We start from the raw sequence: 115,343 nt of genomic DNA, 5'->3' as shown, positions 1-115,343 counted from the left end.
TCAAATGCACGCTGACGACGTAGTAATGCTTCACGAACACGTGGCAAAGCCGCAACTTTAGATGCTGCCATGCCTGTTTCTTCTTTGCGAAGCTCCCCTGACACGTCTTCGCCTTCTAGAATGACCTTAACTAAGTCACCTTCCGCGATAAATTGAACGTCTAGGTGGGTTGCTAGTGGGACAAGAGCATCTTCTGACTCGGTGTCGACACCGTGGTGAATCGCAGCGAGTGCAAGTACACGATAAATTGCGCCAGAATCTAAGAGTTGGAAACCCAACTTTTTCGCCAGCAACATACATAAAGTGCCTTTACCTGCACCACTAGGTCCATCTACGGTTACAACCGGAGTTTGAGAGGACATGTTCTTCTCCACCAATAGTTTCTTTTCAGCAATTTGCTCGGTTTTCGAGGCGCACATTATACGGGTAATCAGTCTTTGGAGCGAGGAAAAATGTCGTGTAAAGCATTACACCTAATGCGTAATTGGATTCATCAATAAACATAAAGTTCAACAAAAACGGCGAGAGCTTCCGCCCTCGCCGTTTTAAATGTCATGAACTTAAGCTCGATTAAACAATCGGCTTTTGACCACGCTCAGCTAACTTTAAAATCACACTATCAGCGACTTTACCCGCCACACCTGCTAGCTTGTCGGCCAGTTTTTTCTTTTGTACATAATGCACAGAAAGTACAGTTTTATCTTTGCATGCTGCAACAACGATATCATCAGATGTACTAATGTCATCCACCAAACCAAGCTCTTTCGCTTGTGTACCGAACCAGTGCTCACCAGTGGCTACTTTGTCTAGGTCCAAACTAGGACGACGCTCACGGATGAAGTCTTTAAACAAGACATGTGTTTCTTCAAGTTCTTGCTTAAACTTATCGCGCGCTTTATCGGTATTCTCACCGAACATCGTTAGCGTGCGTTTATATTCACCCGCTGTTAGTTGTTCGTACTCAATGTCATGTTTCTTCAACAGTTTGTTGAAGTTAGGAATTTGTGCGATAACGCCAATAGACCCCACAATTGCAAATGGTGCAGAAACAATCTTATCTGCTACACATGCCATCATGTAACCGCCACTTGCCGCAACTTTGTCAACAGAGATGGTCAGAGGAAGACCCGCAGCTTTGATTCGGTCCAGTTGAGAAGAGGCAAGGCCGTAACCATGAACCATACCACCGCCAGACTCTAAGCGAAGTAACACTTCATCACCTTCACGTGCGACAGCCAAAATAGCGGTGATTTCTTCACGTAGAGACGCGACTTCTTTTGCGTCTATGCTACCGTTGAAATCAAGAACAAATAGGTGTGGTTCACGCTTGCTATCTAATGAACCGTCTTTGCTCGCTTGTTTGATTTCTTTCTCGCGAGATTTGTTCTTCTCTTTTTCTTCTTTCTTGACGGCTTTATCTCGAGCCTTGATGAAAGTATCGTCATGCAAATGATGCTCTAACTGCTCAACAGATTGTTTGTGTTGCTCTGAAAGGTTGGTAATCTCTAACTCCCCTTTCGCCGCACCCGATTTGCCACCAGCCGATTTTGCAATAATGAGCAGAACAATTATCGCAGCAACCACCGTGATAATTTTGGCCAGAAACAGACCATAATCTAATAAAAATTCCAACGAGAGCTCCTTTATCTCATTTCAGATGACGTTAGTATGTTACGCAGAAACATCAGCGAGAAGGCAGCGCGGTTTGTAACCACTTGTTCTGATTGATAGCATACCTAACGAAAGTTCTGGAATTGGTATAACACATGAATTGGTGTATTGTAACCATCTTGTCACGATTACCAAGATTTTCCATTGAGAAACAGGCGTTTTTTAGCGTCAATTAACTATCATGGACCCTCTTACAATAATAAGGATTTATCGCCGTGAACTACTCCGTTTCAGCTGATGCTCTAAAAGGTAAAGTCATTCTTGTTACTGGCGCTGGTAATGGCATCGGCCGTCAAGCCGCGCTTTCTTATGCCGAGCACGGTGCAACTGTTATTCTCTTGGGTAGAAATGTGCAAAACCTTGAATCTATCTATGATGAGATTGAAGCTTCTGGCTATCCACAAGCAGCTATCATTCCATTGGATCTCAAGGGAGCAACTCAGCAGAATTACATTGATATGGCAGAGACAATCGAAGGACAGTTTGGTCGCTTGGATGGTCTATTACACAACGCAGGTGTCTTGAGTTCGCTGTGTCCATTTGATCAAATCAAAGAGGAAGACTTCGACGATATCATGCAGATCAACGTGAAAGCCGAAGTGCTAATGACTCAAGCACTACTGCCTGTGATGCGTAAATCAGAAGCTGGGCGTATTATCTTTACCTCTTCAACCGTCGGCCACTCTGGCCGCGCATTCTGGGGGCCATACGCTATCTCTAAGTTTGCCGTAGAAGGCATGATGCAAGTTTTAGCTGACGAGCTGAGTGATACACCGATTCGCGTTAACGCAATTAACCCTGGTGCCACTCGTACTCGCATGCGTGAAAAAGCATATCCGGGTGAAGATGCGAATACTCTCAAAACGCCACTGGATATCATGCCGCTATATTTGCACTTAATGGATCCTGCGGTTACCGATGTGAACGGTCAGTGCATCGACGCTCAACCGAAGCGTAAATAACTCATTCAGGTTACCTCACATAATCGATTGAAAAGGCAGCAAACGCTGCCTTTTTTCATTTCTCTCTTCATAAAAATCTTGCGACTTTCTCCCACAGAAATATACTGTACACATATACAGGTATTTATTATGCAAGATATTATTCAGAACTTAAAAAGCCAACACCTTGTTTGGCAAGCAAATTTAACGAAAGCAGATCCTCAGCAGCTGCAGACTAGTTCCGGTTTTTCTGAATTAGATGATTTGCTCGGCGGAGGCTTTCCACCTCATGGCGTAGTGGAGATGGAATCTATTGGTAGTATTGGTGAATTGCGTTTGCTCGCTCCCTATTTAAAAGCCACTCAGACCAATGGTATGACCGCATTTATTCAACCACCTGCGCTAGTGAATTCTCTGTTTTTACACTACATCGGGTTGGATATAAACCAAGTGTGGGTTGTTACTCCAACTCACCCCAAAGATGCTCTTTGGGCTGCAGAGCAATGTCTGAAAAGTGGGGTATGCAGTAATGTTTTGTTATGGCAAGAAGAGCTTGAAATACATCAAGTGAAACGCTTACAGGTAGCAAGTGAACAAGGGAGTTGCCCTCTCTTTATGCTTAAAACAGATACTATCAACCGCTTGTCTTTGCCTGTGTCACTCAGTTTAAAACTGAAAGGCGACGAGCAAGGGATTAATGTTGAAGTGCTGAAAAGGAAAGGAGGCTGGAATAGAGGTAGCGTTAGTATCGGCTTCCAACACCATTACCCGCAACTGGTGAAACCATCATCTGAAACTGTGCACTCGACTGTGGTCAATTTCCCACTGGCGAACCAAGGTTAGTGATATGGCTCTGTGGATTTACTTGCACTTCCCTCGCCTGCAGCTAGACGCACTCTTTGGTGATAACCAAGAACAACCCGTGGTGATTGTCGAAAGCCAACGTTGCCAGATTCTTCAATACAACGAGATTGCCGAACAACAAGGCATTAAGCCTGGTATGGGCCTAGGCAGTGCTGCGTCCTTGTGTCGAGATTTACAAGTGCATCCTTATCATCCGCACACCGAATTGAGCAAGTTACAAGAAATTGCTCAATGGCTGTATTTGATCACATCTGACGTTGTGTTGATGCCAAACCAAGGTATTTTGCTGCGTGCTACTCCAATGCTCGCTCTGTATGAAGGGCTTGAAAACTATTGGAATAAAGTCAGAGCTCACTTATCGGAGCTGAAACTGAGTTTTCAATTCGGATGTGGTTTTTCGCCTTTTGCTGCCAAATTGATGGCAATATCAGGAGCGAACGTCATCAGTGAAGACAAATCTGCCATACAAAAAGCTTTATCACCACTACCGTTAAAACTGACAGATTTATCAAACGCTACCGTAGAGAAGTTACAACGTGTAGGCGTCACCACATTGCAAAACCTGCTTGAACTGCCATTGCAAGACATCGCACGACGCTTTGATATCGATTTGGTGAACTACGTTGGTCGACTGACTGGGCAGTTTAAACACCCTGTCGACTTTTATCACCCTACCGAATCCTTCCAAGTTTATTTAGAGCTCTTGTTTGAGATCGAAAACGTTCAGTGGATTAAAAAGCCGTTGACCAAATTACTTCGTCAACTCGAAACCTTTCTAAAATTAAGAGATAAGGTCGCTTTTGAACTGTGTTTAACACTCCACCAGCGTGAGAAACAAGAGCAACACCTTCAACTCACTTCTGCGCAAGGTGATTACCTATGTCAGCGTTGGCAACAGTTAGCGAGTTTAAGCTTAGAATCACTCTCGCTTAATGGCCCAGTCACAGGGCTAACGTTAAAAGTCATCCGTCAAGGTGAGCCTCTTAGTGCATCACGCGATCTCTTTGCTGGGCAGAAAGGAAACATGAATGCTTTAGAGCTGCTCTCTTTACTGCAAGCTAAATTGGGAAAAAGTGCCGTTTTAAAACCCAATATTGCTTGCGATCCTAGACCAGAAAAGGCCAGTCAGTATCGCCCTGCTGATGCTCCGGATGAAAAGGGGCACGCCATACCATCCATACTACGCCCAGCAATGCAATTACCGACTCCCATTGTATTGCAAGAGCAAGTTTCTTTGGTCCACGGACCTGAGCGAATAGTTTCTGGGTGGTGGGATGGTGATGAGATCATGCGTGATTACTACATTGCACACACCAAGCAAGGCCGCTGGTTATGGATATTTCGCGATCAGCACAAGCACTGGTTTCTTCATGGCTATTTTTGTTAAATCGACAGTTATTTTTGTTGGGTCATTATGAGTTACGCGGAACTATTTTGTCAGTCTAACTTCTCTTTTTTGACTGGGGCTTCTCATGCAGAAGAGCTGGTACTCCAAGCTGCTTTCTATCGCTATCAAGCTCTAGCTATAACGGATGAATGTTCAGTCGCGGGCGTTGTCAAAGCCCATACGACCATCGAACAACATAAACTCGATATCAAACAAATCGTTGGAAGTATGTTTTGGTTAAATGATGAATGCCAAATCGTACTGCTTTGCCCTTGTCGCAAGGCTTATGCCGAGTTGTGTCGTATCATCACAAACGCAAGGAGACGCAGTGAAAAAGGCAACTATCAACTGTTCGAATGGGATTTGATGTCGGTTCGACATTGTTTGGTATTGTGGCTGCCCACACATCAAGAGAGTGATCACTATTGGGGGCGCTGGCTCAATCAACACCACGCTAATCGTTTGTGGGTAGCGATTCAGCGCCATTTGAGTAACAACGATACTGAGTACATTGCGCACTGCGAGCAGTTAGCACATGAATTTCAATTACCTATAACTGCCTGCGGAGGCGTTCTCATGCATGATGTTGAACGCTTGCCATTACAGCATGTACTTACTGCTATAAAACATGGGTGTAGCGTCGATAAACTCGGTTTTGACCGTATTTCGAATACTGAGCGAGCGCTTCGTCCTTTTAAAAAGTTGATTCGGATTTACAAACCAGAATGGCTGGAAGAAAGTACTTACATCGCCGATTTATGCGAGTTTAAGCTCTCCGATTTAAAATACGAATATCCTACCGAGCTGATCCCAGATGGTTATACACCCGACTCTTACTTACGTATGTTGGTCGAACGTGGTAAAAAGCTGCGTTTTCCTGAAGGCGTGCCAGCAGAAGTCAATCAAACCATCGAGAATGAACTGGCGCTTATTCAAGAGCTTAAATACCACTACTACTTCCTTACTATTCACGACATCGTAATGTTTGCGAAACAGCAAGGTATTCTTTACCAAGGGCGAGGTTCCGCTGCAAACTCTGTAGTGTGTTATTGCCTGGAAATTACCGCCGTCGATCCTCGACAAATCGCTGTCTTATTCGAACGATTTATCAGTAAAGAACGTAAGGAACCGCCGGATATTGATGTGGACTTTGAACACGAGCGCCGTGAAGAAGTTATCCAGTATATTTACAAAAAATATGGTCGTGAGCGTGCAGCACTTGCTGCAACAGTGATCAGCTATCGCTTTAAAAGTGCCGTGCGTGAAGTCGGTAAAGCACTAGGGATTGAAGAGACCCAATTAGATTTTTTCATTAAGAACGTTAATCGCCGAGATCGCAGCCAAGGCTGGCAAGCTCAAATTATTGAACTTGGCTTACAACCAGAATCTCTCAAAGGGCAGCAGTTTATCCAATTGGTCAACGAGATCATTGGCTTCCCACGCCATTTATCTCAGCACGTAGGTGGCTTTGTAATTTCATCTGGCCCTTTATATGAGTTGGTACCTGTTGAAAATGCCTCGATGGAAGATCGCACTATCATTCAATGGGATAAAGACGATTTAGAAAGCTTGAAGCTACTAAAAGTCGATGTACTCGCACTCGGCATGTTAAACGCCATCAAAAAGTGCTTTCAACTGGTCGAGAAACATCACCAGCGATCCCTCTCGATTTCCGAGATCACTCGCCGACAAGATGATCCACACGTGTACCGCATGATCCAAAAAGCTGACACGATAGGCGTATTCCAAATTGAATCTCGTGCACAAATGAGCATGCTTCCTCGCCTAAAGCCTGCTTGTTATTACGACTTAGTGATTCAAATTGCAATTGTTCGTCCAGGCCCTATTCAGGGTGATATGGTGCATCCTTTTTTAAAACGACGAGATCACAAAGAGCCTGTCAGTTATCCATCGGAAGAAGTAAAAAGCGTTCTGGAGCGGACTATGGGCGTCCCTATTTTCCAAGAGCAAGTCATCAAGCTAGCCATGGTAGCCGCAGGGTTTAGCGGCGGCGAGGCCGATCAACTCCGTCGAGCGATGGCATCATGGAAAAAGAATGGCGATCTCGCTAAATTCAGACCAAAACTGATCAATGGTATGCAAGAGAGAGGTTATGACTTAGCGTTTGCTGAGCGCATTTTCGATCAGATTTGCGGCTTTGGTGAGTACGGCTTCCCTGAAAGTCATTCAGCGTCTTTCGCAGTGCTGGCATATTGTTCTGCATGGTTAAAATATTATTACCCAGCCGAATTTTACACTGCATTATTGAACAGCCAACCAATGGGATTTTATAGCCCATCGCAATTAGTACAAGATGCTCGCCGACATGGCGTCGAAGTATTGCCGGTGTGCGTCAATCATTCAAAATATCAACATCATCTCGTCTCACGTCCGAATGGCAGGCTCGGCGTGCAACTTGGTTTTCGCTTGGTGAAAGGCTTTAACGCAGAAAGCGCACAAAGGCTTATTGAGCGCAAACCACTTAATGGTTACCGATCGATTCAAGAAGTAAAGCAGATATTAAGAAGCCGAAGTGACATTGAATTATTGGCTTCAGCCAATGCATTTCAGGCCTTATCGGGAAATCGTTATAACGCTCGCTGGGCAGCAATGGATTCCTTATCTGACCTACCATTGTTTCACAAGGTCGAAGAACCCAATGTTAGCTACCAGACTCAACCCTCTGAATATGAAAATTTAATTGAGGATTACGCAAGCACGGGACTATCTCTTAGCCGCCATCCAATTAAATTATTAGAAGAAACGGGCAAACTCCCTCACTTTACCCGCATGAGGCAACTGACAGAGAAACCGCATAAGTCACTGGTCACAGTGGTAGGTGTGGTAACAGGAAGACAATCTCCAGGCACCGCCGCTGGCGTGACATTTTTTACGTTAGAAGATGACACGGGCAACATTAATGTGGTCGTTTGGCAAGCGACAGCACGAGCCCAAAAGCAAGCGTATTTAGGCGCTAAAGTATTAATGGTGAAAGGCATTCTTGAAAGAGAGGGAGAAGTCACGCACGTCATTGCTGGTAAGTTGATTGATTGCACGCACTACTTGAACAATCTACAAAGTAAATCTCGGGATTTCCATTAGTACAGAGGAATTAAGGAGAGAGATGTTAAAAATCAGAGAGAGGTGCGCTCCCTCTGGTTTCACTAGATCTAATCATGCACTTTTAGAAAGCATCTGGCGTAACCGGTCTTGAGCAACTTCAACCAACAGATCTGGTTGGAATTTAGAGATAAAACGATCACAACCTACTTTTTGTACCATGGCTTCATTAAAACTACCGCTCAGAGAAGTGTTCAATGTGATAAACAACTTAGACATACGTGGATCTTGGCGCACTTCATGGGTCAGTTTATAACCGTCCATTTCAGGCATTTCAGCATCCGTAATCATCATCAATAGCTCTTTTTCTACATCTTTACCTTCATCACACCAACGTTTTAAAACCGTTAACGCTTCTAGCCCGTCACGACACTCGATGATATTCATACCTAATTGAGAAAGCGTATCGCGAACTTGATTACGAGCTGTAGAGGAATCATCCACAATCAGAACATTACGCCCGACCATTGCTTGGGCCAATTCTTGATCGAGAATGTCCTCCGAGATAGTCACGTCGTAATGCACGATCTCTGCTAAAACTTTTTCAACGTCAATAATTTCGACAATTTGAGAGGCATCCCCCTCTTTGATTTGCGTGATAGCCGTGAGGTAATTCGAGCGACCAGACGTGGAAGGAGGCGGCTGAATTTCAGTCCATGCCGTATTAATAATGTTTTTAACCGGACCGACTAAGAAGCCCTGCACCGTGCGGTTGTACTCTGTCACGATCAAATTTTCTTCTTCCGCTTCACCACGTAAAGCAGGAAAACCAATTGCGCCTCGTAAATCAATCACTGGTACCGCTTCACCTCGTAGAGAAGCAACCCCACGAATATTGTAGTGCGATCCTGGGAGCTTGGTTAACGGCGGAAGCTTGATGACCTCTTTCACTTTGAACACATTAATCGCAAATAATTGGCGACTATTTAAAGTGAACAGCAGAAGCTCTAGTCGATTTTCACCAACCAAGTTTGTACGCTGGTCAACCGTATTTAACACTCCGGACATACTACTACCTAAATTATGGATAATTCTTATTTTACTCGAAATCAGTACAGACACAGCAAGGTTATATAACCAAATAACCTTAAAATATTTGGCTTTTCGAGCACAGCTTTAAAGTACAACAGTTTTAGCGTATTACTTCTCTTTGCATCAGACGCAAAGTCACGCAGCACATTGAAAGCCATTTTGTTTATTTACTTGAGCTTTTTAGGAAATTACATGAATGGCGCAGATATAGCAATGCAACATAACTCAAATTCCCTTTCTAGTAATAGGCGATCAAAAAGGGTGAGCCGTTAAGTCTCACCCTAAATCACCTACAAATGCAGTCTCAACAGCCAGGCACATCATCATGTTAAAAAGTACTTAACCTTCCACAACCTTCATCAATAGTTGACCATCGTACAACGCTTGCTTAATCAACGCGGCACCAGGCATTGTGGCTTGCTTATAGAAACGAGACTCCACCAGCTCAAGATCTTGGTGATAAACAGGTAAACTCTGCTCTTCGATACAGCGACGAACCGCAGGATAAAGCACATCTTTTGCTTGGTTAATCACACCACCGATCAAGATTTTCTCAGGGTTAAATAAGTTGATCACAATAGCAATTGCAGAGCCTAAGTAGCGTCCAAGTTTTTCAATCACATCGACGGCCAAAGGATCACCGTTTGCAGCGGCTTCACAAATGCTCTCAATACTCATTTCCTCTTGTTTAGCAAGAATAGAGTCTTCGCCATCAGCGATTCGTCTTACGACTTCTTCACGAATTGCTTGAGAACTGGCAACGGTTTCCAAACAGCCAATATTGCCGCAATGACAACGTTTTCCATTTGGGTCAATTTGAATATGCCCGAGTTCACCAATGTTACCGTGACGGCCTTGCAAAACGCGCCCATCCAGAATGATGCCCGCACCTAAACCGTGGTGGATAGAGATAAGAACGGAGTTGTCATTATCTTGAGAATGACCAAAAAGCTTTTCTGCTAATGCCCAAGCTCGCGTGTCATTGGCAATGAAAACTGGCAAGCCTGTTGCTTTGTATATCTCTGGTCCAAGAGCAAGATTTTCGACATTGTAATGAGGCATCTGCAAAACGACACCTTGCTCTGAGTTCACGAGACCAGGCAGTGTAAGGGCAATACTGGTAACCCGATCCAGTTGATCCGCGTAAGTCTGAAAAAATTCATCAATTTCGTAAAGCAGGCGCTCAAGCACATCGTCTTGGTCAAGCTCGTGTATCTCGATTTTAGTATCGATCAGTACATCACCGCCTAACTCATGCAAAGCAATGGTTAAATAACCCCGCCCCAAACGCATTGACAAAAATTGCCAGCCTTCATTATTGACCTGCAAACCGACAGCAGGTCGACCACGACTCGTCGCTTCTTGTACTGTCGTTTCATGAATCAAGTGCGCTTCAATTAATTCTCGAGTGATTTTGGTGATACTAGCAGGAGCAAGCTCACTCTGCTTGGACAAATCAATTCGAGAAATAGGACCTTTTAGGTCAATTAGTTTATATACACGACCAGCATTGACCTGTTTGATATGATCAATATGGCCCGGTTGAGCCATGTACATCTTGCACTCCGAAATTCTATAACGGGACAATTTTTTTACTTTGCGAACTAATTGTGAAGTGAATTAATAAATCCCCGTGACAAGCATCACGTATAAACCTGTTTGTTTGTGTATTCAATCAAATAACGAAGAATCTACTCCTGTTAAATTGTTTGAAAAATAACTTATTTTTATCCACTAAATTATGAAGTAGTGCCTTTAAAGCAGCGCATTTTTATCAATAAGGCCATTGCCTGTCGAATATCTGTCTGTTTTACCGGGGTTACTCTTAATGTAAACATTCTGTGCATATACTTATATTCAAATAGCTTTAAGGTGTGGGCTCAGCAACGAGGCTAACCTTGAGAGCGATTGCGTAAAGTAAGGATAGAGTTCAAGTTACCTTTACACACACATTCATCGGAGAATCTATGACTTCCAAATTAAGACGAACAAAAATTGTCACTACGCTGGGTCCTTCAACGGATAAGGACAATATACTTGAGGAGATCATCAAAGCCGGTGCAAACGTTGTCCGTATGAATTTTTCACATGGAACCAGTGAAGACCACATTCAACGTGCGAACAAAGTCCGTACCATTGCAGCAAGACTTGGGCGTCAGGTTGCAATTCTTGGTGACTTACAAGGCCCTAAAATCCGTGTATCAACGTTTAAAGACGGCCAAGTCATTTTGAATGTGGGCGATAAATTCACATTAGATAGTGATTTACCAAAAGGTGAAGGCAATCAAGAATCTGTAGGGTTAGATTATAAAGAACTACCGCAAGATGTTTCACCAAATGACATTTTATTACTCGATGATGGACGCGTTCAGCTGCAAGTTACCAAAGTAGAGGGTAATAAAGTTCATACCCGTGTGATTGTCGGTGGTCCACTGTCCAACAATAAAGGGATCAACAAAAAAGGCGGCGGATTGTCAGCCGATGCGCTCACAGAGAAAGATAAAGCCGACATTCTTACCGCCGCAGCAATTCAAGTAGACTACCTTGCTATTTCATTCCCGCGTAACGGCGAAGACATGCATTACGCTCGACGCTTAGCCAGAGATGCAGGCCTTGAAGCCATGTTAGTGGCTAAAGTCGAACGAGCAGAAACCGTCGCGACCAATGAGTCTATTGACGACATTATTCTCGCATCCGATGTGGTGATGGTTGCACGTGGTGACCTTGGTGTAGAAATCGGTGACCCTGAGCTCATAGGTGTCCAGAAAAAACTGATTCGCCGCGCACGCAGTTTAAACCGTATCGTGATTACTGCGACACAAATGATGGAGTCCATGATTACTAGCCCAATGCCAACGCGTGCTGAAGTGATGGATGTGGCCAATGCGGTTCTAGACGGCACTGACGCGGTGATGCTTTCTGGAGAGACCGCTGCAGGTAAATATCCTGTAGAAACGGTCAAATCCATGGCCGAAGTATGTGTGGGGGCAGAAAAAATGTCGGAGGCAAGTCTATCAACCTATCGCTTAGATAGAACCTTCGAAACCGCTGAAGAAACCATCGCAATGGCAACCATGTACTCTGCGAATCACATGGAAGGAATTAAAGCGATGATCTCGTTAACTGAGTCCGGCAGGACTGCGTTGATGATGTCTCGCTTAAGCTCTGGCTTGCCAATATTTGCCTTATCACGGAATGAATCGACACTAAATCGAGCAGCATTATACCGAGGCGTGACACCTGTATATTTCGAGTCAAAAAGTGATGCGGGTTTACCAACGGCTCAAGCAGCGATTACTAGCCTTAAAGAGCAAGGGTTCTTGCACAAAGGTGATTTAGTCATTATTACTCAAGGCGATGTAATGGATGTTGTTGGCTCAACCAACTGCATGCGCATTCTACAAGCGTAGTCGTTATACCTAACCGGAGTTAACCACAAGAACCCGCAAATAAGGCTCCGAAAATGGAGCCTTATTTATATGCTTTGTATATTGCGCACATCGTGAACGTAAGAAGGTTTATGCACTCTCTCTACCATCAATTTCAACATCCAGCTGGTCGTAGAGTTGAACTAGGTTAAACCCAGCTTGAAGCCCAAGTTGATAGTCATGCTCTAGTGACTCTTGGTCACTTAACAAAGAAGAAGAACGAAGTCCCTCTTTAGGCGCAACTTGTAAAATAAAAGTGTCGTCAGGTGGAGCAGATATAAAGGCCTGAGTGAGCTCAAATGTTTGATAATGAATCATCAGCATGTCGGCTAAACCTGAATCAAAATTCTCACCAATCAGATGACTTAAACGATACAAGTTATCGGCACCGAACAACCAACGGCCTCCATTTAACAGCATTTTCCCTGCAAGCTTCGATTGATGTGCTGCATTAATTTTTTGTTGGAAGAACGACGCCCAATCCAGCTTCCACTGATTCACTTTTTGCTGCCATGATTGCTGTACTGAGTTGATAGACTCCCGATACCATTCGACAGGCACATCCCCCACCTCACTTTGGGCTCTCGCTTCAATCTCTGAAAACGGCTCTGTGCGAATGACAATAATGTTGCGAGCATTCTGACGCCACGCTTCTTGTACAGGGATAGAGGCAGACACGCCGCCATCCACAAACTTATTGCCATTTACGTCGACAGGTCCGTGATATAACTTGGGAATCGCACATGTCGCTAGCATAGTGTTAAACCACGAGTCATCCAAGATTGGTAGATATTGATCTGATAGCGTCTCTATATTCGTTACCGCAGCAAACGCCCCTCGTTTTCCCAATGCACTGCGACCTAAATCAAGGTCAAGCTTGTATGGGAAATCTTGAATCCGTTCTAATGCCCACTCTAAACCTAAGTACTGCTGCTTTCGGATATAGCGAAACAGATTAAAAAATTCAGGAGACGTTGTCAGCTCGGTAATAAAAGCTTTGCCCATGCCATGTTGACGACACAAGTAAGAACATAAGTTAAGTGCTCCGGCAGAGGTGCCATAGAATTCATCGAAAGGATCGAAGTTGGAAAGTAAAAAGGCGTCTAAAACGCCAGCGGTAAAAATCCCTCTCTGCCCTCCTCCTTGCGTGACTAAAGCAGTTTTACCATGCCTAAAGTGCTCATAAACTTTTACATCAAGCTCTGCATGGCTTTCTGTGATTATACCGCTGTTACGTATCATAGGCTCACGCCGTTTTGTTAAAACGTTTGGTAAAAGTGGTTATCTTAAGCTGTTGTAATAGCAATGATGCCAAATGACAAAAGCACTGCAAAAACAGTCACCACAATGATTAATGCGGATTTTAGATCGTGTTCCATAAACACCTCCTTAATATGTAACAAATTAATAACACCGGTGTGAAATATGTTCAAGATTTGCTTAATTTAGTCGCGCAATTTTGACTAACCCATCACAATTAGCTTAGTCATAATAAGGAGATAGGGCATGAACCAAAAACTCAGCTGGCTAGTAGGAATCATGATGATGAGTACTGCTATCAATGCACAAGCGAATATCATCGTTACGCCATACATAGGCTATACAGGAGGCGGCCAAGTAGAGGATGAAAGTGGTAATACATACGCTCTCGACCCCGCAGTGAATTACGCTCTTTCAGTCGAGACTCCCTTAGAAAAAGGAAGGATCGGATTGTTTTACTCCAATCAATCGACGGAACTTGAAAAGCTGTCCAACTCGGCAGATATACATTATCTGCACTTCCAAAGCAGCATGTACTATCCTGTCGCAGAAAATTGGCAAACCTATATCGGTGTAGGTTTGGGCGCTTCTTATGCCGATGTGGATTGGGTAGACAAAAAATACGGATTTTCGGCTAGCGCTTTTGCAGGGCTGGAATATGAATTTTCAAAGAACTTTGCATTAACGGCCCAACTGAGATGGTTAGGAACGGTCGTTGATAACGATACATCTGGCGCCTGTACTCTACCTAATGACGGCTCAAACTGTATCATTAAGTTCGATACTGATTGGATGAACCAATTCCAATCAAATGTCGGTTTTAGTTTCCGCTTCTAATTTTTATGCATGTTCCTTTGTAGGACTCGTCACAAAGAACGCTGAACGAGTCCTGCACAGAGCCGATAAAGGATATCGTCTAAACACCATTGTTTGGCAAAGTAACGAAGCATCATCTAGATAGGTGCACAAAAGATAGCCGTACGCCCTAATTCATCAAAATAGTCTTAAACACCAAAGCAATTATTAGATCCCAGTTATTTATTCCAGACAAACAACCAACCACCCACACAAAACCACAATCAAACTCAAATTTAACAAGATTAAAACCAGACAACGCATCTGAATTAACATTTAGATTCTATTGCGCTAAGTATTATTAGAAGTTAGTCTGATCAGTGAAAACAGATAAATATTTCAGTTTTATCAAACACACATCAAAATTTTAAGATTAATAATCTACTTTCTCTTACAGTAGCCAGAATATAGCTCTATAAAATTATAAAAAGTTAGAATTAAGGATAGAAAAGCTGATGGATAACAGCGGTCCTTTCTTCCAACTGTTTGCGCAATTATTACTGTGTTACGTAGAGAGCTTCATTCCTCAGGGAGTCTTATAGGAGTCAAATATGAAGCGAGAACAATGGGGATCCCGGGCGGGATTCATCTTAGCAGCAGTTGGGTCTGCTATCGGTTTGGGAAACATTTGGCGTTTCCCATACATGGCCTATGAAAACGGTGGCGGCGCATTTTTTATTCCTTACATTTTTGCCATGATCACTGCCGGTATTCCATTTATGATCCTTGAGTTCAGTATGGGACAAAAATACCGAGGCTCGGCACCAAAAACACTAGCGAAAATTCATTCTAAATTTGAATGGCTTGGCTGGTTCCAAGTTGGTGTGGCTGCAGTTATTGCCGTTTACTATGTGGCTGTTATCGGTTGGTCGATTTCTTACTTTGGGTTGTCGTTCACTCAAGGTTGGGGAACCGATACCAACGCATTTTTCTTTAGTGAATACCTAAAGCTAGGTGACAACTCACCAACAGACTTAGGCAGTATTCAATGGAAGATTGCTTTATCCATGGTAATTGCTTGGGCAATTACTTACACCGCTATTGCCAAAGGCGTGAAATCAGGAATTGAACGAGCATCTAAAATTATGATGCCAATCCTATTCTTGATGGTGATTTTCTTAATCGGACGTATGATTTTCTTGCCAGGAGCTCTAGATGGCGTGAACTACATGTTCGAACCCGATTTCAGCAAAATTTGGGATGTGAAAGTATGGGCAGCGGCATATGGTCAGATCTTCTTTACGTTAAGTATCGGCTTCGCCATTATGCTAGCTTACTCTAGCTACCTACCAGAAAAGTCGGACATAACGAATAACGCGTTTATGACCGTGTTGATCAACTGTGGCTTCTCGATCCTAGCCGGCATCATGATCTTCTCAGTATTGGGTTACATGGCTCAAGAGCAAGGTAAGCCGTTAACAGAGGTGGTATCTGCAGGCGTTGGCTTGGCTTTTGTTACTTTACCTGCGGCAATTAACCTACTACCTGCCCCATATATTCTTGGTCCACTGTTCTTCTTTGCACTGGTGGTTGCTGGTCTAAGTTCGCATATTTCAATTATGGAAGCCGTAACTTCAGCCATTATCGACAAGCTGAAGTGGAGCCGTAAAAAAGCTGCAAATGTTGTGATTGGTATTGGCTTCGTTGTCTCTATGGCGTTTGCTACCAATGGCGGTCTGCTGCTACTCGATCTAGTAGACCACTTTGCAAACAACGTTGGCATCATGGTTGGTGGTCTGGTTGAGATTGTCTTGATGGCGTGGCTATTGAAGCGCGTGCCAGAAGTACGTAATTACGTTAACGAGCGCTCTGATTTCTCTGTTGGTCAATGGTTCGAGATCTGCTTACGCTTCGTTACACCAATCATGCTCGCCATTATCTTAGCGACCAAGCTATACGCCCTAATTACTGAAGGCTACGGTGGCTATGATCTAACTTTAGGCTGGGCACTTATCGCCGCACTCTTTATCTTTGGTCTAGTGATCAACGCAGTGAACCGCAAGGAGACAGCAAAATGACAATCAGCGCAATTATTATGATGGTTATTGGTTTAGGTATCACTTGGGGCGGCGCTGCCGTTTGCATCAAGCGAGCCATGGATAAACAATAACAGTATTGCATTCCAAACAAAAAACGCCGGTATTTACCGGCGTTTTTTTATGTTTCTTTTATTCTAGAAACTGTACTTGATGCCAACGGCGCCGCCAAGTTGCAAGTCAGCACCTTTGTAAAGATCTAGCTCTGGGTGTATTTGACCATAAAGGTCCCAGCCGCGTGATAAATCCCAGTTCACGCCAAGTGGTACTCTCACACCAAACTCGTCATCCCATTCATACCAGCCACCAACGCCGACATACCAAGTCACAGGCATGTTTTGATCGAATGTTCCACGCTTAGCGATGTAATCAAACGCCATACCATCGTTTCCGATAATGCCACGATATTTGTTATCTAACTCTACAACAACACTTAATTGTTGATCGACAGCCATACCAACTGATAGATCCGTTGGTTCGCTTGCCGCCATTGCCGTACTAGAAACTAGTCCCAAAAATAAAATGAATTTGTTCTTCATACACGTTATCAATTATTCAAAAAAACATTATTCGCTATTCAAACATAATGGCGTATCAATATGTCAACGATGGGTAAGCTCGATGTATGAAAAAGCTGACAAAAGTAAAGATGAGTTTAGGATCACACTAAAAAAGGAACTGTCAGTTAATAAAATAGGAACTAAAAAAGGAGGCCGAAGCCTCCTTTTATGCATTACTATGAATGACTGCGATTAACCGTGGTTACGAATCCACTCATCCATTTCAGTTTTTAGGTTATCAGACTTAGTACCGAAGATAGCCTGTACACCACCAGCTACAACTACAACACCAGCAGCGCCTAGTTGTTTTAGCTTGTCTTGGTCAACAGCTGCTGTATCTGCAACTGCTACACGTAGACGTGTGATACATGCATCTAGACCAGTAATGTTAGCTTTACCGCCAAACGCTGCAACCAGTTCACCGCCCATATCAGAGCCAGAAGTTACAGCTGCACTTTCCGTTTCATCTTCACGGCCAGGTGTTTTTAGGTCAAGCGCTGTGATTACACCACGGAACACTACGTAGTAAATTACTGCGTAAACTAGACCAACGGCAATCATTAGCACCATCTTCTGAGCGTTACCAGATAGAACTAGGAAGTCGATCAGACCGTGAGAGAAAGAAGTACCGTGTACAAAGCCTAGAGTGTTCGAAACGATGTATGCAGAACCAGCTAGTAGAGCGTGGATACCGTATAGTAGTGGAGCAACGAATAGGAATGAGAATTCGATTGGCTCAGTAATACCAGTTAGGAATGAAGTCAGTGCAGCTGACGCCATGATACCCATTACTTTTGCACGGTTTTCTGGTTTAGCACAATGAGCAATTGCGATTGCTGCAGCTGGTAGACCGAACATCTTGAACATGTAACCACCCGCTAGCTGACCGAAGCCATTACCAGCAGCACGAGATGCTTCATCAGCAACTAGGTAACAAGTTAGTACACCATTTTGAGCTTCACCGGCAGCGTTAACACAAGAACCTGCTTCGAAGAAGAACGGTACGTTCCATACGTGGTGTAGACCGAATGGGATTAGAGAACGCTCAACAACACCGTAGATACCGAATGCTAGCTGTGGGTTTTGGTGTGCAGCCCAATCAGAGAATGCAGAAATTGCACCGCCAATTGGTGGCCAGATAACAGATAGGATAACACCTAGGATGATCGCAGCAAAACCAGTGATGATTGGCACTGCGCGCTTACCAGCGAAGAAGCCAAGGTACTCTGGAAGTTGGATTTTGAAGAAACGGTTGAATGCCCAAGCAGCCACACCACCGACAAGGATACCACCTAGTACACCTGTATCGATTTTCTCAACACCCATAACGCCCGCCATTACACCTAGCGTTGCCGTCATGATGCCGTAACCAACGATAGCTGCAAGACCTGCAACACCGTCGTTGTTAGTGAAGCCTAGCGCTACACCTACTGCAAATAGAAGTGCCATTTGGCCGAATACTGAACCACCAGCTTGTTCCATAAGATTAGAAACGATCTCTGGAATAAAGCTTAGATGGGCAGCACCCACACCTAATAAAATACCTGCAACTGGTAAAACTGATACTGGAAGCATCAGAGCCTTACCAACTTTTTGCAGGTTAGCAAAAAGGTTCTTAAACATGTTTATGCTCCTGATAAATTTATAAGTATTATTTGGGCACTAACGGCACACCCCCGTAGCCTAAAGGTTAGCACCCAATGAAAATGTAACCACAACTGCATTATATTTTCCGGCTCTAAATATATATTGATGACCCTCAAACTTTCCACACAGTTACGAAATTTAGTTTCAAAACAAGTCTTGGATCACACCCAAAAACAGCCGATGAAAAGGTTTGCATTGCACTTATACTACTGTTTTATAAGGAATTAATTATTTATATAATTAATTTTAAGGCGTAAATAAAATACGCCTCAATGTTATTTTTAGTAACAAAATTACATTTGTGATTTTTGAATGTTATTAAATCAACATTTTTAGTAAACATTAAACTCGTGAGCGTATCTGTTGTTTTTATCAACAAAAAAGGAGCCTAAGCTCCTTTTTTATGCTCTTATTATTTTTTCATCGCAAAAAAAGATTTCGGAAGTTTTCGGTGGTTTTTTGTGCCACTTCAGAAAGAGAGCACGATTTGAGTTGCGCAATATAAGAAGCGACTTCGACAACGTAAGCGGGTTGATTCTCTTTGCCACGATGAGGGACAGGAGCCAAGTAAGGAGAATCTGTCTCAATAAGAAGCTTCTCTAAAGGTAGAGTCTTCACCACTTCTTTTAACTCTGTAGCTTGACGGAAAGTAACAATCCCCGAGATAGAAATATAAAACCCCAGCTCCAGTGCAGCTTCAGCAAACGGAAGATCTTCTGTAAAACAGTGGATAACACCACCACATTTCTCTGCCCCACCCTTACGCAAAATATCTAGAGTATCCGCACGTGCGTTTCTGGTATGGATAATTAAAGGTTTGTTGAGCTCCACTGCAAGATCAACGTGTTGCTCAAAGCGCTCTTTCTGTAACGCGGCCGTTTCGGGCTTGTAATGATAATCTAAACCCGTTTCGCCAATAGCGACGACTTTTGCATTTGACGCATGGTGGCGCAATACGTCCATCGAAAAGTCGCTTTCAACATCAAGTGGATGCACACCGCACGAAGCATAAACATTGTCATAAGGCTCGATCATTTCCATCATTTTCGGGAAAGAATCCAGCGTTACTCCAACAGAAAGTAGTTCAGTTACGTTTGCTTGTTTAGCTTTGTTAATAACGTCTTCCACATTGATGTGGAGATCGTCGTAATTCAATTTGTCTAAATGACAATGAGAATCTACGAACATAATGCCTCTCGTGATTCAATTAACCAATTCATTGATAGTAGCTCAAGGTTCAGGCCAGGAAAGGCTTGCACCTGAGCTTTCAGGTTCATCAGCGCCTTCGCTGATGAGTACAAACCGTTATAGTTGTCCGGTTGAAACTTTGTCGCGCCCGGAAGCATTTGAGCTTCTGATACACCAAACTGCGCTTTCTGAGCATCTGTCAGTAAATACCATGCCCAGTCTAGTGATTGCTCTGAGTGTTTAGCGATTAAAGAAGCACACTCAGAAACGTCTGAAACAGGCGAAGACATTGCCTTAATAAAACTGCGTTCAAAAGCCAAGTAAGCTTCGAGCTCACCATTATTTAACGCATCCAATGTTTTTATTGGAGAGCCCATATTCAGTTTTAAGGCATAAGCAGGAACTTGCTTCGCCCCTTGTTCGTGCATCCATTGCATCGCTTGTTCCGCTGACGGAGGCGCAACAACCCAGTGTTGGCAACGGCTACGAATCGTTGGGAGCAGACGCTCCTGATTGTGGGTAAAGAGCAAAAACAAGCACTTTGCCCCAGGCTCTTCTAGCGTCTTTAACAGCGCATTCGATGCCGACTCGTTCATAGAGTCCGCCGGCTCTATTACAAATAGGCGGTAACCATTAAGCTGAGATGATTCCTGAGCAAGACGGTTACAAGCGCGAATTTGGTCCACCGTTATCGCCTTTCCTTCTTTCTCTGGCTTGATCCAGTGTAAATCAGGGTGGTTTTGAGATTGATTTAGCTGGCAGCTATGACAAAAACCGCATGCTTCACTCGCGTAATTTTGGCAAAGAAGTGCTTGGCTAAAAAACTCGATAAGTTTTTCGATGCCCAAGCCCTGCTCGCTTTGTAATAAAAGCGCACCTGGTATTCTGTCCGACTCTAACCCTACTTTGAGGTTATCCCATATTGGCTGTAGCCATGGATAATCATTTAACATGAGTCACCTAAATTTACGTTTCACTTATTGACGAGCTAGCCACTCGTTTAGAGCGTCCCGAATATCACGCGACACGCCTTCAATCGTCTGTTCTGCGTTAATGATAACGATGGAAGGATCGGCATGAGCAATCTCCAAATAACGCTCACGTGTACGCTCGAAGAAACTAATATCCATCTTCTCTATACGATCTAACTCACCACGCCCACGTGCACGCTCAAGCCCAACACGAGGGTCAATATCCATATAGAGAGTGAGAGCAGGTTTAAAATCACCAAGCGTTGTATCCCGGAGATTTTTCATTAACGATGCGTCAATCTGACGGCCACCACCTTGATAAGCTTGCGACGACATATCGTGTCGGTCACCAACCACCCACTGACCGTTTTCCAAAGCTGGTTTGATCACGTTCTCAACCAACTGAACACGTGCAGCGTACAGAAGAAGCAACTCCGTCATGTCCTTAAGTTCTTCGCCTTCGTGCTCTTCTTTCACCAGAGCGCGCATTTTTTCTGCTAGCGGTGTGCCTCCTGGCTCACGGGTATTTACGATATCCTCAATACCTGCCGCTTTTAGCGTATCTAAAACGGTTTTAATCGCAGTGCTTTTACCCGCGCCTTCTAGGCCTTCAACGACAATAAAGTTTGCTTTCATCATTTGTTCTTTCTTAGTTCTCTTAAATAGGCACGAACAGCACGGTTGTGCTCAGCAAGGGATTTCGAAAATACATGTCCGCCCTTTCCACTTGCTACAAAATATAAATAGTTGCTGCTTTCTGGATTCAAAGCCGCTTCAATGGAAGCTTCACCAGCCATCGCAATCGGTGTTGGTGGCAAACCATTGATGGTATAGGTGTTATATGGTGTCGGCGTACGCAAATCTTTCTTACGAATGTTGCCATCGTAGGCGTCACCCATACCATAAATAACTGTCGGATCAGTTTGTAACCGCATGCGTTTGTTCAATCGGTTGATAAACACAGAAGCGACGCGCTCACGCTCAGAATCAATAGCCGTCTCTTTCTCGATGATAGACGCGAGAATCAAGGCTTCATATTTGTCCTGTAATGGCAGCTTTTCTTGACGCGCTTCCCAGTTAGCATCCAGTATTTTATTGAGTTTTCGATGCGCTCGTTTTAATAACTGGCTTTCACTCGCACCCGCTGTGTAATGGTAGGTTTCTGCTAAAAACAACCCTTCTAGCTTTTCTCTCTCAATTCCGAGCTTCGCAGCCATTTCTTTTTCTGAAAGATCGGTTAAATCATGCTTTAAATAAGGAGCACTTTTTAGTTGATCTACCCATTCAGAAAAGCGGCTGCCTTCAACAAAAGTGATCGCAAACTGGTATTCTTTTCCAGTATTCAGATGCTCCAATGTTTGCGAAAGTGACATACCAGGCTCAAGTTGGTAAGTACCCGCTCGCACTTGCAACAATTCTGGATATAAGTGAGGAATTAAACGGATGTACTCCGATGTTTCAATCACCTCACCTTCAACTAAGGCGCGCATGACATGATGAAAGCTTGTACCACTTTCTACAGTAAACAGCTGAGGTTGTTCCAATAGAATAGGCTTTTCAACGTATTGTTTAGCCTGTGAAATTATATAAAAAACAGCTGCTGCGCCTATCACTGCGATCAGCACAACAAAAGCCAACAGTTTTTTAATCACGTAGTTAAATTCCCTTGCAGTCGTTGAGTCAATTTTCCTATCGGAAATATAGTCTTAGAGTTCGATGTCACTATGCTGCGAATAGGTGCGACACCTAATATTGAGTTACACATGAAAGCCTCGTCAGCACTCAGCAAATCTGGAAGTATAAAACGCCCCTCGATGACTTCAATATGACTTACTTTAAGTAACTCAAGCACCTTACGACGCATTACGCCCGTAACGCCTGATAAGGTCAGCTCCGGCGTAAATACTTTATTACCTTTAACCCAAAAAAGGTTGGCCATTGTAGTTTCAATGACATGGTTTTGCACATTTAACGTTATTGCATCTGCAAACTCTGTATTGTCGATTTCAGCCTTGGCGAGAATCTGCTCTAAACGGTTGTTGTGCTTATGTCCCGCAAGTAAAGGTTGAATCCCTAGACGAGTATTACAAACGCCCAAGTCCACACCTTGTTCTTGCCAAGATGAATAATGAGAAGGAAATGCAAAATTGGAAATCGTCACGATAGGGCCTTTAATCCCATTAGGGCTATACCCTCGCCCGCCAATACCGCGGCTAACGTGAATCTTCACCCCCGCTCGTGCGTCAGATAAAACCGCTTTGCTTGCCCAACCATGCACAACTTTCCAGTCAGGTGAAGAGATCTTCAAAGCGTCAAGGCAAGCACTCATGCGCTCAGTATGCTCCTGCCAGTAAACCAACTCTCCATTTTGGGTCAGGATGGTGGTAAAGCCTCCATCACCGTATTGGAATGAGCGATCACCTAGCTCTACATGCGTTTGCGGAACTCCATTTACCCAAAACATTCACGTACCTTCAAATTAGCAGACAACAAATAAAACAAAACGGCTCAATGCTAAGCATCGAGCCGTTAGAATACAAGTTTCGCTTATCTAAATAAGGTTAGATAGTGTTACTCAGCGAACTTTTTGAAGATCAAAGAACCGTTTGTACCACCAAAGCCAAACGAGTTACAGATAGCGTATTCCATACCTTCAACTTTGCGCGCAGTGTGCGGCACAAGGTCGATGTCTAGACCTTCTTCTGGATCATCAAGGTTAATCGTTGGTGGAACGATTTGGTCAACCAAAGACATAACCGTGATAATTGCTTCAACAGAGCCTGCTGCACCTAATAGGTGACCAGTCATAGACTTAGTTGATGATACAAGTACTTGCTTCGCACCTTCTTCACCAAGAGCACGTTTCACGCCCTTGATTTCTGCAACGTCGCCAGCAGGAGTAGATGTACCGTGAGCATTCACATAACCTACTTGGGTACCTGTGATGTTCGCGTCACGCATTGCCGCTTCCATCGCAAGTGCACCACCAGAGCCATCTTCGCTTGGAGAAGTCATGTGGTAAGCATCACCAGACATACCAAAACCAACCAGTTCTGCGTAAATCTTCGCGCCACGTGCTTTTGCGTGTTCGTACTCTTCAAGCACCATCATGCCAGCACCATCACCTAGAACAAAACCATCACGGCCTTTATCCCATGGGCGAGACGCTTTTTGAGGCTCTTCATTACGAGTAGATAGTGCTTTAGCTGCACCGAAGCCAGCCATGCCAAGAGGCGTAGAAGCTTTTTCTGCACCACCAGCAACCATCGCATCTGCATCGCCGTAGGCAATCATACGTGCTGCATGGCCGATATTATGCAGGCCAGTAGTACATGCGGTAGAAATCGCGATATTTGGACCACGGAGACCACGCATGATAGATAGGTTACCTGCAACCATGTTTACAATGGTCGAAGGAACAAAAAATGGGCTAACTTTGCGAGGGCCTTTGTCTACTAATGCAGTATGGCCAGTTTCGATAAGGTCAAGACCGCCAATGCCTGAGCCGATAGCAACACCAACTCGAGCCGCATTTTCTTCGGTAATTTGTAAGCCAGAGTTATCAAGAGCTTGAATACCCGCTGCAATGCCGTACTGGATGAAAAGGTCCATCTTACGAGCATCTTTTTTAGACATGTACTCTGTGCAATCGAAATCTTTAACAAGACCTGCAAAACGAGTTGAGAAGTTCGTAGTATCAAAGTGCTCGATATTTACGATACCACTTTGACCTTCTAGCAGGGCTTTCCAAGATGACTCTACTGTGTTGCCTACCGGTGACAACATACCCATGCCAGTGACAACTACACGACGCTTGGACACGATATAATTCTCCGGGAATTGAATATTTCTATGAGAGGATAGAAGAAGTTAGAAAGAACACAGGCGGTCTAGGAGACCGCCTGGGAGAGCTAATTACTGAGCGCTGTTTACGTAGTCGATTGCAGCTTGAACAGTAGTGATCTTCTCAGCTTCTTCGTCAGGAATCTCAGTGTCGAATTCCTCTTCTAGAGCCATAACTAGTTCTACAGTGTCTAGAGAATCAGCACCTAGATCATCAACGAAAGAAGCTTCGTTTTTAACTTCTGCTTCGTCTACACCTAGCTGTTCAACAATGATTTTCTTTACGCGTTCTTCGATGTTGCTCATTTTTCTTTTCCTTTACAGATTTCGCCTAATGCGATGATTCCGTAGTTTATTCGAACTATTGAAAGTTGCAAGGGGGTCCTTGCTGGTCAAACCACAAAATTAGCGAATTTAACCGAATTTCAATACATTTTTGACTTAAATCATGCACAAATCTTGCGCATAAGCATGACAAGTTCATGACAGTTAACTGCAACTATAGGCTATTTTTCACAATGTAAAATAGCTTATTTTGCATAAACTGTCGCATTAAACCATGTACATGCCACCATTTACATGCAAAGTTTCACCAGTAATGTACGCTGCTTCAGGAGAAGCAAGGAAAACTACTGCTGATGCAATTTCACGTGGGTCACCTAAACGACCTGCTGGCACGTTCGACAAAGTTGCCGCACGTTGGTCATCACTTAGCGCCTTAGTCATGTCAGTTTCGATGAAACCAGGAGCAACAGTGTTCACTGTTACACCACGAGACGCAACTTCACGAGCCATTGATTTAGTAAAACCAATCACGCCCGCTTTCGCTGCTGCGTAGTTAGTTTGACCAGCATTACCCATGGTACCAACAACAGAGCCTACGTTGATGATACGACCCGCACGTTTTTTCATCATACCTCGTAAAACCGCTTTAGACATGCGGTAGATAGGCGTTAGGTTGGTATCGATGATGTCGTTCCACTCATCATCTTTCATGCGCATCAATAGGTTGTCACGAGTAATACCAGCGTTATTCACCAGAATATCGATCACACCAAATTCTTCGTTGATCGTTTTTAATGTCGCTTCGATAGACTCGACATCAGTCACGTTAAGCGCTAAGCCTTTACCGTTATCACCAAGATACTCGCTGATAGCAGCCGCACCACTTTCAGAAGTAGCAGTACCGATAACCGTAGCACCTCGCTCGACAAGAAGTTCCGCGATCGCGCGGCCAATACCACGGCTTGCGCCGGTAACTAGCGCGATCTTACCTTCTAGATTCATCATGTTGTGTTTCCTTTTCTTATCGCAAATTTATCGCTTGATGGATTACTTCGCAGCGTCTAGCGATGCGATATCATTCACTGCTGCTGCAGTTAGCGTTTTCACGATACGTTTTGTTAGACCTGTTAAAACTTTACCAGGACCAAGCTCAAGAAGATTTTCTACGCCTTGTTCGTGCATCAGTTCAACTGTTTCAGTCCAACGAACTGGGCTATGTAGCTGACGAACAAGCGCATCTTTGATTTTTGCAGGATCTGTCTCAGCAACCACATCAACGTTGTTGATAACTGGCAGCTGTGGTGAGTTAAATTCGATAGACTCAAGAGCTACAGCAAGTTTTTCCGCTGCTGGCTTCATAAGTGCACAGTGTGAAGGTACTGAAACAGGAAGAGGAAGCGCACGCTTCGCACCAGCTTCTTTACATAGCGCACCAGCTCGCTCTACTGCGTCTTTGCTACCAGCGATAACGACTTGACCAGGCGAGTTAAAGTTTACTGGAGAGACCACTTCGCCTTGCGCTGCGTCTTCACACGCTTTTGCAATCGCATCATCAGCCAAACCGATAATCGCGTACATTGCGCCAGTACCAGCTGGTACTGCTTCTTGCATAAGTTGACCACGTAATTCAACCAGCTTGATGGCTTCTTTAAAGTCGATAACACCCGCACATACAAGTGCTGAGTACTCACCTAGGCTGTGACCGGCTAGGTTTGCTGGTTGCTCTAAGCCAAGTTCCTGCCATACACGCCAGATTGCAACAGATGAAGCTAGCAAAGCTGGTTGAGTACGGAAAGTCTCGTTTAAATCTTCTGCAGGTCCATTTTGAACAAGCGCCCATAGATCGTAACCTAGTGCGTCAGATGCTTCTGCAAATGTTTGTTTTACTACGTCATATTGTTCGCCTAGTTCTGCAAGCATACCTACAGCTTGAGAACCTTGACCTGGAAATACGATAGCAAACTTGCTCATGTTGTTTTCCTTTAAGCAAAGTAAAAAGAAATAAGATGCACCAAGTGCACCTTAAATTTTGAATTCTTGTGAAACTTAGAACTTCACAAGGGCCGAGCCCCAAGTGAATCCGCCGCCAAACGCTTCAAGAAGCAGAGTTTGACCGCGTTTAATACGACCATCACGTACCGCTTCATCTAGTGCTGTTGGCACCGTCGCAGCTGATGTGTTGCCGTGTTTATCAAGTGTAATCACGACTTGGTCTAGTGACATCGAAAGTTTCTTCGCTGTCGCTGAAATAATGCGGTAGTTCGCTTGGTGCGGCACTAGCCAGTCTAGTTCAGACTTATGCATGTTGTTGGCTTCAAGCGTATCTTTTACTAGTTTCGATAGCTGAGTTACAGCGACTTTGAATACTTCGTTCCCAGCCATATGAAGCCATTTATCCGCATCTTGCCCCCGCACAGGTACAGGTAGGCTTAGAAGCTCTCCGAATTGACCATCCGAGTATATGTGGGTAGAGATAATGCCAGGCTCTTGGCTAGCGCCTACGACAACGGCTCCGGCACCATCACCAAATAGGATAATGGTTGAACGGTCTGTCGGATCACACGTTTTAGACAAAGCATCTGAACCAATCACAAGTACGTTTTTGCACATACCAGATTTGATATGTTGGTCTGCAACAGATAATGCGTACACAAAACCAGAGCAAGCAGCGGCTAAGTCAAAAGCTGGACAACCTTTAATGCCAAGCTTTGCCTGCACCTGACACGCAGATGAAGGGAAAGTATGGCTACTGCTCGTTGTGGCTACGATAATCAGGTCGATATCGTTTTTATCAATACCCGCCATATCGATAGCGTTTTCAGCTGCGTAGAATGCCATGTCTGCTACAGTTTCGTTTTCTGCAGCAATTCGACGCTCTTTAATACCCGTGCGAGCAACGATCCACTCATCACTTGTATCTACCATTTTCTCTAGATCTGCGTTTGTACGCACCTGAGATGGCAGGTAGCTGCCAGTACCTAAAATTTTGCTATACATGAAGACTAATAATGCCTCTCGAGTAAAACCGCTTCCAAACGATCGCTAATACGGCTTGGTACTTGTCGTTTGACCTCGTGTACTGCCTCGCCAAGTGCATTGACAATCGCAGATACATCCGCACTTCCATGGCTTTTTATGACAATGCCGCGCAATCCTAGCAAACTTGCGCCGTTATACTGGTCGGGGTTCAGTGTTTTTAGTTCATTAAACAGCCTAGAAAACAACTTTCTAGCTATCCAACCCTTTATCGTTGATGCCATTATGCTGGTTTTAATTTTTTCGATAAAAAGTTGAGCTGTTCCCTCACTGGCTTTTAAGCATACGTTGCCGACAAATCCATCACAAACAATGACGTCCGCAACATCATGCAAAATTTGATTACCTTCAATATAACCGACAAAGTTAATCGCATCGGTCTGAGAAAGCATTTCTGCGCAACGTTTGACTAAATCGTTACCTTTAATCTCTTCTGCGCCAATATTGAGTACAGCAACGCGAGGAGGACGACCCAAGTGTTCTTCAGCTAATGCACTGCCCATTACAGCAAATTGGAACAAGCTATCAGCATCGCACGATACATTCGCCCCCAGATCCAGCATCCAAGTACGCTTTCCGGTAATCGTCGGTAAAGCGGAAACTAAAGCAGGACGTTCAATGCCAGGAAGTAACTTAAGAATGAAACGCGATAGTGCCATTAATGCACCGGTGTTGCCACCACTAACACAAGCATCCGCTTTCTGCTCAGAAACCAAATCGATAGCCATACGCATAGAACTATTTTGGCTATTACGTAACGCCAATGAAGGTTTTTCTGAGTTCGAGATAACTTTCTCGCTGTGAAGAATAGTCAAGCGGGAACTGGTCGAGGTACCGAGTTGAGATAATTGAGACGTGATCAGAGATTGATCACCAATAAGAATCACTTTTAGCTCTGGGAAATGAGACAGTGCCTGCACGGCGGCAGGCACTGTTACGCGTGGACCGAAATCCCCGCCCATTGCATCAAGTGCAACGGTAATACTTTGCAAAGGTTCAACCTTACTTGTTGATAACCTTTTGACCACGGTAGTAACCTTCAGCAGTTACGTTGTGGCGTAGGTGAGTTTCACCAGAAGTCGCGTCTACAGATAGAGCAGCTGTAGTTAGCGCATCGTGTGAACGACGCATACCGCGCTTAGAACGAGTTTTACGGTTTTTCTGTACGGCCATTGACCCTACTCCTATACTATTGGGTTAAAAACCTGAAGAAGAATCGGCTACCACACCTATTACTTTTTCAGACTTTTCAAAACGTCGAATGGATTCGGTTTTTCTTCCTCAATTTCTTCAGGAATCTCACCAAAAACCATGTTATTTGAATCAACGCTACAATCCGCTTCATCGTGCATCGCAATTTGAGGTAATGCTAAGATGAACTCGTCTTCAACAAGTTGTATGAGGTCTAATTCACCATATTCATTTAGATCTACCAAATCATAAATTTCTGGTGCTTCCTGTTCTGTTTTCTCACCGTAGTAAGGAGTAGAAAGGAATTCAACTTCGCACTCATGTGCGAATACCTCATTACAACGCTGACACTCTAAATCGACTTCGATGTTAGCTTTACCAGAGATAACAACGAGTCGCTGTTCATCCATCCCAAATGACAATGAGACTTCTGCGTCGCGTTTTACGCCTTCAGTTGTTTCCACTAAGCGCTTGAAAAGACTAGCTTGGATGATGCCATCGTAATCCAATCGTTTCTGTGCAGCTTTAGCTGGGTCAACCGTTCGCGGTATTTTTACCTTTTGCATAGGGCGCGAATATTATCTTCCAAATCAAAATTAGTCAAAGAAAAAGGCAAAAAAGTTGTACTTTTTTACGCTTAACATACAGAGCATTAGCCAGAATCATTTTTGATCTATTATCCTATTGGAAATGCTCCCACGAATTGTAATTCAAAATGAAAAATTACCAACTGGTTTTAGCCTCAACCTCCCCTTTTCGTAAACAACTGCTTGAAAAGCTCTCACTACCATTCGTTTGTTTATCACCTGATTGCGATGAAACACCTTTTGACCAAGAAACGCCAACTGAACTTGTGCAGAGACTGGCCCAAGAGAAAGCAATATCTTGCCAGACGGATAAAGCAAGTTTAGTTATCGGCAGTGACCAAGTTTGTGTCATTAATGGTGAAATCGTTGGCAAGCCTTTAAATAGAGATAACGCGATAAATCAACTTTTGGCTCAAAGTGGAAAAGTCATCACTTTCTATACTGGTCTTGCGGTACATAACACCGTGACAAACCATACAGAAGTCGGCTTTGATTCTTTCGAGGTGCACTTTAGAGATTTAACGCTTGAACAAATCGAACGCTACGTCGACAGGGAAGAACCTTTTTACTGCGCAGGCAGCTTTAAAAGCGAAGGCATGGGAATTTGTTTGTTTACGAAATTAGTTGGTAAAGACCCGAACACACTTGTCGGACTACCATTGATTGATTTGATTGATATGTTGCATGTTCAAGGACTCGATGTCCTTTAACCCAAATACGATAAAAGGGAGCCACAGGCTCCCTTTTGCATCCGCGAGGAAAACATGGTTACGCGTTTCTTAAACCCGCCAACACTTTTTCTAGTTTCGGTTCCATCGGTGCGTTGATTTCCATCCACTCATCATTTGATGGGTGTTGGAACTTGATGTTTGCCGCGTGTAGGAACAAACGATCTAAACCAACTTGACCTGTGTAAGCGTCAAAGCGACGATCACCGTAGCGATCATCCCAAGCGATTGGGTGACCAGTGTATTGCGTATGAACTCGTATTTGGTGAGTTCGACCAGTAATCGGACTCGCCTGAATCAATGTAGCTTGTTCGAACTTTTCCAAAATCTTAAAACGCGTTTCTGACGGCTTACCATTAGGGTTAACACGAACAATACTGTTCACTTCGTTTTTGAGCAGTGGCGCGTTCACAACCTTACAACTGCTTTTCCATTGCCCCATGACAAGAGCTAAGTAAAACTTCTTTACTGTCTTTTCACGAAACTGGGCTTGCAAGTGACGAAGTGCAGAACGCTTCTTAGCAACCAGCAAAATCCCTGAAGTATCACGGTCAATACGATGCACAAGTTCAAGAAAGCGAGCTTGAGGACGCAGAGCCCTAAGCGCTTCAATCGCACCAAACTTTAAACCACTGCCACCATGCACAGCGGTGCCAGATGGTTTGTTTAGAATCAACATATGGTCATCTTCGAAGATAATCATATTTTCCAACTCAGCGACTTTGTTAAGTTTCGTACTTGGTGCGACATCGTCATCTTTTTTCTCGACGGTCACCGGTGGAATACGAACGAGATCGCCTGCTTTTAACTTGTACTCTGCTTTTATACGCTTTTTATTTACGCGCACTTCGCCCTTACGCACAATTCGGTAAATCATGCTTTTAGGAATGTCTTTTAATTGGTTGCGCAAAAAATTATCAATGCGCTGACCCGCCATATCTTCGTCGATGTCGACGAACTGGACTTTTGTTCTTATTTCGTTCATGGGCGGTATTGTAAACTCAATTTCGTGCGACTTCACATTATTCTTGTCGTAAAAGAAACACTCGGTGGCACATACTGGTCTAAATTTCGCCAAGCTTTTGTTTAAATTATTAAAACTCTCAATCAAGTTCTCAATTTGTTTTCTGTCCTGAACAGTTTGCACATCTCAATTGCTTATGAAACAGCCAGTTATAAATTAGAAATTTTGAGTTTAGCGGCAAATTTTCTATCGTTTGCGTGAAAGCAGATTGCTGATAGCCACGCGCACTGCTATAGTTCACAGCTGCTAAGGAAGGTTTGGTTACATTTTATTCATTACCAATCATTTATCCTCAAGCAATGTGAGTAGATCGTTGAAGGTCGAGTGCAGCATTGGCGTGAGACACATCGAATTCAACACTCTTGCCACCCTACTCCTCGCATATTCACGTTGAGTACCTACCGCCCAAATAGCGGGTCACAAGTCTACGTTTCCAACAGAAACCACAAGAGGCTTGTGATGACTGAAGTGCCCGAGAGCATCCCCTTCCAGCCGGGAGGCTGCAAAATACAAGCCATGGGATCAGGCACCGTGAAAGAGCGAAAAAACAGTGGCAAGTCGACAAGAAAGATATAAAAGAAAAGACAACGAGAATTTTCAATGAAAAGAATGTTAATTAACGCAACTCAAAAAGAAGAGTTGCGTGTCGCTCTGGTTGATGGCCAGCGACTTTTCGATCTTGATATCGAGAGTCCAGGTCATGAATCTAAAAAAGCGAATATCTACAAAGGACGTATCACACGTATCGAACCAAGCTTAGAAGCCGCATTTGTTGATTACGGCGCCGAGCGTCACGGTTTCCTCCCTCTCAAAGAAATTGCCCGCGAATATTTCCCTGAAGGTTACACCTACCAAGGTCGTCCAAGCATTAAAGAAGTGCTAACGGAAGGCCAAGAAGTTATCGTTCAAGTGGAAAAAGAAGAACGTGGAAGCAAGGGCGCAGCTCTTACTACTTTCATTTCTCTTGCTGGTAGTTACCTTGTTCTGATGCCTAACAACCCTCGTGCTGGCGGTATTTCTCGTCGAATCGAAGGTGACGAGCGTACTCAACTAAAAGCCGCATTAAGTACTTTGGAACTGCCTCAGGGCATGGGCCTAATCGTACGTACTGCTGGCGTTGGCAAGAGTGCTGAAGAACTTGAGTGGGATTTGAATGTACTACTTAACCACTGGGGTGCAATCAAAGGTGCAGCGGACTCGAACCCTGCTCCATTCTTAATCCACCAAGAAAGTAACGTTATCGTTCGTGCAATCCGTGACTATTTGCGTCGTGATATTGGCGAAATCTTAATTGACAGCAACACCATCTACGAACGTGCAAAAGAGCACATTCAATTGGTGCGCCCTGATTTCCTTAACCGCGTTAAGAAATATGAAGGCGAAGTTCCACTATTCAGCCACTACCAAATTGAAAGCCAAATTGAATCAGCTTTCCAACGTGAAGTGCGTCTGCCATCCGGTGGTTCTATTGTTATTGACCCAACCGAAGCACTAACGTCTATCGATATCAACTCTGCTCGTGCAACCAAGGGCGGTGATATTGAAGAAACAGCCCTAAACACGAACCTAGAAGCAGCCGACGAAATTGCTCGCCAGTTACGTCTACGTGACTTGGGTGGCTTAGTGGTTATCGACTTTATCGATATGACACCTGTTCGCCACCAACGAGAAGTAGAAAACCGTCTACGTGAAGCCGTTCGTCTTGATCGCGCTCGTGTACAAATCGGTCGTATTTCTCGCTTTGGTTTGTTGGAGATGTCACGTCAACGTTTAAGCCCTTCTCTAGCAGAAGCAAGCCACCACATCTGTCCTCGCTGTAGCGGTACTGGAGTCGTTCGCGACAACGAATCTCTAGCACTTTCTGTACTTCGTTTAATCGAAGAGGAAGCACTGAAAGACAATACAGCGCAAGTTCTCGCAGTTGTACCTGTGCCAATCGCTTCTTACTTGTTGAACGAAAAACGTCGTTCAGTTAACCATATCGAACGCATTCAAGAAGTGAAGATTACGGTTGTTCCAAACTCTGACATGGAAACGCCGCACTTCGAAGTTATCCGTGTTCGTGAAGGTGAAGAGTTCGATCTGATTTCTTACCTACTTCCTAAAAAACTGGAAGCAATGAAAGAAGCGGAAGGTAAAGAGCCAGCGGAAGTTGACGTAAAACCAAAACGAATTGAAGAGCCAGTTCTTAAAGGCTTTGCGGCTCCGTCTCAAACCGCACCTGCACCAGCAGCTAAACCAGCTCCTGAGGCGAAGAAGAAAGAACAAAACGTTGAACAAGAAGAGAAACCTGGATTGTTCAGCCGTCTGTTTAAAGCACTTGGTAGCTTCCTATTCGGTGGTTCTGAAGAAACAAAAGAAGAACAGAAACCTCAGGAAGAGAAAAAACCAAATCGCGATAATCGACGTAACAAACGTGATCGCAACGATCGTCGTCGCAATAACAACCAGCGCGATAATCGCGATAACCGACGTCGTCGTAAGCCTCGTGATGAGCAGGCTAATGAGCAAAACGAAGCTCAACAACAAACAAATAAACCGCAAAACCGTAACCAAAAGCGTAAACCTAAAGCTCAACAGGCAGATAAAGCCCAAGAGCAGAAAGCAAACGCAAAAGTAGCGGAAAAAGGTCTGCAGCTAGCAGCGGAAGCTCGTACTGAAACAAAACCAGAAGAGAGCAAACCGAAGCAGCAAAATGCGAAAGCAGAAAAAGTGAAAGAGCGCCGCCAACGTCGCAAATTGAACAAGTCTGTACGCGTTAAGGACCAAGAAGCTATTGAGAAGAAAGCCGAAGAAACAACGGTTAAGACTCAAGAAACGGTTGAAGCTAAAGTTGAAAAGCCAACAGAAGCAGCGGTAGAGGCACAGCTAGACAACAAGCAAGCAGAGTCTAAGCAACGTCGTAATCGTCGTTCGCCACGTCACCTGCGTGCAAGCGGCCAGCGTCGTCGCCGTGGCCGTGATCGCCGCCCTAACCCGTTCCGCCTACGTAAGGGAGGTGTCGCTTCTCCTGAAATGGCTATGGGTAAAGTAATGCCACGTTACATTCCGAAACCAGCACCTAAGAAGGAAGAGCGAGTTAAGGAAGAAGCTGTAGCAGCAGTACCTACAATCCAAGGTGGCTTTGCGTGTCCAGAAATGGCAATGGGTAAAGTGATTATTCGTCGCGAGCAACCTGTCGTAACAGATGCGCCAGTTGTTGAACACAAGGTTCAAGAAACCGTTGAAGCGAAAGTGGAAGCTCCAGTAGTAGAAGCACCTGTTGTTGAAACAGTAATCGCAGAAAAAGCTGAATCGGCAGTAGTAGAAACAGCATCGGTAGAGCCTATCGTTGAAGCAGCAAAAGAGATTGTAGCCGAAGCGCCAGTAGATAAACCAGAGCCTAAAGTCGAAGCCATTAAAGTTGCTGCTAAGCTAAACGCTAGCGCACCGATGACGAAAGCACCTGGCCCTCAAGAGCTACGCGAAATCACGGTTGCAGCAGCACCGTTCAAAACCGAACGTTACCAAGCTAAAGGTGCGGGTAGCCAAGTGGCTAAAAACCGCGCATCAGCAGAGATGACAAAGCCTAACTTTAACTAGGCTAAATCATTACGTTCAACTGCTTAACGGCATAAATAAATTAAAGGCTACCATCTGGTAGCCTTTTTTATCTTCATATTTGCCCAATAAATTGTTCATATAAATACCAATTCGTGATCACATTTGTACGCCATTATTCGTATCATTCTTGAACTTAATCACACTTTTCGGTAGCATGCGCCGACTCAAGTTTTCGACACCATTCTGATGCTGCTCTTTTAATACTACGGTTTACACTGCAATGTTTGATTAGAAATCAACCACTCAGTGGCTTGTGCAAATACGAATATGTGTCGGGTTTAACTCATTGCAAAGAGAACTTAAAAACAAACATGTTCGAATTTCCCCAATTTTCTAAGCACTCCGTAAAAAATGATGTGCTATCAGGCTTAACCGTTGCGCTAGCATTGGTTCCTGAAGCTGTCGCATTTGCGTTCGTCGCAGGCGTAGATCCGATGGTCGGTCTTTACGCTGCATTCATCGTTGGTCTTATTACTTCCATTTTCGGTGGTCGTCCCGGCATGATCTCTGGTGCAACAGGTGCCATGGCAGTCGTAATGGTTTCGCTTGTCGCGACTCACGGTGTCCAGTACCTATTCGCAGCCATCATGCTCGCTGGTATACTTCAAATTGCCGCTGGTATGTTTAAATTGGGTAAGTTCATCCGTATCGTGCCTCACCCTGTGATGATTGGTTTTGTGAACGGTCTGGCTATTGTTATCTTCCTAGCTCAGTTGGGTCAGTTTAAAGCGCCAGATATCAACGGCATGCTTACTTGGCTACCACAAGACCAAATGCTACTAATGCTTGGTTTGGTTGCGCTAACTATGGCAATCATTCACTTTCTACCAAAAATCACAACGGCTGTACCCTCTTCACTTGTTGCAATCGTAACGGTGACTGCTTTAGTGGTTGGTTTGGATCTGGAAACTCGTACTGTTGTTGACTTCCTGCGTACAATGTCTGGTGATGAAGCGGCAACACTCGCAGGTTCACTACCAACCTTCTCTATTCCGGCGGTGCCATTTACGCTAGAAACTCTACAAATCATTCTTCCATACGCGATCATTCTAGCGGCCATTGGTCTAATTGAATCTCTACTAACACTGACAGTTTTAGATGAGATGACGAATACTCGTGGTCAATCTAACCGCGAATGTATCGGTCAAGGTATGGCAAACATGACGTGTTCTGTGTTTGGCGCAATGGGTGGTTGTGCGATGATTGGTCAGTCGATGATCAACGTAAACTCAGGTGGTCGCGGCCGTCTATCTGGTATCGTTGCGGCTATCGCTCTATTGATGTTTATCTTATTCGCTTCTTCGCTAATTGAAATGATCCCACTCGCTGCTCTGGTTGGTGTGATGTTCATGGTTGTCATTGGTACATTCGAATGGGCAACATTTAAGCTAGCACGCCGCGTACCGAAGCAAGACTTCTTCGTTATTGTTCTTGTGACCGTTGTTACTGTTCTTACTGACCTTGCTGTTGCCGTAGCGGTTGGTGTTATCATTTCTGCATTAATGTTTGCATGGCAACACGCTAAGCACATCTATGCCGACACGTGCTTAAACGAGGAAGGTTCAAAAGAGTACAAGATTCACGGCCCTATTTTCTTTGGCTCTGCGGCTAACTTCCTGGAGTTGTTTAACGCGCCTGAAGATCCAAAAGATGTGATTGTCGATTTTGCAGACTCTCGCGTGACAGATCACTCTGCAATTGAAGCCATTGAAACACTGGCTGAGCGTTACAATGCTCAAGGTAAAACGCTGCACCTTCGTCACCTAAGCCCAGATTGTCGTAAACTTTTGGACAAAGCTGGCAGCTTGGTTGAAATTAACGTGAAGGAAGACCCAAGCTACAAAGTCGCAACCGACATACTAGCGGGTTAACACGAATAAAAAGGGATGAGCTGAGCTCATCCCTTTTTCTATTGTCTTCAAGCACGGCGATTATAGCTTCTTCAAAATTGCGTCTGATGCCTCTTCGATTAAATCAAGCACCAGTTCAAAGCCATCTTCCCCACCATAATATGGGTCCGGGACTTCGTCGTAACCTGACTCAGAATGACTTAAAAATAACGATACTTTGTGTCGATACTTCAACGGACAAATATCCAATAAATCGGCCAAATTTGCTTTATCTGCGGCTAATATAAGGTCAAACTTTTCAAAGTCATCAATGGTGACTTGGCGCGCTTGCATTCCTTTAAAAGAATAACCTCGCTGCTTTCCTGCTGCCATCGCTCTTGAATCCGGTCGGTTTCCTGCGTGGTAGCCAATTGTACCTGCCGAATCAACCTCTACTTCAACGCCTAGCTTTTGAGCTTTCGCTCTTAACACTGCCTCTCCAGTTGGTGACCGACAAATGTTTCCCATACAAACAACAAGTATTTTCTTCATTTTATTCCCTGAATTATCGGTGGTTTTTCTTCACGATATGTTGGTCTATCATAGCGAGATAAATCAATGAACCCAAATTAGCTTGGGCACAGCACGAAAAGGAATTGAGGAAGTATTATGTCTATCGAAGAAAATAAAGAAGCACGCCATAAAGCTCGCCAACAAAAAGTCAAAGAACAGGTAGACGCAAAAATCGCTGCTGCTCAAGAGGAAAAAGGTCTGCTACTGATCATTACCGGAAATGGTAAAGGTAAATCGACATCAGGATTCGGTACGATCGCACGCGCAGTGGGTCATGGTTTGAATTGTGCTGTCGCGCAGTTTATTAAAGGTACTTGGGACAACGGTGAGCGCAACCTACTTGAGAAACTCGGCGTTGAATTCCAAGTAATGGCAACCGGCTTTACGTGGGAAACTCAAAACAAAGCCGCTGATACCGAAGCAGCGCAAGGCGTATGGCAAGAATGTAAGCGCATGCTGCAAGACGACTCTATCGATGTCATCTTATTTGACGAGCTAACTTATATGGTGAGCTACGGCTACATCGACTTAGACGAAGTGGTCGAAGCACTGAGCAACAGACCTAAAATGCAGTCGGTTATTATTACTGGGCGTGGCGCACATCGAACCCTGATTGAAATGGCCGATACCGTTTCTGAAGTGAAAAATGTAAAGCACGCATTTGAATCTGGCGTAAAAGCCCTCAAAGGCGTCGATTGGTAACACTCGCAGAGTAATTTAAAAAGGGTTGGCAAAATGCCAACCCTTTTGATTTTCACGCACGGTTAGTTGAAAAGATTCTTCAATAAACCATCGACCGCATCTTTGGTTTTCTCGTCTTTGATTTTGTCCGTTAGCTTCTCCACGCCACGATCGATTTCTTTTTGAGCTTTCTGCTTCAGAACATCATCGAATACGAGCTTGAATTTAGGATCTGCCCACTTACCAGACACATTGATTGGAATCGTGATGTCTTTCAGCTCATCTATATCTTTACCGCCCTGGCCTTCTAGGCTGCCTACAACTGACGTGCTGATAGTAAAGTCGACTGTTTCATTGATGTAGTTTGCGGTACCTTTACCACGAACACGTAACAATGGAGACTGAGCTTGCATATTATCCGTTGATACAACACCTTTGTTGAGTTTCAATGTCGCCGTCATCGCACTGAAGTCTGTTTTCTTAGCTACATTGGTGCCTTCAACTTTTTGCCCTTTAAATTTCGCATAGTTTTCACGAATCAACTGAGCAACGTTGATGCCATTCACCGCACCGTCAGCAAAATTGATAACAACCGTACCAGATAGATTCTTCTTGATACCGGTAGGCGTGAGACTCTTACCTGTAACATTCACATCAATGTTACCTGTCCCTTCAAGTTTGTCGTTTTCAGCAACGTCTATAAGTAGCGGTTGAACTTTCACGCCTTTGATTGACTTTTTAACACTGTAAGTCGCTGGTGATTGGCGTGCATCTAACTTCGCTGTCGCTGAGATTGAGCCTTGGTACAACTTCGAACTAAAAGATGTAAGCTCAAACACGCCACGATTTACAGTGAAGCTCGTTTTTACCGCTTCCATCTTCGCATTTGCCGCTTTGAATTTGTCGATGGTAATGTCACCCTTTACATCTAACGTTTTCAACGCAGACAAATCAGGCTCAACCTCAGGTCCGGCAGGAGCACTCTCGCCACCAGAAGCAGGCTTATTACCTTCGGCAGCTTGCTTATCTAACCCTAAGAACTCATCAAGATCGATATTGGGGCTATGGAGAGCAAAGCGTACTTTAGGAATATCACCGAGTGCCACATCAGCCTTACCATCTAAGGCGATAGCATTCGCTGTTAACTTCTCTAGAACAAAACTCAGATGGTTTTTCGTTAGGTCGAAAGACAGATCAGACACCATGTCGACTTTCATCGGGGACTGAGGTAAAGCATCACCCTCAAAAGTCGATTTAAGAGTTAACTTATCCAACTGTACTTTGCTGATAGCCTTGTCCACGCTAAGTTGACCAGCACCCTGCATATCTAACTTCATACCACCAGCGTCACCCTTAATGGCATAAGTCAGGTTATTTACTTTATCGAATTCAAACGTGTCTAAACCGATCGTTGCCGATTCAATTTTATTGGCAGGGTCAGAGTATGTCGCATCAAAGTTGATGTTCTTTAGCGCGTAGTTTGCCAAACCTTTTTCTAGCTTAAAGTCTGCCTGACCTTTCGCGGTGAACTTTTGGTCGTTCATTTCGCCCTTCACGCCAAAATCAGCCGTTGTCCAGTTGTCAAAAGCGAATTCGGAAAGGTTTAATGAAATATCATAAAGTTTGGTGTAACTACCGGCTTGCTTATCCTGCATTTCTAATGAACCGTTAGAAACCGTAACGCCAGCAAGATTAATACTCCAATCAGAACCAGAAGTTTGCGTTTCACCATTTTGCGTAGGCGCAGCATTGTTCTCTTGTTCTGCTTGTTGTGTTTGGGCTTTCGTCAATGCATCAATATTCTTGCTGCCATCTTTCTTGGTTTCAATGTAGAACTCAGCACCATCAAGCGTGACGTTTCCAATTTCAAGCTGTTGACTAAAAAGTGGCATAACAGAGATGTCTACACCAACGGTATCAACTTTGAATAAATTGGGTTTACTAAAGCCTTGTGGGTTTCGCAACTCTGTATGTCCCAACTCAAAGCCAATCGATGGGAAAAATTGCCAACTGATATCCCCTTCAATCACCAACTCTAATCCCGTTTGCTTTTGCGCTTGCTCAACAATAAGGGGTTTAAACTGATTCGGATTGACGAAGATGGTTAACGCTAAAATTGCGACCAAAATGACCACAATCGGTATTGCTAGAATTAAGAGCAGTTTCTTCATTTGTTTTTCCTTGCTCGAGTGTTTTTACAATTATAAGCGCAGACTCCATTTACCGCTGACAGTTCCACAAAAGCGTGAAAAATGTCTGGTTTTAACCTGCAACTGACTAATTTAAAAACAAAAAAAGAAGTGGCACTTAAGGTGCCACTTCTTCTCTTAAAAATAAAGCGATATAGCCGTCTATAGGCTTAAGCTTTCAAAAGTCTTGCAATGTGAGCTTTTAATACATCAATTGCGATACGGTTTTTACCACCGCGAGGAACAATAATGTCCGCATATTGCTTAGAAGGTTCGATAAACTGCATGAACATCGGACGTACTGTTTGTTGGTATTGCTTAAGAACAGACTCCATAGTTCGGCCTCGTTCTTCCACATCACGCTTAACACGGCGAAGCAAGCAAATATCTAACGGTGTGTCCATAAATACTGTCGCATGCATCAAATCACGAAGACGAGGGTCTGTAAGAAGAAGGATACCTTCTAGAATGATCACCTTTTTAGGTGTCATTGTGGTGGTGTTAATTGTTCTTGTGTGCTCAGTGTAGCTGTACTCAGGCACTTCTACTGCTTCACCACGTACCAATTTTTCTAGGTGCTCACACAGTAGGTCGTGGTCCAACGCACTCGGGTGATCGTAGTTCGTCTTTACTCGCTCTTCCATGCTTAGGTGGCTTTGGTCGTTGTAGTAGCAATCTTCCGTGATGACACCGATTTGATGATCGCCTACTTTCGCGCGAAGCTCATTATAAATAGTGCTCGCGATCAGACTTTTTCCAGAAGCAGAAGCGCCAGCAATACCTACGATGACGCATTGATTATTATCAGACATTAGTTTGCACCCGATGATGATTTCTAGTCACATAAAAAGATAAACTGCCTGATTATAGGGAGTTCACCCCATAGTTACTAGTTGGAATTAGGGTTTAGTCATAAGTTTCTGCCTGCTCAGAGGATTAACCTCCGAGCAAACGTTAAAATGTGCAATTATCAACCAACAGGCATAGTAAACTTAGTTCACCATTGTAAAGCTAATCGCATCTGGTTTTGCTTTGCCTTGCCAAAACATCGTGCTACATACGCGATCGGCAAGTTGCTTATAATACCCTGCATGCTCACTTTCTGGGCGTCTTGCTACCGTTGGCACGCCAGCGTCAATATCTTCTCGCATAGAGATATGAAGCGGAATTTGTCCTAACAATGCTAAGCCAAATTCTTGCGACATTTTTTCAGCTCCGCCCATACCAAAAATATGCTCTTTCGCGCCACATTGACTACAAATGTGATAACTCATGTTTTCCACAACACCAATAACCGGGACATGGACTTTGTTAAACATTGCCGCTCCCTTCCTTGCATCGGCAAGGGCTAAATCTTGCGGTGTTGTGACTAGCACGCTACCTGTTACCGGAATTTGTTGTGACAGAGTCAATTGAATATCCCCCGTACCTGGCGGCATATCAATCACCAAATAATCCAAATCTGGCCAATCTGTTTCAGTTAATAACTGCGACAACGCTTTTGAAGCCATTGGACCGCGCCATATCGCCGCTTCTGATTTATCCACCAAATAACCGATAGAATGAGTATAGATGCCGTGAGCAAAAATGGGTTCCATCCACTTGCCATCACGAACTTCTGGTTTAGCATCTTCTTGCCCCAACATCATAGGTACAGACGGACCATAGATATCTGCATCCAACAATCCCACTTTCGCCCCAGATTGAGCAATCGCCAACGCTAAGTTAACTGCGGTAGTAGATTTACCAACGCCACCTTTCGCAGAACTGACGGCAACGATGTTCTTAACACCCTTAACCGAGTTAGCCACTTGAGTTTCTAAAGCTTTAACTCCAAGGCGAATATTAAATGGGAATTCAGCCACTTTACCCGAGGCTTGCTGCTGTTTAATCCAGTCATGCAGTACGGTTTGAAGCTCATTACTTGCGAATGGCAACGTTATATCAATAGAACCCTGTGTCGTAATCGAAATTGCGCCATGAATATCTGCCCAGTTTTCCACCAACTGTGGATGTTGGAATTGGTTAAACCAGTGACAAAAATCTTGTTTTGAAGTGAACTGATGCATAAGCCCTCCTTTTAGATGTCATGCTACCACCGTCCAGGCTCAACCAGAACCCCAAAAAAACTAAGGCATTCCGCAGTTTGACACCTTGGAGTTAGTCAGTTCATGGGGTAGTATTATCCATCAAAATTTATTTATACCTATCAAGAAAAGCGAATATTAAGTATGGCAAACGATCCAAAAAACTTTCCGTCAAGGAAAATGCTGGTAACTTGTGCCCTTCCGTACGCTAACGGTTCGATCCACCTTGGTCATATGCTTGAGCATATCCAAGCGGACATTTGGGTTCGTTACCAACGCCTACGCGGCAACACTGTAAACTTCATCTGTGCTGACGATGCTCACGGCACGCCAATCATGCTTAAAGCGCAACAGATGGGTATTACTCCTGAAGAAATGATTGCCGCAGTTAGCGAAGAGCACCAAAAAGACTTCGCTGGATTTGATATCAGCTTTGATAACTACCACAGCACACACTCAGATGAGAACCGTGAGCTAGCGTCACACATTTATCTTGAGTTGAAGAAAAATGGCTTTATCTCTAGCCGTACTATCTCTCAGCTGTTCGATCCAGAAAAAGAGATGTTCTTACCGGACCGTTTCGTAAAAGGTACCTGTCCAAAATGTAAGTCTGAAGACCAGTACGGTGACAACTGTGACAACTGTGGTGAGACTTACAGCCCAACAGAACTGATCAATCCTAAATCTGCGGTTTCTGGTGCGACGCCAGTAATGAAAGATTCAGAGCACTTCTTCTTCGACCTGCCTCAGTTTGAGAGCATGCTAAAAGAGTGGACTCGCTCTGGCTCGCTACAAGCTGAAACAGCGAACAAAATGCAAGAATGGTTCGAATCTGGTTTGCAGCAATGGGATATCTCACGTGACGCACCATACTTTGGCTTCGAGATCCCTGGTGAGAAAAACAAATTCTTCTACGTGTGGCTAGACGCGCCTATCGGCTACATGGGCTCTTTCAAAAATCTATGTGACAAGCGCGACGACCTAGATTTCGACGAGTATTGGAAAAAAGACAGCTCAGCAGAGCTGTACCACTTCATCGGTAAAGACATCGTTTACTTCCACAGCCTATTTTGGCCAGCAATGCTAGAAGGTTCTGGCTTCCGCAAGCCTAACAACGTATTCGTACACGGTTACGTAACCGTAAACGGCGCGAAAATGTCGAAGTCTAAAGGCACGTTCGTAAAAGCAAGCACTTACCTAGAGCACCTAGACCCTGAGTGTCTACGTTACTACTACGCTGCGAAGCTAAACAGCCGTATCGACGATCTAGATCTTAACCTTGAAGACTTCACTCAGCGCGTAAACGCTGACGTTGTTAACAAGATCGTTAACCTGGCATCTCGTAACGCAGGTTTCATCGCGAAACGTTTTGAAGGCAAACTGTCTGACAACTTTGCAGAGCCTGAACTTTACAACGAATTTGTTGCTGCTGCTGACCGTATCGCTGAGCTTTACGAAACGCGTGAGTTTGGTCGTGCAATCCGTGAAATCACGGCATTGGCAGACAAAGCTAACCAATACGTTGATGAAAAAGCACCGTGGGTTGTAGCAAAAGAAGAAGGCAAAGATCAGGAACTACAAGACATCTGTTCTGTCGGTATCAACCTGTTCCGCGTACTGATGACTTACCTGAAACCAGTAATGCCATCGCTAGCTGCGCGTACTGAAGCGTTTCTAAACCAAGAGCTAACTTGGGAAAACATCGCTGCTCCACTAACAGGCCACGAGATCACTAAGTTCAAAGCACTGTTCAACCGTATCGATCCGAAGAATGTTGAAGCGATGATCGAAGCATCTAAAGAAGATGCGGCGGCAGAAATGGCGGCGAAAGAGAAAGCAGAAGCGGAAAAGAACAAGGCTAGCGAAACTGAGCTAGACAAAGAGCCAATCGCTGAAGAGATTGAGTTCGACGCTTTTGCAGCAGTAGATATGCGTATCGCTCGTATCATCTCTTGTGAAGAAGTGCCAAAAGCAAACAAACTGCTTAAGTTCCAACTGGACATCGGTGGTGAAACTCGTCAAGTGTTCTCTGGCATCAAGTCAGCGTACAAACCTGAAGAGCTAGAAGGCAAACTAACTGTAATGGTTGCAAACCTAAAACCTCGTAAGATGAAGTTTGGTATGTCTGAAGGTATGATCCTAGCGGCAGGCCCTGGTGGTAGTGACCTGTGGATCCTTGAGCCACACGAAGGCGCTCAACCAGGGATGCGTGTAATGTAATGCTCTTCGCATAATAGAAAGGCTTAACTATTTCAGTTGAGCCTTTTTTACAACAAGATAAAATTACTTAATGCAACCTATACTCTTCCGGTCCCCAAGTAATGGTCGCGCCACACACAAGGAAAAGTACAAAACTGATGCTTACAACATACGCAAGTATTCTATCAAACGTTGTTGCGTATTTTAGTATTAGTTGGTCATCCACTAGTGATAATTTGACTGGCTTTCCTCGCATCAATACTGATGCGTACATGGGAAATCTAAAACCCCGCCCATTTCTGTCCCAACCAATAGGGTCATGACCATCCCGCAACATTTTTTTCTCAATCCGCTTTACCGATACACGAATGAAAAGCAAAGTACTAACTAACCAAGTACATCCGATAATCATATTTGCAATATCAAAATCAGACACGTTGCTCCCTTTATCAGGATTTGGCTTTTCAACTAGGCTTATATTCACCGTTCTACAGAGCCCTGCGCTTAACTGGTTTTCACTCTGTACTCTTCAGGCCCCAACCCCATAACTGCTCCCAAAGCAAGTGCCATCACGAAGCTTATTGTGACAATATACGCAAGCACTCGGTCAAAGACTGTCGCGTACTTTAGAATAAGTTTGTCTTCTACCAGCGATACTTTCGTAGGTTTACCTCGCATCAACACTGAGGCGTACATGGGAAACCTAAAACCCCACCCATTTCTGTCCCAGCCAATTGGATCATGACCATCCTGCAATATTTTTGTCTCAATCCGCTTTGCTGATACACGAATAAAAACCAATGTGCTCAGTAACCATGTCCAACCAACAATCATCACTATAAGATCGAAACAAAACACAATTACTCCTTTAAAACCAATTTACTTTAGAGCTAGTTTCATAGGTTTTTTCTGCTAAACCTTGCCCAAACCAATCACCCATTTTTGCAGCCGCATAACCAGCCCCTAAACCAACACCTATTAATACTACTACTCCAAATGGGCCAGCAGCTAAAGCGATTCCCATTCCAGATGCAATCACTTTGGATGTGGTCCAAATGCCAGCAGCGTTGCTCGCACCAAACCCAGCAACTTCCATTGCCGCTCTTTTTTGCCAATTTTCTCCGTTATTCTTGGCATTTCGAACATTGTTAAAGCGAACACCAGCATCAATCATGATAATCTTTTTACCTACAATACTAGAGCTTTGTTCAAGAACTCGAATTGAGCGGATGTTAGCTATAGATGTTAAATGTAACTTAGTTATATCCCTACCGCTTCGCGCGATATTGACAGCCCTATTCGGGTTGCTCCAAATGTTACCGCGGCTACTTTTAATTCGCCCTGCATGATGGGCAAGTTCTTTTGTAAATTTTGCATTCAAAGAACTATGAGCTTCTTTAACTCTATATCCAAGCTTCACAAGCTCCTTTTTCTGCGCACCATTTCGTGAGGCTGTACGTACATCTAGTAAGGCATTTTGATATTTGAGCAAAGCTTTCCCGAAATTACTCAATCTGACTTGCTTTTCATTAACAGCAGTAGCGGCAGCACCTACTGCAGTATACTCATCGATTTTCCCCCCCATAGTATGATTAGTAGCATCTAAAAAAGGCTTAATCTCTTTTTCATAGAGGAGGGCTACCGCTTGTAAGTTTTCATCGCCAAACTCACTTGTTAGATTGGCTACATTTCTTTTGGTTTCTTGTGACCAACTTTTTACAGTATCAAGAGCACAAGCTATATCAGGTCTCTCGCTACGCAACTTAGCTATGTTGATCACAGAGCCTTCGTTCAGTATGAAAGGAGTACCTGCGGGAATAAAACTACCAAATATATGTGGGTTGTCCTTACGAAACTGAAGGTACCTATCCTCATCATTTGTATCGATAGGGAGCGTTATCTTTGAGTGAGTACTGAAGCATAGGTCGAATTTATTAGACAAATTAATTACCTCGAACAATCAACAAAATAGACAACTTATATCATATGAAGTGTTCGAATATTTTAATTTCTAAACATTGTGACTTGAATCAGACTAAAAAGTAATCAATATGTAACTCACAAAGAATAACGCGTACACCAAGCATCGACACCGAATAATCAAACATATTTACAAATTTGGTGAATCCATGCACCAACAACGACCATTCAAAAAGAACATTCAATATAACCAATTGTTTAAATTGAGTTTTTGTTTGGCATCAAAACTGCAGTCTTCCTTGTTAGGTCCAAACACTAACAAGGAGTTGGTTATGTTTGTTTTGATTTCCACACTATTGTCCATCGCTATTTTAGCCGGAATATATCACTTATCTTCTAAACGAGAGCAGCAACATGCGCGCAAATATCAGCTGTTAACATTGTTGCGAGATGTTGTTCACCTTCTGAGACACCACCGAGCTGCTACTCACTACTCGCTTCAATTCCAACAAAACGATCAACAAAAATTGGACGCTCTTCATGATGCTCTGACTAACAAGCTGCATCTTTTAGTCGAAACATCACGGTTTGAAAACAAACCCATGTATCGCGTATTACAGATTAAAGTAGGGAAACTACTTGAACAATGGAATGACCATAGTGTTGCAAGAAACCAGATGGAGCATGGTAAGTTAATTCGTCATTGCTTGTTTTTGATGGATGAAGTAACCATCGCATGGCTAGCGGTTGAACAAAGAGATGACTTACATAATGAGTATCACATGAACTGGCAAAACATTATGGATAGCTTGGAGACCCTGACTCAGTTACGAATCAGCATTCAAGATTTAGGAGAGCAAGGCGGAAATGAGCGTTTCAAAAATTATGCATCGGTCATGATGCGTAAGCTAAACCAACTAGCGGTTATCGCTCCACTTAGCATTACCTCTCCTGCTTCCACGCGCTCAATACAGACGCTAAATGAATACGTGACAGGGAGTCATGTCGACTTAACAGAAGCAGAGCTTTATGGCGTCACATCGGACTTGTCATTGACCATCTTCAATACTTACGACCATGTCCTTTCAGATGTCGTAGAGTCATTATATCTACCGTTACCCAGACTCTCACTAGCAGGATAAACGTTCCATACCTTATTATTGGTGCTTGGTTCGTCGCCGACTTATAAATAAAAACAAAAAACCGCAGGCCTAAGGCACTGCGGTTTTCGTTTATTCAACTTGTCAGCGCTTAGCTGTCGTCTTCCGTGAAGTTCGTTGGTAATTGCTTTTTCATTTCGTTCCAGATCAACGCACTTTCCATACCATAATGACGAATCACTACTGGTAGTTGCTCACGCTGGCCACTTTCACAAGTTTCGAGCAATTGATGGTAAAACTTCAGAGCTAGCTCACGAGAAGCTGGATTTGAGAAGTAGTAGCTACCGACACGATCGTAGAGCTTCTTCAAACCATTAAAGATCAAACCGTAAATTTGATTTCCTGAATGGAATGCTAGGCGCTGGAAAAGCATATAATCGTAAAAGTTGAACGTTTTAGCAATCAAGATTTCTTGACGCTTCGCTTCATCTTTCTCGTTATCTTCTTTCACATTCTGCAGAACTTTTTCAGCATACGGCGAAGAAGCGATGAATTCGTCCCAGGAAGCCGCATTCATTAAAGCTTCACAAGATTCGATTACGTTCTTAATTGTACGCTCAGAGCTCTCTTTGTTCGCTTTAAATGCATAGCGCATAAAGATAGGACTGATGTTAGTACGTGCCGCAAGCAGATCTTCTACAATGTTTGTCGCATTATCAACGTCTAGCGTCATTAAAGTATCCAAAATATGCAGACCAGAGGTCTCCATAAATTGGTTAACTTTCGTAGGTTTGCCGTGCTGGATAGTCAGCCATCCATCACGGGCTAGTCGTTGAAGAACCTCTCTTAAAGTCGTTCGAGTAACACCAATCAGTTCGGACAGCTCGCGCTCAGCAGGTAAAATTGAGCCTGGAGGAAAACGGCCGTTCCAAATGCTCTCGATAATATATTTTTCTGCGAATCCCGCAGGGCTTTTCGCCTTTATGACCATTCTACTTTTTATCCAATATTGATTTCTGAGGGTCGATACTACTCATCATACCACTACTTAGCGGTTTGAGAAAATTTACGATCAAAAGTGGAAACGACTCCATAACATAGAGTTAATACTCTATATGTTGTGTCAATTTAAGAGGCTCTAACATGCGAGCGAAAGCAGTAAAATATGAATTTTCATTTAATTAAACAGCTCACAAATCTCGGAGAAATAAAGACAACCGTGTCACATTTTTATATTCAAAATATGAAAAATTACTTTGTATATCACAGTTAATATTCTTTCTTAATTTGCCTTTTCTCGTCACTGACCGTCATTTAAAATCCAAGAGGATTTTTTTAAGACTTTCATGGTATAGTAACGCCGTTTTGATCGCGTTATTACATTTAAAAAGTCATTTTAGTCGGTAGCATCACGTTTTGTTATTGACTAATAAATGCCTGAGTGTAGAGTTTGCGGTCGAAAGTGAGCGGTGCTTGAGTTCAGGGGAAGTAACTTGGCAAGACTACAATAAACAAAGGATTGTTGTTTTACTAAGTTATTGTTTTTAAAGACTAGTTAATAAGTCTAACAAACAGATACTTAAGCACTATTGTAGTGTCTATTCATAATTTTGTTATAAAGAGAATTATCATGCCGATATCGCTCGGAAACGCTTTTATCAAGAACTTCCTTGGTAAAGCGCCTGATTGGTACAAAGTTGCCATTATAGCCTTCTTAATAATTAACCCGATTGTATTCTTCCTAATAAACCCATTTGTAGCTGGATGGTTGTTGGTCGCTGAATTTATTTTCACGCTAGCAATGGCATTAAAATGCTACCCATTACAACCTGGCGGTTTACTTGCTATTGAAGCCATTGCTATCGGCATGACTAGCCCTGCGCAAGTTAAGCACGAATTAGTAGCAAATATCGAAGTACTGCTACTTCTGGTATTTATGGTTGCGGGCATCTACTTCATGAAGCAGCTATTGCTGTTCATTTTTACCAAAATTTTACTTGGCATTCGCTCTAAAACCCTACTATCACTCGCGTTCTGCTTTGCTGCGGCATTTTTGTCTGCGTTTTTGGATGCCTTGACGGTTATCGCCGTTGTTATCAGCGTGGCGATCGGCTTTTACTCTATCTATCACAAAGTGGCGTCTGGTAACCCTATCGGTGACCATGACCATACACAAGATGACACGATCACTGAACTAACGCGTGATGACCTAGAAAACTATCGTGCCTTTTTGCGCTCTTTGTTGATGCATGCTGGTGTAGGTACTGCCTTAGGTGGCGTAACCACGATGGTTGGTGAACCTCAAAACTTAATTATTGCAGACCAAGCGGGTTGGTTATTTGGTGAATTCCTAATCCGTATGTCTCCAGTGACACTCCCTGTATTTTTCTGTGGTCTCATCACTTGTGCTTTAGTTGAAAAGCTTAAAGTGTTTGGCTACGGCGCGAAGCTTCCTAACAACGTTCGTCAGATCCTCGTCGATTTTGACCGTGAAGAGCGTAAAACGCGAACAAATCAAGATGTCGCAAAACTCTGGGTTCAAGGTCTTATTGCGGTTTGGTTGATCGTTGCACTCGCTTTGCACTTAGCGGCTGTCGGCTTAATTGGCCTTTCTGTGATCATTTTAGCGACCGCATTTACTGGTGTAATTGAAGAGCACTCCATGGGGAAAGCGTTTGAAGAGGCCCTGCCCTTCACTGCACTGCTTGCAGTATTTTTCTCGATCGTTGCTGTAATCATTGACCAAGAGCTGTTTAAACCAGTCATCGATGCGGTGCTTGCCGTTGAAGATAAAGGTACTCAGCTAGCTCTGTTCTATGTGGCGAATGGCTTATTATCTATGGTGTCGGATAACGTGTTCGTTGGTACGGTTTACATCAATGAAGTAAAAACTGCACTCATTGAGGGTCTCATTACTCGTGATCAGTTCGACTTACTGGCGGTGGCAATCAATACTGGTACTAACCTGCCTTCTGTTGCAACGCCAAACGGTCAAGCGGCATTCCTATTCTTACTCACATCGGCTCTCGCTCCATTAATTCGTCTGTCTTACGGTCGAATGGTTATCATGGCGCTGCCTTACACCGTCGTTCTTGCGATTGTCGGTCTGATGGGAATCATGTTCTTCCTAGAGCCTGCAACAGCTTCTTTCTACGAAGCTGGTTGGATTTTACCTCATAGTGGTGATCTGACTCCCGTAGTATCCGGTGGCCACTAAAATTTGAGTTGATTAGGAAACTTATCCACGATAAAAAGCTCTGAGTATTCAGAGCTTTTTCTATTTCAGACAGGAACAAAAACGTGACTATTTTAAATTCACTTAACCAGTTTTCAAAGGGACGTTTATCGTGGCTACTGCTTCTGCTATTCGTCGTTTTCTTTGAAGCATGTGCCCTCTATTTTCAGCACGTCATGATGCTTGCACCATGTGTCATGTGTATTTATGAAAGAGTCGCGATGATGGGAGTGGGCGTCGCTGCAATGGTTGGTATATTGGCACCCAAGAACCCAATTTTCCGCTGGCTAGGTTTGATAGGCTGGGGATTAAGTGCTTACAAGGGTTTGTTACTTGCGATGCAGCACGTTGACTACCAGTTTAATCCATCACCATTCGCGACTTGCGATTTATTCGTCACATTCCCTAGCTGGGCTCCGCTCAATCAGTGGGTTCCTTGGATGTTTGAAGCATATGGTGATTGCTCTAAGGTTGTATGGCAGTTCCTTGATTTATCAATGCCACAATGGTTAGTCGTAATTTTTGCAGGCAATTTAATCGCTTTGGCATTAATTGTAATTGCACAATTCTTCCCTGCAAAACGCGTTAATCCAATTCGTTAATCCTACTGACGCGTAAAAATTAACAAAAAGCCGACCATCTGGTCGGCTTTTTGTTAAGTGGATAGCGCGGCGATTCGATTTAGCCGCGTGATTGACCACAGCACTGCTTGAATTTTTTTCCGCTCTCACAAGGACAGGGATCATTGCGCCCGATACCTTTGAATGGGTTTAGGCTTTGAGCTTTATTTCCTACCATCAACTCATCCGCGCCCAGCGCGACTTCACCGACCATTAAATCAAGCTGGTCGACTAAATCTGTCAGGGCCGGTGGCGTTTCAATACCTGCGTCGCGCATCTGTTGCTGCGTTGCTGGCTCATCGATAGCCAGCATCAAAGTGGTCAGTAATGCTTGCAGCATACGCTGTAATCCATCATTGAGCTCAACGTCTTGCCACTGTTCTTCAATCATTGACCAAACAGACATAAAGCCTTCGGCAAAATCAGCAAGTTGTTCAGGTTCTTTGCCTGTTAGCTCTAGCACGGAATATTCGTTTCGTTGAATTCGGTTATGCTGCTTGTGAATTTGCTCTTCCACAGCTGGTTGAATCGCTTTGAATCCCTCACCTAATAGCGGCTCTAACCACTTTTCAGGAGCGAGTGGTTTTGTCGTCAGATTCGCAGCTAACACTGCGCCTTCGATAAATAGGCAAGATTCATCGACGTGAACTTCACCTTTTTCAATCAATGTGTATTGCATGACATCTGGTTTCCCATAAATTTGGCGGCATTATACCTCAGAGCTCAAAAGCAAGTAACCTAACGTTGTGTGTTTGACGGCATTGGGCGCTTCGAGTCTTTTAATGACAAACTTAACTTACATCGCTACAATCGCCCTCCTTTTTACCACCAAACTGTATTAGGCAAGCTATGCGAGTTGTACTAGGCCCAATGGAAGGCGTTTTAGATCATTTGATGCGCCAAATCCTGACCGAGATAAACGACTATGACCTTTGTGTTACGGAGTTTGTTCGCGTAATCGACCAGCTATTACCCGATCATGTGTTTCACCGTTTATGCCCAGAGCTGTTGCAAGGTTCTCAGACTGCATCTGGTGTGCCAGTACATGTGCAATTGTTGGGACAGGAACCGAACTGGATGGCTGAGAACGCAATTAAAGCGGCAAATCTTGGTGCCAGAGGCATTGATATAAACTTTGGTTGCCCAGCCAAAATGGTCAACAAAAGTAAAGGTGGAGCAGCGCTACTCCAACATCCAGAGCTCATTCACCGTGTGGTTAAAGCTTGTCGAGAAGCCGTTCCAGAAGCCATTCCCGTAACTGCAAAAATTCGTCTTGGCTGGGAGAACCCTGAAGATTGCTTTGAAATTGTCGATGCCATTCAGTCTGCTGGCGCAAATGAACTGACCGTACACGCACGTACTAAACAAGGTGGTTATAAAGCTTCTGAGATAAAATGGGATTACATCAACCAAATTCGTGAACGTTTTGATATCCCACTGATTGCGAATGGCGAAATTTGGAATTATGAAGACGGTCAACGTTGCATTGAAACGACTGGCGTTAGCTCTTTGATGGTGTGCCGAGGCGCTTTCAATATCCCTAACTTAGGCAATATGGTAAAACATAACCACCAGCCAATGTCATGGCCCGAGGTGGTTGAGTTGCTCATCTATTACTCCAAGTTTGAGATGAAAGGCGATAAAGGCTTGTATTACCCAAACCGCGTAAAACAATGGTTCTCTTACTTACGTCAAGCTTATCCTGAAGCAAAAGACCTATTTAGAGAAATCAGAACGTTCAACAAAGCCGCACCAATTGTTGAGCATATTCAACGCTACCGCGATGACTTAAACTCTCAGGTTGCATAATTCCCGAACACAAAAAGGACGAATATCTCGTCCTTTTTTGTACCTAAATCCTAGTAACAGATCTTATTTTTGCCGGTACTTTTGGCTTGATATAACTTTTCATCCGCCGCTTTAAACAATTCATCAAAGTTTTCTACTCGGCTCTCTTTACTAAACACCACACCGCCAGAGATCGTAAAGCCTTCTTTCGTTACGCGTATCGAGCGCTCATCTATGGCTTTTTTTACTCTGTCTAAAATGAGTTTAATGCCTTCTGAATCTTCGTCATAAATAGCTAAAACGAACTCTTCGCCACCAAACCTTGAGGCAACATCGGTATGGCGAATATTTTCACGTATACATTTTGCAACAAGCTGAATTGCAGAATCACCGACATCATGACCATAGGTGTCGTTGATCTTCTTGAAGTTATCAATATCGAACACTGCCAAAGCAACCTGTTTTTTTGTCATCTTATTACGCCACACGGTTTGCATACCTCGACGATTCAATAAACTGGTCATTGGGTCTCTTGCTGCCAGTTCTTTAAAGTAACGTCGCTCGCTATGCATATTCACATAGAACAAGACGACGGTACTCAGCACGTAAATAAATAGTGCGACAATAAGGCTGTATTTTTCAAAAACCGCTAGGTTCTTAGCTTCATCCCAAAGGTTGTACTCGTAGTACATGCTGTGATTCGCACTCAATCGCTCTAATTCGACTGGTTTGATTCGTGTACTGTTTGAAGGAATGGATTGTAAATTGGAAACCAAATGAAACTGACCTACAAGACCTAGCGACGAAGCCATAAGCGTATTGATGTCAAAATCAATAGATAAAACACCTTGATGTTCTCCTTTCTCATAGACGGGTACCGTCATACTAATGACTTGACCTTCCATCGAGTCCAACACAGGCCCTGGTCCAGCCAAGGTAATGTTCACTTTATCTTGCGCGGTTTTTTGCCAAAAAGGTCGGGCTTTTAGCGTTGACAAAAGCTCTCTCGTGAAATTTTTTGCGTAGGTATCGGGTGAGGAGATAACGTAACCGCGCTTGTCAATGTAATGGATTCCAACAATGTGCGATTCAATATCGTGCAGAAATGACAAGGACGGCGCAAAACCCGCCTTTTGTTCAGCTAACTGGTTAATCGTTGAACCTTGCTGGCATAAGCTTTCGTCCCCTACGATCATATAATCAAGGTCAACCGCAGGTAACCCTTCACTGTAAACACTTTCGAGTAATAACACATCTATAGGCCAAAGATAACAAAGCCCTTCTTTGACTAAAGAATTATGTTCTTCAAACAGTGGGTTAGCGTAATTGGTATAGTTGGTGAAGCTGTAATCTAAAGCCGTGAGCACTTTGATACCGCGAGACATTGCACGCTCGATACGCGAGTACTCTGAATCGATATAGCGGTTAACCGCATCATAGTAATTTTTCGTTGTAACGAGTAAAACCACTACAAATAGTGCCAGAGGAAAAAAGATGACAAATGAGAGGCTAAATCGCCTTTGGTTTACCATTGAGTACCATGCATATGAAAGGTCAATAGTCTCTTATGACTGCTATTAAATTGATACTCGTTATCTGGTGACGCATGCAATGCAGCACCAGATAACAAGAGACCAAACAAATGTGTGCGCGCTGTTTGAGACCGTTTATATATTAAAGGAGTTTAATCAATATAGAGTGTGGTGTCACTTTAGTCGCCATAATTTGCAGCTCTGTGCCGACATATTGACAGAGATATGACCTTTATAATCAACCTGTTCTGTGTCATCTAACAACGATATAACTTGGCTAACCTCCAAGCCCAGTTGCCACATAGGTAAATCGATTGAACATTCATTACCACTGAGATTAATCATAACAACGACTGCTTCACGACCCAGTACACGTGCGTACGCCAACTGGTTGTTAGTGCAATGCAGCCATTGAATACAGCCCGACTGTAAAGGCTTACATTGTTTACGTATCTTGATCCATTGTTGGTAAAGCGATAGCCATTGTGAACTTTCAATTTCATTCCAAGGAAAACAACGACGATTATCCGGGTCTAGCCCTCCTTCTAGACCGACCTCACTCCCATAGTAAATACAAGGCGTGCCAACGTAAGTCATAAGCATTGCTAGCGCGATGTTCATTTTACGCTTATCACCATCAACCAATGTGATAAACCGAGCAGTATCGTGACTATCGAGTTGATTTAGCTGCGATAGCTGATTCGAAAATGGGATTTTTGCTCTGGCTTCGTCCAACCATACTTTAAACTCCAAACCATCAATGTTGATTGGATCGTACATAATGTCTTGTCGTGCGATAAAAGCTCGGACTGGATGAGCAAAACCGTAGTAGTTCATCGCCCCATCCTCTTGATCACCTTGCAACCACTGCGTTGCTTCAAAAAAGTGCTCACCTAACACATAAGCATTCGGGTTTACTGACTTAGTTGCATGACGAAACGCTGCCACATAATGAGCATTGTTTTTCGCGCCGTCCCCTTCGCCAAGCATATGGATTACATCAAACCGCCAGCCATCAACCAAGTACGGTGGCTTCAGCCAATACTTGATGACAGAATCTTCACTTTGGTAGATGTAGTCGCGCACCTGTTCATTTTCGAAGTTCAGAACCGGTAAGTTACCAATGCCTTTCCAACCAATGTAGTGATTGGTTTCGCCTTCGAAAAAGTAGTAATCACGGAGCTTTGACTGCGGATTGCCATATGCTCCTTCTCCTTTTTGTTGGATATCAAACCAAGGATGATGCACTGACGTGTGGTTAAACACCGCGTCTAAGACAATCTTCATATTCTTACCACGGATTTTCTCACACAGTTCAGCAAACTGATCGTTGGTGCCGAACATAGGGTCAACAGTGAAGTAATCAGTGGTGTCGTATTTATGATTACTTGGTGAAGAAAAGATCGGATTAAAATAAAGCGCAGTAACGCCGAGCTGTTCAAGATAGTCCAACTTTTGCTCCACACCTTTGAGGTCGCCGCCAAAGAATTCACGTGCCCCGGTATTTTGGTGAGAGCCTACCGCATCTCCCCACGCCTTGACGATCGATGCAGAATCATACTGAGCATAAGCGTGGCGAATATCAGACTCACTTTTACTAGCAGAAAAACGGTCAGGAAAGATTTGATAGAAAACTTGCTCTTGGACCCAGCTTGGTGGTTGATGCTCTACATTCAACTTAAAGTGGAACTCTTTGGGTGGAATACGCTTTTGTACGCCTCGTGCATCGAGCCAGTATTGTTGTCCGTCTTTGAGGAGCTTAAACACATAATGTGTGACATCTCGATCTTGATTTGGTCGAAACGATGCCTCCCATAGTAATAATTCACCAGCTGTTCCTACTTGAGCCATATCGACCAGATATTCTTCATTGTCCGGCTCAATACGCACATAGACGGAATCAAAATCCAATGTCTCGGTTTTCAGTCTGACTGTAACTTGCTCGTCATTAAAAGCTAAACCATCAATAGTTTGACTATGAAAAATAAATGGCAGGTTCATTATGGGCACTCCTCGTCATCGGATATGCCACTATGTTATTGAAGAATTAGAGACAAGAAATCCTCCTTGCGAGTTGACATATCAGCCAATTTTCCCAAGGAGGATCACACTTAGTAGGCGTAGTGACTTGTCGGATACCGCTTAGTTCAACAAGAGACTGTCATCTGCCAGCTCTTCACCACGCACTTTGGAGAACATATCCAACAAGTCTGGTACTTGCATGTTAGCGCGCTGCTCTCCAGCCACATCAAGCACAATTTCACCTTGGTGAAGCATTACGGTCCTATCGCCACATGCTAATGCGTCTTTCATCGAATGCGTCACCATCATCACTGTTAAATCGAACTCATCGACAATACGTTTAGTTAAGTCGATAACAAACGCCGCCATACGAGGATCAAGCGCAGCCGTGTGTTCATCAAGCAATAACAGCTTACTCTCCGATAACGTCGCCATCACAAGGCTAACGGCTTGTCGTTGTCCACCAGACAGCAACCCAATGCTATCACCCAAGCGGTCTTCTAAACCAAGACCGAGGATGCTAATTCGCTCTTGGAACAGCTTGCGACGTTTAGTAGAGAGCGCCAATCCCCAGCTGCGTTTTTTACCACGCATGTGCGCTAGAGCCATGTTCTCTTCTATCGTCAGTTCACCACAAGTCCCGGCCAATGGATCTTGAAACACTCGGGCACATTGCGTCGCACGTTGGGCTACCGTCTGCTTGGTGACGTCTTTGCCATCAATGATCACCTGACCACCTATCATCGGCGTCTCACCTGTCACCGCACCAAGCAACGTGGATTTTCCCGCGCCATTAGAACCAATCACGGTAAGAAATTGATGCTCTGGAACCTCTAAAGAGACGCCTTTCAATGCACGATTTTCCAAAATCGTCCCAAGGTTGAACGTGACCTGAATATTATTTAGTTCGATCATAATGCCTCCCCAGAACCATTTTTTGATGCCGCTTGTTTAGCATCAGTAACGCGTTGTTTCGCTCTCATGCTCTGTTTTAGCTTTGGAGCAATAAGCGCCACAGCCACCAATACTGCGGTAACAAGGTTGAGGTCTGAAGCTTGTAAACCAAACATGCCAGAGCTCAAAGCGAAAGCCACTGCAAGGCGATAAAGTACCGAACCGATGATGACCGCAAATACCGCAACCCAAATCTTGCGCCCGGGAATAAGGGTCTGCCCCAAAATCACAGCTGCCAAACCAACGACAATGGTGCCCACGCCAGAGGTCACATCCGCAAAGCTGTTCGTTTGTGCAAACAACGCGCCTGCGAATCCCACAAACCCGTTGGATAAAGCCAAGCCAAAGTAGGTATAAAAGCCAGTGCTCGCCCCTTGCGCAGAAACCATACGCGCATTCACACCCGTGGCTCGTAAACCAAGACCAAAGTCGCTGTTCAGCAGGCGAATGACAAAGAAAGCGGAAAGAAGAACTAAGACCCCAACAACCAGAGGGCGAATAAACATCGCATCGCCCAATGCTTCAAACGGAGTGAGAATAGTATCCTCTCCAAGCAACGCCATATTAGGTTTGCCCATAATACGAATATTAATTGAAAATGCAGCGATCATGGTAAGAATGGAAGCTAACAGGTGTAAAATACCACACCGAACAGCCAGAAAAGCGGTTACCCACCCCGTCATACTACCAGCTATCATCGCCATTATTGTCGCAAGCCAAGGATTAATACCTGCGACAATCGCCGTTGCAGCCACCGCAGCTCCCATTGGAAAGCTGCCATCCACACTCAAATCGGGGAAATCGAGAACACGGAACGTAAGATACACACCCAGAGCGACTAGGCCATAAATCAAGCCAATTTCGAGTGCGCCAAAAAAAGCAAATGCAGACATAACTGCTCCTTTCTGCATGCTCAGGCTGGCTAATACCAACCTGAACGTAAGACTTCTAACGTATACTCCCCTTCTTCTCTAGCAGAATGCTCTACACGAGAAATCCGGCGAGTATCAATTTTGGGGCAAGCGTCTACCAACCAACGTGACGGTCTTTACCCCAAAAAGCGTTACTTATTGCATGCTTGTCGCACGTTCAACCACAGAACTTGGCAGCTTGATACCGAGCTTAGATGCTGCGCTTTCATTAATTACAAGGTCAGAGCCCGTCGCGACTTTTACATCCAGCTTGCCTGGTTCTTGACCATCAAGAATCGCCGCCACGTAATCCGCGGTTTGTACACCAACCTGGTAGTAGTCAAAACCTAAGCCTGCAATAGCACCCTTTTCGACATACGACGTCGCGCCACCAAATACAGGTTTCTTCGCTTGATTCGCTGCCACAATCATCCCTTCAATCGCACTTGCAACTGTATTGTCTGTTGGGGCGTAAAGAATGTCTGATTTCGCTGCAATCGCTTGAGTCGCAGACTGAACATCAGCACTTTTTAGTGCGGTCGCTTCAACCACTTGTATGCCTTTTGCTTTTGCGCTTTCTTTTAGTAATTCAACTAAAGTCACGGCATTAGCTTCACCGGGATTAAATACAACCCCGATGCTTTTCACCTGAGGAAGAATTTCTTGGATGAGATCGACATGCTGAGCAACGGGTGAAAGATCAGACAGGCCAGTTACGTTTTTGCCTGGTTGTTCCATCGACTTAACCAATTTCGCACCAACCGGATCTGTTACCGCAGTAAAGACAACAGGAATAGAGCGAGTAGCCGACACCAAAGCTTGTGCCGAAGGTGTCGCGATGCCAACTAACACATCAGGATTTTCGCCGACGTACTGACGGGCAATTTGCACCGCAATCGCTGGATTACCCTGTGCGGTCTTATAATCAAATTCTAGATTTTTGCCTTCTTCGTAGCCTTTCGCTTTCAAACCATCAAGTAACCCTTGGCGCGTCGCGTCTAACGCCGGGTGTTCGACAATCTGTGAAACTGCGACAGTTGCAGTGGCGGCCAGTACATTGGTAGAAGAGAAAATAGCAGTAGCTGATAGAACGGCAGTGGCTAATAAACGTTTCGTTTTCATCATAACTCCTTGATGTGACTTCGTCCTTGTTTCACGAGCTTTCAATATGTGTATCGACTCGTGAATTCAAATGTTTGAAGGCGGTATTGTTGTGTTCATATAACTGTGCACTTCTTGCGCATCTTGTTTTTATTATTACTACTAAGTCTTAGTAAAGAAAAGAAAGATTTAACACTAAAGCAACATTTGTGATCGGGGGGACTTCTTCATCCGGAAAGAATCTTTGGTAAACAAAGCTTCGCTCGCTTCATCAACGACCGTCAAAGTAGGTAATAGAGGCAGGATCAAAAATGGAGCGGCCAGTGCACACTCCATTTCAAACAATTTAAATTAGAACCAACGCTCTAATGACGATTTATCGAGCTGGCGAAACGCTCGGTTCAGTATTATCGCAAGCTCTTTGTAACGAGGGCGAGCTTTGACAGGCTCTAATGCAAAACCTGTTTCCACAATTTTTTGATGCAACTCCCGATACCAAGAGGCCAAAGAAGGCGGCAATTTCGTGTTGGATCGAGCACCAAGCCACCAAATGCCTTGAAGTGGCAAGCTAATCGCAAACAAGGCGACAACAATGGATTGAGGTAACGCGTGGTAATTGTTGAATGCCATTTGAGTGAGTACGCTGATCGCAGCAACGGCCGGCATGACTTTAATGCCAAAGCGAGTCGCCTTAATGATACGCTGTTCCGGAAATATGGCGCTTAGCTCTTTACGAACCGGCCAGATCTCCATGTAATTCTGGCCATCTTTCAGGCTATGGATCAATCCGACTTTATTACTCATACCGCTCTCTCACTAAAAAATAGTTGAACATTTCAACTGAAGGTACAAAAAATTGATGAAAGTTAATATTCTTTCAAATTTTTTTTGTTATCATTGCTTATTATCGCTATCCTTTGCAGACCCTCAATCTCATTGTTGCTGTTATTTACAATTTAAGCAACTCCGAGATATCTATCTGCACGGATCGCATCATAGTGATGGAAGGGTTCATCACTATTTCTTTATATGGAATTAGAACAATTTTTGACCAGGATTAGTACGCAGCCTTCTGGGTATCGGCTATTCTTGTGATTAATTTTTCATTCTTTAACTGATTTTTTTATCAGACGAATAACAGGTAGTCATACATGTCTAAGCTAGTTTTAGTTTTAAACTGCGGTAGTTCTTCTCTTAAATTTGCCGTTGTTGATGCCGAGAACGGCGACGAGCACTTGTCAGGTCTTGCTGAGTGTCTTCACCTTCCTGAAGCTCGCATCAAGTGGAAACTTGATGGCAAGCACGAAGCTCAACTAGGCAATGGTGCAGCTCACGAAGAAGCACTAGCGTTTATGGTAGAAACTATTCTTGCTTCTAAGCCAGAGCTTAAAGCTAACCTAGGCGCAATCGGTCACCGTATCGTTCACGGCGGCGAGCAGTTCACTCAATCTGCACTAATTACTGATGAAGTTCTAAAAGGTATTCAAGACGCTGCAACATTTGCACCTCTTCATAACCCTGCTCACATCATCGGTATCGAAGCGGCTAAGAAAAACTTCCCAGAGCTGAAAAACGTTGCTGTATTTGACACTGCGTTCCACCAAACTATGCCTGAAGAGTCTTACCTATACGCTCTTCCATACAACCTATACAAAGAACACGGTATCCGTCGTTACGGCATGCACGGTACTTCTCACTTGTTCATCACTCGTGAAGTTGCAGGCCTACTAAACAAACCAGTTGAAGAAGTAAACATCATCAACTGTCACCTAGGTAACGGCGCATCTGTATGTGCGATCAAGAACGGTCAATCTGTAGACACTTCTATGGGTCTTACTCCACTTGAAGGTCTGGTAATGGGTACTCGCTGTGGCGACATCGACCCTGCTATCGTCTTCCACCTACACGACGCTCTAGGTTACTCTGTTGATCAAATCAACACGATGCTAACTAAAGAGTCTGGTCTTCAAGGTCTAACTGAAGTGACTTCTGACTGTCGTTTCGTTGAAGACAACTACGGTCAAAAAGAAGAAGCAACACGCGCAATGGACGTGTTCTGCCACCGTCTAGCTAAATACGTTGCTGGCTACACTGCTTCAATGGAAGGCCGTCTAGACGCAATCACTTTCACTGGCGGTATCGGCGAGAACTCTGGCCCTATCCGTGAAATGGTTCTAAACCGTCTTGGCATCTTCGGTATCGAAGTAGATAGCGAAGCTAACCTTAAAGCTCGCTTCGGCGGCGAAGGCGTTATCACGACTGAAAACAGCCGTATCCCTGCAATGGTTATCTCTACTAACGAAGAGCTAGTCATCGCTGAAGACACTGCTCGCCTGACAGGTCTTTAATTGAATTCCTGGCTAGCCACTCGGCTAGCCAGTTTTCATTCAAACGAATTTCTTAGGGGCTCAACTCCTATTCTTCGAGCTTCATGGAATAAGAGTTGAGCTTTTATCCCCCAAATAGCTAAAGGTACTCTACGAATGTCTCGTACTATTATGCTTATCCCTACTAGCGCAGGCGTTGGCCTAACAAGCGTTAGCATGGGTGTTCTTCGCGCTATGGAGCGTAAAGGCGTTAAAGTTTCTTTCTACAAGCCAATCTGTCAGCCACGTTCAGGTGGTGATCAGCCAGATCTGACTTCAACTATCGTTGGTCGTAACAGCGATATGAAGATCGGTGAACCAATGGCGATGTCTGTTGCTGAAAGCCTAATCGGTAACGACAACATGGACGAGCTGCTAGAAACCGTTGTTGAACGTTACAACCAAATCAACAAAGACGCAGACGTTACGCTAATCGAAGGTCTTGTACCTACTCGTAAGCACCCATTTGCAAACCAAGTAAACGCGGAAATCGCGGCAACACTTGGTGCAGAAATCGTGCTAGTTGCGACTCCAGGTACTGATAACCCTGCGCAACTGAAAGAGCGTATCGAAGTAGCATGTTCTAACTTCGGCGGCACTAAAAACAAAAACATCTCTGGTGTTATCATCAACAAGCTAAACGCTCCTGTTGACGAAGCTGGCCGTACTCGCCCTGACCTATCTGAAATCTTTGACGATGCAGACAGCGCGAAACAAAACGAATTGAAAGTGATGGAAATTTTCAACACTTCTCCAATTCGTGTACTAGGTTGTGTGCCATGGAGCATTGATCTGATTGCGACTCGTGCAATCGACATGGCTAAACACCTGAAAGCAGATATCATCAACGAAGGTGACATCAACACTCGTCGCATCAAGAGCATCACTTTCTGTGCACGTTCTCTGCCAAACATGATTGAGCACTTCAAACCGGGTTCTCTACTTGTTACTTCTGCAGACCGTCCTGATGTTATCGTTGCTGCTTCTCTTGCTGCAATGAACGGTGTGGATATTGGTGCAGTACTGCTAACTGGCGGTTACGATATCCCTAGCGAAATCGAAGGCCTATGTAAACCAGCATTCGACACTGGTCTACCTATCTTCAAAGCACAAGGTAACACTTGGCAAACGTCTCTAAACCTACAGAGCTTCAGCATCGAAGTACCTGCAGACGATAAAGAGCGTATCGAGTTCATCAACGAACACGTTGCTGGCCACATTGACGGTAACTGGATCGAGTCTATGACTGAAGGCACTCAGAAGTCTCGTCGTCTAAGCCCACCAGCGTTCCGTTACCAGCTAACTGAACTTGCTCGTAAAGCAGGTAAGCGTATCGTTCTTCCAGAAGGTGACGAACCACGCACAGTTAAAGCAGCGGCAATCTGTGCTGAACGCGGCATTGCAGACTGTGTACTTCTAGGTAACCCAGATGAAATCCGTCGCGTAGCAGCTCAACAAGGCGTTGAGCTAGGTACTGGTGTAACCATCATCGATGCAGATGCTGTTCGTGAAAACTACGTTGCTCGCCTAGTTGAGTTGCGCGGTGCGAAAGGCATGACTGAAGTTGTGGCTCGTGAGAAGCTACAAGATTCAGTATTCCTAGGCACAATGATGCTTGAGAACGACGAAGTTGACGGCCTAGTTTCTGGTGCTGTTCACACTACGGCGAACACTATCGTTCCTCCGTTCCAAATCATCAAGACGGCACCAAATGCGTCTATCGTATCTTCAGTATTCTTCATGCTTCTGCCTGATCAGGTACTGGTTTACGGTGACTGTGCAATCAACCCAGATCCAACTGCTGAACAGCTTGCTGAAATCGCTATCCAATCTGCTGACTCTGCAGCAGCATTCGGTATCGAACCACGCGTTGCAATGATCTCTTACTCTACTGGTGAATCTGGTAAGGGTGCAGACGTTGATAAAGTACGTGAAGCTACAAAACTGGCTCAAGAGAAACGTCCTGATCTTATCATTGACGGTCCTCTACAGTACGACGCTGCTATTATGGAAAACGTTGCTGCTTCTAAAGCACCAAACTCTCCAGTTGCAGGTAAAGCGACAGTATTTGTATTCCCAGACCTAAACACGGGTAACACAACTTACAAAGCGGTACAACGTTCAGCTGACCTAGTATCTATCGGTCCAATGCTGCAAGGTATGCGTAAGCCTGTAAACGACTTGTCTCGTGGCGCGCTAGTAGACGACATCGTGTACACCATCGCTCTAACAGCTATCCAAGCAGACCAAGAAGCTAAATAATCGCTTCTGACATCTAGTTGGATATAGATACAAAGCCCTCGATTCATCGAGGGCTTTTTCTATTGCTGGCCAGAACACTTATTTGTTTTTTATACCAATCACTGCACAACCTATAATTACTGGTGCACAAAGCTTTTCTCCCTATCGCCCCCCATACCTAATCGACATTGCTCGTGCTTGTTCTTACACCGATTGACCCACTCCCCAAAATGCATTGGCTCCAAAGCAGCACGGTCCCTGTTCAATTTATCGACATTATTTACGTTTTAGCTAAACTTTTTTGCTAGGAAATACGTAAAAGCTACTGCAATGCACAAACTCATTGACTGCTAAGGAATATATATGAAGGATTTCATCAATACATCACTGATAAAGTTTGGTTTAGCTGCGTTTCTGATTAGTTTTTCTTCATTCAGCTTTTCCGCCCCGAGTATTAAAGGCGTCGATCAAGATATGTCCGGAGGAACGGTGACCGCTGAAATGGCTCATGCTGATGACAATGGGTGGATGGTTGTCCACCGAACAGACGAATCAATGAAGCCTGGTCCTGTTATCGGCTACGCTCCGTTAAAAATGGGAAAGAATGAAAACGTAAATGCAATTTTGATGGAACCAGTAGAATCAGGCGATATGCTGATGTTAATGGTCCACGGAGAGAAAGGTGGCATGAAGACTGGTGTGTTTGAGTATACGCTCGGCGCTAAAGAGGACGGTCCTGTAAAAGTGGACGGAAAGCTAGTGATGGACATCGTACGCGCTAAGTAAGGTGGCGATGAATGAAAAAGTAAACTTCCTACTCCCGGTATTTAGATGACACAAAAGTACTTAACGGCATTGCTAACCGTTAAGTACTTTTTCATTTGCGATGGAAGCAGCAAACTAGCCAATCCTTTCTCTTCCATGAGGAGTATTTAGGTCTAAATCAGGCCCTTTTGGTACAACTTGCGTCGGATTAATCCCAGTGTGGCTGAAGTAGTAGTGGCGTTTAATGTGATATAAATCCGTCGTTTCTTCGACGCCTTCGACTTGATATAACTCTTTTAAGTAGCCTTGTATATTTTCGTAGTCTGCGATGCGCTGCTTGTTACACTTGAAATGCCCCACATACACCGCATCAAAACGAATAAGAGTCGTAAACAAACGCCAATCAGCCTCAGTAATTGTGTTCCCTGCTAAGTAACGATGCGTCGCTAAGTGAGCATCGATTTTATCTAACGCATTAAACAAAGAATCAAACGCTTCTTCATACGCCTCTTGTGTAGTCGCGAAGCCACAACGATACACTCCGTTGTTGACATTTGGATAAACAAAATCGTTCCACTCATCAATAACGTGTTTTAGATGATCTGGATAGTAGTCGTCGTGATTCCCTGTTAACGCATTGAATTCCGAATTGAACATGCGAGTGATCTCTGACGACTCGTTTGACACAATAGTATTGGTCTTTTTATCCCAAAGTACAGGCACGGTTACGCGGCCCGTGTAATCGGGTTTGGCCTGCGTGTAAATTTGATACATGCGCGTGTGACCAAACAATGGCTCAGGAAGGCCCATTTGCCAACCTTGGCTGAGCATATCAGGGCAAACGACCGTGACATCAATATGTGGTTCTAAACCTTTCAGCTTGCGGAAAATGAGGGTTCGATGTGCCCACGGACAAGCAAGAGAGACATACAAATGGTATCGACCGGACTCTGGTGTAAACTCCGCATCAGGGTCGTTTTTAACCCAGTTACGGAATCCGGCATCTTCGCGCACAAATTTGCCACCATTTGATTTTGTGTCATACCAGACATCTTGCCAAACACCTTCAACCAACTTACCCATGATTGCTCTCCTCTCGTTCTGTTTGTGTCTATATTAGCGTTTCCTATCAAACAGAGAATCATCGAACTTAGGACATCATGTTCAAGAAATTCGAATGTATAAATCAGACACATAAAAAAAGCGCGACCCGATGAAGGTGTCGCGCTTAAGCCCGTCACAGGCTGAATTTATACACTAACGTGTAAACAAGATACCGCGTGAACGTCATTACCTAAAATGGTTGGCTTCGTCTTCGCACACTCTTCGGTTGCTTGTGGGCAACGAGTGCGGAATACACAACCCGACGGTGGGTTGATAGGTGAAGGAAGATCACCCTCTAGCATTTGGATTTTCTTATTGCGCTCAATATCCGGGTCCGGGATCGGAACCGCAGACATCAGCGCACGCGTATATGGGTGCTTAGGATCAGCAAACAGAGCCTCGGCCTCGCCAAGTTCCACGGCATTACCTAAATACATAACTAAAACGCGATCTGAAATGTGTTTAACGACAGACAAGTCATGCGCAATGAATACCAGAGAAAGCCCTAACTCTTTTTGAATCTCTTTAAGCAGGTTAACAACCTGAGCTTGAATAGATACATCAAGCGCCGATACTGGCTCGTCACAAATGATCATCTTAGGCTTAAGGATAAGCGCACGCGCTATCCCGATACGCTGACACTGACCACCCGAAAACTCGTGTGGGTAACGGTTAATCACGTTAGGTAATAGGCCAACTTTCGCCATCATCTCTTTAACGCGATCTTTCACTTCCTGCTTAGACAGTTCTGGATAGAATGTCTCAAGAGGTTCAGCAATGATATCACCAACAGTCATACGCGGATTCAGCGATGCCAATGGGTCTTGGAAAATCATCTGAATTTCTTTACGCGTCTCACGGCGCTGAACGCTTTTCATTTTAGTAAGGTCTTGACCCAACCAAACTACTTGGCCGTCAGTAGCTTCAACCAGACCAATGATGGCACGAGCAAACGTCGATTTACCACAACCTGATTCACCTACTACACCAAGCGTTTCCCCTTCGTATAGTCGAACGTTCACGCCATCTACCGCTTTCAGGCTCGAAGGCTTTGACCACGGCCATGCCGACTTTGAGGCAATGCTGAAGTGAACTTTCAGCTCAGAAATGTCCAGAATTAGTTTTTTGTCTACTGCGTTCATTTGTTCCAAGCCTCCCATTCAGAAAAACATGCACGCTGACGACCATCACCAAATGGTGTCAGAATTGGCGCCTCGCGCTTACAACGATCCATCACACGGTGACAGCGCTCTTGATAAGGGCAGCCCGGCGGTAGACGAAGCAAGTTTGGTGGATTACCAGGAATGGTCGGCAGAATTTCACCCTCAGTATCGAGGCGAGGAATCGCATTCAGCAGCCCCTCCGCATAAGGATGGCTTGGATTGTAGAAAATTTCGTTTACGTTGCCGTACTCCATAGTACGGCCTGCATACATCACCAGCACCTTGTCACACGAACCTGCAACCACACCAAGGTCGTGCGTGATCATGATGATCGCTGTGTTGAACTCAGATTTCAGCTCATTCAACAAGTCCATGATCTGTGCTTGTACCGTCACATCAAGTGCTGTTGTTGGCTCATCGGCAATAAGCAATTTAGGACGACATAACAACGCCATCGCGATCATTACACGCTGACGCATACCGCCTGAAAACTCATGCGGGTACATCGTGATACGCTTACGCGCTTCAGGGATTTTTACCGCTTCCAGCATGCGTACTGATTCTTCAAATGCCTCCGCTTTGCCCATGCCTTTGTGCAGCATAAGCACTTCCATCAACTGATCACTCACTTTCATGTAAGGGTTCAGTGATGTCATTGGGTCTTGGAAGATCATTGCGATCTGTTCCGCACGCACTTTGTTCAGTTCTTTTTCCGGTAAGTTTAGGATTTCTTTGCCTTCAAACTTTGCGCTACCAGAAATAATACCGTTCTTAGCCAAAAGGCCCATGATTGCGAATACGGTTTGAGATTTACCTGATCCCGACTCTCCAACGATACCTAAGGTTTCGCCTTGGTTGAGAGAAAAGTTCAAATCGTTTACTGCGGTTACGATACCATCTTGCGTGGTGAATTCGACGCGCAGATCTTTGACATCTAATAAGCTCATCATTGCTTCCTTAATCTTATCTTTTAATTATCTGTCTTTTGGATCCAGCGCATCGCGCAGGCCGTCACCAACGTAGTTGAAGCAGAATAGCGTCACAACCATGAACACTGCTGGGAATGCCAGCTGCCAGATTGCTACTTCCATTGTCTGTGCACCTTCTTGTAGAAGAGCGCCCCAACTTGTCATTGGTTCCTGAACACCAAGACCAAGGAATGATAGGAATGATTCCGTTAGAATCATACTTGGGATAAGCAGCGTAGAGTATACCGCTACAATACCCAGTACGTTCGGTACGATATGACGAGTAATGATTTTCCAGTTGCTTACACCACACACATGTGCCGCTTCGATAAACTCCTTGCTACGTAGACTAAGAGTCTGACCACGTACGATACGCGCCATATCTAGCCATGCGATAGCACCAATCGCAACGAAGATCAGCATGATGTTACGACCGAAGAATGTTACCAGTACAATCACCAGGAACATAAACGGTACCGCGTATAAAATTTCTAGAATACGCATCATTACGCGGTCAACTTTACCGCCGATGAAACCAGATGCTGCGCCGTAGAGCGTACCAATCAGTACCGCTACAAATGCACCCATAACACCTACCATCAACGAAATACGACCTCCAATTAGCGTACGCACGTATAAATCACGGCCCAAGCTGTCAGTACCAAACCAATGGTCAGCATTCGGTGCAACGTGCATCGCGTACCAGTCAGTATCATCAAATGTGTACGGTGCGATCATTGGCAGGATAATAACCGCCAACGTCATTAGAACAAGAAGGAATAAGCTCACCATCGCCGCTTTGTTGCGCATGAAACGGATACGAGCATCTTGCCAAAGACTGCGACCTTCAATCTCCAAGTTTTCGGAGAATTTCTCAATCGCTTCTAGGTTTTCTTTTTTCGTTAACATAACCAAACGTCCCTGTTAGTAGCGAATTTTCGGGTCAATCATTGCAAGTAAAATATCTACAATCGCGTTGAATAGAATGAATAGGAAACCAATCAGAATGGTTACCCCCATTACTAGCGAGTAGTCACGGTTAAACGCAGCGTTAACGAATAGTTTACCAATACCAGGCAGACCAAAAATGGTTTCGATAACAACGGAACCGGTGATGATACCTACGAAAGCTGGGCCCATGTAAGAAACAACAGGGAGAAGTGCCGGCTTAAGAGCGTGTTTGATAATGATATAACGGTAACTTAGACCTTTAGCACGTGCCGTACGAATAAAGTTACTGTTTAGGGTTTCGATCATCGAACCACGCGTGATACGAGCAAAGGTAGCAACATACAGTAGCGACATACCAATAACAGGAAGCACTAAATACTGCCAGCTACCATCTTGCCAACCGCCCGCAGGGAAGATATTCCAATGAAGCGAGAATATGTAGATAAGCGCAGGCGCTAATACAAAGGATGGCATTACGACACCAAGCATCGCAGTCGACATAATGGTGTAATCAATCCAAGTATTTTGCTTGAGCGCAGCAATGGTACCGACGGTAACCCCCATTATCAAAGTAAAGATAAAGGCGATGAAGCCCACTTTAGCCGAAACAGGTAAGGCAACCGCGATCAGCTCGTTTACTGAGTAATCAAGGTATTTAAATGACGGTCCGAAATCACCTTGGATAACATTGGTCAAATACGTGGTGTATTGTTCAAATACAGGTTTATCCAAGCCATATTTAGCTTCGATGTTTGCCATTACTTCGGGTGGCAATGGACGCTCTGTCGAGAAAGGGTTTCCCGGTGCAAAGCGCATAAGAAAGAAAGATACGGTGATCAAAACCAACATTGTTGGGATCGCCTCAAATATCCTTTTTGCGATGAATTTAAGCATAAACTCACTCTTTCAGTCTGTGACAGTTAAATTAAAGAAGTCGTCCAATTCTTTTGGACTAAAGATAGGCGCTACATGCAATTTCTCACATGTAGGGCCTCATTTTTATAGTTCTATCGAGTTACGAATTACTCTGTGATGTAGAGATCTTTAGAGTAAATCTTGTCTTCCGCGTTATTTACTGGGAAGCCACCAACTTTCGGTGATAGTAGACGTGATTTCACGTACTGGTAGATAGGTGCGATTGGCATATCTTTTGCCATCAACTTCTCTGCTTCTAGGTAAAGTGCTTGGCGCTCTTCGTCAGAAGTTGAAGCAAATGCTTTGTTCATGATCGCATCGTACTCTTTGCTGTCGTAGTGAATACCACCAGTAGTGTTATTACTCATCATCAGCGTTAGGAAAGATGAAGCTTCGTTGTAGTCGCCACACCAACCTGCACGAGCAACCTCAAAGTTGCCAGAATCTTTGGTAGATAGGTAAGTTTTCCACTCTTGGTTTTCTAGCGTAACGTCTAGACCAAGTGTCTTCTTCCACATTGAACCCAGTGCAACCGCAAGTTTCTTGTGGTTCTCTGATGTATTGTATAGAAGGTTAAATTCAAGAGGGTTGTCTGCGCCGTAACCCGCTTCTTCCAATAGACGCGCAGCTTCTGCGTTACGCTCTTCTTGCGTCATTTTGCCGTATGCAGGAATTTCTGGGTTGAAACCTGCCGTAATTTCAGGTGTTAGGAAGTAAGCTGGCTTTTGACCTTGACCTAAAATCGCATCGGTCACAATGTTACGGTCAATCGCATAAGAAATCGCTTTACGCACACGAACATCATCAAACGGCTTTTTCTTCGTATTGAATATGTAGTAGTAAGTACATAAGTTACCGGTTACAGACACTTCTTGTGGGTGCTCTTTCTTCAGACGCTTGAAGTGCTCTGTAGGCAGCTCGTTCGTGAAGTCGATTTCACCCGCTAGGAAGCGGTTCATTTCCGCTACTTGGTTCTCGATTGGTAGGAAAGTAACTTGGTCAAGCGTCGTGTTTTCGTTGTCCCAGTACTGTTCGTTACGTTTTAGAACCAAACGCTCGTTTACAACCCAGTTGTCAACAACATAAGCACCGTTACCTACAAAGTTCTCTGGCTTCGTCCATTGATCGCCGAACTTTTCAACAGTTGCTTGATGAACAGGTTTCACTGTCGTGTGGCCCATCATCATTACAAAATATGGTACTGCAGTATCTAACTCAACCACTAACGTGTGATCGTCAACCGCTTTAACACCTAACTCGCTCTTATCTTTTTTACCCGCAACAATGTCTTTTGCGTTCTTCATCTTGGTGTATTCCATGTACCAAGCATATGGAGAGGCGGTTGCTGGATCGACTGCGCGTTGGAAGCTGTAAACGAAATCACCTGCAGTGACAGGATCACCGTTTGACCATTTTGCGTCTTCACGTAAGTGGAAAGTGTATGTTTTGTTGTCTTCAGTTTCCCAAGATTCTGCAACACCAGGGATAGTGTTACCGTCCGCATCTTGGTTTACAAGGCCTTCAAGAAGATCGCGAATCACGTGGGATTCTGGAACACCTTGAGATTTATGAGGGTCTATTGTCGCAACTTCTGTACCGTTACCACGCACCAATTCTTGAACAGCAGCAAGTTTTGGCTCTTTAGAATCAGATTTAGCTTCAGGAGCTGGAGCCGGAGCAGGCTCAGCAGCTTGTTTCTCCGCAGGCTTTTCACCACAACCAGCTAGAGCGAGAGAAAGACCAGCACCAATAAATAAAGCGCGCGTGATTTTATTCTTATACATGCGTAAAACTCCAAATTTTTTCGTTAGCATCCATGACTTCTTTGTAAGGGCCTGGAACGGTCAGAGTTTTAGATTTTTTTAGTGCACTTTCTGAGCACAAAAGTCTAAAACCTTACAAAGACTGCGGCACACATTAGCAATCATTGAAGTAATTTGCCATAAAAATGTAGCAAAAAAACCAATAATGCTGACTAAACCACACATATCTAGCAGTAAACTCTAACCCCAAAGCATTCACCAGCCAAATAAAGACCAGAAGCGACATTTAACAGGCGAAACTTTCGATTAATCTGAGTTTAAACCATTTACTAGCATCTTATGCTAGATATTTACACATCATTTAACATTTATGACAAATCAAGTCTAACAAATAATTGTTTATATATTGGGCAAAAAACTTTTATTGTGAAGAATATCACCAGACAAAAGATAGGAAATATTGAAACAAAGTGAGCAATACAATGAAGATAAATACAAAAAAAGCTAAGTACCATTAGCACTTAGCTTTTTTCACTAGAATGCGGGTTAGTTCTATTTTTCCCAACGCTGTGCAGCTTGATGATCGGTGTCGCGCGACTCAATCCAACGATCTTCATTCGTCGTACGCTCTTTTTTCCAAAATGGTGCTTGGGTTTTCAGATAATCCATGATGAACTCGCACGCATCAAATGCCGCGCCGCGGTGCGCACTGGAAACGCCCACAAATACAATTTGATCACCGCTATCCATGTCTCCGACACGATGAATCACGCGTACACCTAATAGTGGCCAGCGAGACTCAGCTTGATCGCAAATGTCGCTCAAGCTCTTCTCTGTCATCCCCGGATAGTGCTCTAGATGTAAACCAATGACATTATCCCCAAGGTTCATATCTCGAACTTTACCAACGAATGTAACGACAGCGCCGGCAGCCGTCCCTTCAGATAGACGTTGATATTCTTGCTCAACCGAAAAGTCTTCAATTTGTACAGAAACACGAGAATCCATCTTAACCCCCAGTTACCGGCGGGAAAAACGCAACTTCGTCACCTGCTTTTACTTGTGTATCCAGAGGGACGATGGATTGGTTCACTGCAGCAAGTAGCTTTCCTGGCTCGAGCGCTAAATCCCACTTGCCATCTTTCTCAGTGCCTTCTTCCACTAGATGTGCACGAATTGATTCAACCGTTTCAAACGGCCCGTCTAACTCGACACTGTCGATGCCAATCAGCTCGCGAGTTTGAGCAAAGAAAAGTACTTTAATCATGATTCCACCTTAAAGTGACCAGATTTACCACCCGTTTTCTCTAGTAGACGAACTTGACCAATGACCATGTCTTTTTGTACTGCTTTACACATATCGTAAATCGTTAGAGCAGCAACGGAAGCTGCCGTGAGCGCTTCCATTTCCACACCAGTTTTACCCGCAAGTTTACATACTGATTCGATGCGAACTTTGTTTTCTGCTTCGATAGCTTCCAGTTGAACTTCAACTTTAGAGAGTAGTAGCGGATGACAAAGTGGAATCAAATCCCAGGTTTTCTTCGCAGCTTGAATACCAGCAATACGAGCCGTCGCAAATACATCACCTTTGTGGTGCTGGCCAGAGACAATCAGTTGAAGTGTTTCTGGGGCCATGTGAACAAATGCTTCAGCACGAGCTTCACGAACCGTCTCCGTTTTTGCTGACACGTCAACCATGTTTGCTTCGCCAGAAGCATTGATATGTGTAAATTGGGTCATTGTTTTTCCTTCGCTTTTAGGAAAGGTTATACAGATAGGTGTGGCATGAAGTTACAAGGGCGATGACTTGCATCCAACTGCTGTTTAATAATTTTTGTCCAGCCTGTACGACACGCACCCGTTGAACCTGGCATTGCGAAGATCACGGTGTGGTTAGCAAAACCTGCAATCGCACGAGACTGAATGGTAGACGTACCGATCTCTTCGTACGACACCATACGGAACAACTCACCAAAACCTTCAACTTCTTTATCAAATAGAGGCTTAAGTGCTTCTGGCGTGCTATCACGTGAGGTGAAACCTGTACCGCCAGTAATCATGATCGCTTGTACGCTTTCATCAGCAATCCATTGAGAAACAATCGCGCGGATCTTGTACATATCATCAATAACAATTTGCTTGTCTACTACGTTGTGACCCGCTTCTTGAGCATGCTCAGCTAGGTAACGACCAGAGGTATCGTTTTCTTCAGTACGAGTGTCAGATACCGTTAGAACGGCAATATTTGCAGGTTGGAATTTGCTTTCAGCGTGACCCATTTGTTCACCTATTCTCTTAATTAGCTTTGATACGCTTGGTATCGATTCGGAAAAAGTTAGAGCCAGCTTATCAGTGAACTCGCTCTAAAAATTGAATGAAGTTAGCCGCCGATAGACGCGAGGTGTGGCGTCATACCAGTATTGCCATCATGCAAGAAATGGCTTACCGACTTGGTTTGTAACTGCGCCTGGATACGTTCAATAAGCTCACTCTCTTGCTCATCACGTTCCAAAAGATCACGCAATTCTACACCGTGGTCTCCAAACAGACATAGGTGCAGCTTACCCATCGCAGAAACGCGCAGTCGGTTGCAGCTTTCACAAAAGTCTTTTTCATAAGGCATGATAAGACCTATTTCACCCTTGTAATCAGGATGAACAAATACTTGCGCAGGACCATCATTATGCGAGCGCACTTTCAGCAACCAACCATTTGCAATTAGCTGGTTACGAATTGCCACTCCGGATACATGGTGCTTATTAAATAGCTCATCCATCTCACCCGTTTGCATCAACTCAATGAAACGCAGTTGGATTGGACGATCTTTTATCCAGTTAAGAAACGCTGGCAGCTCGTGATGGTTCAGATCTTTCATCAACACCACATTAACTTTTACTTGCTCATAACCGACCTCGAACGCACGTTCGATACCATTCATGACTTCAGTAAACTTATTTTCACCTGTGATTTGATGAAACATACGCGGGTCAAGGCTATCCACACTGACATTAATGTGGGTTAAACCCGCTTCACGCCAATCTGCGACTTGTTTTGCCATGCGATAGCCATTGGTTGTCGTTGCAACTTTTTGAATGCCAGGCGTCGCCGCTACTGAATGGATAATGTCGGTAAAATCTTTGCGTAAGCTAGGCTCACCACCAGTGATGCGCACTTTTGACGTGCCACAATCAGCGAATGCTTTTACGACCCGTTTGATTTCAGGGAGAGATAAAAAAGACGAGTTTTTATTGCCCGAAGGCTTATAGCCATCAGGAAGGCAATAGGTACATTTGAAATTACATACGTCGGTCACAGACAGACGCAAGTAATAAAACTTACGATGAAATTTGTCTTCGAATTGTTGCGCCACGGAACACCTTTCCAAACACGGGAGGCATGGCCATTTCCAATCATGCCCTTGTGACAGTATGCCACTGGCTCAAAACGCTTATCCAAGGACTTAGCAATAGTGAGCTCGGAGTTATGGCAACCAGAGATATGAAATCTCTGATAGCTTTGCGGTGTAAAATACTTAATATTTGTAATGGAATCCAGACTTGAGTGATAAAAAACTCTCTAGAGACACAATTTACCGCTAAGTGAGTACCTTTAAGACACTCCTTAAGATAAATTGTAGCCGTTTTTTATTAGATTATTAGAAGAACATAATGAATATCTACACAGATAAAAAAGTGGTCGCTGTTGGCGGTGGTCATGGCTTAGGTCGAATGCTGGCCGCATTACGAGATTTTGGCAGCAATGCAACTGGGATTGTTGCCACGACTGACAATGGTGGTTCAACAGGAAGAATTCGTCACTGCCAAGGAGGAATCGCTTGGGGAGACACACGTAACTGTATTAATCAGCTCATTACAGAGCCTTCGATCAGTTCTATGATGTTTGAATATCGCTTCAAAGGCACTGGCGAACTTGATGGTCATAATCTTGGTAATTTGATGCTTACTGCACTCGATAACTTATCGGTCAGACCTTTAGATGCCATTAATCTGATTCGCAATATGTTAAAAGTCGACGTTAACATCCTTCCTATGTCCGAACACCCTTCGGATCTTTCCGCGTTATCCGTAGATGGGAAGTGGGTTACGGGAGAAACAAATGTCGACGAAATGAAAGCAGACTTGCGACGTTTGGATCTTTCACCAGAAGTGCCTGCTACCAAAGAAGCCATCACGGCTTTGGCGGAAGCTGACGCGATTATTCTTGGCCCTGGCAGTTTTTTAACTAGTATCATGCCTCCTTTATTGCTGCCTGAACTCGGCAAAGCGATTGCAGCAAACACAAAAGCAAAAGTCATTTTTGTTGCTAACCTGAGTCCAGAATACGGCCCAGCGGGACGAATGACGATGGCTCAAAAATTAGAATGGTGTGAACGTGCCTGTCAAGGAAGAAAAATAGACGTGGTTCTAGCAGAGAAAACCGAGCAAGACGTCTTAAGTCAATGGAATGTAGTGACGGAGTCACTCGCCTCCTCTAACCGAGACTGGCGTCACGATAGAAACAAGCTCAAACTAGCGATTGAAAATCAGCTACAACTTTCTATTTAAGAGCACGTTACCTGGCTAGCGCCCTCTTTTAAGGTGTTTATTGATAATGAAAACCCTTCTGTCATCGAAGGGTTTTAGTTCAGGCATCCAGTAAAAACAGATGTTTACTAAGAAAAAATGGTTAATAGAAAAAATAGCTACTGTCGCCAAGAGCGATAAGCATCTCGAGTTTCGTGCAAAAGATCGAACATAGCCTCTAACTCCTCAGACTCCGCAGTCAACTCACCGGCTTTCGCTTTTTTGTCTATGGACATAGCCAGTTCACAAAGGCGATCTGCCCCAAAGCTCGCAGCACTACTTTTCAACGCGTGGCTGATTTCTTTTGAGTAAGCTAATCGCTCTGCCCCCTGCAGTTGGGATAAGTTCTCGATATAGGTATCCATTTCTCCTAGGAAGATATCGAACAGTACAGGTACGTTGTCACTGCCAATTTCCATCGACAGTTCATCTATTTTTTGCTGATTTAATACATTTACACTCATACTTTTTGCCGCTCTTCCTTGCCGTTCCATGCCTGTAACTTGCGGTAAATCGTCGACGGACTGACATCAAGATATCCCGCCGCTCGAGGAATATTGCCATCACATGCTTCAATCGCTTGCTCGATTGCCATTTTTTCCGTCATCCATAATGGCATAATCTCAGATGCGGTCATCGCTTTCGGCTCAATTAATTTAGCCACAGACGACGGACGGTCAAGCGGTTGATTCAACGGTGGCGGTAACATGTCCAACGTAATCTCTTTACCGTTGTTTAGAACAACGATATTGCGTAGCACGTTTTGTAACTGACGAACGTTACCCGGCCACTCATAGCTGTTGAATCGCTCGATGACATCAGGCGCAAAACGTATGAAGCTTTTTCCTTCTTCGTGTGACATGTAACCTAGCAGTGAGTATGCAATTTCAATAACATCTTCGCCTCGTTCGCGTAAAGGCGGTAAATGCAAAGGAATGACATACAAACGATAGTACAAATCTTCACGGAATCGACCTTCTTGTACCTCTTTCCAGGGATCACGGTTAGTGGCACAAACAAAGCGCACATCCACGCTCTTCATTTTTGAGGAACCCACTTTTTGGAATGTGCCCGTTTGAATAAATCGTAGCAACTTGGTTTGTAAATCCAAGTCCATCTCACAAAGCTCATCTAGAAAAAGTGTGCCGCCATCCGCTAACTCAGCTGCCCCTTGACGATCATTCGCAGCGCCAGTAAAGGCCCCTTTTACGTGACCAAACAGTTCACTCTCAATCAAATCTTTTGGAATTGCAGCACAGTTAATTGCAATAAAAGGTTTGTCACCACGTTTACTTGCTGCGTGAATAGCCTCGGCACATACCTCTTTACCAGTTCCACTTTCACCTGTGATAAAAATACTCGCTTTACTGCTCGCCGCTGAATCTATCGTACGGTAAACCTGCTGCATGGTTTGGCTACTGCCGATAAACCCCTGATAGCTCTGATTGCCTGGATTATCGGCTTCATTTTTTAGCTTGGTCGCTTTACGAATGGCATTGTTAACCGTGACACGTAAACGGTCTGCTTCACACGGTTTAATTAGAAAGTCTTGTGAGCCATGACGCATGGCCTCGACAGCGGTATCGATAGAACCGTGAGCGGTCATAAAAATTATAGGTACGTCGGGATGACTCTTTTTAACGGCATGTAAAACGTCCATCCCCGTCATATCTGGCAGACGGAGATCGAGTAAAATAAGATCTGGAATTCGATGATTTAGGCTCTCAATGGCATCCCTACCTGTGCCGACAATATTGATATCTATGCCAAGCGGTGTCAGGTATGAGCGGTACAGAGCCGCAACAGATGCGGTGTCCTCGACCATTAAAAGGTAACGAGACTTTGGGCCTTCGGGTTTTTGTTGCATAACCTAGCTATTATTTTGTTGTGTTTTAAACAATAATCGCATTACGCTTTGCATTTTGCAAATAACATTAGCTAAATTATGGGCAAAGGAAAAAATTCAAAAATAATATCAATTATTTAAAAAGTGGCACAAACCATGCTGTAACGATAGTGACCCCTCGGGTCACCTAGCCAACTGACGTTGTTAGTGAACGATATGTTCACAAAACAAGCCAATAGACCCGACTGCCTATTGGCTTCTTTTTTTACAAGCGGCCTAAAATGCTTGGATAGCTAAATCGGTAAGTTTGTTCAACTATTTGCGATGAACTGCGCTCGTAGTTTTTCAATCTCGTCACGCTTTTGTGCCGCTAACTCAAATTCTAAATCTTGCGCATGCTGATACATCGCCGCCTCCAGTCGACTGATTTCTTTTTCTAGCTGCTGAGGGGACAGTGCCTCGTAAGTTTGCGAAGGCTCCGCCACTTTCGATAATGGTACCTGTTTAGTGTTACGCTGGCGTTTAGACTTAGTGATATCGCCAAGTTCCATGATGTCTTTGATATTTCGTTTGAGCGCTTGTGGCGAAATACCCATTTCTTTGTTGTACGCTTCCTGCTTCTCGCGACGACGGTTAGTTTCATCCATCGCCTTTTTCATTGAGTTGGTGATTCGGTCAGCGTATAAAATCGCCTTACCTTCGATGTTTCGTGCAGCACGACCAATGGTCTGAATGAGTGAGCGTTCAGACCGCAAGAAGCCCTCTTTATCCGCATCCAAAATTGCAACTAACGAGACCTCTGGCATATCCAGGCCCTCTCTCAATAAGTTTATTCCCACCAGCACGTCAAATTCCCCAAGACGAAGGTCACGGATAATTTCCACACGCTCAACAGTATCAATGTCTGAGTGTAAATAACGTACCTTAACATCATGTTCGTGAAGGTATTCGGTGAGATCTTCAGCCATTCGTTTGGTCAGTGTTGTAACCAGAACTCGTTCATCTTTAGCAGCGCGAATACGGATCTCAGACAATAGGTCGTCGACTTGGGTCGCTACTGGGCGAACTTCCAACTCAGGGTCAAGCAAGCCTGTTGGACGAACGACTTGATCCGCCACATCACCCGCCGATTTTTCTAGTTCGTAATTTCCGGGTGTAGCAGAGACGAAAATCGTTTGTGGCGCTAGTGCTTCAAACTCCTCAAACTTCAGTGGACGATTATCCAAAGCTGAAGGTAACCGGAAACCAAACTCCACCAGCGTTTCTTTACGCGAACGGTCACCTTTATACATGGCACCTATCTGCGGTACTGTCACGTGAGATTCATCGATGATCAACAAGCCATCATGAGGTAAGTAGTCAAACAGGGTTGGTGGCGGCTCACCTTCCGAGCGTCCACTGAGATAACGAGAATAGTTTTCGATACCGGAGCAAAAGCCCAACTCATTCATCATTTCGATATCGAATTGAGTGCGCTGGCTAATTCGCTGCTCTTCCAGTAGCTTGTTGTTATCTAGAAGCTGCTTTTTGCGCACTTCTAGTTCGACTTTAATATTTTCAATCGCTTCAAGAATGCGATCTCTTGGCGTGACATAGTGCGTCTTGGGATAGATGGTATAGCGCGGCAAGTCTCGTTGTTTGACCACGCCTGTCAATGGGTCGAACACACTGATGCAATCCACCTCATCGTCAAACATCTCAACGCGCACAGCGTCTTGGTCTGATTCGGCTGGGAAGATGTCAATCACTTCACCTCGAACACGGAATTGGCCACGCTCAAATGCAACGTCATTGCGCGAGTATTGGAGCTCCGCTAGGCGACGAAGCATATCACGCTGATCAATCACATCTCCACGTCGCAAATGAAGCATCATTTGTAAGTAGGATTCCGGATCACCCAAACCATAGATAGCTGAAACCGAAGCAACGATAATAGCGTCTTTCCGTTCCAATAAAGCTTTAGTGGCAGACAGTCGCATTTGCTCAATGTGGGCGTTAACCGAAGCGTCCTTTTCAATGAAAGTATCTGTTGTGGGAACGTATGCTTCAGGTTGGTAGTAATCGTAGTAAGAAACAAAATACTCAACCGCATTATTAGGAAAGAATGACTTCATCTCACCATATAACTGAGCAGCAAGCGTTTTGTTTGGCGCAAGTAATATTGCAGGTCGTTGGGCTTGAGCAATCACATTCGCTAGTGTGAAGGTTTTACCTGAGCCTGTGACCCCCAACAAGGTTTGATGTGCTAGCCCAGCATCGAGCCCCTCAAGCAACTGATTGATCGCTCCTGGTTGATCGCCCGACGGCTGATAATCGGAGACCAATTCATAGACTTTACTCATACCCTTCCTCAATTTTACTGCGCTTTGGCTGTATATATATACACCTTAGCTAATGAAATCTACGTCTATCGAGAATTTAACCATCATTGTTAATAAATTTTCTTGTTTGTCTAGAATGCTATAGCCATACAAAAGTGACTCTGATATAGTACTTCGCCCTAGTTGAAGAGCTACACACATTCTTCACATTATAGTTTCCACAACTTTTCCCCAAAAATTAGCTTAAAACTTTCTTATCCCCAAAAGATTGATTTTTATCCACTTTGAATACCTTTTGATTAACATCGATAAATCTCTGTTTTATTTGCTTATTTTACGCATAACTCCGACTAAAAATTCATTAAATAAAAACCTAGTTGCATATCAATTTTCTTTACCCAGATCTCATCAACATACTTATCCACAAATTTAGTGGATAACTAACCTCGAGCCTTTACTGGCAAGCCATACAGAAAAGTAAAGCCCTTAAATCAATATTTTTTGCTAAAAATGTATTTTTTTACTGTTGACAGTAGTTTGAGTGCTCGGTAAGATTCTTCCCGCTTTCAAGCAAAGCAATTCCTCCTTAGCTCAGTTGGTAGAGCGACGGACTGTTAATCCGCAGGTCGCTGGTTCGAGCCCAGCAGGAGGAGCCAGATTATAGAAAAGCCGTGTCGCAAGACACGGCTTTTTTGTATCTTAATCACCATGAAATCTAAGCCAATCTAGGCGCCATAAAATCACACCGAAATAAGTTCAAATTACAGAACTCATAACATTGTCATAGATAGTGTTCTCACAGCACCACACATTTAATTCTGTCTCTTTTCTAGCAAAACACAATCGTAAATATTTGAATCTATTATTAATGCAATTTAATCATTAAAAAAATGAAAAGCATTCATTTTACTCATAATAAATAAATCCATACGATTAAAAGGGTTAAGAATGGTTCCGTCCTACTCGTCGCCTCCATTCTAATTATCAATAACTTAGGGATTTACTTATGACTATTCCGACAACTGACATGCTAGATGCATGGGCTGGATTTACTGCTGGTGAATGGCAAAACTCTGTCAACACTCGTGACTTCATCCAAAAAAACTATACACCCTATGAGGGAGACGAGTCTTTCTTAGCCGAGGTTAGCAAATCCACTTCAGCATTATGGAACCAAGTGCTTGAAGGCATAAAACAAGAAAGCCGCACACACGCCCCTATTGATTTTGACACAGACTTGCCCTCAACAATCACTTCCCACGATGCAGGCTACATCAACAAAGATCTGGAAAAGATCGTTGGCTTACAAACTGATCAACCGCTAAAACGTGCAATCATCGCCAATGGCGGGATTCGCATGGTAAAAAACTCGTGCGAAGTTTATGGCCGCGAACTGGATCCAACGGTTGAAAAGATCTTCACTGAATACCGTAAAACTCACAACAAATCGTGTTTCGACCTTTACACCAAAGAAATTCTAGCCTGTCGTAAATCCGGCATCATCACGGGCCTTCCTGATGCTTATGGCCGTGGTCGTATCATTGGTGACTATCGCCGTCTCGCCCTATACGGTATCGACTTCTTAAAAGCAGACAAAAAAGAACAATACAATTCAACACAAACGTTCTTAGAACAAGGCAACGATCTTGAGAAAACACTTCGTCTTCGCGAAGAAATAGCCGATCAAGTTCAAGCACTTGAAGACATTCGTCAAATGGGTCTGAAATACGGCATTGATATGTCGCTACCTGCAAAAACAGCACAAGAAGCGATCCAATTTACCTACTTTGGCTACCTAGCGGCGGTTAAATCGCAAAACGGCGCAGCAATGTCACTGGGCCGTACTTCGACTTTCCTAGACGTCTATCTAGAGCGCGATATCGCAAACGGTTTGATTGATGAATCACAAGCGCAAGAAATGATTGACCACTTCATCATGAAGCTACGCATGGTTCGCTTCCTACGCACACCAGAATACGATTCATTGTTTTCTGGCGACCCAATCTGGGCAACCGAAGCCATGGCAGGTATGGGTGTTGATGGCCGTACACTAGTATCTAAAACGACATTCCGATACTTACATACGCTGCATACTATGGGCCCTGCTCCTGAACCAAATATGACGATTCTTTGGTCAGAGCAATTGCCTGAAGCGTTCAAACAATATGCTGCAAAAGTGTCGATTGATACCTCTTCGGTTCAATACGAAAACGACGATCTAATGCGTCCTGATTTCGACAATGACGACTACGCGATTGCCTGTTGTGTGAGCCCGCAAATTGTTGGTCAGCACATGCAATTCTTTGGTGCACGTGCCAACCTTGCAAAAGCACTGCTTTACACCATCAATGGTGGTATCGATGAAAAATCGAAAGCGCAAGTGGGTCCGGTAGTGGACAAAGTTCAAGATGAAATTCTCGACTTTGACGCTTTGATGCCTCGTTTCGACAATATGTTGGAGTGGCTAGCAACGCAATACGTCACAGCGTTGAACATCATCCATTACTCACATGACCGTTACAGCTACGAAGCATCACTGATGGCATTGATGGATCGCGACGTGCACCGCACCATGGCGTGTGGTATTGCAGGTCTGTCTGTTGTCGCTGACTCTTTGGCGGCAATTAAATACGCGACCGTGAAACCTGTTCGTGATGAAGATGGCATCGCCGTTGATTTTGAAATCGAAGGTGATTATCCAAAATTTGGCAACAACGATGCCCGTGTTGATGACATCGCTTGTGATCTAGTTGAGCGCTTCATGAAGAAAATTCAGAAGATGCACACCTACCGCGAAGCAGTGCCAACTCAATCGATTTTAACAATCACATCTAACGTGGTTTACGGTAAAAAAACGGGTAATACACCTGATGGCCGTCGCGCAGGTATGCCTTTTGGGCCGGGTGCAAACCCAATGCACGGTCGTGATGAAAAAGGGGCGGTTGCGTCTCTGGCATCGGTGTCTAAATTACCGTTCGCTTACGCTAAAGATGGTATTTCTTACACTTTCTCAATTGTGCCGAACGCATTGGGTAAAGATGAATTAAGTCAGAAGAAAAACCTAGCCGCGCTAATGGATGGTTACTTCCATCACGAAGCAAGCAACGAGGGCATTGCGATTGAAGGTGGTCAACACCTTAACGTCAACGTTCTAGACCGAGAGATGTTATTGGATGCGGTTGAACATCCAGAGAAATACCCTCAGTTGACGATTCGAGTGTCTGGTTATGCGGTACGTTTTAACTCTCTAACGACAGAGCAACAGCAAGACGTCATCACTCGTACTTTCACAAGTAAGATATAAACATAGTCCATCAAGCACTCAGAAGATTTAAATAATTAGCTTGTAAATATGCATTGCCCGCTTCTCTTTTCTACCTGGGAGAGGCGGGCTTTTTTTAAAATCACACATTAGATGAAAATTAATAGGTAGTATCCTCTCGCTAACAATACATTCAGCAAACGATTCAATTTCTTATTGATTCATCAAAATACATCAATTAGACGACTATTTTTCCATCGTGTATGTAAAACCACATCGTTCACTGGTTGTTATTGGTGTCACAAAACACGATAATATCAAGATCGGATTTTAAGAACGTAATAACTATGACCGAATATGTTTTGTTGTTGGTCGGCACTGTGCTGGTGAACAACTTTGTACTGGTGAAGTTTTTGGGCCTATGTCCTTTCATGGGTGTGTCCAAAAAACTGGAAACAGCAATAGGTATGGGCTTAGCGACAACTTTTGTGCTAACGCTCGCGTCAGTGTGTGCGTATTTAGTGGAAAGCTACATCCTTCGTCCACTAGGTATTGAGTACCTTCGAACCATGAGTTTTATTTTGGTGATAGCCGTTGTGGTGCAGTTCACCGAAATGGTTGTGCACAAAACCAGCCCGACGCTTTATCGCTTGCTTGGCATTTTCTTACCGCTGATCACAACAAACTGCGCAGTATTGGGCGTGGCACTTCTTAACATTAATGAAAACCATAACTTTATTGAATCGATCATCTACGGCTTCGGCGCCGCTGTTGGTTTCTCATTGGTGTTGATACTTTTTGCATCCATGCGAGAGCGCATAGCCGCCGCCGACGTTCCTGTACCTTTTAAAGGTGCATCAATAGCAATGATTACAGCAGGTTTAATGTCACTCGCCTTTATGGGCTTTACAGGTTTGGTGAAGTAAGCGATGAGTACGATTTTAATTGCGATTATCGCGTTAGCGGTTCTGGCTGCGATTTTCGGCGCGATACTTGGTTTTGCTTCTATTCGCTTTAAAGTTGAAGCGGACCCTATTGTGGATCAAATCGACGCCATTTTACCGCAAACTCAATGCGGTCAATGTGGCTACCCTGGTTGCCGCCCTTATGCTGAAGCAATTGCAAATGGCGACCACATAAACAAATGTCCACCTGGTGGTCAGGCAACAATCGAAAAGCTCGCCGACTTAATGGGTGTTGAGCCAGAAGAATCTGCGCACGATCTCGACAGCAAAATTCCAACCGTTGCGTTTATTCATGAAGACATGTGTATTGGCTGCACTAAGTGTATTCAGGCGTGTCCGGTGGATGCAATTGTAGGCGGAACAAAGGCGGTCCATACCGTAATCAAAGACGAATGTACGGGCTGTGACTTGTGTGTTGCCCCATGTCCGACTGATTGTATTGAAATGATTCCTGTGGCAACGACCACAGAAAGCTGGAAGTGGCAACTTCACTCCATTCCGGTACTTAACATTACGGATGCTGCCGACAATGCAGCGAACGTGAAAGATTCAATTAAGTAAGGTTTCACATGTTGTCTTTGATTGAACAAATTCGTACAGGCGCGCTTTGGGATTTCCCAGGTGGTGTGCATCCGGCAGAAAATAAAAAGCAGTCCAACAAAACTGAACTCGCTCATGCGGCTATCCCGTCAGAAATTGTATTGCCGCTAAAACAGCACATTGGTAAAGCGGGTAACCTACTGGTTGCCGAAGGTGACTACGTATTAAAAGGTCAGCCATTAACGCAATCGGAGACCGGCTTTACGGTTCCAGTGCATGCTCCAACATCAGGTACGCTCACCGCGATTGAGCCACGAACTGTCGCGCACCCTTCTGGGTTAAGTGAATTGTGCGCTGTCATCACGCCTGATGGTAACGATGCATGGTGTGAAAGAAACCCCGTCGCAGATTACCAACAAGAAACCCCTGACGCACTGATTGATGTTATTCGTCTCGCTGGTATTTCTGGTATGGGTGGCGCAGGCTTCCCTACTGCAAAAAAAATCCAATCAGGTTTTGCTCGTACCGAGATTCTTATCGTTAATGCAGCAGAGTGCGAGCCATACATCACGTCTGATGACAAGCTCATGCAAGAACATGCCGAAGAGCTTATTCAAGGTATCGAAATTGTCGAACATATCCTGACACCAAAGCTCACGATTATTGGCATTGAAGACAACAAACCAGAAGCAATCAAAGCGCTAGAAGCTGCGGCTATAAACAAAGATATCGTTATTCGCGTTATCCCAACTAAATACCCTTCTGGCGGTGAAAAACAGCTGATCAAAATTTTAACCAATAAAGAAGTGCCAAGTGGCGCGATTCCAGCCGATATTGGTATTTTGGTTCAGAATGTTGGTTCTCTTTACGCTATAAAACGCGCAGTCATCGACGGTGAGCCGATGATAAAACGCATCGTGACTCTCACTGGTAAAACCTTCAAACAACCACGCAACGTTTGGGCATTATTAGGGACACCAGTACAAGCACTGTTGGATGAGTTTGGCTATAAAGCAGATAAGAAGTTACAGCGTTTAATTATGGGTGGGCCAATGATGGGCTTTACCCTTCCTCACTCCCAAGTGCCGATTACCAAGACAGCAAACTGTATCCTTGCTCCGACTCGTCGTGAGATCTCTCCGCACCAGTATGAGATGGAATGTATTCGCTGTAGCCAATGTGCAGAAGCGTGCCCTGCTTCGCTGCTGCCTCAACAACTGCAATGGCATGCAAAAGCTGAAGAGTATGACAAACTCGAAGAATTAAACTTAAAGGATTGTATCGAGTGCGGCGCTTGTGCGTTTGTATGTCCAAGTGAAATTCCGCTCGTACAGTACTACCGCCAAGCGAAAGCAGAAATTAGAACTAGAACACAAGAAGCGGAAGCTGCAGAGCGAGCAAAACTGCGTTTTGAAGAGAAAAAAGCGCGTATGGAACGCGAAAAAGCAGAACGTGAAAATCGCTTCAAGAAAGCTGCCGATCAGCGCCGTAAAGAGATGAAGTCTTCTGGCGGCGATGATGCGATAGCAGCAGCAATCGCACGAGTGAAAGCTCAAAAGACAGAAACCACAGAAAAAACAGAGCCAGCAGTAAAACCAGCCGTAGCGGCAGCCATTGCCAAAGCGAAGGCGAAACAAGCGGCAGCAGCTAAAGCAGGCTCTAGTGAACCTGATAACTCAGAAATGGCAAAACTGCGCGAAGAGCGCAAACGTCTTGCTCGCGAACGGAAAGCGCAAAAAGAACAAGGCGAAACGCCAGACAATAACGCTGATGATAAAAAGTCGGCAGTTGCGGCCGCCATCGCCCGAGCTAAAGCGAAAAAAGCACAACAAGAAGATTCAACTGAATCTGTAGAATCGGAAACGTCTGCACAGCAAGACAGCGATCCGAAGAAAGCCGCGGTTGCTGCTGCCATTGCACGTGCCAAAGCACGTAAAGCGAAGCAAGCAGACTCAACTGAAGCGGAAGAAGCTGACGCACCTGCTGAGCAAACCGACGATCCGAAAAAAGCCGCAGTTGCCGCTGCAATTGCTCGAGCCAAAGCGCGCAAAGCTAAGCAAGCAGACTCAACCGAAGCGGAAGAAGCTGACGCACCTGCCGAGCAAACCGACGATCCGAAAAAAGCCGCCGTGGCTGCTGCGATTGCACGTGCCAAAGCACGTAAAGCGAAGCAAGCAGACTCAACTGAAGCGGAAGAAGCTGAAGCACCTACTGAGCAAACCGACGATCCGAAAAAAGCCGCCGTGGCTGCTGCGATTGCACGTGCCAAAGCGCGAAAAGCGAAGCAAGCAGACTCAACTGAAGCGGAAGAAGCTGACGCACCTGCCGAGCAAACCGACGATCCGAAAAAAGCCGCAGTTGCCGCTGCCATTGCACGTGCCAAAGCGCGCAAAGCGAAGCAAGCAGACTCAGCTGAAGCGGAAGAAGCTGAAGCACCTGCCGAGCAAACCGAAGATCCGAAAAAAGCCGCCGTGGCAGCTGCCATCGCTCGAGCCAAAGCGCGCAAAGCGAAGCAAGAAACGCAAACAGAGCCTGTTGAAGAAGCAACCTCCGAAGAACCAGAAGTGGATCCGAAGAAAGCCGCGGTTGCCGCAGCAATTGCGCGCGCGAAGGCACGCAAAGCGCAACAAGAAGCTAATAAAAATAATACTGAGGAGAACGAGTAGTGTCGTTTTTTATTGCCAGTTCACCGCATACCCACAGTCGTCGTAATACGCCAGACTTAATGAAATGGGTGGCACTTTGCGCACTTCCAGGTTTAGTAGCTCAAACCTACTTCTTTGGCTGGGGTACGCTGATTCAGCTGATTTTTGCCATTGCAGTCGCTGTATCCCTTGAAGCCTTAGTCATGATCTGTCGTAAACGCTCACCAATGAGAGCGCTACGTGATAACAGTGCAATAGTTACCGCTTGGTTGTTAGCCGTTGCTATACCACCATGGTCTCCGTGGTGGATTATGGTGATCGGGCTTATTTTTGCGATAGTAATCGCTAAACACCTCTATGGTGGCCTTGGACAAAACTTATTCAACCCTGCAATGGTCGCTTATGTGGTCTTGTTGATCTCTTTCCCAGTACAAATGACGAGTTGGAGTGCACCGACATCACTCATACCTGATCATGTAAATTTTGCAGATACACTCTCTTTAATTTTTACGGGCTATGATTACGACGGCTTATCACTTCAGCAAGTTCGCTCAGGTGTTGACGGTGTGACAATGGCGACACCACTTGATGCATTTAAGACTGGCATTCTTACAGGTGCCACTCCAAGCGAAGTAATGTCGCAGCCGATATTTGATGGCTTAGGTGGTATTGGTTGGCAATGGGTAAACCTTGCTTACCTTCTTGGCGGCATAGTCATGATCAAAAAGCGTATCATCCAATGGTATATTCCAGCAGGTTTCCTTGCGAGTCTGACTCTGTTTAGCCTAGTGTTCACGTTGCTGACGCCAGGGGAAACTGCGTCGCCAATTTTACACTTGTTATCTGGTGCAACCATGCTTGGCGCATTCTTTATTGCAACCGATCCCGTTTCGGCGTCTACCACCGTCAAAGGACGTTTAATCTTCGGTGCGCTTATTGGTGCTTTGGTTTTTATCATTCGCAGTTGGGGCGGTTTCCCAGATGGTGTTGCATTTGCAGTGTTGCTTGCAAATATGTGTGTGCCACTGATCGATTACTACACCAAACCTAGAACTTACGGTCACTGAGGTAAACATGTTAACCGCTATTAGAAAAAATGGTCTGACACTCGCGATATTTGCATGTGCAACAACCGGATTAGTCGCCCTTACTCAGTACCTAACAAAAGACCAAATCAAGGTACAAGAGCAAAAACAATTACTTTCTGTTTTGAATCAAGTCATTCCAGAAAACATGCATGACAACGCACTCACGCAAGCTTGTACAATGGTCACGTCTCCAGATCTGGGGACATTACGTGCGATGCCAGCCTACCTCGCCACGAAGAATGGTGAACCAACAGCAATCGCAATAGAATCTATCGCGCCAGATGGCTACAATGGTGAGATAAAAGTGATTACTGGGATTGATAATCAGGGCAATATTTTGGGGACACGCGTCCTAAACCACCAAGAAACCCCTGGTCTGGGCGATAAAATCGATCTTCGTGTCACCGACTGGATCCTGAGCTTTACAGGAAAACAAGTCACGGAAAACAATTGGAATTCGTGGAAAGTTCGTAAAGATGGCGGCGATTTCGATCAATTTACTGGTGCAACGATCACGCCAAGAGCCGTCGTAAAAGTGGTGCGAAATACCGTTAACTACGTAAACCAATCTCGTGAAGACATTCTTAACCAGCCGTTAGGCTGTGAAGGAGAGCAGTAATGAATGAGAATAAATTACTGATGAAAAACGGTATGTGGAGTAACAACCCCGCTCTCGTACAACTGCTGGGCTTATGTCCACTGCTAGCGGTTTCTTCCACGATAACCAATGCATTAGGTCTTGGTATTGCAACCTTACTCGTGCTAGTTGGATCCAACGTAACAGTTTCTCTTATTCGTAACTATGTGCCAAAAGAGATCCGTATACCTGTATTCGTTATGATCATTGCCTCACTCGTTACCTGCGTTCAGTTGTTAATGAATGCCTATGCGTACGGTTTGTACCTGTCTCTAGGTATCTTTATTCCTCTGATTGTAACGAACTGCATTATTATTGGCCGAGCAGAAGCTTACGCGTCAAAAAATGATGTTGCACCCGCTGCGCTAGATGGTTTGTGGATGGGCCTTGGTATGACGAGCGTCTTGGTTGTTTTAGGTGCCATGCGCGAATTGATTGGTAATGGCACACTATTCGACGGAGCAGACCTTCTCCTAGGAGACTGGGCTTCAGCTCTACGGATTCAAGTTTTCCAATTTGACAATAGCTTCCTGTTAGCGCTTCTCCCACCTGGTGCATTTATCGGTGTTGGGCTGTTGATAGCGCTCAAAAATGTCATAGATAATTCAATTCAGGCACGTCAACCAAAAGAAGAAAAACCAACCATAGAACGTGCTCGCGTCACTAACGCATAACAAGATAAGGCTCTGTCATAGGAGCCTTTTTCATAAACCGCAGAGACGGTATTGGAAGTCAGCAATGAACAAAATAAAAAGAATCGAAATTCTTGAGCGATTACGAGAAAACAATCCGAATCCTCAAACTGAGCTTAACTGGAGCTCCCCTTTTGAGCTGCTAATCGCTGTATTACTATCAGCTCAAGCAACCGATGTAAGCGTCAATAAAGCCACCGACAAGCTTTTCCCTGTAGCGAATACACCTCAAAGCATTCTTGATTTGGGAGTCGATGGCTTAAAAGAATACATAAAGACCATCGGTTTGTTTAACTCAAAGGCAGAAAACACAATCAAGACTTGTAAGATCTTGTTGGAAAAACACAATGGTGAAGTTCCTGAAGATCGTGCCGCGTTAGAAGCGCTACCAGGCGTAGGTCGCAAGACCGCAAACGTCGTGCTCAACACCGCTTTTGGTTGGCCAACTATTGCCGTCGATACGCACATTTATCGCGTGTCGAATCGCACTAAATTTGCGATGGGAAAAACGGTTGATGATGTCGAGCAGAAGCTATTAAAAGTTGTGCCAAAAGAGTTCAAACTCGATGTGCACCACTGGCTCATTCTTCATGGTCGTTATACGTGCGTAGCAAGAAAGCCTCGCTGCGGTAGCTGTATTATCGAAGATTTGTGCGAATATAAAGAGAAAGTATACCCAGATAGCTAATGCTATTTGTAAATCAAAGCTAGGAGCAAAAAATGTCAAACGGTCGAATTCTCCACACTATGCTTCGCGTAGGTGATCTAGACAAATCCATCAAGTTTTACACTGAAGTTATGGGCATGCAGCTGCTTCGTACTAACGAAAATAAAGAGTACGAATACACGCTAGCGTTTCTTGGTTATGGTGACGAATCCCAAGGTGCAGTGATCGAACTGACTTACAACTGGGGTAAAACTGAGTATGACCTAGGTACTGCTTTTGGTCATATCGCCATTGGTGTTGATGATATCTACACAACTTGCGACGCTATCAAAGCGGCGGGCGGTAATGTGACGCGTGAGCCAGGTCCAGTAAAAGGCGGAAGCACGCACATTGCATTCGTAAAAGACCCAGATGGTTATATGATTGAGCTTATTCAAAACAAGCAAGCTTCATCAGGTCTTGAAGGCTAAGCGGCACTTCTAATAATCACTTGTACTGCAAGTTGAACTCCGATTACAGGCAGGTCTGCGATCTGCCTGTCCTTTTATAAACAAAACCCTTTACTTGATAATAGTTATCGTTTAGATTTATCCGCAACTTCGATATGCGGGATTACGATAATGATCAGTGAATGGGAAAAACACACACTTCTAGCCGATACGGCACTTCAACTAGATTACCCTGTTCGCAGCATTCTTCATTACCAGCAAGCCCTAAGCCTGAGTGAAGATATCAGCGAATGTGTGGAAATTGAGGCGGACGAGCGATTATTAATTTCTGTGATTTCTTGTCATAACTTAGCTCAGTTCTGGCGTTGGGCTGGAGATACTGACTATGAACTCAAATACCTTCAACTGGCCTCTGAGAAGGTCTTAACACTTATCCCACAATGCCCAAATAAAGAGTGTGCAAGCTTTATCGACTCGATAGGATGCTGTACTAAGGCGTTGATAGACTTTATGAAGCGTCACCCTAATCCGGCTATTGCCAAACAGGTTGAAAAAATCGATACCGCCACCAATTGCGAAGTCATTGCCAAATTCCGCTTAAACTAACATTCAAATTATACAGCAGGAATCACCGAAACGTGCTTGGCAAAATACCACTAAAATATTATTAACAACGTCAGTAAATCAAAAATGCCGAAGCTTTCAGCTTCGGCGTTTTTATATGCATCACACTTGGGTTCGCCCTAGAGATATCACGACTCGGCGGTTTTTGTCTTTTCCTATTGGCGAACCGTTATCTGCAATAGGACGACGCTTGCCGTACCCTTGCACTTGAATTCGATCTTCCGGTAGCCCTAGAGACTGAAAATAGTCACGAAGTGACTCTGCACGTCGCTCTGATAAACTTTGACTCGCACTTTTACCATCGGTTGAATCTGTGTACGTCGCCACCAGCACGAGATCGATATCTTGATTATGTCGGATATAATCTGCAATTTGTGATAAACGCTTTTTAGAAGCCTTGGTTAACTGATCACCTTGTCTTTCGTAGTGCAAAATCGTAAAAGCAATGTCCTCGAAACTGTATTTCAATAAGTTGGAAATACAGTCGCTAAACGCGTTGTACTTGTTTTGAAACAGTACTGATGACAATGCGACTTCAATTCTCTGATCTCGGCTCTGCCAATCTTGGTAACTAAAAGTCGGATAACGGCCTTTTTCCAGCTCAGACAAAATGCCCCATGCTGTTTGCCCTCCGACATAACCATCAAACTGTTTAAAAAACTTTAAGTTTGTAATTCGATCGGCGTGTTCACCTGGTCGCCAAGGTGGCGGCATAGAAATGAGACTGACGTTACGTGTTTCTCCCATCGGGCGACGCATTTTTAACTCAAAGTCTAAATTGATTTTTTTATTTGCACGAGATGAAAATACCGCATCTCCAAAGCTTGGAATGGGGTGTACAAGCTGACATTCTAATGGTGTATTGACCACCATTTCCCATTGAGATTGCTGTGGAGTTGCAGCATAACGTTTGCCCATCAAAGCGAAGCTGCTTGTGCTAAACAACGAAAATACAACACCACTGGTAATCAGCCATTTCTTCATCTAATACTGTCTCTTAAACGGCAGTCTGTTGCCGTCAATTTGCATCAATAAAACCACTTCAACCGGCATGCAAAAATCTCGCCAATATAGGGTTATCTGTCACACTGCCATTAATGTGAGCCACCGTGTTCCAATCACCTTAACCGCCACTTAGCGTTTTACTTCCTCATGTTTTATCGGTTTACATGATGCAAAGTATGGCGAATAAACGTCTACATAATATGCAATACAAACTTATTGATTGGATGCAAAATAGAATTCCGGTTTTCTCTTAAATTGCGGTTTTTCTCATCGGTATAATCTGCAATAATGCAGCCTTCGTCACACAAAAATAAGCCAACATGACACTAGAAAATGAAGCTCTAACCTTGAAAAAACGCTTTCGTGGTTATTTCCCTGTGGTAGTAGACGTTGAGACCGCTGGTTTCAATGCTCAAACTGATGCACTTTTAGAAATCTGTGCCGTTACGTTGAAAATGGACGAACATGGCGTGTTGCATCCGGCCTCCACCATTCATTTTCATGTGGAGCCATTTGAAGGCGCTAACTTAGAAAAAGAAGCGCTTGAATTCAATGGTATTCGTGACCCTTTCAGCCCTCTTCGTGGTGCTGTTTCTGAGCAAGAGGCGCTAAAGGAAATTTATAAGCTTATTCGCAAAGAACAAAAAGCCGCAGATTGCTCACGTGCAATTATGGTTGCTCATAACGCAGCATTCGACTTGGGTTTTGTAAATGCAGCAAATGAACGCTGTAAACTAAAAAGAGTCCCTTTTCATCCCTTTGCTACTTTTGATACGGCTACATTAAGTGGCCTTGCTTATGGCCAAACAGTTCTCGCTAAAGCATGCAAAACAGCCGGGATGGAATTTGATAACCGTGAAGCACACTCTGCGCTTTACGATACACAAAAAACAGCAGAATTATTCTGCGGTATTGTCAACAAATGGAAGGCCCTCGGCGGTTGGCCGCTTGTCGACGAAGAATAATAAGTAAACACAACATATTAGGAAAAGTATGAATCCTGTCGTTATATCAGTGTGCGTCATGCTCGTGTTAGCATTGATGCGCGTAAACGTGGTGGTTGCCCTCACGTTTAGTGCCATCGTAGGCGGCCTAGTCGCAGGCATGAGCCTTGGGGATACGGTTGCCGCATTTGAAAGTGGTCTAGGTGGCGGTGCAACTATCGCGCTAAGCTACGCCATGTTAGGTACTTTCGCTGTTGCCATCTCGAAATCAGGCATCACGGATCTACTGGCCAAAAGTGTTATCAAGCGCTTAAATGGTAAAGAAAACTCCGCTTCCACTACTGGCTTAAAGTACGCCGTGTTGGTGGCGTTAGTGCTTGTCACGATGTCATCTCAGAACGTAATTCCGGTCCATATCGCCTTTATTCCAATTTTGATTCCACCTCTTTTGGGCGTATTCGCGAAACTTAAGCTCGACCGACGTTTGGTCGCGTGTGTTCTTACCTTCGGTTTGATCACACCTTACATGATCTTACCTGTTGGTTTCGGCGGTATTTTCTTAAACAACATTCTATTAAAGAACCTACATGACAACGGTTTGGAAAACGTGGTTGCAAGCCAAGTCCCAACCGCCATGTTACTGCCAGGTGCAGGCATGCTGTTTGGTCTATTACTGGCTATCTTTGTTAGCTATCGTAAACCGCGTGTCTACAAAGAAACTGAGTTGACTGTCGTTGACGAAACCGATCATGTCATCAATAAAAAGCACATCTTAGTTGCGGCACTTGGTATTGTCGCTGCATTGGGTGTTCAGCTTTACACGGGTTCAATGATTATCGGTGCTCTAGCTGGCTTTATGGTGTTTACTTTCGGCGGCGTTATTGCATGGAAAGAGACGCACGACGTGTTCACTAAAGGTGTACACATGATGGCAATGATTGGCTTCATCATGATTGCAGCGGCAGGTTTTGCAGCAGTAATGAAGCAAACTGGCGGTGTTGAAACACTAGTACAATCGCTATCAACCAGCATCGGTGACAATAAGCCTTTAGCTGCACTACTGATGCTGATCGTTGGTCTGTTGGTAACAATGGGCATTGGTTCATCGTTCTCTACGATTCCAATCCTTGCAACTATCTATGTGCCTCTTGCGCTAGCATTCGGCTTCTCGCCGATGGCAACGATTGCACTGGTAGGTACTGCGGCTGCGTTAGGTGATGCAGGCTCTCCAGCTTCTGACTCTACATTAGGCCCTACATCTGGTCTAAATGCCGACGGTCAACATGAGCACATTTGGGAAACAGTCGTTCCAACCTTTATCCATTACAATATCCCTCTAATCATCTTTGGTTGGATTGCAGCAATGGTGCTTTAATACTATCGTTTGGATGGATATACATTTAGTTACGAAAAAGCCGCTCAATGAGCGGCTTTTTGTTATTCATAACTGTGGTTATTGCGCTGGCATATTGTCAATAATACGCTCACGAATCAGCTTCAAGGTTGGTTCTGTCGACAGGTAATCGATGGCAATCGGAAAATAAGCGTCGTTAATTTTAAGAACCAAGCTAGGGTAAGAGTTCACATCTAGGCTCTTTGCAAGGCTCAATTGATCTTCGAACACACCCTCTAAGAAAGAGCCATCCATGTCATTCTTGAATTGCTGAACATTCAAGCCAATTTCTCTCGCTAGTTGCAAGTGAGTGGCTTCTTCATGAGGAGGCATCGCACGTAAGTAATACGCATGCTGAATCGCTTCTAGCATCTGCTCATAAGAGTCTTGAAAGCCCGCTGCAATAACCGCACGACAAGATTGGTAAGTGCTTCTAACTGGCGTACAAAGCTTCCAGAAATCGTAGTTAAACTTAGTGCCTAACTGGCGCTCAATCTGCTTCCAAATACCTTCGAGTTTTTGTTGCATCTCGGGCGGCATCGGTAAATTAGTATCTGGCGCAAGACCACCAACCACATACTCAAACTGAATCACACCTGGCAGTTGCTGTTTTAGTTTATCCAGCGTTGGTTTGTAACCCCAACACCAACTGCACATTGGGTCATGCACGTAGTAAAGCTTTATATCCACTTTAATAATTAAACCTTTAAAATCATTTCAAAATCTCGGAGTAATTATACAGTCTCATAAGTTGAAAAACTGCTTTATCTTAATAATTCGCTCTAAAGCCAGTCTATACGAGGCGTGTTAAGTTTCATTGTAGATCTTAGGTTAGATAAACAAGTCTGTCAGCTGAGAACTCTAGCCCACCTAGCTCATTTTGTTCGCACAAACTCTTAAAATGTTCAGTACAATACAGAAAGCTCGCTCCTAGCATCTTTGACTTGAAAACAACCTTTTCTGCAACGTCGCTTTCATTAAATACTAACACCTCTACACCTGCTAAGCTGCCATATTCAATTTTTTGGACGCACTTATCTTCATCTTCTTGCCCAAACTCCAACGGTGTATACAGGTACCATTCCTCTCCTTTATAACGAATCGATAAGAACTCGCCTACTTTGCTCAATGGCTCTTTTAAAGATGCATAAGCTTTAGGGGAAAGCACTAAGAAAACCCGTAACCATAAACTGATATCAGGAAGTAATGAGTCTTTCTTGAGAACATCTTCAAACTCAATATCTACTTCACCCCATATACTTTTGAAAGAAAAGTTTTCTAATGGCTGCACAACGATTTTTTCTATTAAATCAATATCACCTAACTGCCTAGCTATAGAACTAGGCGTAGTGCTCACGATTTTATATTCATTGTGACAGTCGAAAATTTTATAAACCGTCATTAATCTATCAACTCCTCATGTTTTACTACCAGGAGCCACCTATGGGTAAGTTACTTTTCAAATCATTCTTCATGAAGGAAACAGGCCTAAAAAAGCTGCGTTTTAGAGGAGAAAGCTAATTTTCTCGTCGACCATTACAGTGCTTCCAAACCCCAGTATCAGAGAAATAGTATTTTCATATTAATAAAAATCACTAATTAAATGGATCTGTCAAATTAGAAGAAAACATGATGCCATTGAGCTGATTTTGTTCACACAAAGCCTTAAACTTATCTGTACAGTACAAGGTGCCCGCTCCTTCTAGCCGAGACTTGAAAACCATTTTGTCTTTAACATCATCGTCAATAAAAACAAGGGTATCTAACCCATCTCGGCTCCCATATGCGATTTTTTCTACGCACTTTCTCTTGTTTTCTTGTCCAAAAGTCAGTGATGCATATAAATACCATTGCCCACCTTGGTAGTTAGCAGGTAAAAACTCTCCGTGTTCAGTTAGATAAGCATTCAATATTTCATATGCCCTCGGAGATAAAACAAGATATGTTCGCGCCCACAAACTAATATCAGGCAATAGAGAATTGTACTTAAATACATCTTGAAACTTTACCTCCACAGGCTTCCAAATATCTTGCAGAGATTGATTTTTAATTGCCTGTAACAAGATCCTCTCAAAATAGTCGAAGTCACCTAACTGGCTAGCGATTTCATCGGGACCAGAGCAGATCGTTTGAAATTCTCTTAAATTATCTATTATCTTGTAAACTGTCATAATCCTTCCAAAACTTGATTTTTAGCGTCCAATGCCGATTTATGATGGGGCTTACTCTTCGAGTGCATTTTGTACCGAAATAAGTTGGCCTCAAAATTCTGGGGGACTTAAATTGCCTTTAGTGTAATTCCTTAACCAAATACCATTTGTAACAACTCCCTTGTCAAGACCTGTAAGCAATGATGTTTGAAAACGACTTTACGAAATAGATGGCGGCATACATCGTAATTACGCGCCAAAATGCATTAAAATGCATATTGAAGTTTTTGTATACACTAGGCGGACTTTACATGGCTTCGCGAGGTTTACGAGATAGGCAGTCAGAACAAAGCTTTATGTTCATTCCACTAACCTAAAAAGAAAAAGGAGCCAGTACGGCTCCTTCGTATTCTATCGCTAAATGTGAGTATTTACGAATTACTCAGCTTGATCTTCAGCGCGCGCTGCTGCTTCTTTGATTAGAGGCTGCAGTTCACCTTTTTGGAACATTTCTAGAATAATGTCACAACCGCCGATAAGCTCGCCTTCAACCCATAGTTGAGGGAAAGTTGGCCATTGCGCGTACTTTGGTAACTCAGCACGGATATCTGGGTTTTGCAGAATGTCTACGTAAGCGAACTTCTCACCACATGCCATTAGTGCCTGTGACGCTTGAGAAGAGAAACCACAGCTAGGTAGTTTCGGTGATCCTTTCATGTACAGCAGGATTGAGTTTTCAGAGATCTGCTGTTTGATTTTGTCGATAGTTTCCATCGCTTCCTCATTCATGGGTTTGAACTTTATTTATTTGCCACATTCTACTCAATAACGACAGAATAAAAACCATATAATTAATAAGGCTTAATTTTAGATTGCTCATTGGCGAGCAATGCAGCACTTCACCACTGCTAACCTCTTAAAATATTTTCATATCGGGGTTTTAATAAAGTAAAAACTTGCTAAAATGCTTAGCAAGTCAGCCTTAAAGGCGACATAGCTATAAAAAAACACTGGAAGCAATCGAAAGGTCATCCTTTCAAATCAATGGAGAATCGAGTAATGGCATTTGAACTACCAGCTCTTCCTTACGCGAAAGACGCACTAGAACCACACATCTCAGCAGAGACTCTAGACTACCACCACGGTAAGCACCACAACACTTACGTTGTTAAGCTTAACGGTCTTATCCCTGGTACTGAGTTCGAAGGCAAAACTCTAGAAGAGATCATCAAGACTTCTACTGGTGGCGTATTCAACAACGCAGCGCAAATCTGGAACCACACGTTCTACTGGCACTGTCTTGCTCCAAATGCGGGCGGCGAGCCAACTGGCGCAGTTGCAGACGCAATCAACGCAGCATTCGGTTCTTTTGAAGAATTCAAAGCGAAGTTTACTGATTCAGCAATCAACAACTTCGGTTCTTCATGGACTTGGCTTGTTAAGAAAGCTGATGGCTCTCTAGAGATCGTTAACACTTCTAACGCTGCTACTCCTCTAACAGAAGAAGGTACAACACCACTTCTAACTGTTGACCTATGGGAACACGCGTACTACATCGATTACCGCAACGTACGTCCTGATTACATGAACGGCTTCTGGGCTCTAGTAAACTGGGACTTCGTAGCTGAGAACCTAGCGAAGTAATATACTTCCCCCTAAGTTCAATTTAGTCTTATTCAAAAGCTCGCTATTTAGCGGGCTTTTTTGTTTCGCATTCCCTAGCACCTTTAAATAATTCCCTCTTTTACTAAAGTTCTTCTTATTCACGCCGTTAAAAGAGCATCGAGCGAGGAACATCATGCAAATTCATACGTTAGACAAAGCTGCAATTATCAACGAACTTCAGTTCGGTAATGGTATTAACCATGCCGTACACGAAGGTCGTCGTGCGGATTTCTCGCTGATTCTGTCTATGTTCTCTAATGATGTTCGCGATGTGGTCCCAGTTGAAGAGGTCCAGGAAGTCATCACCAGTGACAGTATTCTTCGCCAACAATTGGGTTTATCGCAACCTCAAGCTCTTCGTTCTGATAGCAGCAGCTATGAACTCGCAGCTGAACAAGCGAAACAGTTTCACGATGCAGGATTGCCTTCCGCAAAGCTGAGCCATTACCTAAAACCAGATGCGCTGACTTACCTGCCTGAAGACACATTCAACCTACCAGAGGAGGTTTATCACAACCTATCTGGTCATGAGCGACGCAGATTGGGCGAACGCAACAAACAACTGATCCCAGATGCTGGGCTATATAATCAGCTAGTGACGGCTCAACGTCAGCATCAAATTCAAGCTAAAGCATAGAGATCCGCTTTTTATCCAATAGCTTGCAATACCTACACGTCAGAAATGTGACATCTTACAAATTACCGCACAATAGTCCTCACTCGAAAGCGTTAGTTTGAAGCCTTTCACACTGAACCCAACGAATTTCAACCATGCTATTAGCACAAACCACTGGTGTATTGTTTTTCACATATGGATACAGTGAAGGTGCTATGGATATCAAAGAATCAATTATTCTCGTCACGTCTGCAGGTTCGGTTATAGGAAGAACCTGTGCAAATCACTTTGCTCACCTTGGAGCAACGTTGATTCTTTGTGACCAAAATTCTAGCGCTTTGAGAGCGAGCTATGAGCAAATCAGCGCTTTCACTGACAAAGTGTATGCTATGAATGTGTGTAGTGATAACACAACGTCCATTAACTTATTGTTTGACCAGATAGAATCACAGCTACGTGCGACACCAGATGTGATTGTTAATTGCTGGACCAGCTCCCCTATGCCTGGCTTAATGGCGCCAGAACCAATGAGTACTTACATTGATCACTTGTCGTCTGCGGCACGCTTCCTTTATACCTACGGCCAAGTAGGAGCAGAGCGCTTTCGAGCCAGAAACAAGAAAGGCGTCATTGTTAACGTCATTTCTCATGACAACCATGAAGACTTTACGGGAGTTGAAAGCATGGCGGCGTTGGTGTCAGGTTTTACTCACAGCTGGGCAAAAGAACTCACACCATTCAACATTCGAGTGGGCGGCGTTATTCCCTCGGTAAATCATACAAAAGAAGAGCTCAACGAGAGGCACTGGGCTGAGATCCAAGACGAACTAGTCCGCAACACAGCATACATCGTCGCGAATGAATACTTCAGTGGCCGAGTAGTTGCGACCGAAGTGTAAGCATACACAGCAACTCTGTTTTCCCAAGCCAGATGTAACTCCTGCACCAAAATAAAAAAAAGCCCCAGTCATTTGACTGGGGCTTTAACCTTTTCCCGATTAAGGTTCCGTGCTAGCGAAAACCTTGCTCACTCGATTTTTTAATTACGCGTCAGCTTTTTCTTTCTTTGCTTTAGGTGCTGCTTTTGCTGCTTCTTGGTCTGCTTTCTTCTTGATAACAGTTGTACCTTCGAAAGTTTCGCCTTCAACAAATGCTTTACCGTAGTAAGAAGCCATCAACACATCTTTAAGTTCGCTGATTAGAGGGTAACGTGGGTTCGCACCAGTACATTGGTCATCGAACGCTTCTACCGCTAGCTCATCCAGTTTCGCTACGAAATCTGATTCAGCAACACCTGCCGCTTGGATAGACATTGGGATGTCTAGGTTCACTTTTAGTTCATCCAACCATGCTAGTAGACGTTCAATCTTCTGAGCAGTACGGTCACCTTCTTGGCTTAGGCCTAGGTGGTCAGCAACTTCAGCGTAACGACGACGTGCTTGTGGACGGTCGTATTGAGAGAACGCAGTTTGTTTAGTTGGATTGTCGTTCGCGTTGTAACGTACCACGTTAGAGATAAGTAGTGCGTTAGCTAGGCCGTGTGGCAAGTGGAACTCAGCACCCAGTTTGTGAGCCATTGAGTGACAAACACCTAGGAATGCGTTCGCAAATGCAACACCAGCGATAGTAGCTGCGTTGTGTACTTTCTCACGAGCGATTGGGTCATTTGCACCGTTCGCATAGCTTGATGGTAGGTACTCTTTTAGCATCTTAAGTGCTTGAAGAGCTTGGCCATCTGAGTATTCGTTAGCAAGAACTGATACGTAAGCTTCTAGAGCGTGAGTTACTGCATCGTAACCACCAAATGCTGTTAGAGACTTAGGCATGTTCATTACTAGGTTCGCATCAACGATTGCCATGTTTGGCGTGATTTCGTAGTCAGCTAGTGGGTATTTCGCACCAGTCTTGTCGTCAGTAACAACCGCGAATGGAGTAACTTCTGAACCAGTACCTGAAGTTGTAGTGATACATACAAGCTCAGCTTTTTTACCCATTTTAGGGAACTTGTAGATACGTTTACGGATGTCCATAAAGCGCATTGCTAGTTCTTCAAAGTGAGTTTCTGGGTGCTCGTACATTACCCACATGATTTTCGCTGCATCCATTGGTGAACCACCGCCTAGCGCTAGGATAACGTCAGGTTGGTAGCTAGCCATTTGAGCCGCACCTTTTTCTACTACAGACAGTGTTGGGTCAGCTTCAACATCGAAGAATGTTTGAACTTCCATGCCTTGAGCTTTTAGTAGGCTTACTACGTCATCTGCGTAACCGTTGTTGAATAGGAAACGGTCAGTTACTAGGAATGCACGTTTCTTACCTTCTAGATCACCCAGTGCGATTGGAAGGCTACCACGACGGAAGTAGATTGACTTAGGTAGTTTATGCCACAACATGTTTTCAGCTCGCTTCGCTACAGTTTTCTTGTTGATTAGGTGTTTAGGACCTACGTTCTCAGAGATAGAGTTACCACCCCAAGAACCACAACCTAGCGTTAGAGATGGCGCAACGTTGAAGTTGTACAAGTCACCGATACCGCCGTGAGTAGTCGGGATGTTGATTAGGATACGAGCTGTCTTCATCTTGTCACCGAAGTAACGGATACGATCAGCGTTAGTATCTTGGTTAGTGTAAAGACCAGATGTGTGGCCGATACCACCAATCTCAACCATAGTTACCGCTTGAGCAACCGCGTCTTCGAAGTTGTCAGCACGGAATAGACCTAGAGTTGGAGATAGTTTCTCGTGAGCGAATGCGTCATCGTGAGATACTTTGCCCAGACCTTCACCAACAAGAACTTTAGTGTCTGCTGGAACTTTAACGCCTGCCATTTCAGCGATTGCTGCTGCTGGCTGACCTACGATTTTCGCGTTTAGCGCGCCATCGATAAGAAGCACTTTACGAACTTTATCAGCTTCTGCTTTGCTTAGGACATAAGCTTTGTGAGAAGCAAAACGCTCTTTCACTTCGTCGTATACTTCATCAACTACGATTGCAGCTTGCTCAGAAGCACATACTACACCGTTGTCGAAAGTCTTGGACATAAGGATAGAAGCAACAGCACGTTTGATGTCTGCTGTTTCATCGATAACAACAGGAACGTTACCTGCACCTACACCGATTGCTGGCTTACCAGAAGAGTATGCTGCTTTAACCATGCCTGGACCACCAGTTGCAAGGATAAGCGCGATGTCATCGTGTTTCATTAGAGCGTTTGAAAGCTCAACAGAAGGCTGGTCGATCCAACCGATGATGTCTTTTGGTGCGCCTGCTGCTACTGCTGCATCTAGAACGAGTTTAGCTGCATCGTTAGTTGAGTTTTTCGCACGTGGATGTGGTGAGAAGATGATACCGTTACGAGTCTTCAAAGAGATTAGAGATTTGAAGATCGCTGTAGAAGTTGGGTTAGTCGTTGGTACGATACCGCAGATGATGCCTACAGGCTCAGCGATAGTCATAGTACCTAGGTTGTCATCTTCTTCTAAGATGCCACACGTTTGTTCGTCTTTGTATTTGTTGTAGATAAACTCAGAAGCGAAGTGGTTCTTGATTACTTTATCTTCAACAATACCCATACCAGATTCTTCTACCGCTTGTTGAGCTAGCGGGATACGGGCCTGGTTAGCTGCAAGCGATGCTGCACGAAAGATTTTATCTACTTGCTCTTGAGAGTAAGTAGCGAACTCTTCTTGCGCTTTCTTAACGCGAGCAACCATTGCATCTAGTTCAGCCATATTAGTTACAGGCATAGGGAATCTCCTAAAATTAACAAATATTAAAAACTTTTTACTAAGGCTATTACTTATCGTTTTTACTGTTTATCAGTCACTTAGAAAACAAACGTCTTAGTAAATTGCTTTCAGGACTGAGTATAATATTTCAGAGTGTGAAAAAAATTGACTTGGATCAGTTCTCACCACCTAAATACTACCAAAGTGGTGCCTCATCACACCAAAATGACATAAATCATTGATAAACAAATAAATTAACCTTCATTTTTTATTGAGCAAAAAAGAAGCAAATGGACAAATAAATAAAAGAAACTACAACAACCTGTAAAAAAGTTTCATTTTTGACCAACAAAATTACATGTAGGACCAATTCTTTGTGCTACTGAGAGTATATCGAACCGAATACATCTCTCTACAAACCACCTTGGTTTTTATCAAAAATGTGCGAATGTTAACGTTTATGTAAAACAGTGCAATTTATCAGCAACTTTATACGTAACATTTCCTTTCCAGATTAGATACAGTTTATTAAAGAATTAGTTTTTCTCACTTAAATGGCAGGGAATGCGTTAGTTTTTTTCATTTCTTACAACCTAACTTTTGCCTTACATTACGCCCAAATTACCCCTTCTCCTTTTCACTAATGTGAACTTTGATGAGTAAGCAACATGCAAACTTTTGAACTTGCTATCTTCTTGCAGTTTTTTCTCGGTTTGGTCGCCGCAGTAAACCCTATTGGTATTATGCCTGTGTTTGTGTCACTAACCGGGCATATGACACCAGACGAAAAGCGCAATACGGCAACAACAGCAAATGTGGCTGTTGCGATCATCCTGATCATTTCGCTTTTTGCTGGTCAGTTACTGTTAGACATGTTCAGTATTTCTCTGGATTCGTTTCGTGTCGCTGGCGGGTTGCTATTACTTAGCATCGCATTCTCGATGATGAGCGGTAAACTGGGGGAAGATAAGCAGAACAAACAAGAGAAAACGGAATACGTCAGTCGTGAACAGATTGGTGTGGTCCCTCTTGCAATGCCTTTAATGGCAGGTCCTGGTGCAATCAGTTCGACTATTGTTTATGGTGCACGCTACCCAAGCATGTTCGATACCGTGGGCATTAGTATTACGATTGGTTTGTTCTGCCTTTGTTCATGGCTATTATTCCGTTCTGCCCCATTGATCGTACGATTTTTAGGTCAAACTGGAATCAACGTCATTACTCGTATCATGGGTTTGATATTGGGCGCGCTTGGCATAGAGTTCATTGCGAATGGCTTACGCAACTTATTTCCAGGATTAGCCTGAGTCTCTATAAAATTGTATGATAGAGCGATTCAACAATGGATCGCTTTGTCATGACGACTGACTCTCTTAAACATACTCTATATGTCACCATTTTTGGTACTCATACCAAAGCTGGTAAAACGTTCGATATTGCTCTCATTATCGCGATCATAAGTTCGTTAATCGTACTGGTGTTAGATTCGATACCCTCCGTTCGGGCCGAGTGGGAAAAAGAGCTGAAGTTTATTGAATACACATTTACTGGCCTATTCACGATTGAATACCTTCTAAGGCTTTATTGCTCCCCCAAACCTGCCGCCTACGCAAAGAGTTTTTATGGTGTCGTCGATTTACTTGCGATTTTGCCCACTTATTTAGCACTCTTCTTCCCATCCGCTTCGTTTATGGGTGTGATCAGGGCGCTGCGAGTGATGCGAATATTCCGCATACTCAAGTTAGTCCGATACCTCCAAGAGTCCAATATCCTCTTACGTTCACTGCTTATGGCGCGCAGAAAGATTTTTATCTTCTTTAGTTCCGTCGCCATTATGGTAACGATTTTCGGCTCGTTGATTTTTATCATTGAAGGACCTGAAAACGGATTTACTAGCATTCCTAAAAGTATTTATTGGGCGATCGTGACCATCACAACGGTTGGGTATGGTGACTTGGTCCCCCAAACAGACCTAGGTAAAGGGCTTGCATCACTCACCATGTTACTGGGTTATTCCATTTTGGCGGTACCTACAGGTATTTTCACTGCCGAACTGCACCAAGAGATGCAATCGCACAAAGTATTGGTGAAATGCCCAAACTGCTCCCACGCAGGGCACGACTCTGACGCAATTTACTGTAAACATTGTGGTAGTGAACTGGCCGATCCAGACAAAAGAGTCGTTCGAACGGAAGACGACGCATGAAAAAAGAGCTCCCTAAGGAGCTCTTTTATTTTGTCATCAAATAAAGGATTGATGTGATTATGCTTTCTCAGACAGAATAATTCGCAGAGTACGACGCAATGGCTCCGCAGCACCCCAAAGCAGTTGGTCACCAACAGTGAAAGCATTTAGGAAATCATCACCCATTGCCATCTTACGTAGACGACCCACTGGTACAGACATTGTGCCCGTAACTTTTGCCGGCGTTAGCTCTTGAGCAGTGATGTCACGGTCGTTAGGTATCACTTTCACCCAATCGTTATGAGTGGCGATGATTTCTTCGATTTCGTCCATTGGTACATTTTGTTTAAGCTTGATAGTAAGTGCTTGAGAGTGACAACGCATCGCGCCAATACGCACACAAGTACCGTCAATTGGAACAGGTGAACTTTGAGAACCCAAAATTTTATTCGCCTCAGCGCCCGCTTTCCACTCTTCTTTACTCTGACCATTATCGCGCTTCACATCGATCCATGGGATCAACGAACCAGCTAGTGGCACACCGAATTTATCGGTAGGGAAAGAGCCGCTGCGCATTGTATCCGCAACTTTCTTATCAATATCTAGGATAGAGCTTGATGGGTTTGCAAGTTCAGAGCTCACAGAGTCATTGATAACGCCCATTTGCGAGATCAACTCACGCATATTTTGCGCACCAGCACCAGATGCGGCTTGATAAGTCATTGCGCTTGTCCACTCAACAAGGCCTTTCTCAAATAGACCACCTAGCCCCATTAGCATTAAACTAACCGTACAGTTACCACCGACAAATGTGTTCGTGCCACCGTGGATGCCTTGTTGGATTTGCTTTAAGTTCACTGGATCAAGTGTGATGATCGAATCTTCAGCCATACGTAGCGTAGAGGCCGCGTCAATCCAGTAGCCTTTCCAACCAGCCTGACGAAGTGCAGGGAAAACTTTTTCTGTGTAGCTACCACCTTGACAGGTGATTACCGCATCAAGCTGTTTTAAGCTTTCAATATCATACGCGTCTTGCAGTAAGCCTGCGTCTTTTCCTAAGTTAGGAGCAGGAATACCAACTTGAGAAGTACTGTAGAATACTGGTTCGATTAGGTCGAAGTCTTTCTCTTCAACCATACGCTGCATAAGGACTGAACCAACCATACCGCGCCAACCAACTAAACCAACTCTCATCGTATTAACTCTCCATGTATTAAAAAACCTACCCCATAGTTAATTTTTCACAGCAAAATCTCAACCCCTATTTTGTAAATAAGCGCGTTTTTTAACCTTTTCCTCTGAAAAACCGGGTTACACGAGATTTTTTAGTGTTTGGTTTGCGGTTTTAACCATTTTTCAAGTAGGGAAAGCACTTTAGCCCCCTAATTGGTCTTACCACTCAATGAGAAAATAACACATGAAGCACAATAATTTCACATTACACAACATTTAAAACCAAAAAAGTTAAAACAAACTAACAGTTAATTTCACAAGCAAACGTTTTTACCGACGAACATCAAGATAAAACACCAAATGTTCGAAATATAATTTTTGTTAATGTATGTTATGCGCGATTACAACAAGGAGCGCCTTCCTCTATTGCTCCAAGATTGACAGAGGCACATATGAAGCAAGTTACACCACGCCTACCAAGCTTGATACAGGTATTTATCTCGCTCGGTTTATTTCTCCTGCTGGCATTTTCGTTCACAGCCAAGCTAGACCTACCGATTCAGCTAGCGCTATACATCGGTTGGTTCATTGTCATGATATTGGGCATAAAGCTTGGCCACCAGTATAAAGATCTGGAAAAAGCAGCACTAAATGGCATTTCCAATGGACTTGGAGCCGTTTTAATCCTTTTGGCCGTTGGCGCGCTTGTAGGTACTTGGATCTCTGGTGGTATTGTTCCAACCATTATTTACTACGGCCTTAAAGCAATCCACCCTTCCATCTTTTTGCTCGCGACCATGATCATCTGTTCATTGACTGCGCTAGCGACTGGTACATCTTGGGGGGCGGCTGGCACGGCAGGTATTGCAATGATGGGTATCGGTCAAGGTCTTGGTGTTCCTGCGCCAATCACTGCAGGTGCCGTACTTTCAGGCTGTTACTTTGGTGACAAAATGTCGCCTCTATCGGATTCAGTAATCCTTGCTTCATCTATGTCTAACGTTGAAGTGATGGAACATATTAAAGGCATGTTGCCGATAGCACTCATTAGCTACATTATTACAGGCATTATGTTTACTGCATTTGGCTTCCACTACGCAGGTCAAGTTGACATGAGCCAGGTAGACTCTGTCATTAAAGCGATGGAACAGCAGTTCTACATCACCCCTTACTCATTTGTTCCTGTGATCATCGTATTGTCACTTCTAGCGATGCGTATGCCTTCATTCCCAGTGATCAGTTTTGGTTCTCTGCTAGGTATTATTTGGGCAGTGATGATCCAAGATGTCGATTTCCTAACCGCGTTCAACACGGCTTGGGCTCCGTTTGCAATCTCATCTGGCGTAGATTTCATTGACTCAATCCTTAACCGTGGCGGCATGTCTTCAATGCTTGGGTCGGTAGCGGTTATCGTATTCGGCCTTGGCTTTGGCGGTCTACTAGATAAAGTAGGCGTGCTAGAGACTATCGCGAAGCTGTTTGAAAAACGCGTTCAAAGTGCAGGTTCATTGGCAACAAGCACAATTGGTACGGCCTTTATGGGCAACGTATTTGGTTCAGCGATGTACGTTTCACTTATCCTGACCCCAAAAATCTGTGCGAAGAACTATGACCGTCTAGGCTACAAACGTAAGAATTTGTCTCGTAACGCAGAATTTGGCGGCACGCTAACCTCAGGTATGGTCCCTTGGAGTGACAACGGTATCTACATGGCCAGTATTTTGGGTGTTGCTACACTGTCTTATGCCCCGTTCATGTGGCTGAGTTTTGTATGTATCATCGTAACGATCTTCACTTCTTACATGGGTTGGTTTGTTGATAAGTGCGAACCAACAGCAGAAGCAGTCGAAGAAGCTGAAGGCGAATTAAAGCAGCAAACCGCTTAACTTCGCAGAGATAGGAAGAACCTACCTTCCGAATTCAATACTAAAAAAGAGCGCTTTAAAGCGCTCTTTTTTTATTTCCAAAACAAATCGTTAGCTTTGTTTGACTGACGTTTTCACGGCTGCACGCTTCCCAAACCAATAGCCCAAACCAAGCGGCGCAAAGAATATAACGGCAATGAACAGAATAAAGTAGATGATGGTACTTTTGACAAGTTCAATCAGCTTAGTCATTGCGAGATTCACAACCTCTTGCGACACTCGATCCATATCTTGAGCAAACTTCTCGCGCTCATGGGTAATGATCTGTGCGATTTCTTGGCGCTCTCTGGCAACCATCAGCTCTATAGCTTGGCGTTCTTCACCCAACTGAGATAAACGCGCCTCCGTCCTTTGATCGATATCGTCAACCAAAGGTTGTAACTCCAGCGCCATTTGTTCTGCCAAATAACGCATGTACTCTGGGTTGTTATCGATAAAATCCCTCATCGAATCAGCGGTAACTTGCAAACTATTGAGCGCCGCATTGACTTTTTCGATGCTGGCAGAGCTATTCAAGGCCAACAACTGCGCTTTCCACGTCATTATTTTTGGTGTCTGTTCTGATACCAGACTTAGACGATCAGAGACATCCCCAAGTGCTTCTGGCATCGTGCCTAGCGTTGTAACGGCTTCCTCTTCGCTAATTTGGTTTGCATCTAACCACCTACGGTAAGCCGGAGTCCTAATCATGCTTAAATCAGCGAATGGATGCTGCTTGGCGAACTCTGCAACAAACGTTTGTGTCTTGATGTATGCTTCTTTCTTCAATAAAGATTGAGCCAGTTTATCTACCTCTTTCGCTAAATAAACGGAAACTAACTTGGCCTCATCAGACGCAAAGAGCTCATTACCAGAAGCGGTAGTAAAGAACTGTTCCATTTGCAGCGTGAAAGTCCATGTATCAATCAGTGCAGCCATTGGGGACACTTGATACGCAGAAGCTTGGATGCCTTCTTCAGCATTTATCTTCCAAAGTAAAATATAAGATTGATGAACTTTATCATGAGGATCATATTGTTCGTGTAGTGCATCTGCTGCTTGCTCAACCTGAGCAAAAAACTGCTGCGCATACTCACGAGTCAAAAGACGCATATTGAGCTCTTGTTTGGTAAGAGGGACGGTTTGACTCTCGATCTTGACTTCGAGCAGGGAGCACCCTGAAAGCATCATAACCAGCCCTATCAACATCATTGAAGACATTCGGCGAACGGACATGAAAACACCTTTAACAAATTGTATAGAACAGGAATAAAGCGAACTAAGTCATATAGTTCGAGCCTTTATTACCTCAACTCTTATGACATTAAGTCAGAGCAATATCAATCTGTTAGCGCTTCTGTTATCTTTTCACTATTGAGAACATTATTAGCAAAAAGTATGGTTTGTTTTAGGACATCATCTAAACATGCCAACTTCTCTTCCGGCACTTTTTGCCCTTGTTTAATCAACAGTTCAATATCACCCGAAATACAGTGCAATGGCATTGCACCTAAACTCCCTGAGACCCCTTTAAGACTGTGTGCGGCTCTTTGCGCTTGCTCTTTATCCTCTTCTAACAGCTGATACATTTTAGTGCCATCGCCAGAGTGATCCTGAATAAAGACCTCCAGTAACATCCGCACAGCGCCCTCGTCACCAGACAGAGAATCTAACATTTTATTGATATCTATGTACGGCTCACGTTCCACTACTTCCACTTGTGATGAATTCACCTCATTACAACTTTCTTCGTTCATTTGGACGTTTTGAAAATTTTCTGACTGAGCTGAGGGAACAGCGTTAGCTCCATTTTCATCATCGCCAACTTGCTCTGACTTTTTATCATCGGTTCTGGGTAGTGGTATCGGTTGAATCGTTTTTGGGGAGAAGGCTCCCCATGAAATGAGGAAAAGGAGCAAACCACTGATTACAGACAACCAAACAATAAAAGTCATTAGCTTCTGTTCCAACTGATCATTTATCGAAGTTAACTGGTTCGGGAAATCTGGATTAAGCAGGTGATTGGATAAATAACTGCCCTGTGCCTGAGCAGATAGTGCGCTTGAGGTTTGAGCAAGCTGGCGCTGAAGAGCACTTCGCTCTTCGGGAGAGAGCGTCTCTGATTCAATAAAAAGTCGGTCTAAGTCACGGTAAGTATCGCTATTCGTTGCAGAGTCACTAAAGACAGACTCAAAAACAAGCGCACCTAAGCGATAGTACATTGCCTGAATTTGCTCAGAGTTTTCTGTTCGAGCACGGCTGCTTCGTAACTGTTCTGCTAACGAAACCAATTCACTGTCACTTCTTACAAAAGCTCGAGCACTTTCTAAAAATCGGTCGGTCGTATAAAGTAATTGAGTGATGTCTGGTGTGATTTTCCCTTCAGAAAACTCACTTTCAAGCTGTAAGCGAACTGCATAAGCCAACTGAAGTTTCAGTGAAATTTGGTCGACGTGTTTAACACGGTAAGGCAGATCGAAGTTAAAAAAGTGCCTGACTTCTTCAACTTTACTTCCTAACTCATTTACAGTCGAAATCGTTTGAATCGTTTGTTTGGCTTGCAGCCAAATGCCAAGTGCTAAAACACACCACAAAACGAACCAGAACCAAACAAACCGCCGTATTCCTTCTTTTAGCTTCAGCAACACTTGCCCCTCGCATATCTCCATTAATTACAAGCATATACTATGGATGTTTCTTATTCACATAAAAAAAGAGAGCCGTTTGCTCTCTTTATTTAACGATATGATTTTAATTGCGACTTAACTGATCTTTTAGATTTGGAGGCGTCCCTTTAATCGTTAAGGTATCCGTCTCTGGATCATAAAAAATACGCTCGCCAAGTAAGAGACTATCGAAGCTAATATTCAAACCACCACCAGCTCCAACAAATTTAGTCAGTTTGCGAACCGTCGCACGATCACCTGGGAAAGACTCTTCAAGTTCGTACCCTTGCTCTTTGGTGAAATCCATAAAGCTCGTGCCATCTTGGCTTTGAGGAAGCTCTCCGGAAAGTTCTGAGATTTGAACTTCATCACCGGATTTAATTTGCTCATTGCAGTAGTCGTAAACTTGTTTCTTGTACTCGTTCACTTCTTGCTTTTCTAGCTTCGAGTCAGCACAAAAATCATCCACCGCCTGCATCAACACTAAGTTTTGTTGTTTAGTATCTAAGCCAATATCCGCTTGCAGAAAATCTAGAAAGAAGTCCGCCACTTTACGGCCAACGCGTCCTTTAATGTATTGCAGATAACGATTGGATTCCTTGTCGGTCTCGTAGCTCGACAGGTCGATGCGTGCGGCAATATCCATTTTGGTGATATCTAAGTAATCTGTCGCACTGATGTCCAAACCTTCGGTCACTTTTAAACTTTGATTCATTGGTAAGATACCGATGAACAAGTAGTCCGTTGCTAAACTCTGATACTCAGCCAAAACCAAGATACCTTCATCCGCAAATGGGTACTTAATCAACTCTTCTTTCAAGCGATTTGCACTAATTTGTGAGAAGTCGTAAAAATCTCGCTCTCCTTTGCGCATTTCTTGAAGCCAAAATTGAAATTCGCTGTCTGACTGGAAAGCGCCAAAACCTTTACCAGCTTTAGAATGGAATACTCGGTGAAGCTCAGCGACTAAGTTTTCTGTAGATGCATCGTTCTCTAATGATGCTGGACGAAAGTTTACAACCAGCTCGTCCTGATCGTTTTTGCACAGTTGATGCAGAATAACGTTTGAAAGATGAAGACTCATAGTGATTTTATCTTGCTACAAGGTTTTAGTTGATGGGCATTGTAGGTTATCATAAGCCGCTTTTACTATCATTATTAGAGTCTTTATGCCGATTACATCTAAATATACTGACGAGCAAGTAGAAAAAATTCTTGCTGAAGTAGCAACAGTTCTTGAAAAACACGCTGCTTCTCCTGAGTTGACGCTAATGATTGCCGGAAATATCGCAACCAATGTCTTAAATCAACGTGTTGCTGCTTCACAACGCAAAGCGATTGCTGAAAAATTTGCTCAGGCGCTGATGTCTTCTTTAGAAACACCAAAAACACACTAATCACGGACAATAGAACACATACATGGTAGACAGCGGAAACTCATACGGCGAACGTGTATCTCGACTAGTTGGTTGGGGTCACTGGTTTGCATTCTTCAATATCGTTGCATCGATGTTGATAGGCACACGCTACATTGTTCAGTCTCCTTGGCCCGAGACGTTACTTGGTCAGTTTTATCTGGCGGTTTCTTGGGTTGGTCACTTTGGCTTTCTAGTTTTCGCACTTTACTTGCTTGTTCTATTCCCGTTGACGTTTATCCTGCCATCGCGGAAATTGTTCCGTTTGGTGGCAGTGATTTTCGCAACCGTTGGGCAAACCATATTATTAATTGATACCCAAGCGTATCAGTCGATCAATTTGCACTTAACTCCCGTTGTCTGGGAGTTACTATTCAGCGAAGACAAAAGTGCGCTCAGCACTGACCTACAACATTTATTTGTTGTGATGCCGCTGATCTTCCTTATTCAACTCGCACTATCCGAATGGGTATGGCGAAAACAGCGCAAACTATCTCATAAGCACGTAGGACGCCCTCTCGCGGCCGTCTTTTTCCTCAGCTTTATGACCAGCCATTTGGTTTACATTTGGGCAGATGCGTATTTTTACAACCCAATTACTAGCCAGCGTTCAAACTTCCCTTTGTCTTACCCGATGACGGCGAAGAGTTTTATGGAAAAACATGGTCTACTTGACCGTGAGGAATACCTAAAACGTTTAGCAGAAAACGAAGGCAACGTAGAGTTAGTCAACTACCCTCTTGAAAAGCTTGAGTTTAACCGCCGAGTTAATAAGCTCAATGTGTTGATGATCAGCATAAACAATTTACGAGCGGATGCGCTGAACCAAGAAGAGATGCCTAACCTCTATGAGTTTGCTGAAAACAATCAGAACTTCCGTAATCATTACAGCTCAAGTAATGATACATACGGGGCCTTTGGTTTGTTCTATGGCTTACCGACCAGTTATGCATCAAGCATCAAGGCGCAAGGTGCTTCCCCAGTATTGCTCGATGTACTGAAAGATCAGGGCTACAACTTTGGTTTATTCAGTGGCAGTGGGTTTGAAGATGATCTCTACTCAGAAATTATTTTCCGCGACTTGAACTTAGCGGAAGACCTAGATGGCACGCAAGCTCATACCGATAAACAATCTATCGCAAACTGGAATACATGGTTAGCAGAGAAAGCAAGTCAGCCATGGTTTAGTTACATCGAAGTCACCACCGTTGATAATTTTGAATCGATTCCTTCAAATAATGACGAAGAAATGCCCGCAAGTGAGCGATTCAAAAAAGCTTATGAATATGCAGTGAAGTCGGCGGATAGAACTATCGCAGGTATTATTGATGAACTAGAAACGACGGGACAACTGACAAACACCATCGTAATCATCACTTCTAATCACGGTAGTGAATTTAACGAAACCAATACGAACAGCTGGGGAGCAAACAGCAACTACAGCCGTTATCAATTACAAGTTCCGATGGTGATCCATTGGCCTGGAATGCTGGCTGGCGAATTTAATCACAGCACAAGTCACTTGGACCTCTCAGTTACACTGTTGCAAGATATGCTCGGCGTATCTTCCAACCCATATGATTACAGTAGTGGTCGCAACCTATTCGATGAAAGTCGTCGTCGCTGGATCTTGGCGGGCGATACTCGCGAGCTTGCCTTAATTACTAGCTCACAAACCACAGTGATCGATAAGTTTGGCAACTACAAGCTGTATGACAAAAACTACAAACGACTTCGAGATGATGCACCGAAGTTGCCAGTTTTGATGCAAGGTTTAACTGAGTTACAGCGTTTTTATTCTAAAAACGATTAATACTTAGCAATCCATATACTATTCAAACTCCCCCTTTTTGGGGAGTTTTTTGTTTATTTAAACAACACAAACCACAAATTTGCGCAGTAAACATCCAATCAGTTCAACTAGGGGTTTACAACATTTTCAA

Annotated in this window: 102 protein-coding genes, 1 tRNA gene and 1 riboswitch (1 of these 104 cut by a window edge); of the genes, 42 read left to right on the top strand and 61 right to left on the bottom strand. The window is 44.0% G+C overall.

The window, feature by feature from the left end; translation table 11 throughout:
• Window positions 1-362 carry the 5' portion of a (d)CMP kinase gene (cmk, locus tag R7E47_RS07595; protein WP_021033981.1) on the bottom strand. It extends 319 nt beyond the left edge of the window, so only the first 362 of its 681 coding nucleotides appear in the window; its start codon is at window positions 360-362; the stop codon falls past the left edge of the window.
• Window positions 363-570: 208 nt separating this feature from the next.
• A complete protein-coding gene (sohB, locus tag R7E47_RS07590; protein WP_213965581.1) occupies window positions 571-1,632 on the bottom strand; it encodes a protease SohB in 1,062 nt (353 codons plus the stop codon).
• 254 nt (window positions 1,633-1,886) lie between these two features.
• On the opposite strand from sohB, the gene R7E47_RS07585 reads away from it, so the two are divergent.
• The 4 genes from R7E47_RS07585 (at window position 1,887) to R7E47_RS07570 (ending at window position 7,965) form a co-directional block, all read left to right on the top strand.
• Entirely contained in the window at window positions 1,887-2,633 is a 747-nt protein-coding gene (locus R7E47_RS07585) for a YciK family oxidoreductase (RefSeq protein ID WP_213905694.1), read from the top strand.
• Between the two features lie 129 nt (window positions 2,634-2,762).
• The gene (imuA, locus tag R7E47_RS07580) at window positions 2,763-3,455 is read left to right on the top strand and encodes a translesion DNA synthesis-associated protein ImuA (protein WP_186584799.1); all 693 of its coding nucleotides are present in this window, start codon (window positions 2,763-2,765) and stop codon (window positions 3,453-3,455) included.
• A 4-nt stretch (window positions 3,456-3,459) separates the two neighbouring features.
• Window positions 3,460-4,863, top strand: coding sequence for a Y-family DNA polymerase (locus tag R7E47_RS07575; RefSeq protein ID WP_033905737.1), 1,404 nt, complete (start codon window positions 3,460-3,462; stop codon window positions 4,861-4,863).
• Window positions 4,864-4,890: 27 nt separating this feature from the next.
• The gene (locus tag R7E47_RS07570) at window positions 4,891-7,965 is read left to right on the top strand and encodes an error-prone DNA polymerase (RefSeq protein ID WP_065274706.1); all 3,075 of its coding nucleotides are present in this window, start codon (window positions 4,891-4,893) and stop codon (window positions 7,963-7,965) included.
• A gap of 72 nt (window positions 7,966-8,037) precedes the next feature.
• Here R7E47_RS07570 and R7E47_RS07565 read toward each other — a convergent pair whose 3' ends face one another.
• Both R7E47_RS07565 and R7E47_RS07560 read right to left on the bottom strand, forming a co-directional pair.
• The gene (locus R7E47_RS07565) at window positions 8,038-8,991 is read right to left on the bottom strand and encodes a chemotaxis protein CheV (RefSeq protein WP_005372976.1); all 954 of its coding nucleotides are present in this window, start codon (window positions 8,989-8,991) and stop codon (window positions 8,038-8,040) included.
• Between the two features lie 363 nt (window positions 8,992-9,354).
• Entirely contained in the window at window positions 9,355-10,572 is a 1,218-nt protein-coding gene (locus R7E47_RS07560) for an ROK family protein (protein ID WP_005385828.1), read from the bottom strand.
• Between the two features lie 410 nt (window positions 10,573-10,982).
• Between R7E47_RS07560 and pyk the strand changes: the two genes are divergently transcribed.
• Window positions 10,983-12,425: a pyruvate kinase gene (pyk, locus tag R7E47_RS07555; RefSeq protein ID WP_005372972.1), complete on the top strand. Its 1,443-nt coding sequence runs from the start codon at window positions 10,983-10,985 to the stop codon at window positions 12,423-12,425.
• Window positions 12,426-12,533: 108 nt separating this feature from the next.
• Here the strand turns inward: pyk and R7E47_RS07550 are convergent, their stop codons facing one another.
• Entirely contained in the window at window positions 12,534-13,685 is a 1,152-nt protein-coding gene (locus tag R7E47_RS07550; RefSeq protein WP_005372971.1) for a patatin family protein, read from the bottom strand.
• Window positions 13,686-13,729: 44 nt separating this feature from the next.
• Entirely contained in the window at window positions 13,730-13,822 is a 93-nt protein-coding gene (locus R7E47_RS07545) for a YnhF family membrane protein (RefSeq protein ID WP_005372970.1), read from the bottom strand.
• Between the two features lie 127 nt (window positions 13,823-13,949).
• Between R7E47_RS07545 and R7E47_RS07540 the strand changes: the two genes are divergently transcribed.
• From R7E47_RS07540 to R7E47_RS07530, 3 genes are all read left to right on the top strand, one after another.
• Window positions 13,950-14,540 carry an outer membrane protein gene (locus R7E47_RS07540; RefSeq protein WP_053349626.1) on the top strand — a complete coding sequence of 197 codons (591 nt, stop codon included), beginning with the start codon at window positions 13,950-13,952 and terminating at the stop codon, window positions 14,538-14,540.
• A 569-nt stretch (window positions 14,541-15,109) separates the two neighbouring features.
• Window positions 15,110-16,576 carry a sodium-dependent transporter gene (locus R7E47_RS07535; RefSeq protein WP_005372966.1) on the top strand — a complete coding sequence of 489 codons (1,467 nt, stop codon included), beginning with the start codon at window positions 15,110-15,112 and terminating at the stop codon, window positions 16,574-16,576.
• Window positions 16,573-16,668, top strand: coding sequence for a MetS family NSS transporter small subunit (locus tag R7E47_RS07530; protein WP_005372963.1), 96 nt, complete (start codon window positions 16,573-16,575; stop codon window positions 16,666-16,668). Before R7E47_RS07535 ends, R7E47_RS07530 begins: the two co-directional genes overlap by 4 nt.
• Window positions 16,669-16,731: 63 nt before the next feature.
• Here R7E47_RS07530 and R7E47_RS07525 read toward each other — a convergent pair whose 3' ends face one another.
• The 15 genes from R7E47_RS07525 to yceD form a co-directional block, all read right to left on the bottom strand.
• A complete protein-coding gene (locus tag R7E47_RS07525) occupies window positions 16,732-17,133 on the bottom strand; it encodes a hypothetical protein (RefSeq protein ID WP_053349624.1) in 402 nt (133 codons plus the stop codon).
• Window positions 17,134-17,346: 213 nt separating this feature from the next.
• Window positions 17,347-18,777, bottom strand: coding sequence for a PTS glucose transporter subunit IIBC (gene ptsG, locus R7E47_RS07520; RefSeq protein ID WP_005372959.1), 1,431 nt, complete (start codon window positions 18,775-18,777; stop codon window positions 17,347-17,349).
• Window positions 18,778-19,221: 444 nt separating this feature from the next.
• Entirely contained in the window at window positions 19,222-19,989 is a 768-nt protein-coding gene (locus R7E47_RS07515) for a TatD family hydrolase (RefSeq protein WP_005372957.1), read from the bottom strand.
• On the bottom strand, window positions 19,980-20,942 hold the full coding sequence (locus R7E47_RS07510; protein WP_258483842.1) for a DNA polymerase III subunit delta': 963 nt from the start codon (window positions 20,940-20,942) through the stop codon (window positions 19,980-19,982). The genes R7E47_RS07515 and R7E47_RS07510 overlap by 10 nt, the downstream gene beginning before the upstream one ends.
• A 24-nt stretch (window positions 20,943-20,966) precedes the next feature.
• The gene (tmk, locus tag R7E47_RS07505) at window positions 20,967-21,599 is read right to left on the bottom strand and encodes a dTMP kinase (protein WP_005387350.1); all 633 of its coding nucleotides are present in this window, start codon (window positions 21,597-21,599) and stop codon (window positions 20,967-20,969) included.
• Entirely contained in the window at window positions 21,596-22,612 is a 1,017-nt protein-coding gene (gene mltG / locus R7E47_RS07500; RefSeq protein WP_042523092.1) for an endolytic transglycosylase MltG, read from the bottom strand. Before mltG ends, tmk begins: the two co-directional genes overlap by 4 nt.
• Window positions 22,609-23,424, bottom strand: a complete 816-nt coding sequence (gene pabC / locus R7E47_RS07495) for an aminodeoxychorismate lyase (protein WP_042523095.1) — start codon at window positions 23,422-23,424, stop codon at window positions 22,609-22,611. The genes mltG and pabC overlap by 4 nt, the downstream gene beginning before the upstream one ends.
• Before the next feature lie 107 nt (window positions 23,425-23,531).
• Window positions 23,532-24,782 (bottom strand): beta-ketoacyl-ACP synthase II, encoded by a 1,251-nt coding sequence (fabF, locus tag R7E47_RS07490; RefSeq protein ID WP_005372948.1) that lies wholly within the window; start codon window positions 24,780-24,782, stop codon window positions 23,532-23,534.
• 93 nt (window positions 24,783-24,875) lie between these two features.
• Window positions 24,876-25,109, bottom strand: coding sequence for an acyl carrier protein (acpP, locus tag R7E47_RS07485; protein ID WP_004406112.1), 234 nt, complete (start codon window positions 25,107-25,109; stop codon window positions 24,876-24,878).
• A gap of 246 nt (window positions 25,110-25,355) precedes the next feature.
• The gene (gene fabG, locus R7E47_RS07480; protein ID WP_025767222.1) at window positions 25,356-26,090 is read right to left on the bottom strand and encodes a 3-oxoacyl-ACP reductase FabG; all 735 of its coding nucleotides are present in this window, start codon (window positions 26,088-26,090) and stop codon (window positions 25,356-25,358) included.
• Window positions 26,091-26,135: 45 nt separating this feature from the next.
• Window positions 26,136-27,059, bottom strand: coding sequence for an ACP S-malonyltransferase (gene fabD / locus R7E47_RS07475; protein ID WP_005387313.1), 924 nt, complete (start codon window positions 27,057-27,059; stop codon window positions 26,136-26,138).
• Between the two features lie 75 nt (window positions 27,060-27,134).
• Window positions 27,135-28,085: a beta-ketoacyl-ACP synthase III gene (locus tag R7E47_RS07470; protein ID WP_017821385.1), complete on the bottom strand. Its 951-nt coding sequence runs from the start codon at window positions 28,083-28,085 to the stop codon at window positions 27,135-27,137.
• 5 nt (window positions 28,086-28,090) lie between these two features.
• The gene (gene plsX / locus R7E47_RS07465; RefSeq protein WP_017633846.1) at window positions 28,091-29,116 is read right to left on the bottom strand and encodes a phosphate acyltransferase PlsX; all 1,026 of its coding nucleotides are present in this window, start codon (window positions 29,114-29,116) and stop codon (window positions 28,091-28,093) included.
• A 10-nt stretch (window positions 29,117-29,126) separates the two neighbouring features.
• On the bottom strand, window positions 29,127-29,297 hold the full coding sequence (gene rpmF / locus R7E47_RS07460; RefSeq protein ID WP_005396978.1) for a 50S ribosomal protein L32: 171 nt from the start codon (window positions 29,295-29,297) through the stop codon (window positions 29,127-29,129).
• A 59-nt stretch (window positions 29,298-29,356) separates the two neighbouring features.
• Window positions 29,357-29,881 carry a 23S rRNA accumulation protein YceD gene (yceD, locus tag R7E47_RS07455; protein ID WP_005387307.1) on the bottom strand — a complete coding sequence of 175 codons (525 nt, stop codon included), beginning with the start codon at window positions 29,879-29,881 and terminating at the stop codon, window positions 29,357-29,359.
• A gap of 149 nt (window positions 29,882-30,030) precedes the next feature.
• On the opposite strand from yceD, the gene R7E47_RS07450 reads away from it, so the two are divergent.
• Entirely contained in the window at window positions 30,031-30,612 is a 582-nt protein-coding gene (locus tag R7E47_RS07450) for a Maf family protein (RefSeq protein ID WP_005380845.1), read from the top strand.
• A gap of 58 nt (window positions 30,613-30,670) precedes the next feature.
• Here the strand turns inward: R7E47_RS07450 and rluC are convergent, their stop codons facing one another.
• Window positions 30,671-31,615, bottom strand: coding sequence for a 23S rRNA pseudouridine(955/2504/2580) synthase RluC (gene rluC / locus R7E47_RS07445; RefSeq protein ID WP_021033985.1), 945 nt, complete (start codon window positions 31,613-31,615; stop codon window positions 30,671-30,673).
• A gap of 639 nt (window positions 31,616-32,254) precedes the next feature.
• Between rluC and rne the strand changes: the two genes are divergently transcribed.
• Together rne and R7E47_RS07435 are read left to right on the top strand one after the other, a co-directional pair.
• On the top strand, window positions 32,255-35,236 hold the full coding sequence (gene rne / locus R7E47_RS07440; RefSeq protein WP_318084007.1) for a ribonuclease E: 2,982 nt from the start codon (window positions 32,255-32,257) through the stop codon (window positions 35,234-35,236).
• 332 nt (window positions 35,237-35,568) lie between these two features.
• Window positions 35,569-37,128: a SulP family inorganic anion transporter gene (locus R7E47_RS07435; protein WP_318084006.1), complete on the top strand. Its 1,560-nt coding sequence runs from the start codon at window positions 35,569-35,571 to the stop codon at window positions 37,126-37,128.
• Window positions 37,129-37,188: 60 nt separating this feature from the next.
• Here R7E47_RS07435 and R7E47_RS07430 read toward each other — a convergent pair whose 3' ends face one another.
• Window positions 37,189-37,638: a low molecular weight protein-tyrosine-phosphatase gene (locus R7E47_RS07430; protein ID WP_025767219.1), complete on the bottom strand. Its 450-nt coding sequence runs from the start codon at window positions 37,636-37,638 to the stop codon at window positions 37,189-37,191.
• A gap of 117 nt (window positions 37,639-37,755) precedes the next feature.
• Here R7E47_RS07430 and cobO point away from each other — a divergent pair, with 117 nt between their 5' ends.
• On the top strand, window positions 37,756-38,361 hold the full coding sequence (cobO, locus tag R7E47_RS07425; protein WP_005380837.1) for a cob(I)yrinic acid a,c-diamide adenosyltransferase: 606 nt from the start codon (window positions 37,756-37,758) through the stop codon (window positions 38,359-38,361).
• Window positions 38,362-38,423: 62 nt separating this feature from the next.
• Here the strand turns inward: cobO and R7E47_RS07420 are convergent, their stop codons facing one another.
• The 3 genes from R7E47_RS07420 to apbC form a co-directional block, all read right to left on the bottom strand.
• Window positions 38,424-40,511: an AsmA family protein gene (locus R7E47_RS07420; RefSeq protein WP_017633849.1), complete on the bottom strand. Its 2,088-nt coding sequence runs from the start codon at window positions 40,509-40,511 to the stop codon at window positions 38,424-38,426.
• A 188-nt stretch (window positions 40,512-40,699) separates the two neighbouring features.
• On the bottom strand, window positions 40,700-41,341 hold the full coding sequence (udk, locus tag R7E47_RS07415) for a uridine kinase (RefSeq protein ID WP_005380833.1): 642 nt from the start codon (window positions 41,339-41,341) through the stop codon (window positions 40,700-40,702).
• A 180-nt stretch (window positions 41,342-41,521) separates the two neighbouring features.
• Entirely contained in the window at window positions 41,522-42,598 is a 1,077-nt protein-coding gene (gene apbC / locus R7E47_RS07410; protein WP_054574796.1) for an iron-sulfur cluster carrier protein ApbC, read from the bottom strand.
• 162 nt (window positions 42,599-42,760) lie between these two features.
• On the opposite strand from apbC, the gene metG reads away from it, so the two are divergent.
• On the top strand, window positions 42,761-44,836 hold the full coding sequence (gene metG / locus R7E47_RS07405; protein ID WP_033905755.1) for a methionine--tRNA ligase: 2,076 nt from the start codon (window positions 42,761-42,763) through the stop codon (window positions 44,834-44,836).
• A gap of 67 nt (window positions 44,837-44,903) precedes the next feature.
• Here the strand turns inward: metG and R7E47_RS07400 are convergent, their stop codons facing one another.
• The 3 genes from R7E47_RS07400 to R7E47_RS07390 form a co-directional block, all read right to left on the bottom strand.
• Entirely contained in the window at window positions 44,904-45,251 is a 348-nt protein-coding gene (locus R7E47_RS07400) for a hypothetical protein (RefSeq protein ID WP_172563540.1), read from the bottom strand.
• 68 nt (window positions 45,252-45,319) lie between these two features.
• Window positions 45,320-45,673: a hypothetical protein gene (locus R7E47_RS07395; RefSeq protein ID WP_053306622.1), complete on the bottom strand. Its 354-nt coding sequence runs from the start codon at window positions 45,671-45,673 to the stop codon at window positions 45,320-45,322.
• A gap of 10 nt (window positions 45,674-45,683) precedes the next feature.
• A complete protein-coding gene (locus tag R7E47_RS07390) occupies window positions 45,684-46,757 on the bottom strand; it encodes a hypothetical protein (RefSeq protein ID WP_172563539.1) in 1,074 nt (357 codons plus the stop codon).
• 310 nt (window positions 46,758-47,067) lie between these two features.
• Between R7E47_RS07390 and R7E47_RS07385 the strand changes: the two genes are divergently transcribed.
• Window positions 47,068-47,877: a hypothetical protein gene (locus R7E47_RS07385; RefSeq protein WP_017821380.1), complete on the top strand. Its 810-nt coding sequence runs from the start codon at window positions 47,068-47,070 to the stop codon at window positions 47,875-47,877.
• Window positions 47,878-47,986: 109 nt separating this feature from the next.
• Here the strand turns inward: R7E47_RS07385 and fadR are convergent, their stop codons facing one another.
• On the bottom strand, window positions 47,987-48,826 hold the full coding sequence (gene fadR / locus R7E47_RS07380) for a fatty acid metabolism transcriptional regulator FadR (RefSeq protein WP_005380824.1): 840 nt from the start codon (window positions 48,824-48,826) through the stop codon (window positions 47,987-47,989).
• Window positions 48,827-49,465: 639 nt separating this feature from the next.
• Between fadR and nhaB the strand changes: the two genes are divergently transcribed.
• Both nhaB and dsbB read left to right on the top strand, forming a co-directional pair.
• Complete coding sequence (nhaB, locus tag R7E47_RS07375) at window positions 49,466-51,052, top strand: Na(+)/H(+) antiporter NhaB (RefSeq protein WP_005380822.1); 1,587 nt, start codon at window positions 49,466-49,468, stop codon at window positions 51,050-51,052.
• An 83-nt stretch (window positions 51,053-51,135) separates the two neighbouring features.
• On the top strand, window positions 51,136-51,672 hold the full coding sequence (gene dsbB / locus R7E47_RS07370; RefSeq protein ID WP_017821379.1) for a disulfide bond formation protein DsbB: 537 nt from the start codon (window positions 51,136-51,138) through the stop codon (window positions 51,670-51,672).
• A gap of 79 nt (window positions 51,673-51,751) precedes the next feature.
• Here dsbB and R7E47_RS07365 read toward each other — a convergent pair whose 3' ends face one another.
• Window positions 51,752-52,369 carry a YecA family protein gene (locus tag R7E47_RS07365; protein ID WP_064354183.1) on the bottom strand — a complete coding sequence of 206 codons (618 nt, stop codon included), beginning with the start codon at window positions 52,367-52,369 and terminating at the stop codon, window positions 51,752-51,754.
• A 170-nt stretch (window positions 52,370-52,539) separates the two neighbouring features.
• On the opposite strand from R7E47_RS07365, the gene dusC reads away from it, so the two are divergent.
• A complete protein-coding gene (gene dusC, locus R7E47_RS07360) occupies window positions 52,540-53,499 on the top strand; it encodes a tRNA dihydrouridine(16) synthase DusC (protein ID WP_005380816.1) in 960 nt (319 codons plus the stop codon).
• Window positions 53,500-53,549: 50 nt separating this feature from the next.
• Here the strand turns inward: dusC and R7E47_RS07355 are convergent, their stop codons facing one another.
• The 6 genes from R7E47_RS07355 to yfbV all read right to left on the bottom strand — a co-directional run bounded on the left by R7E47_RS07355 (window position 53,550) and on the right by yfbV (window position 60,802).
• Window positions 53,550-55,010 (bottom strand): sensor domain-containing diguanylate cyclase, encoded by a 1,461-nt coding sequence (locus tag R7E47_RS07355; RefSeq protein WP_005387278.1) that lies wholly within the window; start codon window positions 55,008-55,010, stop codon window positions 53,550-53,552.
• Window positions 55,011-55,184: 174 nt separating this feature from the next.
• Complete coding sequence (gene malZ, locus R7E47_RS07350) at window positions 55,185-57,011, bottom strand: maltodextrin glucosidase (RefSeq protein ID WP_258483844.1); 1,827 nt, start codon at window positions 57,009-57,011, stop codon at window positions 55,185-55,187.
• A gap of 141 nt (window positions 57,012-57,152) precedes the next feature.
• On the bottom strand, window positions 57,153-57,947 hold the full coding sequence (locus R7E47_RS07345; protein WP_318084005.1) for an ABC transporter ATP-binding protein: 795 nt from the start codon (window positions 57,945-57,947) through the stop codon (window positions 57,153-57,155).
• Window positions 57,944-58,879: an ABC transporter permease gene (locus tag R7E47_RS07340; protein WP_012841584.1), complete on the bottom strand. Its 936-nt coding sequence runs from the start codon at window positions 58,877-58,879 to the stop codon at window positions 57,944-57,946. The genes R7E47_RS07345 and R7E47_RS07340 overlap by 4 nt, the downstream gene beginning before the upstream one ends.
• Window positions 58,880-59,053: 174 nt before the next feature.
• The gene (locus R7E47_RS07335; protein WP_017633858.1) at window positions 59,054-60,019 is read right to left on the bottom strand and encodes an ABC transporter substrate-binding protein; all 966 of its coding nucleotides are present in this window, start codon (window positions 60,017-60,019) and stop codon (window positions 59,054-59,056) included.
• Window positions 60,020-60,349: 330 nt separating this feature from the next.
• Window positions 60,350-60,802, bottom strand: coding sequence for a terminus macrodomain insulation protein YfbV (gene yfbV / locus R7E47_RS07330; RefSeq protein ID WP_005380809.1), 453 nt, complete (start codon window positions 60,800-60,802; stop codon window positions 60,350-60,352).
• A gap of 347 nt (window positions 60,803-61,149) precedes the next feature.
• On the opposite strand from yfbV, the gene R7E47_RS07325 reads away from it, so the two are divergent.
• The 3 genes from R7E47_RS07325 to R7E47_RS07315 all read left to right on the top strand — a co-directional run bounded on the left by R7E47_RS07325 (window position 61,150) and on the right by R7E47_RS07315 (window position 65,391).
• Window positions 61,150-62,346: an acetate kinase gene (locus R7E47_RS07325; protein WP_005380807.1), complete on the top strand. Its 1,197-nt coding sequence runs from the start codon at window positions 61,150-61,152 to the stop codon at window positions 62,344-62,346.
• 135 nt (window positions 62,347-62,481) lie between these two features.
• Complete coding sequence (gene pta / locus R7E47_RS07320) at window positions 62,482-64,626, top strand: phosphate acetyltransferase (RefSeq protein ID WP_005380805.1); 2,145 nt, start codon at window positions 62,482-62,484, stop codon at window positions 64,624-64,626.
• 342 nt (window positions 64,627-64,968) lie between these two features.
• The gene (locus tag R7E47_RS07315) at window positions 64,969-65,391 is read left to right on the top strand and encodes a hypothetical protein (protein ID WP_005380804.1); all 423 of its coding nucleotides are present in this window, start codon (window positions 64,969-64,971) and stop codon (window positions 65,389-65,391) included.
• A gap of 114 nt (window positions 65,392-65,505) precedes the next feature.
• On the opposite strand, the gene R7E47_RS07310 is transcribed toward R7E47_RS07315, so the two are convergent.
• From R7E47_RS07310 to moaA, 11 genes are all read right to left on the bottom strand, one after another.
• Window positions 65,506-66,453, bottom strand: a complete 948-nt coding sequence (locus tag R7E47_RS07310) for a glutathione S-transferase family protein (protein WP_318084004.1) — start codon at window positions 66,451-66,453, stop codon at window positions 65,506-65,508.
• Window positions 66,454-66,620: 167 nt separating this feature from the next.
• Window positions 66,621-67,634 (bottom strand): murein tripeptide/oligopeptide ABC transporter ATP binding protein OppF, encoded by a 1,014-nt coding sequence (gene oppF / locus R7E47_RS07305; protein ID WP_005387265.1) that lies wholly within the window; start codon window positions 67,632-67,634, stop codon window positions 66,621-66,623.
• Window positions 67,613-68,584, bottom strand: a complete 972-nt coding sequence (locus R7E47_RS07300; protein ID WP_318084067.1) for an ABC transporter ATP-binding protein — start codon at window positions 68,582-68,584, stop codon at window positions 67,613-67,615. The genes oppF and R7E47_RS07300 overlap by 22 nt, the downstream gene beginning before the upstream one ends.
• A gap of 27 nt (window positions 68,585-68,611) precedes the next feature.
• On the bottom strand, window positions 68,612-69,514 hold the full coding sequence (gene oppC / locus R7E47_RS07295; RefSeq protein WP_017633861.1) for an oligopeptide ABC transporter permease OppC: 903 nt from the start codon (window positions 69,512-69,514) through the stop codon (window positions 68,612-68,614).
• 15 nt (window positions 69,515-69,529) lie between these two features.
• On the bottom strand, window positions 69,530-70,450 hold the full coding sequence (gene oppB / locus R7E47_RS07290) for an oligopeptide ABC transporter permease OppB (RefSeq protein WP_005380786.1): 921 nt from the start codon (window positions 70,448-70,450) through the stop codon (window positions 69,530-69,532).
• Window positions 70,451-70,578: 128 nt separating this feature from the next.
• Complete coding sequence (locus R7E47_RS07285; protein ID WP_017633862.1) at window positions 70,579-72,255, bottom strand: ABC transporter substrate-binding protein; 1,677 nt, start codon at window positions 72,253-72,255, stop codon at window positions 70,579-70,581.
• Between the two features lie 531 nt (window positions 72,256-72,786).
• A complete protein-coding gene (gene moaE / locus R7E47_RS07280; protein WP_005380781.1) occupies window positions 72,787-73,242 on the bottom strand; it encodes a molybdopterin synthase catalytic subunit MoaE in 456 nt (151 codons plus the stop codon).
• Between the two features lies 1 nt (window position 73,243).
• Window positions 73,244-73,501: a molybdopterin synthase sulfur carrier subunit gene (gene moaD, locus R7E47_RS07275; protein ID WP_017636051.1), complete on the bottom strand. Its 258-nt coding sequence runs from the start codon at window positions 73,499-73,501 to the stop codon at window positions 73,244-73,246.
• On the bottom strand, window positions 73,498-73,977 hold the full coding sequence (gene moaC / locus R7E47_RS07270) for a cyclic pyranopterin monophosphate synthase MoaC (RefSeq protein ID WP_005380779.1): 480 nt from the start codon (window positions 73,975-73,977) through the stop codon (window positions 73,498-73,500). Before moaC ends, moaD begins: the two co-directional genes overlap by 4 nt.
• 26 nt (window positions 73,978-74,003) lie before the next feature.
• Window positions 74,004-74,516 (bottom strand): molybdenum cofactor biosynthesis protein B, encoded by a 513-nt coding sequence (moaB, locus tag R7E47_RS07265; RefSeq protein ID WP_005388935.1) that lies wholly within the window; start codon window positions 74,514-74,516, stop codon window positions 74,004-74,006.
• 101 nt (window positions 74,517-74,617) lie between these two features.
• On the bottom strand, window positions 74,618-75,607 hold the full coding sequence (gene moaA, locus R7E47_RS07260) for a GTP 3',8-cyclase MoaA (RefSeq protein ID WP_017636052.1): 990 nt from the start codon (window positions 75,605-75,607) through the stop codon (window positions 74,618-74,620).
• A riboswitch (molybdenum cofactor riboswitch) is annotated at window positions 75,596-75,730 on the bottom strand. It overlaps the preceding gene by 12 nt.
• A gap of 175 nt (window positions 75,731-75,905) precedes the next feature.
• On the opposite strand from moaA, the gene R7E47_RS07255 reads away from it, so the two are divergent.
• Window positions 75,906-76,802 carry a YvcK family protein gene (locus tag R7E47_RS07255; protein ID WP_005388931.1) on the top strand — a complete coding sequence of 299 codons (897 nt, stop codon included), beginning with the start codon at window positions 75,906-75,908 and terminating at the stop codon, window positions 76,800-76,802.
• Window positions 76,803-76,939: 137 nt separating this feature from the next.
• Here the strand turns inward: R7E47_RS07255 and luxU are convergent, their stop codons facing one another.
• The 3 genes from luxU to uvrB form a co-directional block, all read right to left on the bottom strand.
• Entirely contained in the window at window positions 76,940-77,284 is a 345-nt protein-coding gene (gene luxU / locus R7E47_RS07250) for a quorum-sensing phosphorelay protein LuxU (protein WP_017636054.1), read from the bottom strand.
• Window positions 77,281-78,687 (bottom strand): quorum-sensing sigma-54 dependent transcriptional regulator LuxO, encoded by a 1,407-nt coding sequence (gene luxO / locus R7E47_RS07245; RefSeq protein WP_005380768.1) that lies wholly within the window; start codon window positions 78,685-78,687, stop codon window positions 77,281-77,283. The genes luxU and luxO overlap by 4 nt, the downstream gene beginning before the upstream one ends.
• A 290-nt stretch (window positions 78,688-78,977) precedes the next feature.
• Window positions 78,978-81,008, bottom strand: a complete 2,031-nt coding sequence (gene uvrB / locus R7E47_RS07240; RefSeq protein ID WP_213908062.1) for an excinuclease ABC subunit UvrB — start codon at window positions 81,006-81,008, stop codon at window positions 78,978-78,980.
• 559 nt (window positions 81,009-81,567) lie between these two features.
• On the opposite strand from uvrB, the gene R7E47_RS07235 reads away from it, so the two are divergent.
• The 11 genes from R7E47_RS07235 (at window position 81,568) to R7E47_RS07185 (ending at window position 92,538) form a co-directional block, all read left to right on the top strand.
• Window positions 81,568-81,643: transfer RNA gene (locus tag R7E47_RS07235), tRNA-Asn, on the top strand.
• Between the two features lie 350 nt (window positions 81,644-81,993).
• Window positions 81,994-84,291, top strand: a complete 2,298-nt coding sequence (gene pflB / locus R7E47_RS07230) for a formate C-acetyltransferase (RefSeq protein ID WP_205461162.1) — start codon at window positions 81,994-81,996, stop codon at window positions 84,289-84,291.
• A gap of 305 nt (window positions 84,292-84,596) precedes the next feature.
• Window positions 84,597-85,175 (top strand): electron transport complex subunit RsxA, encoded by a 579-nt coding sequence (rsxA, locus tag R7E47_RS07225; RefSeq protein ID WP_005380762.1) that lies wholly within the window; start codon window positions 84,597-84,599, stop codon window positions 85,173-85,175.
• A gap of 3 nt (window positions 85,176-85,178) precedes the next feature.
• Window positions 85,179-85,775 carry an electron transport complex subunit RsxB gene (gene rsxB, locus R7E47_RS07220; protein ID WP_005380760.1) on the top strand — a complete coding sequence of 199 codons (597 nt, stop codon included), beginning with the start codon at window positions 85,179-85,181 and terminating at the stop codon, window positions 85,773-85,775.
• 8 nt (window positions 85,776-85,783) lie between these two features.
• Window positions 85,784-88,420, top strand: coding sequence for an electron transport complex subunit RsxC (gene rsxC, locus R7E47_RS07215; RefSeq protein WP_222716556.1), 2,637 nt, complete (start codon window positions 85,784-85,786; stop codon window positions 88,418-88,420).
• On the top strand, window positions 88,420-89,466 hold the full coding sequence (rsxD, locus tag R7E47_RS07210; protein WP_033907336.1) for an electron transport complex subunit RsxD: 1,047 nt from the start codon (window positions 88,420-88,422) through the stop codon (window positions 89,464-89,466). Before rsxC ends, rsxD begins: the two co-directional genes overlap by 1 nt.
• 7 nt (window positions 89,467-89,473) lie before the next feature.
• The gene (gene rsxG, locus R7E47_RS07205; RefSeq protein WP_047103464.1) at window positions 89,474-90,106 is read left to right on the top strand and encodes an electron transport complex subunit RsxG; all 633 of its coding nucleotides are present in this window, start codon (window positions 89,474-89,476) and stop codon (window positions 90,104-90,106) included.
• Entirely contained in the window at window positions 90,106-90,798 is a 693-nt protein-coding gene (locus R7E47_RS07200; RefSeq protein WP_005380745.1) for an electron transport complex subunit E, read from the top strand. The genes rsxG and R7E47_RS07200 overlap by 1 nt, the downstream gene beginning before the upstream one ends.
• A gap of 64 nt (window positions 90,799-90,862) precedes the next feature.
• Window positions 90,863-91,504 carry an endonuclease III gene (gene nth / locus R7E47_RS07195; protein ID WP_005380743.1) on the top strand — a complete coding sequence of 214 codons (642 nt, stop codon included), beginning with the start codon at window positions 90,863-90,865 and terminating at the stop codon, window positions 91,502-91,504.
• A 32-nt stretch (window positions 91,505-91,536) separates the two neighbouring features.
• Window positions 91,537-91,953: a lactoylglutathione lyase gene (gloA, locus tag R7E47_RS07190; protein ID WP_017635317.1), complete on the top strand. Its 417-nt coding sequence runs from the start codon at window positions 91,537-91,539 to the stop codon at window positions 91,951-91,953.
• 150 nt (window positions 91,954-92,103) lie between these two features.
• Window positions 92,104-92,538 (top strand): DUF2753 domain-containing protein, encoded by a 435-nt coding sequence (locus tag R7E47_RS07185; RefSeq protein WP_318084003.1) that lies wholly within the window; start codon window positions 92,104-92,106, stop codon window positions 92,536-92,538.
• A gap of 120 nt (window positions 92,539-92,658) precedes the next feature.
• Here the strand turns inward: R7E47_RS07185 and motY are convergent, their stop codons facing one another.
• Complete coding sequence (gene motY / locus R7E47_RS07180; RefSeq protein WP_005384887.1) at window positions 92,659-93,540, bottom strand: flagellar protein MotY; 882 nt, start codon at window positions 93,538-93,540, stop codon at window positions 92,659-92,661.
• Between the two features lie 341 nt (window positions 93,541-93,881).
• On the opposite strand from motY, the gene rnt reads away from it, so the two are divergent.
• Window positions 93,882-94,526, top strand: a complete 645-nt coding sequence (rnt, locus tag R7E47_RS07175) for a ribonuclease T (protein ID WP_005384888.1) — start codon at window positions 93,882-93,884, stop codon at window positions 94,524-94,526.
• A gap of 28 nt (window positions 94,527-94,554) precedes the next feature.
• Window positions 94,555-95,880 (top strand): Na+/H+ antiporter family protein, encoded by a 1,326-nt coding sequence (locus R7E47_RS07170; protein WP_017821192.1) that lies wholly within the window; start codon window positions 94,555-94,557, stop codon window positions 95,878-95,880.
• 78 nt (window positions 95,881-95,958) lie between these two features.
• Here R7E47_RS07170 and R7E47_RS07165 read toward each other — a convergent pair whose 3' ends face one another.
• The 4 genes from R7E47_RS07165 to R7E47_RS07150 form a co-directional block, all read right to left on the bottom strand.
• Window positions 95,959-96,588, bottom strand: coding sequence for a DsbA family protein (locus R7E47_RS07165; protein ID WP_258669301.1), 630 nt, complete (start codon window positions 96,586-96,588; stop codon window positions 95,959-95,961).
• Between the two features lie 136 nt (window positions 96,589-96,724).
• Window positions 96,725-97,300 (bottom strand): hypothetical protein, encoded by a 576-nt coding sequence (locus tag R7E47_RS07160; protein ID WP_053349608.1) that lies wholly within the window; start codon window positions 97,298-97,300, stop codon window positions 96,725-96,727.
• A 193-nt stretch (window positions 97,301-97,493) separates the two neighbouring features.
• Window positions 97,494-98,069, bottom strand: a complete 576-nt coding sequence (locus R7E47_RS07155) for a hypothetical protein (RefSeq protein ID WP_053349607.1) — start codon at window positions 98,067-98,069, stop codon at window positions 97,494-97,496.
• Between the two features lie 417 nt (window positions 98,070-98,486).
• Window positions 98,487-98,822 (bottom strand): Grx4 family monothiol glutaredoxin, encoded by a 336-nt coding sequence (locus tag R7E47_RS07150; protein ID WP_017635833.1) that lies wholly within the window; start codon window positions 98,820-98,822, stop codon window positions 98,487-98,489.
• 285 nt (window positions 98,823-99,107) lie between these two features.
• Between R7E47_RS07150 and sodB the strand changes: the two genes are divergently transcribed.
• The 3 genes from sodB (at window position 99,108) to R7E47_RS07135 (ending at window position 101,228) form a co-directional block, all read left to right on the top strand.
• Entirely contained in the window at window positions 99,108-99,692 is a 585-nt protein-coding gene (sodB, locus tag R7E47_RS07145) for a superoxide dismutase [Fe] (RefSeq protein WP_005396533.1), read from the top strand.
• A 154-nt stretch (window positions 99,693-99,846) separates the two neighbouring features.
• Window positions 99,847-100,350: a VC2046/SO_2500 family protein gene (locus R7E47_RS07140; RefSeq protein WP_033907342.1), complete on the top strand. Its 504-nt coding sequence runs from the start codon at window positions 99,847-99,849 to the stop codon at window positions 100,348-100,350.
• A 134-nt stretch (window positions 100,351-100,484) separates the two neighbouring features.
• Complete coding sequence (locus R7E47_RS07135) at window positions 100,485-101,228, top strand: SDR family oxidoreductase (RefSeq protein WP_005380732.1); 744 nt, start codon at window positions 100,485-100,487, stop codon at window positions 101,226-101,228.
• Between the two features lie 144 nt (window positions 101,229-101,372).
• Here the strand turns inward: R7E47_RS07135 and adhE are convergent, their stop codons facing one another.
• Complete coding sequence (adhE, locus tag R7E47_RS07130) at window positions 101,373-104,075, bottom strand: bifunctional acetaldehyde-CoA/alcohol dehydrogenase (RefSeq protein WP_005380731.1); 2,703 nt, start codon at window positions 104,073-104,075, stop codon at window positions 101,373-101,375.
• A 650-nt stretch (window positions 104,076-104,725) separates the two neighbouring features.
• Between adhE and R7E47_RS07125 the strand changes: the two genes are divergently transcribed.
• On the top strand, window positions 104,726-105,364 hold the full coding sequence (locus R7E47_RS07125; protein WP_318084002.1) for a YchE family NAAT transporter: 639 nt from the start codon (window positions 104,726-104,728) through the stop codon (window positions 105,362-105,364).
• Window positions 105,365-105,399: 35 nt separating this feature from the next.
• On the top strand, window positions 105,400-106,263 hold the full coding sequence (locus R7E47_RS07120; RefSeq protein ID WP_005380728.1) for an ion transporter: 864 nt from the start codon (window positions 105,400-105,402) through the stop codon (window positions 106,261-106,263).
• A 57-nt stretch (window positions 106,264-106,320) separates the two neighbouring features.
• On the opposite strand, the gene asd is transcribed toward R7E47_RS07120, so the two are convergent.
• The gene (asd, locus tag R7E47_RS07115; RefSeq protein ID WP_005380727.1) at window positions 106,321-107,436 is read right to left on the bottom strand and encodes an aspartate-semialdehyde dehydrogenase; all 1,116 of its coding nucleotides are present in this window, start codon (window positions 107,434-107,436) and stop codon (window positions 106,321-106,323) included.
• Window positions 107,437-107,867: 431 nt separating this feature from the next.
• Here asd and nhaC point away from each other — a divergent pair, with 431 nt between their 5' ends.
• Entirely contained in the window at window positions 107,868-109,301 is a 1,434-nt protein-coding gene (gene nhaC, locus R7E47_RS07110; protein WP_005380726.1) for a Na+/H+ antiporter NhaC, read from the top strand.
• Between the two features lie 90 nt (window positions 109,302-109,391).
• Here nhaC and R7E47_RS07105 read toward each other — a convergent pair whose 3' ends face one another.
• The 3 genes from R7E47_RS07105 to yejK form a co-directional block, all read right to left on the bottom strand.
• A complete protein-coding gene (locus R7E47_RS07105; protein WP_258483192.1) occupies window positions 109,392-110,555 on the bottom strand; it encodes a chemotaxis protein in 1,164 nt (387 codons plus the stop codon).
• Between the two features lie 104 nt (window positions 110,556-110,659).
• Window positions 110,660-111,988 (bottom strand): Hpt domain-containing protein, encoded by a 1,329-nt coding sequence (locus tag R7E47_RS07100; protein ID WP_080996147.1) that lies wholly within the window; start codon window positions 111,986-111,988, stop codon window positions 110,660-110,662.
• An 82-nt stretch (window positions 111,989-112,070) separates the two neighbouring features.
• Entirely contained in the window at window positions 112,071-113,069 is a 999-nt protein-coding gene (yejK, locus tag R7E47_RS07095) for a nucleoid-associated protein YejK (protein ID WP_318084001.1), read from the bottom strand.
• Window positions 113,070-113,154: 85 nt separating this feature from the next.
• On the opposite strand from yejK, the gene R7E47_RS07090 reads away from it, so the two are divergent.
• Entirely contained in the window at window positions 113,155-113,382 is a 228-nt protein-coding gene (locus R7E47_RS07090; RefSeq protein WP_005380722.1) for a YejL family protein, read from the top strand.
• Between the two features lie 22 nt (window positions 113,383-113,404).
• Window positions 113,405-115,213, top strand: coding sequence for a DUF3413 domain-containing protein (locus R7E47_RS07085; RefSeq protein ID WP_005380721.1), 1,809 nt, complete (start codon window positions 113,405-113,407; stop codon window positions 115,211-115,213).
• The last annotated feature ends 130 nt before the right edge of the window (window positions 115,214-115,343 follow it).

Source organism: Vibrio sp. Vb1026 (assembly GCF_033338745.1).
Taxonomy (GTDB): Bacteria; Pseudomonadota; Gammaproteobacteria; order Enterobacterales; family Vibrionaceae; genus Vibrio; species Vibrio alginolyticus.
Note: the sequence above shows the minus strand (reverse complement) of the source record. Positions and strands in the feature narration are given on the sequence as shown.

Coding starts and splice junctions, on each gene's coding strand:
- imuA (WP_186584799.1), top strand. CDS start 2,763: ATGCAAGATATTATTCAGAACTTAAAAAGCCAACACCTTGTTTGGCAA.
- R7E47_RS07575 (WP_033905737.1), top strand. CDS start 3,460: ATGGCTCTGTGGATTTACTTGCACTTCCCTCGCCTGCAGCTAGACGCA.
- R7E47_RS07570 (WP_065274706.1), top strand. CDS start 4,891: ATGAGTTACGCGGAACTATTTTGTCAGTCTAACTTCTCTTTTTTGACT.
- R7E47_RS07565 (WP_005372976.1), bottom strand. CDS start 8,991: ATGTCCGGAGTGTTAAATACGGTTGACCAGCGTACAAACTTGGTTGGT.
- R7E47_RS07560 (WP_005385828.1), bottom strand. CDS start 10,572: ATGTACATGGCTCAACCGGGCCATATTGATCATATCAAACAGGTCAAT.
- pyk (WP_005372972.1), top strand. CDS start 10,983: ATGACTTCCAAATTAAGACGAACAAAAATTGTCACTACGCTGGGTCCT.
- R7E47_RS07550 (WP_005372971.1), bottom strand. CDS start 13,685: ATGATACGTAACAGCGGTATAATCACAGAAAGCCATGCAGAGCTTGAT.
- R7E47_RS07545 (WP_005372970.1), bottom strand. CDS start 13,822: ATGGAACACGATCTAAAATCCGCATTAATCATTGTGGTGACTGTTTTT.
- R7E47_RS07540 (WP_053349626.1), top strand. CDS start 13,950: ATGAACCAAAAACTCAGCTGGCTAGTAGGAATCATGATGATGAGTACT.
- R7E47_RS07535 (WP_005372966.1), top strand. CDS start 15,110: ATGAAGCGAGAACAATGGGGATCCCGGGCGGGATTCATCTTAGCAGCA.
- R7E47_RS07530 (WP_005372963.1), top strand. CDS start 16,573: ATGACAATCAGCGCAATTATTATGATGGTTATTGGTTTAGGTATCACT.
- R7E47_RS07525 (WP_053349624.1), bottom strand. CDS start 17,133: ATGAAGAACAAATTCATTTTATTTTTGGGACTAGTTTCTAGTACGGCA.
- ptsG (WP_005372959.1), bottom strand. CDS start 18,777: ATGTTTAAGAACCTTTTTGCTAACCTGCAAAAAGTTGGTAAGGCTCTG.
- R7E47_RS07515 (WP_005372957.1), bottom strand. CDS start 19,989: ATGTTCGTAGATTCTCATTGTCATTTAGACAAATTGAATTACGACGAT.
- R7E47_RS07510 (WP_258483842.1), bottom strand. CDS start 20,942: ATGTTAAATGATTATCCATGGCTACAGCCAATATGGGATAACCTCAAA.
- tmk (WP_005387350.1), bottom strand. CDS start 21,599: ATGATGAAAGCAAACTTTATTGTCGTTGAAGGCCTAGAAGGCGCGGGT.
- pabC (WP_042523095.1), bottom strand. CDS start 23,424: ATGTTTTGGGTAAATGGAGTTCCGCAAACGCATGTAGAGCTAGGTGAT.
- acpP (WP_004406112.1), bottom strand. CDS start 25,109: ATGAGCAACATCGAAGAACGCGTAAAGAAAATCATTGTTGAACAGCTA.
- fabG (WP_025767222.1), bottom strand. CDS start 26,090: ATGAATCTAGAAGGTAAGATCGCGCTAGTTACCGGCGCAAGCCGTGGT.
- fabD (WP_005387313.1), bottom strand. CDS start 27,059: ATGAGCAAGTTTGCTATCGTATTTCCAGGTCAAGGTTCTCAAGCTGTA.
- R7E47_RS07470 (WP_017821385.1), bottom strand. CDS start 28,085: ATGTATAGCAAAATTTTAGGTACTGGCAGCTACCTGCCATCTCAGGTG.
- rpmF (WP_005396978.1), bottom strand. CDS start 29,297: ATGGCCGTACAGAAAAACCGTAAAACTCGTTCTAAGCGCGGTATGCGT.
- yceD (WP_005387307.1), bottom strand. CDS start 29,881: ATGCAAAAGGTAAAAATACCGCGAACGGTTGACCCAGCTAAAGCTGCA.
- R7E47_RS07450 (WP_005380845.1), top strand. CDS start 30,031: ATGAAAAATTACCAACTGGTTTTAGCCTCAACCTCCCCTTTTCGTAAA.
- rluC (WP_021033985.1), bottom strand. CDS start 31,615: ATGAACGAAATAAGAACAAAAGTCCAGTTCGTCGACATCGACGAAGAT.
- rne (WP_318084007.1), top strand. CDS start 32,255: ATGAAAAGAATGTTAATTAACGCAACTCAAAAAGAAGAGTTGCGTGTC.
- R7E47_RS07435 (WP_318084006.1), top strand. CDS start 35,569: ATGTTCGAATTTCCCCAATTTTCTAAGCACTCCGTAAAAAATGATGTG.
- R7E47_RS07430 (WP_025767219.1), bottom strand. CDS start 37,638: ATGAAGAAAATACTTGTTGTTTGTATGGGAAACATTTGTCGGTCACCA.
- cobO (WP_005380837.1), top strand. CDS start 37,756: ATGTCTATCGAAGAAAATAAAGAAGCACGCCATAAAGCTCGCCAACAA.
- R7E47_RS07420 (WP_017633849.1), bottom strand. CDS start 40,511: ATGAAGAAACTGCTCTTAATTCTAGCAATACCGATTGTGGTCATTTTG.
- udk (WP_005380833.1), bottom strand. CDS start 41,341: ATGTCTGATAATAATCAATGCGTCATCGTAGGTATTGCTGGCGCTTCT.
- apbC (WP_054574796.1), bottom strand. CDS start 42,598: ATGCATCAGTTCACTTCAAAACAAGATTTTTGTCACTGGTTTAACCAA.
- metG (WP_033905755.1), top strand. CDS start 42,761: ATGGCAAACGATCCAAAAAACTTTCCGTCAAGGAAAATGCTGGTAACT.
- R7E47_RS07385 (WP_017821380.1), top strand. CDS start 47,068: ATGTTTGTTTTGATTTCCACACTATTGTCCATCGCTATTTTAGCCGGA.
- fadR (WP_005380824.1), bottom strand. CDS start 48,826: ATGGTCATAAAGGCGAAAAGCCCTGCGGGATTCGCAGAAAAATATATT.
- nhaB (WP_005380822.1), top strand. CDS start 49,466: ATGCCGATATCGCTCGGAAACGCTTTTATCAAGAACTTCCTTGGTAAA.
- R7E47_RS07365 (WP_064354183.1), bottom strand. CDS start 52,369: ATGCAATACACATTGATTGAAAAAGGTGAAGTTCACGTCGATGAATCT.
- dusC (WP_005380816.1), top strand. CDS start 52,540: ATGCGAGTTGTACTAGGCCCAATGGAAGGCGTTTTAGATCATTTGATG.
- R7E47_RS07355 (WP_005387278.1), bottom strand. CDS start 55,010: ATGGTAAACCAAAGGCGATTTAGCCTCTCATTTGTCATCTTTTTTCCT.
- malZ (WP_258483844.1), bottom strand. CDS start 57,011: ATGAACCTGCCATTTATTTTTCATAGTCAAACTATTGATGGTTTAGCT.
- R7E47_RS07345 (WP_318084005.1), bottom strand. CDS start 57,947: ATGATCGAACTAAATAATATTCAGGTCACGTTCAACCTTGGGACGATT.
- R7E47_RS07340 (WP_012841584.1), bottom strand. CDS start 58,879: ATGTCTGCATTTGCTTTTTTTGGCGCACTCGAAATTGGCTTGATTTAT.
- R7E47_RS07335 (WP_017633858.1), bottom strand. CDS start 60,019: ATGAAAACGAAACGTTTATTAGCCACTGCCGTTCTATCAGCTACTGCT.
- yfbV (WP_005380809.1), bottom strand. CDS start 60,802: ATGAGTAATAAAGTCGGATTGATCCATAGCCTGAAAGATGGCCAGAAT.
- R7E47_RS07325 (WP_005380807.1), top strand. CDS start 61,150: ATGTCTAAGCTAGTTTTAGTTTTAAACTGCGGTAGTTCTTCTCTTAAA.
- pta (WP_005380805.1), top strand. CDS start 62,482: ATGTCTCGTACTATTATGCTTATCCCTACTAGCGCAGGCGTTGGCCTA.
- R7E47_RS07315 (WP_005380804.1), top strand. CDS start 64,969: ATGAAGGATTTCATCAATACATCACTGATAAAGTTTGGTTTAGCTGCG.
- R7E47_RS07310 (WP_318084004.1), bottom strand. CDS start 66,453: ATGGGTAAGTTGGTTGAAGGTGTTTGGCAAGATGTCTGGTATGACACA.
- oppF (WP_005387265.1), bottom strand. CDS start 67,634: ATGGGAGGCTTGGAACAAATGAACGCAGTAGACAAAAAACTAATTCTG.
- R7E47_RS07300 (WP_318084067.1), bottom strand. CDS start 68,584: ATGAGCTTATTAGATGTCAAAGATCTGCGCGTCGAATTCACCACGCAA.
- oppC (WP_017633861.1), bottom strand. CDS start 69,514: ATGTTAACGAAAAAAGAAAACCTAGAAGCGATTGAGAAATTCTCCGAA.
- oppB (WP_005380786.1), bottom strand. CDS start 70,450: ATGCTTAAATTCATCGCAAAAAGGATATTTGAGGCGATCCCAACAATG.
- R7E47_RS07285 (WP_017633862.1), bottom strand. CDS start 72,255: ATGTATAAGAATAAAATCACGCGCGCTTTATTTATTGGTGCTGGTCTT.
- moaE (WP_005380781.1), bottom strand. CDS start 73,242: ATGGATTCTCGTGTTTCTGTACAAATTGAAGACTTTTCGGTTGAGCAA.
- moaD (WP_017636051.1), bottom strand. CDS start 73,501: ATGATTAAAGTACTTTTCTTTGCTCAAACTCGCGAGCTGATTGGCATC.
- moaC (WP_005380779.1), bottom strand. CDS start 73,977: ATGACCCAATTTACACATATCAATGCTTCTGGCGAAGCAAACATGGTT.
- moaB (WP_005388935.1), bottom strand. CDS start 74,516: ATGGGTCACGCTGAAAGCAAATTCCAACCTGCAAATATTGCCGTTCTA.
- R7E47_RS07255 (WP_005388931.1), top strand. CDS start 75,906: ATGAATATCTACACAGATAAAAAAGTGGTCGCTGTTGGCGGTGGTCAT.
- luxU (WP_017636054.1), bottom strand. CDS start 77,284: ATGAGTGTAAATGTATTAAATCAGCAAAAAATAGATGAACTGTCGATG.
- luxO (WP_005380768.1), bottom strand. CDS start 78,687: ATGCAACAAAAACCCGAAGGCCCAAAGTCTCGTTACCTTTTAATGGTC.
- uvrB (WP_213908062.1), bottom strand. CDS start 81,008: ATGAGTAAAGTCTATGAATTGGTCTCCGATTATCAGCCGTCGGGCGAT.
- pflB (WP_205461162.1), top strand. CDS start 81,994: ATGACTATTCCGACAACTGACATGCTAGATGCATGGGCTGGATTTACT.
- rsxA (WP_005380762.1), top strand. CDS start 84,597: ATGACCGAATATGTTTTGTTGTTGGTCGGCACTGTGCTGGTGAACAAC.
- rsxB (WP_005380760.1), top strand. CDS start 85,179: ATGAGTACGATTTTAATTGCGATTATCGCGTTAGCGGTTCTGGCTGCG.
- rsxC (WP_222716556.1), top strand. CDS start 85,784: ATGTTGTCTTTGATTGAACAAATTCGTACAGGCGCGCTTTGGGATTTC.
- rsxG (WP_047103464.1), top strand. CDS start 89,474: ATGTTAACCGCTATTAGAAAAAATGGTCTGACACTCGCGATATTTGCA.
- R7E47_RS07200 (WP_005380745.1), top strand. CDS start 90,106: ATGAATGAGAATAAATTACTGATGAAAAACGGTATGTGGAGTAACAAC.
- nth (WP_005380743.1), top strand. CDS start 90,863: ATGAACAAAATAAAAAGAATCGAAATTCTTGAGCGATTACGAGAAAAC.
- gloA (WP_017635317.1), top strand. CDS start 91,537: ATGTCAAACGGTCGAATTCTCCACACTATGCTTCGCGTAGGTGATCTA.
- R7E47_RS07185 (WP_318084003.1), top strand. CDS start 92,104: ATGATCAGTGAATGGGAAAAACACACACTTCTAGCCGATACGGCACTT.
- motY (WP_005384887.1), bottom strand. CDS start 93,540: ATGAAGAAATGGCTGATTACCAGTGGTGTTGTATTTTCGTTGTTTAGC.
- rnt (WP_005384888.1), top strand. CDS start 93,882: ATGACACTAGAAAATGAAGCTCTAACCTTGAAAAAACGCTTTCGTGGT.
- R7E47_RS07170 (WP_017821192.1), top strand. CDS start 94,555: ATGAATCCTGTCGTTATATCAGTGTGCGTCATGCTCGTGTTAGCATTG.
- R7E47_RS07160 (WP_053349608.1), bottom strand. CDS start 97,300: ATGACGGTTTATAAAATTTTCGACTGTCACAATGAATATAAAATCGTG.
- R7E47_RS07155 (WP_053349607.1), bottom strand. CDS start 98,069: ATGACAGTTTACAAGATAATAGATAATTTAAGAGAATTTCAAACGATC.
- R7E47_RS07150 (WP_017635833.1), bottom strand. CDS start 98,822: ATGGAAACTATCGACAAAATCAAACAGCAGATCTCTGAAAACTCAATC.
- sodB (WP_005396533.1), top strand. CDS start 99,108: ATGGCATTTGAACTACCAGCTCTTCCTTACGCGAAAGACGCACTAGAA.
- R7E47_RS07140 (WP_033907342.1), top strand. CDS start 99,847: ATGCAAATTCATACGTTAGACAAAGCTGCAATTATCAACGAACTTCAG.
- R7E47_RS07135 (WP_005380732.1), top strand. CDS start 100,485: ATGCTATTAGCACAAACCACTGGTGTATTGTTTTTCACATATGGATAC.
- adhE (WP_005380731.1), bottom strand. CDS start 104,075: ATGCCTGTAACTAATATGGCTGAACTAGATGCAATGGTTGCTCGCGTT.
- R7E47_RS07125 (WP_318084002.1), top strand. CDS start 104,726: ATGCAAACTTTTGAACTTGCTATCTTCTTGCAGTTTTTTCTCGGTTTG.
- R7E47_RS07120 (WP_005380728.1), top strand. CDS start 105,400: ATGGATCGCTTTGTCATGACGACTGACTCTCTTAAACATACTCTATAT.
- asd (WP_005380727.1), bottom strand. CDS start 107,436: ATGAGAGTTGGTTTAGTTGGTTGGCGCGGTATGGTTGGTTCAGTCCTT.
- nhaC (WP_005380726.1), top strand. CDS start 107,868: ATGAAGCAAGTTACACCACGCCTACCAAGCTTGATACAGGTATTTATC.
- R7E47_RS07105 (WP_258483192.1), bottom strand. CDS start 110,555: ATGTCCGTTCGCCGAATGTCTTCAATGATGTTGATAGGGCTGGTTATG.
- R7E47_RS07100 (WP_080996147.1), bottom strand. CDS start 111,988: ATGGAGATATGCGAGGGGCAAGTGTTGCTGAAGCTAAAAGAAGGAATA.
- yejK (WP_318084001.1), bottom strand. CDS start 113,069: ATGAGTCTTCATCTTTCAAACGTTATTCTGCATCAACTGTGCAAAAAC.
- R7E47_RS07090 (WP_005380722.1), top strand. CDS start 113,155: ATGCCGATTACATCTAAATATACTGACGAGCAAGTAGAAAAAATTCTT.
- R7E47_RS07085 (WP_005380721.1), top strand. CDS start 113,405: ATGGTAGACAGCGGAAACTCATACGGCGAACGTGTATCTCGACTAGTT.